Source organism: Bacillus sp. FSL W8-0116, from assembly GCF_038003825.1.
GTDB classification, from domain to species: domain Bacteria; phylum Bacillota; class Bacilli; order Bacillales; family DSM-4216; genus Bacillus_O; species Bacillus_O smithii.
This window is the reverse complement of the sequence record NZ_JBBOPY010000001.1, coordinates 3,167,476-3,282,818: the sequence shown is the minus strand read 5'-3', so window position 1 is coordinate 3,282,818 and position 115,343 is coordinate 3,167,476. Positions and strand designations below refer to the sequence as shown.

101 protein-coding genes, 1 other RNA gene, 7 pseudogenes and 3 riboswitches (2 of these 112 only partly in view) are annotated in these 115,343 nt (G+C 40.9%); of the genes and pseudogenes, 22 read left to right on the top strand and 87 right to left on the bottom strand.

Annotated features, from left to right (window positions below; translation table 11 throughout):
• The 4 genes from N1I86_RS15700 to N1I86_RS15685 all read right to left on the bottom strand — a co-directional run.
• Positions 1–1,099, bottom strand: partial view of an allantoinase gene (locus N1I86_RS15700; RefSeq protein ID WP_341097123.1) — the 5' portion only. 266 nt of this gene lie to the left of the window's left edge; 1,099 of the gene's 1,365 nt are visible here — the first part of the coding sequence; its start codon is at positions 1,097–1,099; its stop codon lies off the left edge, out of view.
• A 13-nt stretch (positions 1,100–1,112) separates the two neighbouring features.
• Positions 1,113–2,600 carry an NCS1 family nucleobase:cation symporter-1 gene (locus N1I86_RS15695; protein WP_341097121.1) on the bottom strand — a complete coding sequence of 496 codons (1,488 nt, stop codon included), beginning with the start codon at positions 2,598–2,600 and terminating at the stop codon, positions 1,113–1,115.
• Between the two features lie 280 nt (positions 2,601–2,880).
• Entirely contained in the window at positions 2,881–4,137 is a 1,257-nt protein-coding gene (locus tag N1I86_RS15690) for an ArgE/DapE family deacylase (protein ID WP_004439889.1), read from the bottom strand.
• A 32-nt stretch (positions 4,138–4,169) separates the two neighbouring features.
• Entirely contained in the window at positions 4,170–5,408 is a 1,239-nt protein-coding gene (locus N1I86_RS15685; RefSeq protein WP_004439892.1) for an allantoate amidohydrolase, read from the bottom strand.
• Between the two features lie 157 nt (positions 5,409–5,565).
• Here N1I86_RS15685 and N1I86_RS15680 point away from each other — a divergent pair, with 157 nt between their 5' ends.
• The 6 genes and pseudogenes from N1I86_RS15680 (at position 5,566) to uraH (ending at position 11,965) form a co-directional block, all read left to right on the top strand.
• The gene (locus tag N1I86_RS15680) at positions 5,566–7,182 is read left to right on the top strand and encodes a PucR family transcriptional regulator (RefSeq protein WP_004439894.1); all 1,617 of its coding nucleotides are present in this window, start codon (positions 5,566–5,568) and stop codon (positions 7,180–7,182) included.
• Positions 7,183–7,416: 234 nt separating this feature from the next.
• A complete protein-coding gene (locus N1I86_RS15675; RefSeq protein ID WP_048624464.1) occupies positions 7,417–8,715 on the top strand; it encodes a nucleobase:cation symporter-2 family protein in 1,299 nt (432 codons plus the stop codon).
• 15 nt (positions 8,716–8,730) lie between these two features.
• Entirely contained in the window at positions 8,731–9,174 is a 444-nt protein-coding gene (gene uraD / locus N1I86_RS15670; RefSeq protein ID WP_341097117.1) for a 2-oxo-4-hydroxy-4-carboxy-5-ureidoimidazoline decarboxylase, read from the top strand.
• A gap of 94 nt (positions 9,175–9,268) precedes the next feature.
• A complete protein-coding gene (locus N1I86_RS15665) occupies positions 9,269–10,450 on the top strand; it encodes an IS701 family transposase (RefSeq protein ID WP_003353085.1) in 1,182 nt (393 codons plus the stop codon).
• A 69-nt stretch (positions 10,451–10,519) separates the two neighbouring features.
• A pseudogene (pucL, locus tag N1I86_RS15660) lies at positions 10,520–11,587 on the top strand (factor-independent urate hydroxylase); the annotation flags it as partial.
• 15 nt (positions 11,588–11,602) lie between these two features.
• Positions 11,603–11,965, top strand: coding sequence for a hydroxyisourate hydrolase (gene uraH, locus N1I86_RS15655; protein WP_004439900.1), 363 nt, complete (start codon positions 11,603–11,605; stop codon positions 11,963–11,965).
• A gap of 117 nt (positions 11,966–12,082) precedes the next feature.
• Here uraH and N1I86_RS15650 read toward each other — a convergent pair whose 3' ends face one another.
• The 5 genes and pseudogenes from N1I86_RS15650 to N1I86_RS15630 all read right to left on the bottom strand — a co-directional run bounded on the left by N1I86_RS15650 (position 12,083) and on the right by N1I86_RS15630 (position 16,878).
• Positions 12,083–12,586, bottom strand: coding sequence for a (2Fe-2S)-binding protein (locus N1I86_RS15650; RefSeq protein ID WP_061579580.1), 504 nt, complete (start codon positions 12,584–12,586; stop codon positions 12,083–12,085).
• Positions 12,565–14,646: pseudogene (gene pucD, locus N1I86_RS15645) on the bottom strand (xanthine dehydrogenase subunit D); the annotation flags it as partial. The pseudogene pucD and the gene N1I86_RS15650, both read right to left, overlap by 22 nt.
• A 23-nt stretch (positions 14,647–14,669) precedes the next feature.
• Positions 14,670–15,715, bottom strand: a protein-coding gene (locus N1I86_RS15640) for an IS630-like element ISBs2 family transposase (protein WP_341097104.1) whose coding sequence is annotated in 2 segments (ribosomal slippage) — positions 14,670–15,209 and positions 15,212–15,715 — 1,044 coding nt in all. Because the reading frame shifts where the segments join, the coding sequence is not laid out codon by codon here.
• 78 nt (positions 15,716–15,793) lie between these two features.
• A pseudogene (locus N1I86_RS15635) lies at positions 15,794–16,006 on the bottom strand (hypothetical protein); the annotation flags it as partial.
• Positions 16,003–16,878 carry an FAD binding domain-containing protein gene (locus tag N1I86_RS15630; RefSeq protein ID WP_341097101.1) on the bottom strand — a complete coding sequence of 292 codons (876 nt, stop codon included), beginning with the start codon at positions 16,876–16,878 and terminating at the stop codon, positions 16,003–16,005. The gene N1I86_RS15630 and the pseudogene N1I86_RS15635, both read right to left, overlap by 4 nt.
• Positions 16,879–17,807: 929 nt before the next feature.
• On the opposite strand from N1I86_RS15630, the gene N1I86_RS15625 reads away from it, so the two are divergent.
• On the top strand, positions 17,808–19,145 hold the full coding sequence (locus N1I86_RS15625; RefSeq protein WP_341097100.1) for a 5'-deoxyadenosine deaminase: 1,338 nt from the start codon (positions 17,808–17,810) through the stop codon (positions 19,143–19,145).
• Between the two features lie 289 nt (positions 19,146–19,434).
• On the opposite strand, the gene N1I86_RS15620 is transcribed toward N1I86_RS15625, so the two are convergent.
• Positions 19,435–19,761: a hypothetical protein gene (locus N1I86_RS15620; protein WP_341097098.1), complete on the bottom strand. Its 327-nt coding sequence runs from the start codon at positions 19,759–19,761 to the stop codon at positions 19,435–19,437.
• 1,431 nt (positions 19,762–21,192) lie between these two features.
• Between N1I86_RS15620 and hpaB the strand changes: the two genes are divergently transcribed.
• Entirely contained in the window at positions 21,193–22,800 is a 1,608-nt protein-coding gene (gene hpaB, locus N1I86_RS15615; protein ID WP_341097096.1) for a 4-hydroxyphenylacetate 3-monooxygenase, oxygenase component, read from the top strand.
• Between the two features lie 551 nt (positions 22,801–23,351).
• On the opposite strand, the gene N1I86_RS15610 is transcribed toward hpaB, so the two are convergent.
• The 12 genes from N1I86_RS15610 to coxB form a co-directional block, all read right to left on the bottom strand.
• Entirely contained in the window at positions 23,352–24,146 is a 795-nt protein-coding gene (locus tag N1I86_RS15610; RefSeq protein WP_048623485.1) for a TIGR00266 family protein, read from the bottom strand.
• A gap of 559 nt (positions 24,147–24,705) precedes the next feature.
• Positions 24,706–26,061, bottom strand: coding sequence for a PFL family protein (locus tag N1I86_RS15605; protein ID WP_004439955.1), 1,356 nt, complete (start codon positions 26,059–26,061; stop codon positions 24,706–24,708).
• A gap of 14 nt (positions 26,062–26,075) precedes the next feature.
• Complete coding sequence (locus N1I86_RS15600) at positions 26,076–26,345, bottom strand: ACT domain-containing protein (RefSeq protein ID WP_040342136.1); 270 nt, start codon at positions 26,343–26,345, stop codon at positions 26,076–26,078.
• 455 nt (positions 26,346–26,800) lie between these two features.
• Positions 26,801–27,457 carry an amino acid ABC transporter permease gene (locus tag N1I86_RS15595; protein ID WP_004439960.1) on the bottom strand — a complete coding sequence of 219 codons (657 nt, stop codon included), beginning with the start codon at positions 27,455–27,457 and terminating at the stop codon, positions 26,801–26,803.
• Positions 27,458–27,570: 113 nt separating this feature from the next.
• Positions 27,571–28,353 carry a basic amino acid ABC transporter substrate-binding protein gene (locus N1I86_RS15590; RefSeq protein WP_341097094.1) on the bottom strand — a complete coding sequence of 261 codons (783 nt, stop codon included), beginning with the start codon at positions 28,351–28,353 and terminating at the stop codon, positions 27,571–27,573.
• A gap of 253 nt (positions 28,354–28,606) precedes the next feature.
• Complete coding sequence (locus N1I86_RS15585) at positions 28,607–30,112, bottom strand: aldehyde dehydrogenase family protein (protein WP_341097092.1); 1,506 nt, start codon at positions 30,110–30,112, stop codon at positions 28,607–28,609.
• Positions 30,113–30,787: 675 nt separating this feature from the next.
• Positions 30,788–31,270 (bottom strand): threonine/serine exporter family protein, encoded by a 483-nt coding sequence (locus tag N1I86_RS15580; protein WP_004439974.1) that lies wholly within the window; start codon positions 31,268–31,270, stop codon positions 30,788–30,790.
• 73 nt (positions 31,271–31,343) lie between these two features.
• Positions 31,344–32,099 carry a threonine/serine exporter family protein gene (locus N1I86_RS15575; protein WP_048623490.1) on the bottom strand — a complete coding sequence of 252 codons (756 nt, stop codon included), beginning with the start codon at positions 32,097–32,099 and terminating at the stop codon, positions 31,344–31,346.
• Positions 32,100–32,345: 246 nt separating this feature from the next.
• On the bottom strand, positions 32,346–32,642 hold the full coding sequence (cyoD, locus tag N1I86_RS15570) for a cytochrome o ubiquinol oxidase subunit IV (protein WP_004439978.1): 297 nt from the start codon (positions 32,640–32,642) through the stop codon (positions 32,346–32,348).
• 1 nt (position 32,643) lies between these two features.
• On the bottom strand, positions 32,644–33,240 hold the full coding sequence (gene cyoC, locus N1I86_RS15565) for a cytochrome o ubiquinol oxidase subunit III (RefSeq protein ID WP_048623491.1): 597 nt from the start codon (positions 33,238–33,240) through the stop codon (positions 32,644–32,646).
• Positions 33,240–35,210: a cbb3-type cytochrome c oxidase subunit I gene (locus N1I86_RS15560; protein ID WP_341097090.1), complete on the bottom strand. Its 1,971-nt coding sequence runs from the start codon at positions 35,208–35,210 to the stop codon at positions 33,240–33,242. The genes cyoC and N1I86_RS15560 overlap by 1 nt, the downstream gene beginning before the upstream one ends.
• A gap of 58 nt (positions 35,211–35,268) precedes the next feature.
• On the bottom strand, positions 35,269–36,231 hold the full coding sequence (coxB, locus tag N1I86_RS15555) for a cytochrome c oxidase subunit II (RefSeq protein WP_341097088.1): 963 nt from the start codon (positions 36,229–36,231) through the stop codon (positions 35,269–35,271).
• A 653-nt stretch (positions 36,232–36,884) separates the two neighbouring features.
• Between coxB and N1I86_RS15550 the strand changes: the two genes are divergently transcribed.
• On the top strand, positions 36,885–37,226 hold the full coding sequence (locus N1I86_RS15550; protein WP_341097085.1) for an antibiotic biosynthesis monooxygenase family protein: 342 nt from the start codon (positions 36,885–36,887) through the stop codon (positions 37,224–37,226).
• Between the two features lie 309 nt (positions 37,227–37,535).
• Here N1I86_RS15550 and N1I86_RS15545 read toward each other — a convergent pair.
• From N1I86_RS15545 to ku, 6 genes and pseudogenes are all read right to left on the bottom strand, one after another.
• Positions 37,536–38,738: pseudogene (locus tag N1I86_RS15545) on the bottom strand (transposase).
• Positions 38,739–39,106: 368 nt separating this feature from the next.
• On the bottom strand, positions 39,107–39,739 hold the full coding sequence (gene thiE, locus N1I86_RS15540) for a thiamine phosphate synthase (RefSeq protein ID WP_341097083.1): 633 nt from the start codon (positions 39,737–39,739) through the stop codon (positions 39,107–39,109).
• Positions 39,729–40,538 carry a hydroxyethylthiazole kinase gene (gene thiM, locus N1I86_RS15535; RefSeq protein ID WP_341097079.1) on the bottom strand — a complete coding sequence of 270 codons (810 nt, stop codon included), beginning with the start codon at positions 40,536–40,538 and terminating at the stop codon, positions 39,729–39,731. The genes thiE and thiM overlap by 11 nt, the downstream gene beginning before the upstream one ends.
• Before the next feature lie 27 nt (positions 40,539–40,565).
• Positions 40,566–41,366, bottom strand: a complete 801-nt coding sequence (gene thiD / locus N1I86_RS15530) for a bifunctional hydroxymethylpyrimidine kinase/phosphomethylpyrimidine kinase (protein ID WP_341097077.1) — start codon at positions 41,364–41,366, stop codon at positions 40,566–40,568.
• 116 nt (positions 41,367–41,482) lie between these two features.
• A riboswitch (TPP riboswitch) is annotated at positions 41,483–41,597 on the bottom strand.
• 90 nt (positions 41,598–41,687) lie between these two features.
• Positions 41,688–42,374, bottom strand: coding sequence for a phosphatase PAP2 family protein (locus N1I86_RS15525; RefSeq protein WP_327824205.1), 687 nt, complete (start codon positions 42,372–42,374; stop codon positions 41,688–41,690).
• A gap of 30 nt (positions 42,375–42,404) precedes the next feature.
• A complete protein-coding gene (gene ku / locus N1I86_RS15520; protein WP_003354978.1) occupies positions 42,405–43,229 on the bottom strand; it encodes a non-homologous end joining protein Ku in 825 nt (274 codons plus the stop codon).
• Positions 43,230–43,355: 126 nt separating this feature from the next.
• On the opposite strand from ku, the gene N1I86_RS15515 reads away from it, so the two are divergent.
• Positions 43,356–45,179, top strand: coding sequence for a DNA ligase D (locus N1I86_RS15515; RefSeq protein WP_341097075.1), 1,824 nt, complete (start codon positions 43,356–43,358; stop codon positions 45,177–45,179).
• A gap of 417 nt (positions 45,180–45,596) precedes the next feature.
• Here the strand turns inward: N1I86_RS15515 and dapF are convergent, their stop codons facing one another.
• The 5 genes from dapF to ribD form a co-directional block, all read right to left on the bottom strand.
• Positions 45,597–46,592 carry a diaminopimelate epimerase gene (gene dapF, locus N1I86_RS15510; RefSeq protein ID WP_341097073.1) on the bottom strand — a complete coding sequence of 332 codons (996 nt, stop codon included), beginning with the start codon at positions 46,590–46,592 and terminating at the stop codon, positions 45,597–45,599.
• 153 nt (positions 46,593–46,745) lie between these two features.
• On the bottom strand, positions 46,746–47,216 hold the full coding sequence (ribH, locus tag N1I86_RS15505; RefSeq protein WP_341097071.1) for a 6,7-dimethyl-8-ribityllumazine synthase: 471 nt from the start codon (positions 47,214–47,216) through the stop codon (positions 46,746–46,748).
• 37 nt (positions 47,217–47,253) lie between these two features.
• Positions 47,254–48,447: a bifunctional 3,4-dihydroxy-2-butanone-4-phosphate synthase/GTP cyclohydrolase II gene (locus tag N1I86_RS15500; RefSeq protein WP_048623501.1), complete on the bottom strand. Its 1,194-nt coding sequence runs from the start codon at positions 48,445–48,447 to the stop codon at positions 47,254–47,256.
• A 17-nt stretch (positions 48,448–48,464) separates the two neighbouring features.
• A complete protein-coding gene (locus N1I86_RS15495; protein WP_048623502.1) occupies positions 48,465–49,115 on the bottom strand; it encodes a riboflavin synthase in 651 nt (216 codons plus the stop codon).
• A gap of 47 nt (positions 49,116–49,162) precedes the next feature.
• Positions 49,163–50,248, bottom strand: coding sequence for a bifunctional diaminohydroxyphosphoribosylaminopyrimidine deaminase/5-amino-6-(5-phosphoribosylamino)uracil reductase RibD (gene ribD / locus N1I86_RS15490; protein ID WP_327797307.1), 1,086 nt, complete (start codon positions 50,246–50,248; stop codon positions 49,163–49,165).
• Positions 50,249–50,444: 196 nt separating this feature from the next.
• A riboswitch (FMN riboswitch) is annotated at positions 50,445–50,590 on the bottom strand.
• Positions 50,591–51,139: 549 nt separating this feature from the next.
• Between ribD and N1I86_RS15485 the strand changes: the two genes are divergently transcribed.
• The 3 genes from N1I86_RS15485 to N1I86_RS15475 all read left to right on the top strand — a co-directional run bounded on the left by N1I86_RS15485 (position 51,140) and on the right by N1I86_RS15475 (position 54,727).
• Positions 51,140–51,736 carry a DedA family protein gene (locus N1I86_RS15485; protein ID WP_270583521.1) on the top strand — a complete coding sequence of 199 codons (597 nt, stop codon included), beginning with the start codon at positions 51,140–51,142 and terminating at the stop codon, positions 51,734–51,736.
• Between the two features lie 765 nt (positions 51,737–52,501).
• The gene (locus N1I86_RS15480) at positions 52,502–53,059 is read left to right on the top strand and encodes a GNAT family N-acetyltransferase (protein ID WP_003354969.1); all 558 of its coding nucleotides are present in this window, start codon (positions 52,502–52,504) and stop codon (positions 53,057–53,059) included.
• Positions 53,060–53,350: 291 nt separating this feature from the next.
• On the top strand, positions 53,351–54,727 hold the full coding sequence (locus tag N1I86_RS15475) for an MATE family efflux transporter (RefSeq protein WP_341097065.1): 1,377 nt from the start codon (positions 53,351–53,353) through the stop codon (positions 54,725–54,727).
• A gap of 66 nt (positions 54,728–54,793) precedes the next feature.
• Here the strand turns inward: N1I86_RS15475 and N1I86_RS15470 are convergent, their stop codons facing one another.
• From N1I86_RS15470 to N1I86_RS15420, 11 genes are all read right to left on the bottom strand, one after another.
• Positions 54,794–55,567, bottom strand: coding sequence for an SDR family oxidoreductase (locus tag N1I86_RS15470; protein ID WP_327797310.1), 774 nt, complete (start codon positions 55,565–55,567; stop codon positions 54,794–54,796).
• A gap of 203 nt (positions 55,568–55,770) precedes the next feature.
• Positions 55,771–56,487 carry a CAP domain-containing protein gene (locus tag N1I86_RS15465; protein ID WP_341097063.1) on the bottom strand — a complete coding sequence of 239 codons (717 nt, stop codon included), beginning with the start codon at positions 56,485–56,487 and terminating at the stop codon, positions 55,771–55,773.
• 315 nt (positions 56,488–56,802) lie between these two features.
• Positions 56,803–57,066, bottom strand: a complete 264-nt coding sequence (locus tag N1I86_RS15460) for a hypothetical protein (protein WP_340404448.1) — start codon at positions 57,064–57,066, stop codon at positions 56,803–56,805.
• 170 nt (positions 57,067–57,236) lie between these two features.
• Positions 57,237–57,680: a MarR family winged helix-turn-helix transcriptional regulator gene (locus tag N1I86_RS15455; RefSeq protein ID WP_327797312.1), complete on the bottom strand. Its 444-nt coding sequence runs from the start codon at positions 57,678–57,680 to the stop codon at positions 57,237–57,239.
• A gap of 295 nt (positions 57,681–57,975) precedes the next feature.
• Entirely contained in the window at positions 57,976–59,457 is a 1,482-nt protein-coding gene (locus tag N1I86_RS15450; RefSeq protein WP_341097060.1) for a lmo1851 family serine protease, read from the bottom strand.
• 454 nt (positions 59,458–59,911) lie between these two features.
• Positions 59,912–60,682, bottom strand: a complete 771-nt coding sequence (locus N1I86_RS15445; protein WP_048623509.1) for a M15 family metallopeptidase — start codon at positions 60,680–60,682, stop codon at positions 59,912–59,914.
• A 131-nt stretch (positions 60,683–60,813) separates the two neighbouring features.
• Positions 60,814–61,518, bottom strand: a complete 705-nt coding sequence (deoD, locus tag N1I86_RS15440) for a purine-nucleoside phosphorylase (RefSeq protein ID WP_048623510.1) — start codon at positions 61,516–61,518, stop codon at positions 60,814–60,816.
• Positions 61,519–61,842: 324 nt separating this feature from the next.
• Complete coding sequence (locus N1I86_RS15435; protein ID WP_234395490.1) at positions 61,843–62,151, bottom strand: YodL domain-containing protein; 309 nt, start codon at positions 62,149–62,151, stop codon at positions 61,843–61,845.
• Between the two features lie 178 nt (positions 62,152–62,329).
• The gene (locus tag N1I86_RS15430) at positions 62,330–63,118 is read right to left on the bottom strand and encodes a sporulation protein (RefSeq protein ID WP_341097058.1); all 789 of its coding nucleotides are present in this window, start codon (positions 63,116–63,118) and stop codon (positions 62,330–62,332) included.
• A 204-nt stretch (positions 63,119–63,322) separates the two neighbouring features.
• Positions 63,323–63,505, bottom strand: a complete 183-nt coding sequence (locus N1I86_RS15425; RefSeq protein ID WP_003354952.1) for a YozD family protein — start codon at positions 63,503–63,505, stop codon at positions 63,323–63,325.
• 127 nt (positions 63,506–63,632) lie between these two features.
• Positions 63,633–64,280 (bottom strand): hypothetical protein, encoded by a 648-nt coding sequence (locus tag N1I86_RS15420; protein ID WP_341097056.1) that lies wholly within the window; start codon positions 64,278–64,280, stop codon positions 63,633–63,635.
• A gap of 464 nt (positions 64,281–64,744) precedes the next feature.
• Between N1I86_RS15420 and N1I86_RS15415 the strand changes: the two genes are divergently transcribed.
• On the top strand, positions 64,745–64,975 hold the full coding sequence (locus N1I86_RS15415) for a YozE family protein (RefSeq protein ID WP_003354950.1): 231 nt from the start codon (positions 64,745–64,747) through the stop codon (positions 64,973–64,975).
• Between the two features lie 109 nt (positions 64,976–65,084).
• Here N1I86_RS15415 and N1I86_RS15410 read toward each other — a convergent pair whose 3' ends face one another.
• From N1I86_RS15410 to msrA, 5 genes are all read right to left on the bottom strand, one after another.
• Positions 65,085–66,557 carry an NAD(P)/FAD-dependent oxidoreductase gene (locus N1I86_RS15410; protein WP_341097052.1) on the bottom strand — a complete coding sequence of 491 codons (1,473 nt, stop codon included), beginning with the start codon at positions 66,555–66,557 and terminating at the stop codon, positions 65,085–65,087.
• A 793-nt stretch (positions 66,558–67,350) separates the two neighbouring features.
• Complete coding sequence (locus N1I86_RS15405) at positions 67,351–67,563, bottom strand: YjcZ family sporulation protein (protein ID WP_003354948.1); 213 nt, start codon at positions 67,561–67,563, stop codon at positions 67,351–67,353.
• Between the two features lie 109 nt (positions 67,564–67,672).
• Positions 67,673–68,173 (bottom strand): PTS sugar transporter subunit IIA, encoded by a 501-nt coding sequence (locus N1I86_RS15400; protein ID WP_341097050.1) that lies wholly within the window; start codon positions 68,171–68,173, stop codon positions 67,673–67,675.
• 6 nt (positions 68,174–68,179) lie between these two features.
• Positions 68,180–68,626, bottom strand: coding sequence for a peptide-methionine (R)-S-oxide reductase MsrB (gene msrB / locus N1I86_RS15395; protein ID WP_003354946.1), 447 nt, complete (start codon positions 68,624–68,626; stop codon positions 68,180–68,182).
• The gene (msrA, locus tag N1I86_RS15390; protein WP_003354945.1) at positions 68,616–69,167 is read right to left on the bottom strand and encodes a peptide-methionine (S)-S-oxide reductase MsrA; all 552 of its coding nucleotides are present in this window, start codon (positions 69,165–69,167) and stop codon (positions 68,616–68,618) included. The genes msrB and msrA overlap by 11 nt, the downstream gene beginning before the upstream one ends.
• Before the next feature lie 242 nt (positions 69,168–69,409).
• On the opposite strand from msrA, the gene N1I86_RS15385 reads away from it, so the two are divergent.
• The 3 genes from N1I86_RS15385 (at position 69,410) to N1I86_RS15375 (ending at position 72,930) form a co-directional block, all read left to right on the top strand.
• Positions 69,410–70,096 (top strand): DUF4397 domain-containing protein, encoded by a 687-nt coding sequence (locus N1I86_RS15385; RefSeq protein WP_003354943.1) that lies wholly within the window; start codon positions 69,410–69,412, stop codon positions 70,094–70,096.
• A 126-nt stretch (positions 70,097–70,222) separates the two neighbouring features.
• Complete coding sequence (locus N1I86_RS15380) at positions 70,223–71,596, top strand: RsmF rRNA methyltransferase first C-terminal domain-containing protein (protein ID WP_341097046.1); 1,374 nt, start codon at positions 70,223–70,225, stop codon at positions 71,594–71,596.
• Between the two features lie 152 nt (positions 71,597–71,748).
• Complete coding sequence (locus tag N1I86_RS15375; protein WP_341097044.1) at positions 71,749–72,930, top strand: IS701 family transposase; 1,182 nt, start codon at positions 71,749–71,751, stop codon at positions 72,928–72,930.
• Between the two features lie 120 nt (positions 72,931–73,050).
• On the opposite strand, the pseudogene N1I86_RS15370 reads toward N1I86_RS15375, so the two are convergent.
• The 18 genes and pseudogenes from N1I86_RS15370 to N1I86_RS15285 all read right to left on the bottom strand — a co-directional run bounded on the left by N1I86_RS15370 (position 73,051) and on the right by N1I86_RS15285 (position 90,999).
• A pseudogene (locus N1I86_RS15370) lies at positions 73,051–74,182 on the bottom strand (zinc-dependent alcohol dehydrogenase).
• A 316-nt stretch (positions 74,183–74,498) separates the two neighbouring features.
• Positions 74,499–75,077 (bottom strand): YpmS family protein, encoded by a 579-nt coding sequence (locus tag N1I86_RS15365; protein ID WP_003354938.1) that lies wholly within the window; start codon positions 75,075–75,077, stop codon positions 74,499–74,501.
• Positions 75,078–75,884 (bottom strand): SGNH/GDSL hydrolase family protein, encoded by an 807-nt coding sequence (locus N1I86_RS15360; protein WP_003354936.1) that lies wholly within the window; start codon positions 75,882–75,884, stop codon positions 75,078–75,080.
• Positions 75,885–77,108: 1,224 nt separating this feature from the next.
• Entirely contained in the window at positions 77,109–77,360 is a 252-nt protein-coding gene (locus N1I86_RS15355; protein ID WP_003354935.1) for a DUF2535 family protein, read from the bottom strand.
• 148 nt (positions 77,361–77,508) lie between these two features.
• Positions 77,509–78,303, bottom strand: a complete 795-nt coding sequence (locus N1I86_RS15350) for an ABC transporter ATP-binding protein (RefSeq protein WP_003354934.1) — start codon at positions 78,301–78,303, stop codon at positions 77,509–77,511.
• Positions 78,278–79,297: an ABC transporter permease gene (locus N1I86_RS15345; RefSeq protein ID WP_341097043.1), complete on the bottom strand. Its 1,020-nt coding sequence runs from the start codon at positions 79,295–79,297 to the stop codon at positions 78,278–78,280. Before N1I86_RS15345 ends, N1I86_RS15350 begins: the two co-directional genes overlap by 26 nt.
• Positions 79,298–79,359: 62 nt before the next feature.
• Positions 79,360–80,355: an ABC transporter substrate-binding protein gene (locus N1I86_RS15340; protein ID WP_341097041.1), complete on the bottom strand. Its 996-nt coding sequence runs from the start codon at positions 80,353–80,355 to the stop codon at positions 79,360–79,362.
• Positions 80,356–80,517: 162 nt separating this feature from the next.
• Complete coding sequence (locus N1I86_RS15335; RefSeq protein ID WP_341097038.1) at positions 80,518–81,000, bottom strand: dihydrofolate reductase; 483 nt, start codon at positions 80,998–81,000, stop codon at positions 80,518–80,520.
• Entirely contained in the window at positions 80,997–81,791 is a 795-nt protein-coding gene (locus N1I86_RS15330; protein ID WP_048624472.1) for a thymidylate synthase, read from the bottom strand. The genes N1I86_RS15335 and N1I86_RS15330 overlap by 4 nt, the downstream gene beginning before the upstream one ends.
• A 209-nt stretch (positions 81,792–82,000) precedes the next feature.
• Positions 82,001–82,732, bottom strand: coding sequence for an anthrax toxin lethal factor-related metalloendopeptidase (locus N1I86_RS15325; protein WP_341097035.1), 732 nt, complete (start codon positions 82,730–82,732; stop codon positions 82,001–82,003).
• A gap of 136 nt (positions 82,733–82,868) precedes the next feature.
• A complete protein-coding gene (locus N1I86_RS15320; protein WP_003355060.1) occupies positions 82,869–83,099 on the bottom strand; it encodes an excisionase family DNA-binding protein in 231 nt (76 codons plus the stop codon).
• Positions 83,100–83,173: 74 nt separating this feature from the next.
• Positions 83,174–83,923, bottom strand: a complete 750-nt coding sequence (locus N1I86_RS15315) for a TerC family protein (RefSeq protein ID WP_327805268.1) — start codon at positions 83,921–83,923, stop codon at positions 83,174–83,176.
• Positions 83,924–84,101: 178 nt separating this feature from the next.
• Positions 84,102–84,539, bottom strand: a complete 438-nt coding sequence (locus tag N1I86_RS15310; protein WP_003355062.1) for a BrxA/BrxB family bacilliredoxin — start codon at positions 84,537–84,539, stop codon at positions 84,102–84,104.
• Positions 84,536–85,678, bottom strand: coding sequence for a conserved virulence factor C family protein (locus tag N1I86_RS15305; protein WP_341097032.1), 1,143 nt, complete (start codon positions 85,676–85,678; stop codon positions 84,536–84,538). The genes N1I86_RS15310 and N1I86_RS15305 overlap by 4 nt, the downstream gene beginning before the upstream one ends.
• Positions 85,679–85,764: 86 nt before the next feature.
• Entirely contained in the window at positions 85,765–87,639 is a 1,875-nt protein-coding gene (locus N1I86_RS15300; protein WP_341097390.1) for an ABC-F family ATP-binding cassette domain-containing protein, read from the bottom strand.
• 379 nt (positions 87,640–88,018) lie between these two features.
• Positions 88,019–88,504: a hypothetical protein gene (locus N1I86_RS15295; protein WP_003355065.1), complete on the bottom strand. Its 486-nt coding sequence runs from the start codon at positions 88,502–88,504 to the stop codon at positions 88,019–88,021.
• A gap of 57 nt (positions 88,505–88,561) precedes the next feature.
• Complete coding sequence (locus tag N1I86_RS15290; protein WP_341097030.1) at positions 88,562–90,250, bottom strand: formate--tetrahydrofolate ligase; 1,689 nt, start codon at positions 90,248–90,250, stop codon at positions 88,562–88,564.
• 59 nt (positions 90,251–90,309) lie between these two features.
• A complete protein-coding gene (locus N1I86_RS15285; RefSeq protein WP_341097028.1) occupies positions 90,310–90,999 on the bottom strand; it encodes a class I SAM-dependent methyltransferase in 690 nt (229 codons plus the stop codon).
• Positions 91,000–91,119: 120 nt separating this feature from the next.
• On the opposite strand from N1I86_RS15285, the gene N1I86_RS15280 reads away from it, so the two are divergent.
• On the top strand, positions 91,120–91,338 hold the full coding sequence (locus tag N1I86_RS15280; protein WP_341097026.1) for a DUF3892 domain-containing protein: 219 nt from the start codon (positions 91,120–91,122) through the stop codon (positions 91,336–91,338).
• 85 nt (positions 91,339–91,423) lie between these two features.
• Here the strand turns inward: N1I86_RS15280 and mntR are convergent, their stop codons facing one another.
• A complete protein-coding gene (gene mntR, locus N1I86_RS15275; protein ID WP_048623526.1) occupies positions 91,424–91,849 on the bottom strand; it encodes a transcriptional regulator MntR in 426 nt (141 codons plus the stop codon).
• Between the two features lie 289 nt (positions 91,850–92,138).
• On the opposite strand from mntR, the gene cspD reads away from it, so the two are divergent.
• Positions 92,139–92,339 carry a cold-shock protein CspD gene (gene cspD / locus N1I86_RS15270; RefSeq protein ID WP_003355070.1) on the top strand — a complete coding sequence of 67 codons (201 nt, stop codon included), beginning with the start codon at positions 92,139–92,141 and terminating at the stop codon, positions 92,337–92,339.
• 848 nt (positions 92,340–93,187) lie between these two features.
• On the opposite strand, the gene N1I86_RS15265 is transcribed toward cspD, so the two are convergent.
• The 3 genes from N1I86_RS15265 to N1I86_RS15255 all read right to left on the bottom strand — a co-directional run bounded on the left by N1I86_RS15265 (position 93,188) and on the right by N1I86_RS15255 (position 95,499).
• Entirely contained in the window at positions 93,188–93,361 is a 174-nt protein-coding gene (locus tag N1I86_RS15265; RefSeq protein WP_081473103.1) for a zinc-finger domain-containing protein, read from the bottom strand.
• 40 nt (positions 93,362–93,401) lie between these two features.
• Positions 93,402–94,055, bottom strand: a complete 654-nt coding sequence (locus tag N1I86_RS15260) for a reverse transcriptase-like protein (RefSeq protein WP_270583556.1) — start codon at positions 94,053–94,055, stop codon at positions 93,402–93,404.
• A 400-nt stretch (positions 94,056–94,455) separates the two neighbouring features.
• On the bottom strand, positions 94,456–95,499 hold the full coding sequence (locus tag N1I86_RS15255; RefSeq protein ID WP_048622401.1) for an IS30 family transposase: 1,044 nt from the start codon (positions 95,497–95,499) through the stop codon (positions 94,456–94,458).
• 214 nt (positions 95,500–95,713) lie between these two features.
• On the opposite strand from N1I86_RS15255, the gene N1I86_RS15250 reads away from it, so the two are divergent.
• The 3 genes from N1I86_RS15250 to sspL all read left to right on the top strand — a co-directional run bounded on the left by N1I86_RS15250 (position 95,714) and on the right by sspL (position 99,238).
• Positions 95,714–97,087: an IS1380-like element ISGsp2 family transposase gene (locus N1I86_RS15250; RefSeq protein WP_044899598.1), complete on the top strand. Its 1,374-nt coding sequence runs from the start codon at positions 95,714–95,716 to the stop codon at positions 97,085–97,087.
• A 537-nt stretch (positions 97,088–97,624) separates the two neighbouring features.
• The gene (locus N1I86_RS15245; protein ID WP_048624475.1) at positions 97,625–98,524 is read left to right on the top strand and encodes an EamA family transporter; all 900 of its coding nucleotides are present in this window, start codon (positions 97,625–97,627) and stop codon (positions 98,522–98,524) included.
• A 576-nt stretch (positions 98,525–99,100) separates the two neighbouring features.
• Positions 99,101–99,238 (top strand): small, acid-soluble spore protein L, encoded by a 138-nt coding sequence (gene sspL, locus N1I86_RS15240; RefSeq protein WP_003355074.1) that lies wholly within the window; start codon positions 99,101–99,103, stop codon positions 99,236–99,238.
• 88 nt (positions 99,239–99,326) lie between these two features.
• Here the strand turns inward: sspL and N1I86_RS15235 are convergent, their stop codons facing one another.
• From N1I86_RS15235 to N1I86_RS15155, 16 genes and pseudogenes are all read right to left on the bottom strand, one after another.
• The gene (locus N1I86_RS15235; protein ID WP_341097021.1) at positions 99,327–100,238 is read right to left on the bottom strand and encodes a 5'-3' exonuclease; all 912 of its coding nucleotides are present in this window, start codon (positions 100,236–100,238) and stop codon (positions 99,327–99,329) included.
• 211 nt (positions 100,239–100,449) lie between these two features.
• Positions 100,450–100,653 (bottom strand): hypothetical protein, encoded by a 204-nt coding sequence (locus N1I86_RS15230; RefSeq protein ID WP_040341714.1) that lies wholly within the window; start codon positions 100,651–100,653, stop codon positions 100,450–100,452.
• A gap of 13 nt (positions 100,654–100,666) precedes the next feature.
• Entirely contained in the window at positions 100,667–104,293 is a 3,627-nt protein-coding gene (locus N1I86_RS15225) for a dynamin family protein (protein ID WP_003355076.1), read from the bottom strand.
• Between the two features lie 257 nt (positions 104,294–104,550).
• A complete protein-coding gene (locus N1I86_RS15220) occupies positions 104,551–104,715 on the bottom strand; it encodes a hypothetical protein (RefSeq protein WP_003355077.1) in 165 nt (54 codons plus the stop codon).
• Between the two features lie 84 nt (positions 104,716–104,799).
• Positions 104,800–105,366, bottom strand: coding sequence for an isoprenylcysteine carboxyl methyltransferase family protein (locus tag N1I86_RS15215; protein ID WP_341097020.1), 567 nt, complete (start codon positions 105,364–105,366; stop codon positions 104,800–104,802).
• A pseudogene (locus tag N1I86_RS15210) lies at positions 105,366–106,399 on the bottom strand (type III polyketide synthase). The gene N1I86_RS15215 and the pseudogene N1I86_RS15210 overlap by 1 nt, the downstream one beginning before the upstream one ends.
• Positions 106,400–106,671: 272 nt before the next feature.
• Positions 106,672–107,979 (bottom strand): nucleobase:cation symporter-2 family protein, encoded by a 1,308-nt coding sequence (locus N1I86_RS15200; protein WP_003355084.1) that lies wholly within the window; start codon positions 107,977–107,979, stop codon positions 106,672–106,674.
• Positions 107,976–108,560: a xanthine phosphoribosyltransferase gene (locus N1I86_RS15195; RefSeq protein ID WP_003355085.1), complete on the bottom strand. Its 585-nt coding sequence runs from the start codon at positions 108,558–108,560 to the stop codon at positions 107,976–107,978. Before N1I86_RS15195 ends, N1I86_RS15200 begins: the two co-directional genes overlap by 4 nt.
• A gap of 136 nt (positions 108,561–108,696) precedes the next feature.
• Positions 108,697–108,798, bottom strand: a riboswitch (purine riboswitch).
• A 302-nt stretch (positions 108,799–109,100) separates the two neighbouring features.
• Positions 109,101–109,244 (bottom strand): annotated as a pseudogene (locus N1I86_RS15190) (zinc ribbon domain-containing protein); the annotation flags it as partial.
• A gap of 333 nt (positions 109,245–109,577) precedes the next feature.
• On the bottom strand, positions 109,578–111,089 hold the full coding sequence (locus N1I86_RS15185) for a carboxypeptidase M32 (protein WP_341097011.1): 1,512 nt from the start codon (positions 111,087–111,089) through the stop codon (positions 109,578–109,580).
• A gap of 235 nt (positions 111,090–111,324) precedes the next feature.
• Complete coding sequence (locus N1I86_RS15180; RefSeq protein ID WP_003355087.1) at positions 111,325–112,473, bottom strand: THUMP domain-containing class I SAM-dependent RNA methyltransferase; 1,149 nt, start codon at positions 112,471–112,473, stop codon at positions 111,325–111,327.
• A gap of 123 nt (positions 112,474–112,596) precedes the next feature.
• Positions 112,597–112,997, bottom strand: an RNA gene (gene rnpB, locus N1I86_RS15175) — RNase P RNA component class B.
• Positions 112,998–113,078: 81 nt separating this feature from the next.
• Complete coding sequence (gpsB, locus tag N1I86_RS15170; protein ID WP_003355088.1) at positions 113,079–113,417, bottom strand: cell division regulator GpsB; 339 nt, start codon at positions 113,415–113,417, stop codon at positions 113,079–113,081.
• A gap of 114 nt (positions 113,418–113,531) precedes the next feature.
• Positions 113,532–114,107, bottom strand: a complete 576-nt coding sequence (locus N1I86_RS15165; RefSeq protein WP_341097388.1) for a DUF1273 domain-containing protein — start codon at positions 114,105–114,107, stop codon at positions 113,532–113,534.
• A gap of 63 nt (positions 114,108–114,170) precedes the next feature.
• Positions 114,171–114,497: a CotD family spore coat protein gene (locus tag N1I86_RS15160; protein WP_341097008.1), complete on the bottom strand. Its 327-nt coding sequence runs from the start codon at positions 114,495–114,497 to the stop codon at positions 114,171–114,173.
• A gap of 285 nt (positions 114,498–114,782) precedes the next feature.
• Positions 114,783–115,343 carry the 3' portion of a ribonuclease H-like domain-containing protein gene (locus tag N1I86_RS15155; protein ID WP_341097006.1) on the bottom strand. The gene runs 729 nt beyond the window's last position, so the window shows 561 of its 1,290 coding nt (coding positions 730–1,290); its start codon lies off the right edge, out of view; its stop codon occupies positions 114,783–114,785.

Below are 115,343 nucleotides of genomic sequence, written 5' to 3'. Positions count from 1 at the left end.
GTACAATGACTTCCAAGGGAATTCCACGCCGCCAATACCCCTCCTCAAGCATAACATTCAAGGTTGTCTGTGCGCCCGATATTCCGCCCCACAAACTGAAGAAATCACCGTTATCCGAAGCAACTTTCATTGCTGGAGGAGAAGGAGAATGATCTGAACCGATGATATCAATTTCACCGGATTTTAAAGCTTCCCACAGCGATTCTACATCCTCCCGTTCCCGCAGAGGCGGTGCACATTTCGCCATTCCGCCAAGCCGTTCCAGATCCTCAATGGTAAAAGACAGATAATGGGGGCAAGTTTCAACAGTTATATCAACCCCCCTTTGTTTTGCTTCGCTTATATACTTGATGACCTTACCACTGCTTGCGTGTACGATATGCAACTTGCATCCCGTAATTTCCGCATATGCCGCTGCCCTGCCTACAGCTTCGATTTCTGATATAACGGGACGGGAAGACACATAATCTCGCGCGGTCAAGTTCCCTTGTGATTGATGCCAATTGGCAAGTTGTTTCGTAATGACATCACTTTCGGCATGGAGGGCCAGGATGGAACCCAGCCTTGCAATTTTTTGCATTCCTTTAAATAAAGTACAATCGTCTACGTGAAGGAACTCATCGATGCCGCTATCGGACATAAAACCTTTGAATCCGATAACACCCAACTCTTTGAGAGGTTCCAAGGAATCAAGATTTCCCGGAACCAGTCCTCCCCAAAGGCCAAAATCAAGAATCGATTTTTGCATGGCGGCTTCTTTTTTCACTTCAAATCCGTATGTCGATGTAGTCGGGGGACTGCTATTAAGAGGCATATCAAAGAAAGTTGTGACTCCCCCCGCAGCCAAACTTCGGGAGCCTGTGTAGAAACCTTCCCAGTCCGTCCGACCGGGTTCATTAATATGAACATGGGTATCGATCAAACCGGGCAAGACGTGCAGACCGAAAGCATCAATCTCTAGCTTGGCTTTTCTCCCTGACGGTATAGATCCAATTTGAACGATTTTTTGCTCGCACACGGCAATGTCCCCTTGAAATATTCCATCTTCGGTAACAATCTGCCCATTGCGTATAATAAGATCGTAACTACTTTCTTTCACGCCAATCCCCCTTTTACTCGATTACAGATATAGATTGAGTTTTATCCACAACTATTTGTTGATTGCGTTGCATTAATCCGCGGTAGGCGACGGCAGAAATCATTGCACCAATAAACCATGAAAAGGGAGCAAAAAAAGAAAGCATCGGAACTAGCGCGGCAATTGCAGCGAAAGTAGAACCGATCATAAAAGCGGATAACGCCCGCAAGTTAAAGCCATTATTGTACCAATAAGGGGAAGCGGCACCCTCCTTGTAGAGAGAATGAACATCCACTTTTTGCTTCTTTATTAAGTAATAATCCATAAGCATAACTCCGAAAATGGAACCGAGGAAAGCTCCAAGCCCTCCCAAAAAATAGTTGACAGCCACAGGGCTCCCATAAACTTTCCAGGGCATCACTAGAACGGACAAAATGGCAGTCATAATCGTTCCCTTCTTGAAATTTATATATTTTGGTGCTACATTGGCAAAATCATAGGCAGGAGATACAAGGTTCGCGATAATATTGATGGCTAGCGTAGCAACTATAAAAACAATAGCCGCAATAAAATTGACCACACTATTCCCAATCTTTTGTACGATCAAAACAGGATCGACAATCGCTTTACCAAAAACGGTTATGGTACCAGCCGTGATCACTACAGCAGCCAAAGAAAATGCTGTCAAGTTGACAGGTATACCGTAGAAATTTCCGCGTTTTGTTACTTTCGTTGACATTGAAAAACGTGTAAAATCACAGGCATTTAACATCAGTGTTGAGAAATACGCTACTACTAGTGCGATGGCTGCAAAAAATGAATGAATTTGTTTGCCTCTAGACACTTCAACAAAATGGTCCATTATGTTGATATTTCCATTCGCTTTCTTAACGATCCAAATGAGCAAGAACAGCATCATCACATATACGGCAGTACCCGCAAAATTATCAAATTTGCGAATCTTCTCCATTCCATATACCGCAATGAGAAGCTGCAAAACCCAGAGAATCAGGAAGCCGATCCATCCCAATAAAGAAAGTCCTAGAAAAGATGTATCATTTAAGGTAACCAGACTGGGCATAAGTAGCAACATTACACCTACCACGGCATTCGAGGCAAGGTATGTTTGTATACCATACCAAAAAACAGCAATCGTTCCCCGTATAAGTGCAGGTATATTAGCTCCGAACACACCGAATGAAATACGCGCCATCACCGGGAACGGCAAACCCATTTTCGTTCCAGGGACAGAAAGGAGATTGACAAAATAATTTACAAGCAAAGCTCCCAGAATAATCGCTATGAAAACTTGCCAACCCGACAAACCAAGAAAGAACAATCCAGCTGCAAATGTATAGCCGCCAATGCTATGTACATCAGACATCCACATGGATAACAAGCTGAAAAAACCCCATTTTCGCTCCTTTGGAGGAGTCAAATCCTCGTTATGGAGTCGCTCACTGTAGTCAGCAATAGTTTCGTTAAATAATTCCTCCTGCCCATTGTCCATTTTATGGTACATTGATAACTCCCCTCCCCCTTTGACGGTTCTGAACTATGATTCACCAGATTTGTGCACATCATGTTGCTCATCATTCCTGTATAACTGAACTCTCCTTTTTGTTTCAAACACCAAATCGGTAAGAAAGATCGTTGAAAAACGGATGATAAAAACAAGGTTGGACTCCTTTCTTTCAAGAAGATTTTAAACCCTTCTTGCCAGGCGAGTCTTTCTGCAACGACCACCTACTCATGCTGCTATGAGATCCTCTTTTGTTGTTTAAAGCGCAAAGAGAATAAAGTTATTTGTCTGTCCGAAGCAAATCATAAAGAGTAAGTGCCACAATTTTTGTTGCTTTGACCAAATCTTCAATCCGGACATGTTCATCCGCCCGATGGCCGTTGGCTTCCAACAAGGTCCGAGGACCCGCGCCAAACAGGACAACAGGAACTCCGGCTTCCGCAAAATGTCTCGCATCGGTGTACAACGGAATTCCGTGAATCTCTGGCTCTCCGTCCATAATTTCTTTCCAGTTTGCCATAAGCGTCTGGATGAACGGAGATTCAATCGGTGTTGGCTTAAAGCTTTTTGCCAGCAGTATGCGCTCAAACTCCGCCCGGATTCCTTCATAGCGCTTAACCACCTGTTCCACCAGTTCGCGAATTTCCATTTCCACCTGTTCCCCGTCTTCCTCAGGGATCAACCGGCGGTCAATCCGGATTGTGCACTGATCCGGCACCACGTTAGTGTTGATTCCTCCCGAGATTAATCCGACTACTAATGTGGGAGACTCGATTCCAGGAACACTGGAACGTTTTTGATCTAACGTCCGGCGATAGTCGTACAGCGCCTGTAGCACACCGGTCATCGCTTCGATGGCGTCATGTCCTGTATACGGCGCTGCTGCATGTGCCGACTTGCCTTTGATTCGGATCTCAAGGTGCAGACATCCGTTATGGGAGTTTACAATCGAATACGTGAATCCAGCTGAAAACGCCATATCCGGCTGAATATATCCCTTTTCGATCATCCACTTCGGACCGATTTCTCCGCCTGTCTCCTCATCGAAGTTAAATGCCAAGGACGCTTTGCCCGACAACTTCTCTGTCACTTGACGAAGGGCCATGACCGCGAAGGTATACGATGCAATGTCCGATTTGGATACGGCAGCACCGCGACCATACAGCTTCCCGTCAACGATTTGTCCGCTATACGGATCATATGTCCAGCCAAGTCCCGGCGCCACCACATCTCCATGAGCGTTGAGGACAATTTCAGGCCCTTGTCCGTCCCCAAAGATGGTTTTAGCGACAACGTTTGCCACCCGAACCATCCCTTTTTCCCTGACTTCCTCCGGGTCTACTTCCAACAGTGCGACATCTTCAAATTGAAAATCATGCAGACGTTTACAAATGTGCTCTGCGATGGCATAACAGTCGCCCGGCGGATTGTCCGACGGTATGGCGACCAGTTCCCGTAGAAATTTGATGAGGTTGTGCCTTTCAGATTCAATCCATTGCAAAATTTCCTGCTTCGCTTGACATTTGATAGTTGCCATTGATGATTCCCCCTTCTAATCTTAAGACTTTTTTATGATGTCAACTTCAGAGCAACATCCAGCAGCACAGAGGTTCCTATTTTAATGTCCTCGGCTGCTACAAATTCGTCAGGATGATGACTCAGACCATTTTTGCATCTGACAAAGATCATGCCAATGTCAGTTATAGAAGCTAATGCCATCGCATCATGTCCCGCTCCACTGACAAGTTGAACAGACTTCATTTTATATTCCTTGAGAACGGAAGAAATCACATCGATAAAACGACTTGAACATATCACGGCAGGAGATTCCATGACTTTTGTAAACTCGCAAATTAATCCCCGGCGTTTGGCAATGTGCTCGCATTCCTCAAAAATTCGATTCAGTGCGGTCATTCTGGTTCCATCGTCAACTGACCGGACATCCAGTGTTCCTTCCACCAATCCTGGAATCACATTGCTGGCCCCCGGAAATATAGCTATTTTTCCTACAGTAGCTACCAGACTTTCATATTGGAGTGCGAGCCGTTCAATCGTCTGGATCATTTCGGCTGTTCCAACAAGCGCGTCTTTTCTAAGCGACAACGGGACAGTTCCTGCATGTCCTGTCAATCCTTCTACCCGGAATTTATATCGAGACTGTCCTGCAATTCCGGATACGACCCCACAAGGTTGGTTCATTTGCTCAAGAATTGGACCTTGTTCAATATGCAATTCAAGATAACCGAGGATTGTTTTCGGATTACGGGCAACCGTATTGTATTGCAAGGGATCTAGGCCAAACTCTTTCATAGCTTCTGCCAAGGTGGTCCCATTTCCATCTTTTGCAAACAGTTCTTCTTCACGCAGATTACCCGCCATTGCCCGGCTGCCAAGCAGAGTTGTATGAAATCTAGCACCTTCTTCATCACAAAAGCCGATCACTTCCATCGGATTATTCGGTCTCATTCCGTTTTCATATAGTGTTTGGACCACTTCAATTCCTGCGATTACACCAAGTACCCCGTCATATTTACCGGCTTCAATGATAGAGTCGAGGTGCGACCCAATGAGCAGTGCCGGTGCATCAGGCCATTTGCCTTCATAACGACCGATGATATTGTTAAGACCATCCCTGCGAACGGTCATGCCCGCATCTCGCATCCATTGCGCTACCAACTCATGAGCCATTTCGTTTTCCTTTGAAAAGGAAAAGCGGGTCACCCCTTTTTTTGTTACACTACATTTCGCCAGTTCTTCAATTCGCCATACAATTCGTTCTGTATTTATTTTTTGATAAAGCGCATGCATCCCCTCTCGCCTCTTTCTTTTTAAAATGAATGTTAAAAAATATAACATATTATGTTATATAATTTGATTTTATCTTGATATCTCTCCATATTCATTGGTAAAATTGCTATAAATTTCATGAATTTTTGTACAATTCGACTAAAAGGAGTGAGGAGGTTTGAAGATATCCGATATTTTACAAATACCTGTTTTTCATAACGCCAGATTAATTGCGGGGCATAAAGGAAAAGAAAGAGAAGTGTACAGCGTCAATATGATGGATGCTCCCGATATCATCCATTACTTAAAACCGAATGAATTACTGGTAACGACAGCCTATCATCTTAAAGACAACCCACACGACTTACTTGAGTTAATCAAAAGTATGTTGGAACAACAATGTGCAGGACTTGCGATTAAAACCAAACGGTTCTTAGAAGAAATTCCGGAAAACGCTCTTGCCTACGCCAATGACATCGGATTTCCCATCATAGAACTTCCAATGGACATTTCGTTAGGAGAAGTTGTCAACCAATCATTAAGTTATATCCTTGATAAACGAACAAATGAATTGCTCTTAGCTATTGAAGCGCATCAAAAATTCACCAACCATATCATGAGCGGTAAAGGCCTAACATCGTTGCTAAGAAGCTTGTCTTCCATGACTAGATATCCAGTTCTATTACTGAATAAATATTTTCGCATCATCGGTTCTTCCCATCCGTTTAACAAGATTTCTTATGAACTTGGGAAACTATACACAAATGGCTTCCGTTTTTTCTTGCCAAACGCTACTTATTCTTGTTTTTCCACTCTATCGAAGCGAGAAGTGATTTCTGTATTTCCGATCTTCAATCATGAGGAAAACAGCGGTTGCTTAGCTGTCATTGGAATGGTTCCTTTTTCTAACCCGTCAATGATATTAACCATTGAGCAAGCAGCCAATGTGATTTCCTTTGAATTAATGAAAGAAAATGCATTAAAGCAATATACAAAAAAAGTGCTCAATGAATTTTTTATTAATTTTACAGAAGGAGCCTTTCAATCCCAGGAAGAAGTGATCATTAAGGCAAATGAATTTCAGATTATCAATGACCAATCCTATATATGTGCAGTTGGGAAATTGGATGAGAGCAGAACGAAGTTAAGTTTTACAGAATCTCGCAAAGAAATGGATGCTATTTTTGATTTTATAGAAGAAGAGAGTCACCTCTTTTCTAAGTCCGTTCATCATTTTGAAAAAGGGAATAATTGTGTTTTGCTATTTCCTATCACAGAATCTTGGACAGAGCTCCATACGATCATCCTCCCTTTTTTGGAAGAGCTGCAGAGAAAAATTAAAAATCGGTATCATCAGGCTGTTTCTTTCGGGCTGAGCAGCTTATGCCAAAAATTTTTGGATGTCCAAAAGGGATTTAAGGAAGCTTTGGAGGCGTTGCAGACTGGCCGGCTATCTGGAAAACGTCAGTTTATTCAAATCTATCGAAGAAAAGATATTTCTGAACTTTTACAAATGATCCCCACGCAAGATTTAAAAGATTTTTACGACGAAACATTACAAAAATTATCCGATCAATCTACTCATGAAAACCAAATTTTATTGCATACATTATTTGTTTTTTTAGAAAGCCATTGTCGCATTTCGGAAACAGCGAAAAAGCTATATGTTCACCGAAATACAGTCATTTATCGTTTGGAAAATTGCAAAGAGCTGATTGGAAAAAGCTTAAAAGACCCTGATACTACTTTCCGCCTTCGATTAGCGTTTCGAATCAAAAATTTGCTTCATTTATAAGAAAAGTCTTTCTCATTATTGTTAGATTTTATAACATTGACACTCACCTGCTCTGCTTCATTTTATAATGAATCTTTTGTTTTTATACAATTTGTCGACTTATCTAAAAATAAATTGTTCACATTAACCAATGACATCTATGCCCTCTCGCCTTATTATGTTAAATAAAATAACATTCAATGTTGTTTTATTTATAAAGAAGGGGGAGGGGTATCATTGAAGAAAAATTATGGAATGGCTAGAATTGTTTCTCTCGGTTTGCAGCATGTATTAGTTATGTATGCCGGAGCCATTTTAGTTCCTTTAATCGTTGGTGGAGCATTACATCTATCGTCGAACGAGCTGGCATACTTAGTATCGATTGATTTGCTGACCTGTGGAATCGCAACGTTGCTTCAATCCTGGAAAAACAGGTTTTTCGGGATCGGATTGCCTGTTGTATTAGGTACATCCTTTGTTGCTGTGACGCCGATAATCGGAATCGGAACACAGTATGGAATGGGGGCTATCTATGGATCCATCATTACAGCAGGAATCTTTATTCTCATTTTTTCACCGTTCTTTGGAAAATTGGCAAAGCTTTTTCCTCCTGTTGTGACAGGCTCCGTTGTTACGATTATTGGCGTATCCCTTGTACCTGCCGGCATTAAAAACATGGCAGGCGGTGAAGGGAATCCTCATTTTGGAGATCCAGAAAACTTACTCCTCTCTTTTGGAGTGTTCATTTTCATTTTGCTTATTAATCGATTTTTTCACGGATTCATTCGAACAATATCTGTTCTTCTTGGGATCATCGCCGGAACCATTGTTGCTGCTTTCATGGGAAAAGTAGATTTCACAAACGTTGCTCAAGCATCATGGTTCCATATGCCTGAACTTTTTTATTTTGGTGCGCCTTCTTTCGAGTGGGGACCAATGATCACAATGACGCTTGTTGGTATTGTGATCATTATCGAATCTACAGGCTCCTTCTTTGCTCTAAGCAAAATTTGTGAACAAAATATGAACGAACAAGACTTAGTCCTCGGATACCGGGCTGAAGGTTTGTCCTTTATTTTAGGCGGTTTATTTAACGCATTTCCTTACAGCACTTTTGCTCAAAATGTCGGACTTGTCCAACTGACCAATATTAAAACGAGAAACGTTACAATCGCCGCTGCCAGCCTTCTTGTTTTACTTGGGTTCATTCCTAAAATCGCCGCCTTTACAACCATTATCCCTACTCCTGTATTAGGAGGAGCCATGATTGTCATGTTTGGAATGGTCGTTTCTTCAGGCATTAAAATGCTTAGTTCCGTAGATTTCGGACAACAAAGCAACTTATTAACAGTAGCCTGCTCCGTTGCATTAGGACTTGGTGCAACAGTGGTTCCTGATCTCTTTTCAAAATTGCCGCAATTCATGCGAATCCTTGTAGGAGACGGTATTGTAACAGGAAGCTTGACCGCCATTATTTTAAACTTGTTTTTTAATCTTTCATCCAAGAAAAAGCCGACTGTCAGCAGCACTTTAGAAACGACCATAGAATCATAGAAAAGAGGGAAAATGATGCGATTAAAACAATTAAATGAAATGAGTGCTTCCGAATTTATCCATCTATTAGGAGGAGTTTTTGAGAATTCATCATGGGTGGCCGAACGAGCAGAACCCAATCGCCCATACTCTTCCTTTCAATCTCTATATAATAAAATGGTGGAGATTGTCGAAACCGCTTCGGAGAACGAACAATTAAAATTAATTCAAATGCATCCGCATCTAGGCACCAACGTCAAAATAACCGATTTCTCTCAAGAGGAACAGAAACATGCCGGATTAAATGAATTAACAGAAGATGAACATAATCATCTAATGCTACTCAACAAAGAATATATGGATAAGTTTGGATTCCCTTTCGTAATGGCAGTTCGCGGAAAAACAAAACAAGATATTTATAGAACGATAAAAGAAAGACTAAAAAATAATTATAGAACTGTAGATGAGCAAATTCGCTAACATAAATTTACAACCAAACAAAAAAGAAGACATGAACCCGATTCCTTGGTTAGAATAGATGTGCCACAACTACTCACAAGGGGGTTCATGTCTCATGAATAGATTAGCACATCACCTAGGAATCCACAAGTTTTTGACGATGTTGGGGTTGGCACTTTATTTCTCAAAACCTGTCATGAAGCATCTCGTTCATATCGTGGATGCGATGATTACAAAGGGCTTTTCGGGAACACTGACCGATCTACATCACGGGAGTTTTCATCCGAACCATCGCACGACACTCAGCCATTTTTTCACGAAAAGCCCATGGGAAGAAGAGACGTTGCTTCGCAAACTCCAGCAGTGGGTGCTTCATCGTGTCGAACGCAGCTCGAAACGAGAGAATCAACCCATTTTTGTTTCGATCGATGATACGATTTGCCAAAAAACGAAGCCCTCGTCACGGGCAACACACGCCATTCAAGGGTGTGATTGGCACTATTCTCACGCAGAGAAAAAGTCGATCTGGGGACATTCTCTCGTTTGGCTCATGGTTCATACGATGACCCAAGCGTTTCCTTTTGCCTTTCGCCTCTACGACAAGACGGCGGGGAAAAGCAAAGGGGAACTCGCGATCGAGATGCTTTCTTCGTTGGATGTGAGTCGACCCGTTTATGTGCTCATGGACTCTTGGTATCCATCGAAAACCCTCGTGGGAGCCTGCTTGAAAAAAGGGTTCCACGTCATCGCGATGCTCAAGACGAATCGGATTCTCTATCCAAAAGGGACGGCCATTCAAGCAAAGGAATTTGCCAAATCTATGGAGCCACGGGATACCCGCCTCGTCACGGTGGGAAAAGAGCGTTATCGGGTGTATCGCTACGAAGGTGCTCTGAACGGTCTCAAGGATGCCGTGGTGCTGCTCGCATGGAAAGCCGATCAGCCGATGACACCGAAACATCTTCATTGCGTCTTGAGCACCGATCGCGAGCTAAGCGATGAAGACATCTTGTGCTACTATGCCGAGCGTTGGTCGATCGAATGTTTTTTCCGTCAAGCGAAAGACCAGCTGAAACTCGATGGATACCGCGTTCGCGGGCGTCGGGCGGTGAAACGGTATTGGATCTTGGTGCAACTTGCGTATGTGTACAGCATGTTCGAGTCGAACAGTGATGTTTCGGATGGGCTCGATCTCCTGCGCAAGAGAAAAGGACATAGCCTCGTGGAGTTCATTTATCGTGCAGCAAAACAAAATATTCCCATTGATGCCGTGAAAAAACAGCTCCACGTGGCATAAGGGGTACCCCGTTTGTCTCTTTTTCGTATGGTAATCATTGTTAATAAAAATGCTCATCTACAGTATAGAACAGAGTTTGAACAAGCATTAGAAGAAATAAAAAAAATCGCGATGTTTCGTTTACAAGAAATAATTAATGGGGGAGAGATGATTTCTATGACCAATAATAAAGAAAGAGTCATGTATTATGGAAAAGGTGACGTATTTGCTTATCGCACCTATTTAAAACCACTTACTGGAGTTAGAACGATTCCTGAATCTCCATTTTCCGGTCGAGATCATATTCTTTTTGGAGTAAATGTAAAAATCTCAGTAGGAGGAACAAAATTGCTGACCTCCTTTACGAAAGGGGATAACAGCTTAGTCGTTGCAACAGACTCGATGAAAAACTTTATACAAAAACATTTAGCTAGTTATACAGGAACAACGATAGAAGGTTTTTTAGAATATGTAGCTACTTCTTTTTTGAAGAAATATTCTCATATTGAAAAGATTTCGTTGATAGGAGAGGAAATTCCCTTTGAAACAACTTTTGCAGTAAAGAATGGAAATAGAGCAGCTAGTGAGCTAGTATTTAAAAAATCACGAAATGAATATGCCACCGCTTATTTGAATATGGTTCGTAATGAAGATAACACCCTAAACATTACTGAACAACAAAGCGGACTTGCTGATCTTCAATTAATAAAAGTCAGCGGAAATTCCTTTGTCGGTTTTATTCGCGACGAATACACAACCCTTCCAGAGGATACAAACCGCCCGCTATTTGTTTACTTAAACATCAAATGGAAATACAAAAACATTGAAGACTCATTTGGTGATAATCCAGAATATTATGTTGCAGCCGAACAAATTCGCGACATTGCCACTTCGGTATTTCATGAAACAGAAACACTTTCCATCCAACACTTAATTTATTTAATCGGTTGCAGAATATTAGAAAGATTCCCTCAACTCCAAGAAGTAAACTTTGAATCTCAAAACCATACATGGGATAAAATTGTTGAGGAAATTCCTGGATCACAAGGAAAAGTATATACTGAACCGCGACCACCATACGGATTTCAATGCTTTACTGTTACACAAGAAGACTTGCAACACAAAAACATTCCTATGCTTTCTGCTGAAATTCAATAATAAAGGAGCACTTAGATGAGCGGGTTAACGACACATATTTTAGATTTAACACATGGAACACCAGCCGAAAATGTAAAAATAAAGTTGTTTCGTTTCGATGATGAATTGGAAACAAAAAAACGGCTGCTACAAACGACTATCACGAATCAACATGGTCGCGTTGACCAGCCATTATTAGATGAGCATGAAATTGTTCCCGGGAAATATGAACTTGTATTTTACATCGGTGATTATTTTCTGAGAAAAGGCCTAGAATTGGATGAACCTGTATTTTTAGATAAAGTGGTGGTTCGCTTTGGGATTTCTCAACCTAATTCCCATTACCATATTCCTTTGCTCATCTCTCCGTGGGGATATCAAGTATATCGAGGAAGCTAAAAATATATGGGGCTGATTCAAATACACGTTGAATCAGCCCTTTTGTTACGCTGCGAAACCGATTATAATAAAAAGATCTCCCGCAAACTTGCGGGAAAACCCGTACTCTTTATAATTTTATAATTGAGCTAGTTTCTGAATCGCTCTGATGATGCCGCCATAACCGGTACATCTACAAAGATTTCCTGATAATCCTTCGAGAATTTGCTCCGCAGTTGGGTTGGCATATTGATCAAAAATGGATTTTACAGCCATTATCATTCCCGGTGTGCAGTATCCGCATTGAAAGCCTCCTTCTTCCAAAAAAGCCTTTTGAATCGGATGAAGTCCATTCTTTCCTAAACCTTCAATCGTTATAATCTCCTTCTGATCTGATTGATAGGCCCTCACTAAGCAAGAATTGACTAATTTTCCATCCATAATGACTGAACAGGCACCGCATCGACCAATTCCACAAGAAACTTTTGTGCCCGTTAATTGCAATTCCTCTCTTAGTATATCAACAAGACGCATAGTTGCATCTACAAACAATTCCTTTGCTTGTTCATTAACAATAAGAGAGATTTTTATTTTTTCCTCCAACGGGGATTTAGCTTTTCCTACAATTTTGTTGTCAGCCACTCTCTCATCTCCCTTTGATTCACGGCTTTTACAATTTCCTCACGAGACACAGGCAGCTTAGTAACCCACAAACCAATCGCGTCATAAATAGCTTTAGCAATCGCCGGAGCAACGGCCACCGTCCCAATTTCGCCTACACCTCTTGGACCATACGGATCTCCCTCATACAATTCTTCTATAGCTGTTATATCCATAGAAAGCGGAATATCATTTATGGTAGGAATAAGATAGGAGTCGAAATTTTCTGTTACGTACTTTCCCTTTTCCATTATCGCTTCTTCTAGTAATGTATATCCTAATGCCATAACTGAGCCGCCTTCAATTTGCCCCAAGTAGCCTGTTGGATAAATCACCGGGCCTGCAGCAACCGCCTGATCCAAATTTTTCACTCGCACTATTCCCGTTAATTCATCTACTTCGACTTTTACCGCACAAGCGGCAAAAGAATATAAATAATGCCCGCCAGGAATGGAATGAGAAGTCATAGGAAAAGGGAATTGCGTCTCGATTTGGATGGGATCATCATTTGTTTTGTCGGCTAGTTGCCGGTAAGTAATGAGGGGCTTGGCATTCAATCCATCTAAAGACCAAATTCCACCAGGACCTACATACAATTGAGTGGATGGCACTTTGATGCATTGAGAGGCTTTTTCTAATAATTGTTTTTTAAAAGGATCTTTCATCCGTTGAAGTGCTTGCCACACCATGCTCGTTCCCCGTGATGCTGTAGAAGAACCGGAGCGAGGAACGCAATCCGTATCGCCAATCGTGATTTGGATATCATCTGCTGAGCATCCTACTTCTTTCATCACTAACTGCTGAATGACCGCTAATAATCCTTGACCAAATTCTTCGAAACCGAAGGCAACTTCAATTTTTCCTTTTTCATTTAACGATATTCTTCCCCCAGCTGGATCTAAGCGCCCAAACCCTAGTCCGCCACCGTGCATCGTAATGGCGACTCCTACACCTGTCCGCGTCTTTTCATAGATACTTTTTTTATTTTCAGTATCTTTTTTAGTTAAAATGGGAGATTTGCTTATCTCTTTCAAAACTTGTGCTGCTCCGTCCGTCGGTGCAATCTGTTGGTCTACAGGACCCGGATCATCTGCTTTGCGGAGATTTCTTTTCCTCAATTCTATTGGACAGATTCCAAGTTTGACCGCTAAACGGTCGATTTGCCCTTCCAACGCAAAAGTCACTTGATTTCCGCCAAATCCTCTAAACTCTCCAGCCACACCATTATTTGTATAGACGCTCACCCCTTCAACCTTTACATTTGGTATCACATAAGGTCCTGTTGCATGCTCAACTGCAAAATCTAATACAGCTGGACCTAATGTTGCGTAAGCACCCGTATCTGCGATCATTCGTACTTGATGAGCAAGAATTTTACCATTACGGCTGGCACCTGTCTTCATCGTAATCTTCATTGGGTGCCTTTTTAGTCCGGATCTAACAGATTCGCGTCTGCTTTGGTGAATTTTCACCGGACATCCAGTTTTTATCGCCAATAATGCACCGTACGGCTGAATATTCAACTCATCTTTGCCGCCGAAAGATCCGCCGATTGGACTGGAAACCACCCTGATTTTACTTTCAGGAACATTTAAAATTCGGGCTAATTGGAAACGATCTTTATATCCATGTTGTGTTCCGACATACACAGTAATTCTTCCATCCTTTTCTGGAACAATCACCCCTCCTTCCGTTTCCATATACGCGTGCATTTGACGAGGCAACTCATACGTTTCTTCCACAATCACATCACATGTTTGAAAGGCTTCTTCTACATTTCCTTTTTGATAGGAAGCTTGATGAAGAATATTTCCGTCAGGATGTAATCGAGGTGCTGAAGGAAGAAGAGCCTGTTCCGGATCATCGATAACAGGCAAAGGCTCATATTCCACTTCGATTAGCTGAAGCGCTTTTTCCGCTATTTCTTCCGTTTCTGCTGCCACAGCAGCAATCGCATCTCCAACATATCGAACCCGCTCATCGCACAAAACTGGTTGATCAGGAAAAATTAACCCAAATCGATTGAGTCCCGGCACATCTTTACTATATAAGTTGAATTAAAGATTTACAACTGAACACACAAACAATCGATCGTTTGTTCTGGTTTCTGGTTGATTCGCTGAATAAAGGCTTGGACATTCTTTCTAATTTCTTGCACACTCGAATAGAACACGTTGTAAATCACGTCTGATTTCAGCCATTTCCATAGCCCTTCAATCAAGTTCAATTGCGGACTGTATGGTGGCAAAAAGACGAGCTCTAACCGATCTTCGTGTTCTTTTAAAAATGGCTGAATGAGTTTGGCATGGTGAATTCGAGCGTTATCTAAAATCATCACTATTTTGCCTGTGGGATAGCGTTCTAACACAAGTTGAAGAAATCGAAGAAATGTTTCCGCGTCATAGCATTCTTCTTCGATGCAAAACACTTCCCCTGTTTCGTAGTTCAACGTGCCAATCAGCTTCAGCCCTTGATGTTTTCCAAACGTCGGAATGATTCGTTGTTTTCCTTTGACAAACCATGTTTTTTGAATCGCTTGGTAATCACGAATCATCGACTCATCTTGAAAGAGGACATGGGCGATGTTCCCATCTACCAGTTTTTTTTTACTTCAGGGAAGGTGATTTCGACGAATTCTTTTTGTTTCTCTTCATCGGCATTGGCTAGTGTATAGGTCGGTTTCGTATAGCTTAGCCCTAACCGATGCAGAATGTCACTTGTTCCGCGAAGCGTGTATGTTGGCCCCCACTTTTGTTGAATGAGTTCAGCGATTATCGCAAGCGTCCAATTATATTTTGCTTCGAATCCCACATCTACGGGGAGCTGATGTTCAATGATCAAAGCCAGCTCTTTTTCCTGCTCAGGGGTCAATCGACGTGGGGCGCCAGGTGAGTATTTCATCTCCAGTCCATCAAGACCGCGCTGGGCGTAGGCATGAATATAGTTATAAATAGTTTTCTTGGATCGACCAATAATCGTTGCGATTTCTCCTTTGGTATATCCCTGCAAATGAAGATAAATCGCTTGGTAGCGTTCATATGCTCGTTTACTTTTTGCTTCTTTCATGGCAGTGGACAACTTTTCGATCTCGTCTTTGTGATTTGGCATCATATTTTCTCTCCGTTCCCCTATTTTCTCTTTGTATTTATTCGCCGTGGAACGGGAGAAAACCTTTATTTCAATTTATATAGTAACCACAGCGCGTACTCCCGGCAGCTCCTCCGCTTTTTTGGTAGAGACGGAAATAATTTTGGCATGTGGATACGCACTTCGTAAAATTTTCCCATGAAGCATATTGGAAAAAGAAAGATCCGTTAAAAACTTTAATTTCCCTGTTACTTTATCGATTCCGTCTGGTCGTATAGCGGATCTCTGTAAATTGCTAGAATAAGTGAATTTCACGATGCTTCCCCCAATCGGCTTAATTCGGAAACAATGATATTAGCTGTTACTCGCCTTCGATAGTCATTTGAATAAAAAACATCAGAATTTGGATGAAATTCATGAAGTATTGTTTTATATACATTTTTTAATAATAAAAAATTGATCTTTTGATCGATGAGCAACTGTTCGGTTTCTTGCAGCCGCTTAGGGGTGTTCTCTCCTCCGCCTGCAACCAATCTAGCAAAATCGATCACTCCCGCTTCATTTTTACTTATCACTCCTGAAACTGTTACAACAGATCCCGAAAAAGCTTCTCTTCTCCCGACTTTTTTAAAAAATTGATTGCTAAATGAAGAATGTTGGGATTCCGGAAGTATGATGCCTGTCAGAAGACTTTCTTGATTTCTCTTTCTTCCTTTTAGCCAATGCTCCAATTTTTCCGATTTTAAAGTTCGTCCATCAAAGAACAAAACTTCCGCATCCATCGTTAAAAGAGCAGGAATGGCATCGCCTAATCCATGAGCTACATTTCCGCCAATCGTTCCTAAATTGCGAACAGCCGGAGCCGCAATTTGTTGAATCGCAACAGATAACAAAGGGCAGAGTTTTTGAATAGCAGGATGGTGGCCACAAGCATTCAATTTTGTCAAAGCCCCAATATACAAACACTGCTTCCCATTTACCTTTCTTTGATCGACCCCTTCGAGTTCAGCTATATTTTCTAAACTAATCAAGTGGGAGGGATAAGGCATTCCTTTTTCCCATTGGGTTTGCAGCCAAGTTCCACCCGCCACAAAGCTTGATTGCAACCGAAATCGTTCCCGTAATGCCCATGCTTCTTTCAAATCCGTGGGAGTCCAAACTTTTGCATCCAATATTCTTATACTCATGTTTAGATCCTTCCTTCTCTCGACGGTTGACATTCTTTGATCGATCCTAATCAAAGAATGATTCTCCATCTACTTAGATCATCGAAACGCCATTTCATCATCATTTGCGCTGACAAGGAAAACTGCAACTTCCATATCATTTTGCTCGTTATACATTTTTCTACAGCAATTTGCCAGCTTTAATCAGTCGTGGAGTTTTGTCAAAACAAAATCAAGTAATTCTTTGGACAATGATTGGTTCATAGAAAAGTGGATACCCTTTTCCCTTTGCCGATGGCAAAAAGAACAAAATCATCTCAATGCACTCTTTTTTAAGACGGATGATCTTTTTTGGCCATCAATCAGAAGTTCCTTCTTTCCGCAAATCAGAAGCTTCTCCTAAATAACGAGCACTTCATTGTTCGAAAAATTATGTTGGTCGCTTCCACTATATGAAAAAGCAAAAAGTTCCCAAATTTATTTTTTGATTTTTTTAAATATTATAACCATTTTAAGGAAGATGGTCTACAATTTATGTAAGAAATTATAACATGAATATCCATTGGATTTTTGTTTAACATCTGTTATACAGTAAAACGAACCTTGCTAATTGCAGAGAACAGTGAAACACATTTTCTCCTTATGATTCTTTGAAATCCTTTAATAAAACAAAATCCGTATGCCGTATGTTTCTTGGCTGATCGATCTTTCTCGAAATTTTCATATTGCAAAATGTCGTACTAAGAAAATTCTGTTACCAAATTTTCTAACATAAATTATGTAAAGATATATTACACGTTTATTGAATTTTCTTAATTTTCTTTTTACTATATCTATATAATTGGGGTAAATTCGATTTGTTTCTTTTTTTACTCATGGCCGAAATGGCCATCCCAAGTGAACAAACCAATAAAAAGAATATATCAAACCACCAAAACGGAGGAGATCGAATGAAAAATTTGCTCATTAAAAACGCTCAAATCATTACCATGAATCCAGCTAATGACATTATGATAGGCGATATTTTTATAAAAAATGACACGATTCACTCGATCGGTCCAGAATTAAATCCAGATCATGTTGATCGAATCATCGATGCGGAAAATCGTACTGTCATTCCAGGATTTGTGCAAACCCATATTCACTTATGCCAAACTCTTTTTCGAGGAAAAGGGGATGATTTAGAGCTGCTTGATTGGTTGAAAAAGCGGATATGGCCATTGGAAGCCGCTCACGATGAGGAATCCATCTATTATTCAGCAATGCTTGGCATCGGAGAACTTATTCAAAGCGGCACCACTACCATTGTCGATATGGAAACAGTCCATCATACAGATTTTGCTTTTCAAGCCATCGCCAAAAGCGGAATGAGGGCTTTATCGGGAAAAGTGATGATGGATAAAGGAGAAGATGTTCCAATCGGATTACAAGAAAAGACATCTGATTCCATCCAAGAAAGTGTCGATTTACTAGAAAAGTGGAACCTTTTTGATAACGGAAGAATTCAATACGCCTTCTCCCCCCGTTTTGTCATTTCATGCACGAAGGAATTACTGGTAGAAGTTCGAAACTTAGCGGAAACCTACGATGTGAAGGTTCATACCCACGCATCAGAAAATCAAAAGGAAATTAAACTGGTACAAAAAGAAACGGGCATGAAAAATATTGAGTATCTTGACCATCTAGGACTGGCAAACGAACGGCTAATATTAGCCCACTGTATATGGCTGGATGAACAAGAAAAGAAAATCATCAAGGAAAAAGGTGTTCATATTAGTCATTGCCCAGGATCCAATTTAAAATTAGCATCAGGAATCGCAGACGTTCCAAACATGCTCCAAATGGGAATTTCGTTAAGTCTAGGCGCAGACGGAGCACCTTGTAATAATAATTTAAATATGTTTCATGAAATGAGACTGGCGGCACTTATTCAAAAACCTACCCATGGACCGACTGTCATGAATGCAAAAAGCGTTTTCAAAATGGCGACTATCGGCGGGGCCAAAGCAATCGGTCTAGAAAATGAAATCGGCAGTATTGAAGTTGGAAAAAAGGCAGATTTAGTGATCTTAAATTTGAACAATTTTCATACTTATCCGTCCTATGATGTCGATCCCATTTCTCGTATTGTTTATTCTGCTTCGAGAGATGATGTGGAAACAACTATCATTAACGGACAAATTGTCATGGAAAACAAGGAGCTAAAAACCGTCGACAAAGACATTGTTTTATATGAAGCAAACCGTTCCATTAAAAGGCTATTAAAATTCGCCAACATGATGAAATGAACGATCAACCATCGCTGTATAAAGACATAGGGGTACTGAAAAATCAGCTAACGATGAACTCTGTTCTTCTGTCAAGGTTCTTCTTTTTTTTGCTTTTTATCTGCTTTTTTTGTTTCATACAAGTCTTCGTTTGGACCGACTTCCCTTTCTATCGCTCGAACCAAACGGCTTTTTTTAAATGTTCCGCACGTGTTCGTCGTCTTATTTATTATTGTCAAAATGTTTCAATGCCTCCCTTCTGCTCAACGGTTTGAGTTCATGACGACGAGCCACAAAATTTTTTACGCTATCAGGTCAATCGAATACTATTCACGACAAATAGCAAAAATAAAATTTCTACCAGCGCTGCTGCTTTTAATATGTAATGAAAATATTGTCTTTCAGTAGATGGGATAATAAGGAAGGCCAATAGGAAACCAATAAAAAATCCTGAAAAAATAGAAAGGATTTTCCTTTTAGAAAAAAGCCAAAACAAAACAGGAAATAATATCGTCAAGGAAAGAGTAATCACTAAATTAGCTTCGTCCGTTAAACTGCCAACACTTTGAACATAAATGTAAGAAGTTGAAGGGATGAACAACAATAATAGGAATTGAATGAGCCTTTTTAAATTCATGCCATGCGCTCCTTTATCGATTTTAATAATAAATTTTCTTTTGTTTGACACCTCTATTACTTAATTCTCCCTTAATTCACTACCTTTCCGTTCAGTCATCTTACCGCTGATAGACGCCACATACAGCTTTCCTAAGTGGTTAAAACAAGCAATTTTTTGTTGATGGCAATTAAGAAATGTAGTGTTTGGCAATTAAGAGTATGCATTATTTATTGCATATTCACCGCTTTACATGGAGTGGCGGGAAGGATAGGCTTGTGTGCCTTGCAAAGTCCTATGGCTTACCCCCTTTGCGAAAATTATACCCGCAGAGGCTCCATGTCAAGCGACATAATATTGGAATTTTATACAGAGAAGTGAATAACCTTATTTGCCATTTGATGCCTTTTTTAATTGCCAAATACACAATTTTTGGAGTAAAGAGTTTTACATGGACTGACTGTAATATCGATAGACTCAGGAAATGGTTAATGTTTTTATAAGTTTTTTAATATGGCACATAAGAAAAACATACATTTTCCCTTTTTCTTCGAGATGATTGAGGTATCTTATAGTTGATAAAAGGTAAAGCGATTACAATATAAGCTAATTTTTATAACAAATTGCGGAAAGAGGGGAAAATTTTAAGGTGGGGAGTTTCCAATTTTGATACGGATGATATGGAAGAGTTATGGAATACCCCTAATTAATAGAATATTTCGATTGTGAACCATTCAACATTACTCGCTCCATATCGACAACATCCTCCCTATCCAATTTAATAAAAACGTTCACAGAAAACGTCTGAAAAATTCAATACCATAGATAAACCATCCTATCGAATTCTTTGCGTCTATCTCAATCCTTATAGGTAAGATCTAAACAAATATTTATGACTGGGAGAAGAGATGGTGGAAGCGATTTCAATTCCTCATAGGTAATTTCTAAACTGCCAATCTTAATTACAGGCGAAGATGCTTATGGAAAGTTTCAATTCCTTATAGGTAAGATCTAAACCCCAAAAATGATTAAATTTAAAGAAATTTTAACAAACTGGCTTTTTGGGAAACAACTTTTTTCCATTGAAAAAGAAATCAAAATTTCTCTGATTTACTTTCTGTTTCGTTCATTTGCTCTCTTTTTCTTACATTTGAAAAATGTCGTCGATTCCCGGGGTTTCTGCGCTTTATAAGGTCGACGACAAATGAAAAGGTTCTGTAAAAGAAATGGGGATACGACTTTCCTTCATAAAATAAACTCCACTTTTGCTTTTTTATTCCTCGTTCTTTTCCTTTTAAGACGACGTTATAAGCCCCGTCGTCAAATGTCGATGATAGACTCCGCTTGTCCTATTCCTCGATCCTTCAGAAATAATCCTCCCTTCGTTTTCACAAGTCATAAAGCTGTCTGCATAAGATATGAATATAGTTTACGACAAAGGTGTGTAGGAAAATGGTGATTACAGGTGATGAATATCTCAAACGAATTGATGCATTAAATAATGAAGTATGGATTCATGGGGAACGGGTAAAAGGGAAAATCACCGAGCATCTCGCTTTTAAAGGAGTGCTGCAAAGTAAAGCAGCTCTTTACGATCTTCAACATGATCCTGACTTGACCAATTTATTGACGGTCCAGCTGCAAGACTCCACGGATAAAATCGGGTTTTCCTTTCATCAGCCAAAGACCATTGAAGATTTAAAAAAAAGAGAGGCGGCTACAAGAATTTGGTCAAAAACGAATGCCGGCCTTATGGGGAGAATGCCCGATTACGTCAATACCGGCATTATGGCTTTGGCATCGGCCAGCGACTTATTCGGCAAAAACGAGTCTATGTTTGGGAAGAACATAAAAAATCTTTATCAAACCGCATGCAAGAATGATTTGTCTTTTACGCATACATTCATCAATCCAAAAGTCAATCGTTCTGTTGCTTACTTTGAAGACTCAGATAAGAACATCATTGCGGCGAAAGTGGTAAAAGAAACAAGCGATGGTCTGATCATCAAGGGAGCGCGATTACTGGCTACTCAAGGCGGTATAACAGACGAAATTCTTGTTCTTCCATCAGGGGGCAATTTCGTCGATGAATCTTTTATTTATGCCTTTTCCATTCCCTCCAATACACCCGGATTAAAATTTATTTGCCGCCAATCATTCACAGGCGGCGATTCCCGGTTCGATTGTCCATTAAGTTCCCGATTTGAAGAAATGGACTCTCTTGTGGTGTTCGATGATGTCTTGGTTCCTTGGGAAAGGGTATTTTTATATAAAGATTTGCAAATCGCTTTTCAAATGCTTGAAGATACGAATTTTCACACTCTCCTTCTTTATCAAGCAGTCACTCGAATGATTGTTAAAACGGAATTTATTCTTGGTCTTGCCGAACTGATTATCAAATCCATTCAAATTGGGGAGTTTCAGCATGTGAAAGAGAAAGCGAGCGAAATCATCACGGCTCTTGAAATTATGAAAGGACTCCAAATATCCTCACGGGAAAATGCGAAGTTGAATCAATGGGGAACGATGGTACCGGATGTAAATCCGCTGCAAGCCGCTATTCATTATTATCCACGCGTTTATCCTAGACTGGTGGAAATTCTTCAATTATTGAGCGGCAGTGGATTGATCGCACTTCCGACCGAAAAAGATTTCGAGTCGTCTATCCGGAAATTTTTAGACCAATATCTCCAAGGAGCCAATTCCTCAGCGGATCGAGTGAAGGTATTCCGATTAGCTTGGGATTTATGCATGAGTGCATTCGGCTCACGGCAAACTCAGTTTGAACGATTCTTTTTCGGAGATCCCGTACGCCTCTCCATCGGATTATATAATTCTTATCCGAAAGAACCATATATCAAATTTGCAAAAAGTTTTTTAAGAAAGTTTTTTAATTTAAACAAAAAAGATTTTTTTATAAACGAAAACAAGTTGATCCTCATAAAATCGAGTAGGAGGGAGCGATTAACTCCCGTCCTCTCACACCACCGTACGTACGGTTCCGTATACGGCGGTTCAATTAAGATAATTGACGCAAGTCTTTATAACTTCCGTGAATAGCTATTCTCTTTATGCCAGTGGTCACTCCACCCTCCAAGAGGTCTCCCACGGGATTCACCGCTTCCTCCCTCAAGTGAGGTACTACGTTTTCTGTGTTCATCATGACTCACTGAATACCAAGGGCTATTCTCTCTTCATTGTTCGGTCCTTCTTAGTTGTTCTAGACCAACTAATACTATGACCTCTGCTGACTTCTGACGGTTCACATATCCGCCAGACCTCCCCGGGTAAGTACATGCACTTTCACACCATCTATCCGCCTCATTTACTCGATATGACCTTCGGCAGAAAGGGCTTTGTTTTGTTATGCAAACTCACTCCATCATACCTAGCCTTATATGAGGTTCGTGTTCCTCGGACCGGTGTTTTGCCTCCAGCTTCCTTCAGATTCCGCGTCACCACGGACACCCTTGCTCTTGGCTAACCTCTACTTCTGTCTTCGGGGTTCGGGACTTACACCCTATAGTTCATGTACATGCCGGGCGCACATAAAAGCCCACCCATTACGGGTGGGTAAAACGAGTGATTAGAATTCTTTCAAAAAGAGGTGATTAATCGTCTCCGTCCAGCAGTCGTCCAAGTCCGCCAAGTATGCTTCCCTCACCGGTCGAATCTCCGCCATGGCTAGGAGCATTGGCTAGAACTCGGTCTGCCAATCGGCTAAATGGCAATGTTTGCACCCAAACCGTTCCCGGTCCACGAAGGGTTGCAAAGAAGAGGCCTTCACCGCCAAAGAAAGCGGTTTTCACTTTTCCGACATATTCGATATTATAGTCGACATCTTGAGTTAAAGCGACTAAACAGCCTGTATCCACGCGCAACAATTCTCCGGGAGAAAGATCTTTTTTGATAATCGTTCCTCCGGCATGAAGAAAGGCAAGCCCATCGCCTTCCAGTTTCTGCATGATAAATCCTTCTCCACCGAAAAAGCCGGTACCAAGTTTTCTTTGAAATTCAATGCCAATGGATACACCTTTAGCCGCGCATAAAAAAGCATCCTTTTGACAAATGACTTTGCCGTTGAATTGAGTTAAATCAAGAGGAATAATTTTTCCAGGATAGGGAGCAGCGAAAGAAACTCTCCTTTTATCGGATGATTGGTTGGTAAAAACGGTCATAAACAGGCTCTCACCCGTAAGCAAACGTCTGCCGGCACCCACTAATTTGCCGAATAATCCGCTTTTTTGTTCCGTACCGTCTCCAAATACCGTTTCCATCTCGATGCCGTCTTCCATCATCATCATACCGCCTGCTTCCGCGACCACACTTTCTTGCGGATCCAGCTCAATTTCAACACATTGCATATCATCGCCATGCAATTCATAATCAATCTCGTGAGAATTCATCTTTTCACCTCATTCATCATTGTAAGGCAGTGCAAATGCCAGATTGTAGCCTAATTATATCATGATCCAAATCGTTCGTCCCCCATTAGGAGAGCTTTTTTCGACAGTAAGAAAAAGTAAAGAGTTAAGCGGTAGTTCAATATCGAATCGGTTGTAGATCCCTTATTATGAGTTAACATAATGTTTTTATGTTGAACTTAAGCCCGATTTAATGAAACATCTAAGCTGCTTGGCTGTTTTAAAATTCATCTATACACGATTAGCTGTAAGTCACTCTAGTGGATACGGGGTTTTTTATTAATGGCTTGCACCTTTGAATTTCAAGATCAGAAATTCGTTTATTTTTTGTGTACATTGTATCAAGACAGCGGGTTGACTTTCATCCGTGTTAAGATCCCCTAATTTAGTTAAAAAAATCCGCTTCCATCATTTATAGTAGATCATGGAAGCGGAAAAACGGTCCCATTGACCGGAATGTTTTACTCACTAGTTATCCAATCATGAGACCAGAAAGAAACAAACGATTTCTTCAAAAAGAATATAGTTTGTATTGATTCATTTAATTTTTAAATGAATGGATCGGTGCCGGAATGTGACCGCCGCGGGCGATGAAATCAGCGGAGGAATAAGAATTGACGGTCATAACCGGTGCGCGCCCGAGCAGACCTCCGAACTCGACCATTTCGCCAACCGCTTTACCTGGTGCCGGTATCACCCTTACCGCCGTCGTTTTGTTGTTAATTACCCCAATCGCTGCTTCATCGGCGATCATGGCAGAGATCGTTTCAGCAGGAGTATCTCCAGGGACGGCAATCATATCAAGACCAACCGAGCAAATAGCGGTCATTGCTTCTAATTTTTCCAAGTTCAAAGAACCTCTGTTCACGGCGTCGATCATACCAGCATCTTCTGACACCGGAATAAACGCTCCGCTAAGTCCCCCTACATGACCGCAAGCCATGACCCCACCTTTTTTGACGGCATCATTTAAAAGGGCAAGTGCCGCAGTCGTACCATGCGTTCCCACTGATTCCAGACCCATTTCTTCCAAGATGTGGGCAACCGAATCTCCTATCGCCGGAGTAGGAGCCAAAGACAGATCAACAATTCCGAACGGCACGCCTAAACGTTTGGACGCTTCTTGGCCGACGAGCTGGCCCATGCGTGTGATTTTAAACGCCGTCTTTTTCACAGTTTCCGCGACAACATCAAAGCTTTCTCCTTTTACCTTTTCCAATGCCCGTTTTACCACTCCGGGTCCGCTGACGCCGACATTGATGACACAGTCCGCTTCGCCGACACCGTGGAACGCTCCTGCCATAAACGGATTATCTTCTACAGCATTCGCAAACACAACCAATTTCGCACAGCCTAAGCCATGTTCATCGGCTGTTAATTCCGCCGTTTTCTTTATGACTTCTCCCATTTCTTTAACAGCGTCCATATTAATGCCTGTCCGTGTTGAACCAACGTTTACAGAAGAACATACTCTTTCCGTGGTGGCTAAAGCCTCGGGGATGGATTGAATCAAAATGTGATCCCCTTTATGGTAACCTTTTTGAACAAGCGCCGAAAAACCACCAACAAAATTAACACCTACAGCCTTTGACGCTTCATCGAGTGTTTTCGCAAAAGCCACATAATCTTTTTCATCTGTTGCTCCGGCAATTAAAGAAATCGGTGTCACCGCTATTCGTTTATGGATGATCGGAATCCCGTATTCGGTCTCGATTTCCTGACCTACCTTGACTAAATGTTCCGCTTTCCGCGTAATTTTATCATAAATTTTTTCACGTGCTTTCTTCCCATCCGCATCAATACAATCCAGTAAAGAAATTCCCATTGTAATGGTGCGAATATCAAGCTTTTCTTCTTCAATCATGCGGATGGTTTCTAATATTTTATTTGTTTCCATCGTAAACCCCCAAGTTATAAACTATGCATTGAGTTAAAAATATCTTCATGCTGGATTTTGATTTGTACATTCAATTCTACGCCTTTTTCAGCCAGCGCTTTCTTGATCGTTTCAAAACTTTCCGATGCTTTGGATAGATCAAGCATCATCATCATTGTAAAATAACCGTTCATAATCGTTTGACTGACATCTAATATATTAATTTTCAAATCGGCTAATTGCTGGCTAACCCCCGCAATAATACCAATGTTATCTTTTCCGATTACGGTTAATATCGCTTTCACCATTTTTCTCTCCTTCTCTTTCACTATTCTTCTCTGCCACGACAAACTATTATCTCTACTATCTGATTATCTTAATGGCCCACTCCAAGAATAACGCAGATTGAAAGATTTTGCATCATTTATTCATCAGGAAATTTCAATGCTTGTAATTGGGTTATGGAACAAATGGGGGGCCGCCTGGGGAAGGAAAAACTTTTAATAGATAAGGAATAAAGTATAACGGCGGACTTTCGTGGAAAATATAAAGAGCGCCATTGTTTTCCGTTCTTTTAGGGAACAATGGCCGTATTTTCAAAAAACCGTACCAAATCTAAATTCAGATTTTTCAACTTATGAGATTGCCAGGAGCCTGTTTCTGTAAGGCATTGAGTGAAAAAAATTTACACATTCATTCAAATTGAATGGAAAAACAATCCTAACAGCACACTAAGTTTTATGATAAAAAAGTTCTAAGATTATTCTGACACCCATCTTTTTTCCAAAAAAGTGGCCATCCACGTTAAAAGGGTGATGATGATCCAATACATAACTGCGATCGCCGTCAAAAACTGGAACGCTTTAAAATTAATCGAATAAATCGTTTGAGCTGTATACGTTAATTCCGCCACTCCTATAGTCGCAAACAAAGAAGTATCTTTTAAGCTGATGATAAATTGATTCAAGAAGGCGGGGATCATCCGTTTCACTGCTTGCGGAAGAATTACATGCCTCATCGTCTGCCAATAACTCAATCCCGAAGCTCTCCCTGCTTCCATTTGTCCACGGTCAATAGATTCTATCCCGCCGCGGAAAATTTCCACCAAATACGCCCCCGCATTTATGCTCAAAACAAAAATACCGGCCGTTGTAGGTTCAATCGATCCTTTGATAATCAATGGAAAAACGCCAAAATAAAAGAAAATGAGCTGGACGTAAAGGGGAGTTCCCCTGATTAAGCTGACATAAAATTTGGTAATGGCCCGCAATAGTTTTGACCGAGAGACTCGGAACAATCCGAACACGAGACCGATAATGGCCGCAAAGAAAAGCGAAAATATCGCTAGTTCAATGGTTTTCCATGCTCCTTTCAATAAAAGCGGCATCTGATCCATGACAAGTAAAAATCCATTCATCTTATTCCCTCCTTCAGCTATCGCCACGCTCTTCTCCATCTTTGAACTCTAAATTAAAAGATACAGATTTTCATCATTGATTTGAAAAAGGGTGCTGCGAGTGCACCCTTGCTTTATTTCGGCTTGGTTCCAAAGTATTTTTCATATAATTGATCGTATTTTCCGTTTTTCTTCAATTTCGCCAACCCGTCGTTAAAGTCTTTTAAAAGTTGTGGTTCATCTTTAGCAATCGCAATGCCGTAATCCTCTGTCGTTAGTTTTTTGCCTACGATCTTGAGTTGGGAAGCCGTTCCTGAATGAATTTTAGACATAACAAACGGCAAATCGTTCACTAACGCGTCTGCACGACCTTTTTCTACATCCATATAAAGAGTTGGTTCATCTTCTAATATTTTGACATTGGCTCCATACTTCGATTTCAGCTCATTGGCTTTTTCCAAACCGGAAGAACCTTGTTTCGCAACGATCATTTTTCCTTTTAAATCTTTCAATGATTTGATGGCGCTTTCTTTTTTCGTCACTAAGACCAGTCCAGATTGGTAATATGGTTCGGTAAAATCGATTACTTTCTTTCGGTCGTCGCGTATTGTAATGGCTGCCACTCCGCCATCCACTTGCTTGGACTGCAGTGACGTGATCAAACCGTCAAATTTCATTTCTCTCCATTTCACTTTGTAATGCTTCTCTTTCGCAATTTCTTGAACAATCTCAATATCAAAACCTTTTAACTGGCCATTTTCTTTAAATGAGAATGGGGCAATAGCAGGTTCTGTCGCAAACACAACCGTCCTTTCTTTGGTGCCGCCATTTCCCGACTTTTCCGATTTTTGGCCACATGCCGCTAATCCAATCGCCAGAAGGAAAACGAATATAATCGATCCAACTTTTTTCATCATTTCCCGCCTCTCTTTTATGCTTATTGCCATTTTCTATTGAAGTTTTTAAAACGTGGACTCCGATTTTATAAACGCTGTCATACCATGGAGAGTTCCTCTGCAGCTGCTACAAAGTTTTTACGGTACGTAAATTGTAGAGTTCTTGGCCCAATGAGGTTTTTCACATTTTGTATAATTCAGAATCCGTTAGAACAGTTTATAAAAAAGGAAATGACAAACGTTCTTTTCCCACCCTAATTCACTTCAAGCGATATCATGATTCCACATCGATTTGAGCTCGCTGTAATTTTCCGCTAAAATCGACATACACGCTTTTCCATTCCGTAAACACATCCAGTGCTGCCACACCGGAATCGCGATGACCATTGCCGGTGCCTTTTGTGCCGCCGAATGGCAGATGAATTTCCGCACCGGTCGTTCCGGCATTAATGTACACAATGCCCGTATCTAAGTCTCGCTGAGCGGCAAACACTCGGTTGACATTTCGTGTATAAATGGAACTGGATAATCCATAAGCAACGCTATTATTCACTTCCACTGCTTCTTCAAAACTTCGAACAGGAATGATGGAAAGCACCGGTCCAAAAATTTCCTCTTGAGCAATTCTCATATCAGGCCGAACATTCGTAAATAAAGTAGGGGCATAATAATATCCGCCGTCGAGATTTTTTTCTTTAACGATATAACCTCCCGCGAGCAAGTCGGCCCCTTCCTCTTGACCCATTTCTACAAACTCATGTATTTTCTTTAATGCACCTTTGTTAATAACAGGTCCTATTTTGACGTCTTCGTTTAATCCATTTCCGATTGTCAGTTTTTTCATTTCTTGAAGCAGACGTTTTTCCAGTTCGTCTTTTACGTTTTCATGTACGATCACTCGGCTGCACGCTGTACATCTTTGTCCGCTCGTACCAAAGGCGCTCCATATGATTCCTTCCACTGCCAGCGACAAGTCAGCATCTTCCATGACAATCACCGCATTTTTTCCGCCCATTTCAAGCGAAACACGTTTTAAAAGTTTTCCGCCTTTTTCTGCAATCGTCCGCCCTACTTCATTGGAACCGGTAAATGAAATGACATCGATATCAGGATGTTCTACGATGGCTGATCCGACTTCGGAACCAGAACCGCAAACAAGATTCATCACTCCTTTTGGCAAACCTGCTTCATCCAAGATTTTCACCAATTCTCTTGCCATTAGCGGTGTTTCCGTAGCCGGCTTCCAAATGACCGTATTTCCGGCAACAATGGCAGGGAACGATTTCCACGTAGCAATAGCAATGGGAAAATTCCAAGGAGTGATAATTCCAACGACACCAATCGGAACACGGATGCTCATGGCAAACTTATCATTTAATTCGGATGGCGTGGTTTGCCCAAACAATCTTCTTCCTTCTCCAGCCATATAAAAGGCCATATCGATTCCTTCTTGGACCTCACCGCGAGCTTCCTCAATGACTTTTCCCATTTCTTGGGTGAGGATGCTAGCCAGCTTTTCTTTTCGTTCTTTCAACAACTCGCCAACCCGATACAAATATTGCGCTCGTTGCGGAGCCGGTACACGTGACCATTTTTTTTGGGCTTGTTTCGCCGCTTGGACAGCCAAATCCACATCTTCTTTTGAAGACTGCAATACTTCACCGATCGGTTGACCGTCAGCCGGATTGACGATCGTTACAAATTTCGCTTTCTTTGAAGAAGTCCATTCTCCGTTAATATAGTTGATGACTTTTTCGCCTGAAAGCTGTATGTTTGCCATCTTCCCGCCCCTTTCTTATTGAAACTCTGCATATGCCCTTCTTCACGGAATGGCACGTAGTATACAAACGGACGTTTTTGCTTGAAATTCATCAAAGATAATGAAAGTAAAACGGCTATTGCTGTTTTTTAAAGACCTACTCATCCATCTCCGCTGATCTTAAGGGCTCTTTTCTATTTTGCATGGTTTATGTCTGTCATTCATTTATATGAATGGAATCTTCGCTTTATCAACTCATGCAAAAATTTTGGTTTTATCAGTCATACGCTTTGCCATTTTAGTTAGATTTGGACGGAAAATTCAATTTGTCAGCAACAAATTGTATAAGACATTGAAAGCATTTGTATGGATGGACCGATGGAGGATTACTTTGTAAGTCTTTTAAAGAGGAAAATGGTTCGAATATTCAAATTGACTTAAAGGACATAAAAAAATCACGTCTCGTAAAAGACGTGAATAAATGAAATCAAGACTTTATGGGTCGATATATGATGATCCGGAAATGATGGACCTCATTGAAAAAAGTAAAAAAAGAATTTTCATTATAAATCCGCCATTCATTAGATCAAGTAAAAAAAGGGGGGACATTTGTCCAACGCTCTAGATGGAACAATAAAATAGCAAAATCTTACATTCACGGTTTTCTTTTTACGGAAATTTTTCATTCTATAGCTTTCAGCTTTCGATATTCGTGTCCTTATTGTATAAAACACGCCATCTTGCTTTTTGCTTAACACTAAGGAATTTCCGAATAATCAGGTTGACAACTTCCGCAAATACGAGACCCATGGCGATGGCACCTGAAATCAAAAAGACTTTTGCCGCCAATTGGAGAGCGATATTATAGTCATTCTGCACGAAATGCCTCATCGCATCATAGGCCAGCCCTCCCGGTACTAAAGGGATGATTCCTCCGACAGTGAAAATAATGACCGGTGTTTTATACATTTTGGCACAAATGTAGCTGATCACCCCGACAAATATGGATGCGACACAAGAAGCAAACACGCTATCATACTGCATTTCTACTAACCAAAAGTAAATAATCCAACCGATCATCCCTACCAAGCCGCACTGAAACAAGGAGCTTTTAGGCGCATTGAATATAATTCCAAAACCGGCGGAGGCAATAAAACTCGTAACCATTTGCTCCAGCATCTCTTTTCCCCCTTATTTATGAAGCCACTTCTTCTCGTTAAAATCTTCGAGCCTTTGTCTTTGGTATGTATTTTTATAAAAACGTAAACACAACCGCTATTCCGGTTCCGATCGCAAATGCTGTTAAAAAGGCTTCCGCTCCCCTTGATAATCCTGAAACAAGGTGTCCTGCCATTAAATCTCTCAATGCATTGGTAATGGCTAATCCGGGAACAAGCGGCATCACCGAACCAATAATGATCTTATCCAATTGGTGTCCAATTCCTATTTTGACAAAAAAAGCAGAACTGAGACCAATCATGAGAGACGCTAAAAATTCGGCAAAAAACTTGATTTGAATAAATCGATGAACGTACACAAGAAACAGAAACCCGACGGCACCGGCAATGCAAGCAGCTAGAAAATCGTTCCATTTTCCTTGAAACATGATTAAAAAGCAGCCACTTGAAATCGCAGCCGCCAGAATTTGTTCCCATAGAGGAAATGTAAAGTCGTTTTGATCCATTTCTTTTAATAGTGCATAAGCTTCTCGAATCGTTAATTTCCCGGCACTTATGTTTCTTGATACATTGTTCACTAAAGCGATTTTATGGAGATCCGTTGAACGCTCCGAAATACGGACAAGTTTGGTCGGTTCCATTCCATCCATGGAAAAAATAATGGCCGTTGGTGCAACAAAACAATGGGCGTTTTGAATTCCACATGAAGCAGCGATGCGAGACATCGTATCTTCTACACGATACGTTTCAGCTCCGCTTCTTAGCATAATTTTTCCCGCCAGTAAACATACTTCAATAATTTCCAATGTGGAATGGCCATTCTCTTTCATATCTCTCTCCTCATATCCATCAAATTCGATCCTGCTAAAGTAACAATCCAGTTGAAGTTTATCACAAAAAAATTGAAAATAAAACAGATGATGAGAATCTTTAAAGAAAAGTGTTACAGCTATTCATGACAAGTAGATAAGCTGTCCATCGCCAACAAAATAGGGTCCAGCCCTCCGAACCATCATTATCCACTTGAAATAATGGCAGGTTGTTGGAGGACTAGACCCTTTTTTTACGTTCTATTTTTATTGTACGACACTGTTAAATGTCATAATCCATATAGAACCTATTACAATGGTAATGACAAAAACAATGCCCAGCGCAAGTGCAAAAACATTATATCGCGGTTTCTCAGACTCGCGGATATGCATAAAGAAAACTAACTGGATGACAAATTGCAGAACAGCCATCGTAATGATAGCGGCGACAAGCGCCCCTTTGCTGAATGCATGATTCGTCACTAATAACAACGGGATGATGGTTAAGATAATCGATAAAATAAACCCTGTCACATAAGATTTGAGTGAGCCGTGATTTTCCATGTTACATCACCCCCATTAAATACACAATCGTGAAAATGAAGATCCAAACGACATCAAGAAAGTGCCAATAAAGACCGATCACCGTCAGTTTCCGTTTCGTTTTCACATTCAAACCACGTTGGAAAAGTTGAATGATCAATCCTATCATCCACAAGATCCCTAAGGATACGTGCAATCCATGTGTACCGACTAATGTGAAAAAGGCAGTTAAAAATGCACTCGTAGAAATGCTTGCCCCTTCATCTACCATATGAGCAAATTCCCGCACTTCCAATCCGACGAAAGACATTCCTAACAAAATAGTGACAATCAGCCAGTTAATGATTTGTTTCTTATTTCCTTTATGCATGGCAAGCATAGCCAAACCGCTTGTAAAACTGCTTGTTAATAGAATGAACGTTTCCCATGTTACTCCGGAAAGTTCAAATATTTCTTTTCCGCTTGGACCATTGGCTATATGGTTAACTAATACGGCATACGTTGCAAACAACGTACCGAAAATTAAACAGTCCGTCACGAGGAAGATCCAGAATCCCATTACTTTCATGGATTCCAGCTCTTCCACATGATGATCATGTTGGGATGTAATCGCGGACATCATACCACCCTCCCCATGGCGGATTCCGTTTCTTTAATTTCTTCGACCGGTATATAGTAATCATCATCGTATTGGAAGGAACGTGCGAACATCGTAGCGGCTACTCCAATTAAGCCGACAACGATCATCCAAACCCATTCAAAGGTAAATCCAAAGCCGGCTATAAACCAGAAGAAAGACATTATAAACGGAATTCCAGTATTTTTTGGCATGTGAATCGGTTCTAATTCTACTTTTTCTTTTTTGTAATCCGGATCCTGCATTTTTTTCTTCATTTCCCACCATGCATCTTGTTCAGGTGCATATGGAACGACTGCGAAATTATAATGCGGAGCCGGTGAAGGAATTGACCATTCCAACGTACGTCCGTTCCATGGATCTCCAGTTGTATCTTTTTCGCCATGTTTGATGCTGTAAATAATTTGCACGGCTTGGAAAATAAATCCGATACCCATCAAGAATGCACCGATGGTCGAAACGAAGTTTAAAGATGCCCAGCCGCGGTCCCAGCCGTATGTGTAAAGACGACGGGTCATTCCCATAAATCCAAGTGCATATTGCGGCAAGAAACATACATAGAATCCGATATTCCAGAACCAGAAAGCCCATTTGCCTAAGCGGTCATTCAATTTAAAACCGAACATCTTCGGCCACCAATAAATCAGTCCAGCTAAATAACCGAACACAACTCCACCGATCAACGTGTTGTGGAAGTGGGCAATTAAGAAGTAGCTGTTATGGTATTGGTAATCAGCTGGAGCAATGGATAGCATAACCCCAGTGGCTCCACCAATAACGAAGCACACGATAAAGCCGATTGTCCACAACATTGGTTGGCTAAACTCGATGCGACCTTTATACATCGTAAACAGCCAGTTAAATATTTTAACCCCTGTCGGTATGGCAATCGCCATCGTCGCAATAGCAAAGAACGTATTTACATCGGCCCCTGCACCCATTGTAAAGAAGTGGTGAGCCCATGTGAAATAAGAAATAACGCTGATCAGAATTAATGAAAAGACCATTGATTTATATCCAAAAATTTTCTTTTTGGAGAAAGTCGCAACCACTTCTGAGAAAATACCAAATGCCGGCAACACAACGATATAAACTTCAGGGTGTCCCCACATCCAAATGAGGTTGATATACATCATCGGGTTTCCAGCACCGGTCATCGTAAAGAAATGTCCGCCAAGGAAGCGGTCAATATACAACATGGCCAGCGTAGCCGTAAATACCGGGAACGAGAAAATAATTAAAATACAAGAAGCAAGCACCGACCAAGTAAAAAGCGGCATTTTCATAAGCTTCATGCCTGGTGCTCTCATTTTCAAAATAGTGACTAAGAAGTTAATTCCAGTTGCTGTACTTCCGATACCTGAAATATTGATACCCCAAACATAGAAGTTTTGACCTGGACCGCTGCTGTAAGGAATTTCAGAAAGTGGAGGATAACTTAGCCAACCGGCGTTCGGCGAACCTCCGATAACAAACGATAAGTTGAACAGCAGTGCTCCAAAGAAAAACATCCAAAAGCTTACTGCATTTAAAAACGGATACGCAACATCACGAGCACCGATTTGTAACGGAACGGCGATGTTAAACAATCCGAACATCAATGGCATCGCCATAAATAAAATCATAATCGTTCCGTGCGTCGTGAAAATTTCATTATAGTGGTTTGAATCAAGAAAATGCAGACCTGGCAATGCCAACTGCGTACGCATTAATAAAGCGTCTACTCCCCCACGGAAGAGCATTAAGAGGGAAGCGATAATATACATGATCCCAATTTTTTTATGATCTACAGTTGTCAGCCATTCACGCCAAAGCCAACCCCATTTTTTATAACGGGTCAGCACATAAACGATGGCCAATGACACTAATACGATCGCAACGTCTGCCCCGTATATCATCGGTTCTCCCGTTACGAAGAACCCGGAAGAGAAATCTTTGATTTTCTCCCACATATCGTTTCCTCCTTTTCCTTCTAAAAGGCGATCAGAATCATCGAAAAGTCATCAATGGTTAATGAGACATATCCATATTCATGTCGGAGCCACCATTTTCATCCTTCTCGGAATCTTTTCCAAAATCCGGGTGTGTTTTATAAGTATCCATATGGTGCATTTTGTAGAAATCTCCGCCATTTTTCTTCACAATTTTTTCGAATAAACCGTTCGGGTAAGATGAATAAAAAGCTTTATCCGTCAATCCCGGTTTTGAAAGTGTTTCATAACCTTTTTCCGTTAAAGCCGGGGATGATTTTTTCACTTGAGCTACCCATTGTTTATATTCATTTTCCGGTTTTGCAATTACTTTAAACTTCATATGAGCAAATCCTTCGCCGGAAAAGTTCGCTCCAGAACCATAATAAACGCCCGGTTTGTCTGCCTTTAAATATAGTCCCATTGACATTCCCGGCATCGTATAGATCTGTCCTCCAAGCGACGGAACCCAGAAAGAATTCATCGGTGCATCGCTTGTCAGTTCAAATTTGACAGGGACTCCGGCAGGAATCACGACTTCATTGACAGAAGCTACTTTATCATCCGGATAAGTAAACAGCCATTTCCAATCCAATGACGTAGCTTGAATCGTCACAGCCTGCTTATTAGAATCGTGTAAACCAGTACCTTTTGCCAGTGCATAAGTGGTTTTGGCGGTGCTGTAACCTAAAATCAAACAGATCACAATCGGAATAGACCACCAAACTATTTCAAGCGTTTTGTTGTCGTCCCATTCCGGTTGATAAGGTGCTTTGTTATCCGGTTTGTCGCGGTAACGCCATATAATGTAGAAAAGCAATGCAAAGACAACAAGGATAATTCCTAAGCAGACTAAAGAAGTAAATACAATCAAGTCATACTCTGTTTTGGCTACAGGTCCTTTCGGCTGGAGAACGACATAGTTTTCACAACCGGCCAGCGTCATCACAGCAAAAATCGCCGCTGGAAGGACTTTCAGCCATTTCAGCCATTTTTGAATCATGTGTGTCTCAACTCCTCCCAAATTATGAAATTGTCAATTTTACGTCTGAAGAACATCCCAAGAGACGACAATAAATATCATTTACAATATTAATATAATATAAAGTACGCCAAAATTGTTCATTTATTTTTCAAGTTCACTATTTTGTAACACTTCTTGACATGCTCCAAAAAAAGAAAATTTTTCTCATTTAAAAACTCGATTTAAGGCGTAAAATAGATATATTAAACGCTTTCATCATCTTTCCGTGTTTTTAAAAAAAAATTTAAACAGCTCAGAAAAACGAACGATTCAAAAGTCCCATATTAAAATCTGAACAAACCCGTCTGAACACCCATTAATTTACAAATTGAAAATTCTTTTCAAATGAAAGAATGCTCTCTTTAATAAAATTCTCTTCAACACCACACCACTTTCTATTAAATAGATTGGGAAACTGCAAAGACATGACTTTTCCCATCAATCATTTCATCGAAAAGAGATTATGCCTGCCGCCACCTTTTTATAATGATAATCATTCTTAGGAAAATTGCAATGTCACCCTTTTCCATGTTTTTTTGATGAGTGTTCATTGTTTTTTATTTTTATCTCACATGTTCCGTCATTTCAGATAAAATGATAAAAAGAATAGCAGAATACTAGAAGGAAACAAATTGAATCTTTTTAAAACACCAAAAACTCCCTACTACGCTGTCATTTTCACTTCGGAAAGAACTGAGGTCGACAGAGGATATGACGAGATGGCTGATGAAATGATGGAATTAGTTTCGAAACAAAAAGGGTTTCTAGGAGCAGAGAGTGTAAGAGGCGAAGACGGATTGGGGATTACAGTTTCCTATTGGGATTCGTTGGATTCCATCCAAAACTGGAAAGAAAACGTTCGCCATCAAATAGCTCAAGAAAAAGGGAAAACAGAATGGTATAAACGTTTCACTACTAGAATATGCAAAGTGGAAAGAGAAACGATTTTTGATCCCGATGCAAAATTTAAATAATTGAAAGCATACTGTCCATCTACTGTTTCAAACAAGACTTAAATTTATATTACTACTCTATAAAAAAATAGGAGTTTCAACCTATACATGTAACATTTATATATAGTGACAGCAGTTGGCAAGCATTGAGTGAACGAAATTTTGCATAACCTTCCTATCTATTGTTGAGCATTTTGCAAAATTAGATTTTTTGGATAAAAGTATAAAAAATAAAGCACTCGACAAATAGCTACCAGCATGTTATTTTACAAAATATTACAATAATCTTGTTTTCGGGCATACCTACAGAATTTTTCACATTGAATTTTTTTAAGCGGCTTTCTTCCCTTTATTTTCCTTTGCCATCGCTAGCGCTGAAACAAGTAATACAATAGCGTTCAGGTAAATATGGGTCTTTACTTTTTCAATTCCCCATACATGTAGGGAGTTCGCCGTAAGGTAGCTTTTCATTCTTGAATTACAGCGTTCTACACTTGTCCTCTCGTTGTAAAGCTCTTTCCAACGTTTTGTATCACGGTGCGGATTGGAATATCGGCGCACATCCTTTTTGATGTCGACTTTTACCACCATTCCATAGTTGGAAGATGAACAGGCTGCCATTCCTAATGGGCAATCCACTTTGCCGGTTGCGTGAGGACATCTGAACTTGAGCTGGTCCTTATCAGCTCCCCAATAAGTCATTTCATAACCCATGGAACAACGCGGAGTTCCATTGGAAGAAATCCCTTCAGGAGGCTCTTTTTCGTTGCGCAAATTGAGCGGGATAATGGCTTGCGCTCCAATGTTTTTGGCTGATTCATAGTTTTTTAGTTGGTCATATCCGCCATCCATGATCAGAAATTCAATTTTGGATTTGGTACGCTCTGCCACTTGCTCTATTCATTCTGGTGCGACTTCTCCATCGTTCACATGGGCAGGGGTTACTTTTATGGCCATTGGCAGTTCGCTTGCGGTATCGACTGAAAGATGCATCTTATAGCCAAACCAGGTAATTTTATTGCCGAAGGAATCATATTTTGCGCCCCAATTGGCATTACCCGTTTGTTCACTACGCTTTTTGGGCTGTTTCTTTTCATAGGCATCAATGGCGGCACTGTCGATGGCCTGGTGGCTGCCGTCAATTATTCCTTCCTCCTGAGCTAACTGTACCAAGTCAAGGAAGATCTTTTCAGCCAGCTTTTTTTTGGTAAGTGCCGCAAAAACCCGGCTGAGAGTGGAGATAGACGGTGCGGGGCGATCAATCGATAAACCGCATTGATAACGGAAACGAAGGTCTTTATCCAATCGATGATGAAGGGCGGTAAAGGCGTCGATGCCTTCGAGTGGGGCAGCGATGAGAGCCCTTAGAATCCCTTCTCTGGAATGACCGTCAGCCCCTCGGGGTGAAGAACTTCTCAACTGTTTAGCATAAGGGCGTAAATCAAGCGAGCTAAAAAAGATAGGTAATTTCTCTTTTGACTCTAATTTTTGCAGTTCTTCAAAGGAAAATAGGCTTTCTTGTAGAATATACAAAGTGACTTCCTCCTTTTGAATTTTTGTGCTTTCGTCACTTCAAAAATTCTACATTTTAGGGGTGAAGTCCTTTTTTGTGTCTTTGAAATCCTTATGGCTCTTGGGTCAAAAAATATGCAAAATGCTCATTGTTAAAAACTTCAGATAATGACCTATGTTAAGTCATGAAAAAATCCACCCCTTAAAAATCGGTCCATTGACTAATGAAATCAAAGGGGCGGATACAATCAATTTTGTTAACAAAAATTTAAAAGAATTCAAGAGTCGTTTCTCTATTCTTGTTAACGGACTGCATTAGGCCAAATGCACATAGAAAAACCCGTGCCATTCGTTTTCTGCACGGGTTTTTCACCTATTCAACTGCCAGTTTATCCTTTTAGACGTGCGCTTTTTAGCATTTCTGCTGCCAGTTTTGGATTGCTGCTGGAAAGAATAGCTGAAACAACAGCGATACCGTCAATTCCTGTATGGCTTAACTGCTGAACATTCTCCAGGTTAATTCCGCCAATGGCAACAACGGGGATGTTCACACTCTCCACTATGGATTCCAGCATTCCCTTTTCCAACCGTTCCGCGTCTTTTTTGCTATTCGTCGGAAAAACAGCACCTACTCCTAAATAATCGGCTCCTTGTTTTTCGGCTTCTTTTGCTTCCTCTACGGTGCTGCAAGAAACCCCTACGAACATGGAAGGCGGAACGATTTTTTTCACATAGGCTGCCGGCAGATCGCTTTGTCCGACATGAACACCATCCGCTCCCGCAGCCAGCGCAATATCGACCCTGTCATTGATAACAAGCGAAATCTCATATTTTTCTGTCAGCGACTTCAAGGCAAGCGCCTTTTTCAAAAAAAGCTTGCCTGACGATTGTTTTTCTCGCAGCTGCACCATCGTCACACCGCCTTGAATGGCCGCTTCAACTTTATTCAATAATTCCTCCAATTCCATTGATTCACTGGTCACCAGATATAAAGAAAGCGCCTGTTTGACATTAAACTTCAACAAAGTTCACTTCTTTCTGCCAAGTACGACTGTTCATAAAAGAAACTTCATCGATTAAGCGAATATGAAAGCTTCCAGTACCCACCGGTGATTCGCCAAAAGAGCGGTATGCCAACTCTCCTGCGATTCCCATCACTGAAATCCCGGCAATCGCCGCGTAAAAGTAGTCGTTCGTTGCTCCGGCAAAATTTCCGATTAAAGAAGTAGCCATACAGCCCGTTCCCGTCACCTTTGTTAAAATCGGATGACCATTTTGAATCCCAATTGTCCGATTTCCGTCTGAGATGTAATCCACTGGACCGCTGACGACAACTACTGCCTTTAACAGCTTTGCCGCCCGTGAAGCTAAGAGAGCAAGATCTTCGTTACCGTTCCCGGCATCGACTCCCCTTGTCTGCGCTTCTTCGCCTATCAATGAGGAAATTTCGCTCGCATTCCCGCGGACAATTTGCGGATCGACTGTTTGCAAAAATTCTTTTGCTTTTTCATTGCGAAACGACGTCGCTCCGACTCCAACCGGATCTAATACAACGGGAATTTGCCGACGATTGGCTTCTTGTGATGCACGCACCATGGCGGTAAAAGTAGATTCTGTCAACGTTCCCATATTGATCACCAACGCCTGAGCAAGCTTAACCATAGAAGCCGCTTCCTCTGGGGAATCGGCCATAACAGGTGATCCGCCAATGGCCAGCGTCACATTCGCACAATCATTGATCGTGACGGTATTCGTAATATGGTGAACAAGCGGATTTTTCGATCGAACTTGCTCCATTAATGCTGCGATTTCTTCTTTCATCGTCCATCACTTCTCCTCTGCAGAGTTCTATAATAATCCAGCTTTTTGATATAAATCATAAAAATGGTGGGTTGGTCCGTGCCCCCCGCCTATTTCCAGGCTGTGGCGAATGGCGGTCGTAATATAATCTTTGGCCTTTTCAACTGCCGTAAAAGGCTGTTCACCTCGAGCCAAGAAAGCGCATATCGCAGATGACAATGTACAGCCTGTCCCATGGGTGTTTTTCGTTTGAATCCGTTCTCCTTTTATCCATCGATATTGTTCACCATCATAGAAAAGGTCAGCTGCTTCTCCTTCCAAATGCCCGCCTTTCAACAAAACATACTTTGGACCTTTCTCCAGAATGATTTCAGCCGCTTTCACCATGTCGTCTTGATCCGTAATTTTCATATTCGCCAACACTTCTGCTTCTGGAAGATTGGGTGTGATGATATAGCTGAGCGGGAGCAAATATTGAATTAACGCGGAGACAGCATCGTCTCTTAATAAAGGATGTCCACTTTTGGATATCATCACCGGATCTAATACAATCGGTATATTGCGAACCTCTTTCAGGCATTTAGAGACGGTTTTGATAATCTCCTCTGTAGACAACATCCCAATTTTGATCCCATCTACCGGCAAATCATCCAAAACCGCTTCTATTTGATCTTGAATCACTTCTACATCTATATTTTGAACCGATCGAACTTCCTTCGTATTTTGTGCCGTCACAGCCGTAATGACCGACATGCCGTATACTCCAAGTGCGGAAAACGTTTTAAGATCGGCTTGAATTCCTGCTCCTCCACCTGAATCAGAGCCGGCAATGGTTAATGCAGTTTTCAATTTGAACGCCTCCAGTACATTCACAATCGTTTTTACAAGCCAGCAAAAAACCCCAGCGCAAAACACTGGGGTCCGGGTCTTATTTTTCAAATAACGAAAACAACATCAATAAGTTTTCGTCAAAAGAAACACTTCCCTACGCTGGCATCACCCAGATCAGGTTTAAAGGGTTAAAGGCTTTACGGGCCTTACTCTCAGCCAAACCAATTTTTGGCTCCCCCAGTGTAAATGAAAATATATTCAATTCTATCATCACTATATCATATTATCTAGCAAAATGTAAGATTAGCTTTCACTTTCCAATCATGCCCCACCTTTCCATTACTCACGATCCGAAGGCCTTTTATGAAATTTTTTCTTTACGATAAATTCTACTAAATGAAAAATAAACAAAGAAAAGATCAGCCAAATGGCAGCGGCTGCATATCCTCCAATTACATCGCTAGGATAATGGACGCCTAAATAAATTCTGCTTAGTCCGACCAGCAGAATAAACAAGGAGGCCATAACCGCTCCAAACCGTTTCGCAGGTCTATGCTCCAAAAGTTCAAACAGCAAAAAAGCAAGCGCCCCGTACATCACAAAAGAAGCCATGGAATGGCCGCTTGGGAAGCTAAATCCTTTTTCATGAATCAACGGCTGAATATCTGGTCGTTTTCTTTCAAATATTTGTTTTAATAAATGGTTAAATGCAGTCCCTAATGAAACGGTTAGAGCGAAAAACAAAGCGTAAAGCCTTTCTTTTTTCAGCCATAACAACAAGCTGACCACGATAACGCATGTTGTAATCCATTTGGCCGATCCAAAAAAAGTGATACCTTTCATAAAAGCCGTTAAATCAGGAGAAATCCACGATTGCACAAAGGTGATAATAGCCGTATCAAAATGTTCGATTTTATGTCTTTTCAGTTCGTCCACAATTTCAATAAATGTCCAAACGGAAAAGAGAAACAAAACGGTTATGGCAATAAAATAAGCCGCTGATCGGTTTCTCTCTCTTTGATTCATCTTTACGTTCCCCCATATTTATACGACTAGCTACGCTTTCTTTTTCGCCGCCGCTCTTTTCCGTTTTGGCGTAGCTGTCTTCGGTTTCGTTCGGTCGATCGACGCTTGAAGCGCGGCCATCAAGTCTGTGACATTCCCTCTTGGTTCTTTTGTAGTTGGTGTAACCAAGTCTTCTCCTGTCCGCTTCGATTCAATTAATTCCATCAAACGGTTGCGATACTCGTCTTCATACTTTTCCGGCTCAAATGGAGTTGTCAACTGATCAATCAGTAAAAGAGCGGTATCAAGCTCTTTTTTTGTAATGTTGTCTTTGACCGGAACGTTCGGAACTTCCTCCGCATTTCGAACTTCATCTGGATAGTGGATCGTCTCCATGAGCAATGTATGATTATAAACTCTAATGACGGCCAATTGTTCTTTAGAACGCATCACAATTTTAGCCAGCCCCGCTTTTTCCGATTCCAAAAGGGCTTTTCGAAGCAGCGTATACGCTTTTGCTCCCCCTTCATTGGGAGACATATAATAACTTTTATTAAAATAAATGGGATCTATGTCACTTAGTTGGATGAAATCAATAATTTCAACGGCTTTTTCCTCTGTTTGCTTTTTTAATTCTTCCAGTTCATGATCTTCTAACACGACAAATTTTCCTTTTGCCACTTCATATCCTTTGACAATATCCTCTGGTTTCAATTCCGTTTCACAGACTGGACAAACTTTTTCATATTTGATTGGAGTATGACACACCTTATGCAAAGATCTTAACGAAATATCTTTATCTTCAGTCGCGGCGTGCAATTTAATCGGGATATTCACGAGTCCGAAGCTGATGCTCCCTTTCCAAATTGTATGCATACAAACCCTCTTTTCGTTTTTTATTATTTTTCGCCGCTGTTTAAACGTTATACATTTTAACTTTTGCTATGTATAAAAACAACGGCCGTTCAAAAGATACAAATAGACAAGAAAGGGGCAAACCACATGCAATTCATGATGCCTGAACTAAAAATGACTTTTCCCGAAAAAGGCAACTGGCTTTTTGAAACAAAATATGATGGCTTTCGCGCCCAATTAATATGGACGAAAGAAACCGTTCAGCTTCTCAGTCGTAACGGCCAAAATATTTTGCCCTTATTTCCTGAAATCAAAAATTTTTTGAAGCCGTTTCAAAAAAAGGCTTCTTCATTTTTGCCACTCGTGTTCGATGGAGAATTGGCCGCATTACAATCGGAGGGTAAATCCAATTTTTCTGTCGTGCAAACAAGAGGTCGAATGCGGTCCCCTTCTAAAATAGCGGAAAAAGCATCCTTTTTCCCTTGTACATACCTCGTTTTTGATCTATTGGAAATAAAAGGACAATCCATAAAAAGCCAACCTTTTGAAAAACGGAAAGAACAACTTTATCGAGTATTCGAATCTTTCGGTTGGAGCTTGTCTCCGAAACCTTCTGCCGAATCGAGAATTCAAATGATACCATCATTCCGTGAATTGTCGACCTTAAAAGATTTTGTATCTCTCCATTTTGGAGAAGGAATTGTAGCAAAAAAAGAGCAGTCTATATGGGAAGGAAAAAGGTCCGGAAACTGGATCAAAATCAAAAACTGGAAGAAAGCCCGTTGCTTCGTGACGGCTTTTCATGAAGCGAACGGCTACTATGATATAGCTGTTTACAAGGATAAAAACATTTTTCCTATCGGCCTTTTTCAAGCGGGAATTCCGAAAAAAGAAAAAGAAGCCTTAAATCAAATTATTCGTCAAAATGCTTTTGAAAAAAAAGAAGACGTATATTATATAAAGCCAGGAATTTGTGTAGAATTATTTTATTTAGAGTGGCAAAAAGAGGGCTTGAGAGAACCTTATTTTCATCAATTTTTATTTTCCACCACACCTGAGGAATGTACATGGGAACAATTTCGCCTCGATAGCCTCCATATTCCTGAGCAAGTGGAGATCACCCACCCATTGAAACCCATATGGCCCGCTTGCGGTTATACAAAACTCGATTACCTTTCCTACTTGCGGAAAATGGCTCCAAGAATGCTCCCTTTCTTAAAGGATAGAGCATTAACGGTGATCCGATATCCACATGGAGTAGAGGACGAAGCTTTTTTTCAAAAAAACTGCCCGGACTATGCACCGGATTTTGTCGAAACGAAGAAAATGGACGGAATCGATTATATTGTTTGCAATTCCCTGGAAACACTGATTTGGCTCGGCAATCAATTGGCCATTGAATTTCATGTCCCTTTTCATTCCATCCATTCCCCCTATGTCAGCGAAATTGTTTTTGATCTGGACCCTCCTAGTCCAAAAGAGTTTTCATTGGCCGTTCAGGCTGCAAAAGATATGAAAGAAATTTTTGATCATCTAAACTTGAAAACGTTTGTCAAATTTTCAGGAAATAAAGGTCTGCAAGTATATATACCGCTTCCGGAGGCATTTACATTTGCCGAAACGGGATCGTTTACGGAACTAATTGCCCGCTACCTCGTATCGAAAAAACCGGAAATGTTCACAATCGAACGTTTAAAGAAAAAAAGAGGCAGTCGCTTGTACATCGATTACGTTCAATATCGACAAGGAAAAACAATCATTGCACCTTATTCAGCCAGAGGAAACGAGAAAGGTCTTGTCGCTTGTCCTTTATACTGGGAAGAACTCGATCAATTCACACCAAGCCAATGCACGATCGATTGGGTATTGAAACGAATGGAAACAACTTTATGTCCATTTGCATCCTTTTTCGAAGCCAAAGTCGATCAACCTTTTGCCGAAATTATTAACGCATTGCCTCTGCTGGATTAAAAAAACTGGCTTATACAAAAAGGACAATCCTGAAATTCCAATTGCTGATTAGGAAACGATTGATTTTCATACAAAAAAAGACCTTTTAATCAAGAAAAACCGACCAAATAAAAAAATTATTTTCTCGTCGGATTCCTTCTTTCGGAAACAAACACAGTATTAAGGTGCGCTTACATCATTATGGAAAAGACGATGCTTTTACACTGTGATAATTGGGAATTAAGCGAGCCTCCTGCTAGTAAAAGCTGAGTCAGGTGAGACCTTTTTGCGGGGGTAAGCGAGAAGGCTCATGGATTGCCTGCGGAAAGCGAGTGAATTTCGCATATATCCCACAACGTTCGATAGAAAGCTTACATGAAAAAAGGGTGCCCCCCGAGTCATTTTACTGACTAATGGAGCAGTCCCCTTTACTCTTTTTTATATTTCCACTTTCAAAAACTGAGAGAGATAGTCTTTGGCGTGCTGTTCCAGCTCTTCGTACTGCTGTTGTTCCTCTAATTCGGTTTTATGGATCCATGTAAAAGTTTCCGGTTTCTTGACGTCCAAGTCGATCTCGGCATGATATAAATAAGTGGCATTTCCGATTAAATCCATATAGTAATCGCCGTTGCTTTTTTGATGAACGGCACAACGAACTTTTCCTCCGGGGTTATAGACCTGAATTTCCGATTCCTTCTCATTGTAGCCAAGCAGACATGTGATCAAAGTGGAAGCTGACATGGCAGTGCCGCAAGCATTTGTAAAGCCGACACCCCGTTCAAATGTACGAACATAAATCGTACCTTTTTCCAACGGTTTTACGAAACTGACATTCACCCCATCCGGGAAGAGATCATTTGGTCCGTTCACATATTCAGCAATTTGCTTTTGTTCATTTGTGAAAAGGTGTTCCGTATCCACCACGCTGATTAAGTGCGGATTCGGCACTGCCACGGCAGAAAACATCAATTGATCGGACAATTGAGGGATTTTTTCATTCATCAATTGTTCCTTATCGATGTTCATTGGCAATGCGTCCAATTGAAACAAGACGGGTGAAATTTCCACTGTATAAGTGGGAATGTCGCCAAAAATCGGTTCACTCTTTTGAACATGTAGATCCGCTTTCATCGTCTCAACGACAATGTGATCTTTTCCTAGCCGTTCACATACATAACGCCCTACACAACGCAAACCGTTTCCGCACATAGAAGCTTCCGAACCATCGGCATTAAAAATGCGCATTTTTGCATCTGCTTTCTCGCTTGGGAGGACAAATAAGATGCCGTCCGCACCGATGCCGCTTGAACGGTCGCATAAAGCGATAGCCAAATTTTGACGATCTTTATCTGTAAAGGAATAGTCCAGCTCCTCTTCGTCTATCAACAGAAAATCATTGCCGGATCCATGGCATTTCGTAAATTTCAACTTCACTCCGAACCCCTCCGTCTTCTAGGTTAATAAAATTATCATATTACAAACAATCAAGAAGGGCAATTGAGAATTTCGGCGAAGAAACTTGTTTGGAGCTGGCTTTTTCATGTGAAAAAGAAGTGGCTTCTTCGCCGCTTGCATACACTTGATCAGTTATAGATTTAATTGTTTCAACAGATTAGCCATTTCAATGGCGCTCACAGCTGCTTCTGCACCCTTGTTTCCTGCTTTCGTTCCTGCTCTTTCAATGGCTTGTTCGATGGTTTCAGTGGTTAAGATGCCAAAAATAACCGGAACTTCTGTTTGCAAACTTGCCTGTGCTACTCCTTTCGTCGCTTCACTGCTTACATAATCAAAGTGAGCAGTAGCCCCGCGAATGACGGTACCTAAAGCAATAACGGCGTCATAACGACCGGATTCCGCCATTTTTTTGGCGATTAATGGGATTTCAAATGCTCCAGGCACCCACGCAACCTCAATATCATCTCGATTTACACCATGGCGTACAAGAGCATCTTCAGCTCCGCTTACTAACTTACTTGTTATAAATTCATTAAAACGAGATACGACGATTCCGATTTTTAATCCAGTTCCTACTAAATTTCCTTCTAATACTTTTGCCATAACAGTTCCTCCTCTTTATTTATCTGTATCACAACGATTATATATGAAGCAGGTGGCCCATTTTTTCCATTTTTGTCCGCAAATACGCTTCGTTTTCTTTCTTCGGCGGCATTTCAATCGGCACCCGCTCGACTATTTCCAATCCATAGCCTTTTAATCCCGCAATTTTCTTCGGATTATTCGTCATTAGACGCATTTTCGTCACACCTAAATCTCGTAAAATTTGCGCTCCGATCCCGTAATCGCGCAAATCAGCCGGAAATCCCAATTTATGGTTTGCCTCTACTGTGTCAAAACCTTGTTCTTGAAGCTTGTAGGCTTTCAATTTATTGAGAAGGCCAATTCCTCTTCCTTCCTGTCTCATATACAAAAGGACGCCTCGACCTTCTTTTTCAATTTGTTCAAGGGCAGCGGCAAGCTGGGGACCGCAATCGCAGCGATAAGAACCGAATACATCGCCCGTTAAACATTCAGAATGAACTCTCACAAGTACGGGCTCTCCGTTGTCGATATCTCCTTTTACGAGCGCCACATGTTCTTTCCCTGTGAGCACTTCCGAATAGCCGACGGCTCGGAAATGGCCAAAATGCGTTGGGAGCTCGATTTCCACTTCTCTTTTAATCAGTTTTTCTTGTTTGCGCCGATATTCAATCAAATCTTGTATCGTAATCATCTTTAAAGAAAATCGTTCAGCGATTTCTTTTAACTGCGGCACTCTTGCCATCGTGCCATCTTCATTCATTATCTCGCAGATGACTCCAACGGGTTTCGCCCCTGCCAATTTTGCCAAATCTACAGCGGCTTCCGTATGGCCAGCCCGTTTTAAGACACCGCCTTCTTTTGCAATCAACGGAAAGATGTGGCCGGGTTTTTTAAAATCATATTGTGTCGTGTCATCGTTCACAATCTCCTGAACGGTTTTGGCACGTTCAAATGCGCTGATTCCTGTTCGGGTGCTGATATGATCGATGCTGACGGTAAACGCCGTTCCGAGCGAATCCGTGTTTTGATTGGTCATCATTTTCAGCTCAAGCTGGCGAGCTTTTTCTTCCGAAATCGGAACGCAAATCAGGCCCCGGCCTTCTTTTGCCATAAAATTAATCATTTCCGGCGTTGCTTTTTCCCCTAATCCAATAAAATCGCCTTCGTTTTCTCGATCTTCATCGTCCACGACAATGATTACCTTTCCTGCCTTTAAATCCTCCACAGCTTCTTCAATGGAAGCGAACATACTCAATCACCCTTTCTTTAATCGGCGAAGCCGTTTTCTTTCAAAAAATCCAGAGAAATTCTAGATTCTGATGAACGCGATCCCATGCTCATCAAATGATCCACATACTTGGCTAACATATCGCATTCTATATTCACGAGATCCCCTACTTTTTTGGACGCTAAAATCGTCTCTTCTTGTGTATGGGGAATGAGAGAGATGGTCAATAATCCATTCCCTGTGCGAAAAATGGTGAGTGAGGTGCCGTCTATCGCAACCGATCCTTTCTTCATAAAATAGCGCGAAAGCTCCGGCGGCGCTGAAATGGTCATATACAGGGCATTATCGACCGGCTGTATTGAAACAATCGTTCCCACACCGTCCACATGTCCGCTGACAAAATGTCCGCCAAATCTCCCGTTTGCCGGCATGGCTCTCTCCAGATTCACCTTGCTGCCGGGAACAAGCTGTCGAAGCGAAGTATCGCGGAATGTCTCCGGCATCACATCAGCCGAAAACGTTGTATCGCTGAATGATGTTACGGTTAAACAAACTCCATTCACCGAAATGCTGTCGCCAAGATGTACGTCCTCTACAATCTTCTCTGCTCGAATCAATAGCTCCAAAGACTGACTCCCTTTTAAAACTTGTTCAACAACGCCTATTTCCTCTACGATCCCTGTAAACACTTACGTCCCTCCTTTTGAACCATAATGGAATTTCGTTCAAACCTTTTCTATTCTTTGACCGATGCGGTTATTTTCACATCCGGGCCTACCATTTCTACTTTCTCAAAAGTTAACGGAAGGGAATCCGCTATCTTTTCTACTCCTTTTCCAGAAAACGATGTAAGAGCTTCTCTACCGCCAATCAATTTTGGGGCCATGTATAAAATCAATCGCTGAAAAGCCTTTTCTTGAAGAAAAGATCCATTGACCTCTGAACCGCCTTCAACCAGAAGCGTCATGATTCCGCGTCTGCCCAGCTCCTGAAGCAATTCGGCAATAGAAACATCTTGGCTTTTTTGCCTTATGACCGTAACACCTAAACGGATTAGATCAAGTTCTTTTTTCTCGGAAGCATTACAGCCACAAACCACTATCGTTTCGCTGTCTTTATTGGTTATAACATTTGCATCATTTGGAATACGCAAGTGGGTGTCTAAAATGACGCGTATAGGATTCTTTTCACCTTGGGGCAATCGAACGGTAAGGAGGGGATTGTCATGAAGAACGGTATGGATGCCGACAAGGATAGCATCATGATTTTTTCTAAGAAGATGAACATCCTGGCGGGATTGCTCGCTTGTGATCCATTTGCTGTCGTGAGCAGCAGTTGCAATCTTCCCATCTGCCGTGACGGCTGTTTTAATAGTGACAAACGGGGTTTTGGTTTGAATAAAATGGAAAAATGGCCTATATAACTGTTTGGCTTCCTGACCGCAAATGCCTGTTTCTACTTCAATTCCGGCATCTTTTAGCTTTTGAATCCCTTTTCCTGCTACGAGCGGGTTTGGATCCAGAGTAGCGACAAAAACCCTTTTTACACGCTTTTCAATTAAATAATCTGCGCACGGGGGCGTTTTGCCGTAGTGGGAGCAAGGCTCCAAAGTTACGTACACATCGGCGCCTTCAGCTTCGGATCCTGCCATATCCAAGGCGATCCGTTCAGCATGGCGTTCGCCGGCTTTTAAATGAGCGCCCATTCCGATGATTCGACCTTCTTTCACAACCACGCTGCCTACAGGAGGATTGGGGGATGTCTGGCCATTTACACTCTCCGCCAATTTCAACGCGAATTTCATATAGTCTTCTTTCAGCATTTTGGGAGCAACCCTCCTCATATTACAGAATAGCCGTCTATTTGCTTGTCAAAAAGAAGCGAGCAGAATAATGATTCTACCTTGTCCAACATGAATTTTATGAAGTAAGGAATTTCCAATTGAAAAGCCCCGCAAAAATGCGGGGCCTTTTAAATTCATTGCGAAATAAGCGTTAAAATACTCCTTTTTTTAACGCTTCCTCCTTCTCCCATCCAGACTTTCACTGTCGGCTTTGGAATTTCACCAAATCCACCGTACACCGAAAAGGCGCACGGGTCACGGGCTTTGAACATCATGTTCATCACCGCCGGTCGGGAATTTCACCCTGCCCCGAAGGAAAATATGAAATTTTTCTCCTTGCTCATATCCTACTTAATCAAAAGGCGTTTCGGCCATGATAATGTATAAACATTCCATGTACTTTTGATTTTGATAAAAATTTTATCATTCTCCAAGTATAATTGCAAGCAACTTGAATGAACGTTGATGGCTATCACAGCTTTATCCAACGATCAAGTCCGTTTTTTCTTTATCCGTCCGTCTGCCTCGATTGCTTCATTCCGATTGATAGCTCCATTGCTCATCGTTCGGATGGACAAATGACGAACTGGAATCTTTTTTAGCGTTCCCTCCATCGTTTCCTTTATGTATGCAAGTTGCCCCGTTCGAATGGGGCTTTGTTCGTAAACAAGCTTTTTTAAGAGCGCAGAAAAATGAGGAAAAACTACTATTGATTAAAACCATTCCAACGGTTAGCGGTTGGAATATTGTAATCATAATCAAACTGTTTCCGTCTTTTTTCGCCTTTTTTATTTTTTACTATTATGATTGAATGGTAAGTATTATAATTTATTGTGGCAGTATATGAAAGTTTTACAGAGGAGAGAAAGAATGGAACAGTTTACTCATCAGCTCATTACTTTTTTAGGTAATCTTGGCTACTTTGGAATCGCTCTAGCATTGATGATCGAAATTATTCCAAGCGAAATTGTTTTAAGCTATGGAGGATTTTTAGTCTCCCAAGGAAAATTGTCGTTTGTTGGTGCCTTCATAGCAGGTGTAATCGGCGGGACGATTGCCCAAATTTTTCTATACTGGTTAGGTAAATATGCAGGAAGACCATTTTTTCAAAAATACGGAAAATATTTATTCATCAAAGAATCTCATATAGATGCTTCGGAACGATGGTTTAACAAATACGGGCCTTTCGTGATTTTCACAGCTCGATTTATACCCGTAGTGCGTCATGCCATCTCTTTGCCGGCCGGATTTTCCAAAATGTCATTGCGATTATTTTTGCTTTACACATTAGCTGCCATGATACCGTGGACTATATTGTTCATGCTTTTAGGAATGCAGCTTGGCACCCACTGGGAAGCAGTGAAATCCGTTGCCGGAAAATATGTGACCCCGATTGCGATTTTGGCCGTAATCAGTTTGGTCCTCTATTTTGGATGGAAAATTTTCAAACAGAAAAAACGTTCATAAAAGCCTTTATTCAAACGGCAGTCGCAACGAAAAAAGAGAAAGTGAGATTCAACTTTTCATACTTTTGCAAGTACGAAAATCAATTAGCTTCGCGTTGCTGTGCCCCCGGAATCATTCGTTGTTCTCCGCTGAAATACCCGGGGGCGCTTTTTATGGAAGGTTTTTTAATAAAATTTATTCACCCGTATCAATACGAATTCGTTCCGGTTATGGAACGACCGGCCAGTTTTAGGTGACAGGCTAATACAGGAGTAGAGAAACACTATTTAAAACCGTCATGTCGATATTCTTTCGCTGCCCCCATTATAGCTTGCTCTTTAGATAAAAATTCATGATTTCCAAGTGTTCATTTCTTGCCTTGCACCCCTATGTTCTTGTATGATCAAAACCATAAAAAGAACGAACGAAAGACTGAAAACAATAAAAATTTATAAAATGGACATAAAAACTTAACAAAATGACTATTTTCAAATACAATTTATTTTTGTAATATACAATCAGCTTGCTGATGTCATTCCGGACACATGCCGTTTATGCTTTTGTGAACGGAAGATAAAGCCAGTTTCAACGAATAGGCCATATCATGAGAGATGATTTCTCATTTCAAAAAGCAAGTTTTAGGGAAGGCAAATGGTGCGCCACCAGTCTTGACTGGTTCTAGTGGGTTCGATTCCCACCCCGAAATTTTTTATGAAGTTTATGAAAAATTTCGAGGGTGGAAGAATCGATTTTCCTGACTTCTGCCCTCTTGAGGAGGGATTTTACTTGTTAAAGAAAAGAGACCTGCAGGAAGCCCCATTACTTTTTGAATTGATGAAGCATCCAGATGTCTTCCCGTTTGTTCGCCATAAAGCTTATTCACAAGAAGAGTTTTTATTTTTAACCAAACAAATGATGGAAGCAGAGGAGCGCGGCGAACTCATATCCAGAACAATTCTTGACGAATGGGGAAACCCCATTGGTACGATCAATTTATATGATATTGAAAACCACTCCGGGTTTTTAGGCACATGGCTCGGAAAGCCATATCACGGAAAAGGATATAATCGTTTAGCAAAAGATGCTTTCTTTCAAGAATTGTTTTATCAGCTAGGAATTGAAACCATTTATATGAGAATTCGCAAGCAAAATATCCGTTCCCTGAAAGCCGCCGAAAAATTGCCGTATGCGCTGAAAGCAAATGAAACTCGTCCTCATCTGTATCAATCCATCAATAAAGAAGCACCCGTCTATGATTTATTTGAAATTACAAAAGACCTTTACACTTTGCATTTGTTGCGGCAACAATCCCATGATGATAATGAGGAAGCGATGAAAGCCTAAAGAATGCGGGCGGGGATATTCCCGGCCGCATTCTTTGTCTCATAAAAGATGAGTTTTTTCATCATATTGAATAGACTATTATGGACGCCAACACGTCAAAAAACAGTCTACTTTGAGAAATAATAGACTGTTAGAATACCTATAGAATGATTAATTCATAGATTTTCTCTTTTAAAATGTTCGGAACTAGTACATTTTCTAAGCTGTCATAAGCGCTTTATTTCATATAATCGTATTGTACAGTTCTTGCATCAAAATCGGGAAAATCGTTGGAGTTGGAGGAATGCAGCAATGAAAGAGACGTACAGCCTCAAAGAAAAATATAAACAATTTTTGATGATCTTAATCCCTATTTTTGTGACGCAAATCGGCATTTATTCGATGAACTTTTTTGATACGATGATGTCAGGCCGCTATTCTTCCAGCGATCTTGCAGGAGTCGCAATAGGGTCCTCGATATGGGTTCCAATATACACTGGACTAGGTGGAATTTTATTATCGATTACCCCGATTACCGCCCAATTTTTGGGGGCCAAAAACGCGAAAGAAGTTACTTTTACCATCATTCAAGGAGTTTACATAGCCATCGCCTTAGGCATATCCATCATCATCGTCGGCAGTTTTGCCCTTGATCCTATACTAAATGGAATGAATTTAGAGAGCCGGGTACGGATGGTAGCAGAAAAATATTTGATCGCCCTTTCTTTCGGAATCATTCCGCTCTTTGTTTACAATGTACTCCGCAGTTTTATCGATTCTCTAGGGAAAACAAAGGTTTCCATGGTGATTACGCTGCTTGCGCTGCCCATTAATGTGTTTTTTAACTATCTCTTTATCTACGGAAAAGGAGGCTTTCCCGCCTTGGGGGGAGTGGGCTCCGGGTACGCAACGGCCGTTACTTATTGGTTGATCACGATCATTGCCGCGGTCATCATCCATAAACGGCCGCCTTTTTCCACGTACAATGTTTTTCGTCGACTCCCAAGCATTTCATTTCCAAAATGGAAAGAGTTTTGTAAAATTGGGTTGCCTATTGGGTTATCCATTTTTTTCGAAACCAGTATTTTTTCTGCCGTCACGCTGATGATGAGTGAATACAGTTCTGTCACCATTGCAGCTCACCAGGCTGCCAATAATTTTGCATCGTTGTTGTATATGGTCCCACTGAGCATCTCTATGACGCTTACAATCGTAGTAGGATTTGAAGTTGGAGCCGATCGCTTCCATGATGCGGAGCAGTACAGCCGTCTTGGAATTTTTACTGCTGTAACTCTATCGATTATATCCGGTGTGACGTTGTTTATCTTTCGGGATAAAATTGCATTGCTGTATTCACATGAGCCAGCGGTCATTCAACAAACTACTCAGTTTCTAGCTTTTGCAGCATTCTTTCAGCTTTCAGACGCCATTCAAGCTCCGGTGCAAGGCGCATTGCGCGGATATAAAGATGTCAATCTTAGTTTTATCATGGCACTCGTTTCTTACTGGATTATTGGCCTCCCATTAGGGTTCCTGCTGGCAAAGACAACGGACCTTCAAGCTTTTGGCTACTGGATCGGGTTAATTACAGGGCTTGCATTTGGCGCTGTCACCTTGTTCACACGTCTTGTTTATGTGCAAAAGAAAATCTATTCTCCACAAGCAAAATGGCAAAGAAGCAGATCCTGACTCGGTCTGCGTCTTTGCCATTTTCTTTGAAACGATATTCCCGTTGTACGTTCCTTTCTTGGTCTTCTACTCATAAAATACTTTTCCCAATACGTCTTTTCCTCCCGTTACAGGAATGATCGCACCTGTTATAAAATCAGACTGCTCTGAACATAAAAAAGCGACCATCCTCGCTATATCCTCCCCCGTGCCTGGACGACCAACAGGAACTGTATCATCCTTTACGCCCATTGCCTCATGAATCTCTTTTTCTTTCCAATCGCCCGTAATATCTCCCGGACAAATCATATTGGCCGTTATGCCGTTTTCCGCTTCTTCCAGAGCAATCGTTCGTGTCAGAGAAGCAAGCCCTGTTTTCGAAGCGGCAAACGCCGAGCGATAAATCCAACCAGGCGCGGTCTCTATCCTATCGAAGCCAAATGTGATGATCCTCCCCCAATGTTTCTTTCTCATTCCAGGAAGAGTCAGCTTAGATAAGTAAAACGCGCTGTTCAAATTTCCATTCACTATGTATTGCCATTCACTATCATCATATTCTTCCATCTTTTTTCGCTTTTTGATAAAAGGACCGGCGTTATGGATCAAAACATCTACACTGCCAAACTGCTCTTCCGTTCGTGCCACAATCTGACGGCAATCTTCCGGCTTTGTAATATCACCGCTGACAACAATCGTTGATACGCCAAACTTCTCCTGTAATTCATTAGCCAATTGTTCAGCTTCATGCCGGCTGGAACAATAATTGATAGTCATATTAAAGCCTGCCTGCGCCAAAGCGTAGGCCGTACGTTTTCCAATTCCTTTAGCCGCTCCCGTAATCAATGCAGTTTTTTTGTTCATTCCTTCCCCTCGCCCCAATATATCATTTTCTTCTCTCATCATTATAGTAAGCGGAGAAAAAAAATTATGCAAATTTAATCCTATTTTCTTAGAACTGGGGTTGATAATAAGAAAAAAGGAAGGTCCGGAAATCATTTAAATGAATGATTTCCGGACCCTCTCTTTCACTTTTTGACGATTCTTCCAAACCTCTCTTCAAGAATTTATTTTTTAATAAATTCTTGCGTCCAAATATTTCCGTTTTCTACATACCCAACTCCGATATGAGTGTAGTCTTTATTTAAGATATTCGCACGATGACCTTCACTGTTCATCCAGCCATTGACCACTTCTTCCGGAGTGCGTTGACCTTCTGCAATATTTTCACCTGCGGCTGTAAACTGGATTCCATATTGTTTCATCATATCAAATGGAGATCCATATGTTGGACTCGTATGAGAGAAGTAGTGGTTAACAGCCATGTCATTGGCTTTGTCGCGAGCCATTTTGCTTAAAGTCGGATCTACTTTTAATTGTGGTAAACCATATTTTGCTCTTTCTTTATTCGTCAAATCCACTACTTGTTGTTCGTACGCTTTTAATGAAGATCCTGTTTTGGAAGTAGCAGGAGCCGTTGTATTGTTCTTTTCGGTAGTTGTTTTCGCCGATGGAGTGGATGGAGATGTTTTTTCCGTGACCGTTGTATTCGGCTGAGCTTTGGCAGCTTGTTTCGCAATCGACAGTGCATATTGATATTGCTGATTCATCCAATTATCTAACCAGCTTTTTGAAATCGGAAATTGTTTCACTTCAAATTGACATTCTACGTTATTATTTTTATCACTATTTATCGGAAATGATGCCGCATTTGCCTTTGATGCAAGCGGTGCAGTCAATAACCCAAAGGATACTGCTACTGCCATCAATGATTTTTTGTTCATCTAATCTTCCTCCTTTGATTCTTTCAATCTCTGATCTGGTTACATCATAACATGCGATTTTTGTAATATTTGAGGAAGAAAAAGACAAATTCAAAGAGAAACAAGCCAAAGAAAAATAGCCATCTATTTTCATCCAAAAAGGGGCTGTAAACCTTGAAGATTAAAGTTTGTTAAATAATCCCTTTCATTCTTAAATTGGCCATTCTTTCTTTTAATTAGGATCCGTTTTATTTATTCCCATAAATAAAGGGTTGACAATCTTCCTATTTAAGCCCTTTATTTACTTCCTTTACAAACGTATTGCGATTGTAAAGATTATTTGAACGACTCCATTACATCCGTGTAAAGCCGGATCAGCCGAATTTGATCTTCAGTTTTTAAATCCGAATCGATTACCCTTTTCACAGCTAAAAAATATTTTTCTTCTTTTGTTTTCCTAACGCGAGGGTGACTGAATTCGTCTAATAGTTCACTCTTCATCATTTCTTTCACAGTGGCGGTTGGAGAATTCGAGCCATCTTTCACTTCTCGCTTGTTCCACAAGGATAAAAATATATCCAATAAGTGTGAGTCCTCCACGTTCTCTCCTCCTTTATACGTGCGAAAGTGAATCAAACCTCGTTTTGCTTGATCCATTCAATGTTCTCTCATCGTGTTTATTTATCGAACGGTAGTCGCAACAATTATCGTCCTTTTTTTCTTAGCGAAAATGTCGGTACGAATATTTAAACACATGAGTGATGTATCATTTATTTTTCAGAATCAACGGAGTGATCGCATGGAGTGTTTAATTTTTTTAATAACTGGATAAATGTTTGCAGTTCTTCATTTGTAAAATGGCTGAATTTCTTTTGAAAATATTCAGATTTTAATTCGGCAGCAAATTTCAGCATTTCATTTCCTTTTTCCGTAATCTCCAGTTCAACTCTTCTCCGATCGACTTCGGAACGCTTTCTTGTTATAAAGCCTTTTTCAACTAAAGAATCTGTGATAGCTGTAATATGGCTCGCCGACACTTCAATGGTTTTGGAAATATCCGACGCTTTCAAAGGACCATTCTCGTCAATGACTTTTAAGACGATAAACTCTGTGCTGTTCAAATATTTCCCAGTGTAATTTCTTAATTCGTTTTTGACCATTCGAAAGTTCTTACGCAGTAATTGTTCCAGTTCTACTAGCATTTCTTTTCTCAATATGATCGACCTTCCATTTATCATCCAATAATTTATATTATGAACTATTTAATGATAAATGAAATACGTTTCATCTGTCAATATTCTCAACTTGAATGACAACGAAGCTTCTTCCCTTTCTTTTTTATGGATAGGATGATTCTGCATTTACTATTCCAATGCTCTTTTGATCTTAATTACATGGCACCATTCAGTGATGGGCGGGGCAGGAGCAATCGGATTTCATTTCATTCACATAATGAGACGATCAACTCGAACGAAAAAGAGCGGGAAATTCCCGCTCTTCCATTGAAAATTACTTATTTTTAGTGACAATTTCCACTGCTTTTTTCACCTGGGTATCATGATCTTGAATTTCTTTTCTGATTTGATCCATCAATTTAATGGTCGTTTCTCCCGACACCTTTCCTGTCACTTGCAGCTTCTGATCTCTTTGGAACCGCAAAACAGCGTCTTTTGTTTCACCGTCAAAATAGCCGTCTACTTTTCCCGGGTTATACCCAAGAGCGCTGAGCATTTGCTCCACTGCTTTCACTTCCTTGGAAAGGTCGGATTCTTTCAGTTCTTTATCCGGATCTACAATTGGTAAATTAGCATAACTTGGGAGTTTGACTTCATAATCCGGTTTAATACCCTTTTTATGAATCCACTCTCCTTTTGGCGTCAGCCATTTCGCGGTAGTGAATTTTAGATTAGAACCGTCTTTAAAATCTTCCGTCGTTTGTACCGTTCCTTTGCCAAATGATTTTTCCCCGATCAGCGGAACGCCGGCAGACTCTTTCAACGCTGACGCAAAAATTTCCGAAGCACTTGCGCTTCCTCCATCAATTAATACAGCCACTGGGACATTTACTTTGTCCTTTCCGTCAGCAATAAATTTCTCGCGCTGTCCATTGCGGTCTTCCACTTGCAGCAGGATTTTCCCCTTTGGCACGAACATATTCGACATTTTTATAGCTTGGTCAAGAAGTCCTCCCGGGTTTTGCCGCAAATCAAGCACCAGCGATGTCATGCCTTTTTTCTTCATTTCGGCGATCGCTTGTTTCAACTCTTTATACGTATTTTCTGAAAAACTTGTGATTTGAATTTTGGCAACACCATGATCGAGCATTTCTGGATAAACAGTTTTAATAGGGATCGTATCTCTTACAATGCTCACTTCGATCGGATCTTGCTCACCCGGACGCTGAATCTTCAGCTTAACCTTGGTGCCTTTCTTACCGCGTATCATCATGACAGCTTTTGTCGAACTCATCCCCTGCAAACTTTTACCATTGACGGAAAGTATGCGGTCGTTCGGACGCAATCCAGCTTTCTCGGCAGGGGATCCTTTAATAGGCGAAACAATTACGATGTTTCCATCTTTTTCTTGGATTTCTGCTCCGATTCCTTCAAAAGAGGACTCGATGCTTTCGTGAAACTGTTTTGCTTCGCTTTTAGACATATAGTCAGAATACGGATCACCCAAAGATTGAACCATACCATTAATGGCCCCGTTAATCAGTTTTTCATCATCAACTTTTTCGTAATAATTACTTTTTAATTTATCATACACATCGTAAAGCTTATTAAATTCCGGACGGTTTGCACCACCGACATCGACCGCTTTTTCATCCCCAAATGCCAAAGCAAATGTTGTAATTCCCGCTGTTATAAAAACAATGAAAAAGAGGAGCATAACAAAATGAAATCTCTTCATTTTCACATAATTTGACGAAGATTGCTTTTGCTGCTCCTTTTCTTGCTTTTCATCTTCCACATTTGTCACCACTTTCATTGCTCTCATTCTTCGGATTTATGATTTTTCTGTAACTACTTTATTTTAACAGCTTTTTAAATTTAGGGAAAGATAAAACCTATTTAGAAGCTGACCTTAGTAGGGAACCATTTTCGAATGATTGATCGAATGAATCGGAATTTCAGCATCCTCTCTCCAATTCAAAGCTGCGATGGGAATGATCCCTATCTTTGCATAGCTGCTTAAATCGGAAGCGAAGCCGCGGGATACACGACTGATTGATTGGCGGAAATGCCTTCAAAAAACCCCTCCATCCATTTGGAGAGGTTTTAGGGCGTTGGGGAAATACTTTTCTTTCATTAAATAAAGAAAAATTCTCCTGTATGAAAGGATCATCCGCCTGCCGGTATATTCTTTTACATGAAAATGATTTTTTGCGTACTGTCCTCCTGGGCGTATTTCGACGTCCAAAAAAGGGGGATCGCCCCCCTTTTTACATTTTTCCGTAATTCCGATAAAATTCTTCCAATGTCCAGCCGTTTTCATATATCTTCTTCGCTGCTTCTACTCCCACGTAACGGTAATGCCATGGCTCAAATTGATAGCCGGTAATCGCTTCTTTTCCCTTTGGATAACGGAGAATAAAACCGTATTCGTGTGCATGTTTCGCTAGCCATTGACCCTCTTTTGTGTTTTCAAATGAATCCGTCAAGAGAAAACCGACGCTTTTCCCGGAAATATCGATCGCCAATCCGGTCTGATGCTCGCTTTGTCCGGGTGTTGCGACAGCCTGATTCGCTTTCGCTTTCCCAGAATTGGCCATTTCATTGTTGAATACCGCTACTTGCCGGTTGTAAGAACGGTAGCCAGAAACGGCATATAAATAAACGCCGTCTTTCGCTGCTGCTGCAAACATCTTTTCCAACGCTTCGGCTGCTTCTTTACGCATCAAGCTTTTTTCAATTTTTTCGTCTCCAAATGAAAACTTTACAGCCGGTCTAACGAGATCTTTCGGCGCGTAACCTTCAGGCAAATTGTACTCTTTATTAACCAAAACGAGCACATTTTCCGGATTGGTAATCACCTTTTTCCCGCTGACTTCTTTTATTTGGTTGAAAGTAAATTTCTCAGCTTTCGGAGTTGTAGATTCTCTCGCTTGGTGATTTTTTTCTTGATGATTGGTGCCTTTTGCTTCCTCGCCGCCCGCTTGGCATCCACTGACCAGCAACACGGCAGCGGCCATCGTCAATATCCATTTTTTCATAGTTCCACCTGATTTTTCTGTTTTTCTGCCATTCGCTGATTATCTATCATGTTTCATTCTTATTGTTGAATAGGAAAACGAAAAGAAAAGCTTTTATGGCTTCTCTTTTCCAAATAACCGATTCTTTTTGTTTATTCTTTTACCACGGATTCCAATGCCACTTCAATCATCTCATTAAATGTTGTTTGTCTTTCCTCCGCTGTCGTTGCTTCACCGGTTAACACATGGTCGCTGACTGTCAGAATAGTAAGCGCCTTTCTTCCATACTTTGCCGCAATGGTATAAAGAGCCGCTGTTTCCATTTCAAGAGCTAATACTCCATATTGAGCCCACTTTTCATGTTCAGCGTGGTCATTATAAAATAAATCTTCTGTAAACACACTGCCGACTTTTAGATCTAAACCTTTTTCGACTCCAACATCATAGGCTTTTTTCAACAGCTCCCAATTCGCGGTAGGGGCATAATCAATTCCATTAAATGTTAAACGGTTTATTTGAGAATCAGTGGAAGCAGACATCGCCAATATGACGTCACGAAGTTTTACGTCTTTTTGAATGGCACCGCACGTTCCAACGCGAATTAAGTTTTGCACATTGTAGCTTTCAATTAATTCTGTCACATAAATGGAAATCGAAGGAACTCCCATTCCGGTGCCTTGAACAGAAATCCTTTTGCCTTTGTATGTACCTGTATAACCGAACATGTTCCGAACTTCATTGTAGCAAACCGCATTTTCTAAAAAGTTTTCCGCAATATATTTAGCACGGAGAGGATCGCCTGGAAGCAATACTGTGTCCGCAATTTCATTTTCTTTTGCTCCGATATGTATACTCATATGAATTCCTCCTTTTATCGCTTTCAATCATCCCTATTTTAAGCTTTTTTGCATGTGTCTGCAAATGATTCCATGAGAAAAATTCCTATGAACGGGCATCCTATTGACAAAGCTGCTTGCTTTCATTTAAAGGAAGAATTCAAATATATGCCGCAGGAGGGATATGGACCATGGCAAAAAAACATCGCAGCAGAATAAAAGCGACCAAAAAAAAATAATCATGTTCCACCGGAAGCTGTTTTAGCCGAACAGGATGCGCATGGAAAAGAATATTCCGGCAAAGATCGAAAATAGGAGAGAATGCCAAAAAGGCACTCCATCCTATTAGTGAACCAAACTCCGTTCAATCTTTCGCCAGCCGCCCGATTCCAGTCGATAAAAACTCTTATTTGAACCTTTGGAAATTTGTACGATATCACCTGTAGCTACAAAGCGGGCAGAAAAATCGGGCGGCAATAAATCAAATACATTAAAAATACGAAAAACCGTTTCCAAGGCCGCCCGATGGTTTTTGGCTCTTATCGGGAGATGATAAACAGCTTCGTATCCTTGTGTATCTCCGTAATGGGGGGTCTGAAATAAGGTCACTTGGTACTCTTTGACACTTGGCAACAACATTTTCCATTTACTCAATTTTCCTCGCCCCTATCTTATTAATATTTATCCATCCATTTACACAAGGTTTTGACATTCACCTTGTCGATACCTTCATCAAAATCCCACTAATTTTGTCAAAAAGTATGGATGGATGCTATTGATACGGGCTTTCCATGAAAAATGATTCACCAGCGTATATTCAATCTTTGCTGTCTTACTTCCCCCTTTTAAGGGATAAACCACACATGATCTTTTGTTCCAACAGTTTCCTCAAAACGGACAATTCTTGATTTGTGACAGAAAACCGGATTTGATTTTCATCTATCGCTATTACCTCGCTTAAATATCCAGCCAATCCTCGAGCCCGACGGTCCACCTCCATGAATATCTCAATCCGATCTTCCGTTTGTGCCAGAAACACGATTTCCAATTCATCCAATTTCCCTAAAAACATTCCGCTCCCTGGAATAAATTCGAATACCTGAATAAACGGATAGTTGCAGCTGGTACGGAAAAATGTTTGTTCACACTCTACTTTTCGAAGCCGAAAACCTAGTTTCTCCATTTCCTCAAGCACCGCGGATGTCATTTGGTTAGGACGCACGGCAATGTAATCTTCGTCTTGAGGATTCACTGCATTCTTAATATCCAATCCGGTTTGAACCCAAACACGCGTACTACCATATGTTAAAGGAGCATCTATTGGCAGAGTAAAGGAAAAAGGAAATACTTTCGTTTCATTGGCCTTCATTAAAAACGGATCGGTAATTTGATGTTGTTCAATAGTCGCCGTCTCTGTATACGGATGACCATCCTTTTGGAAAGTATACATTGCATTGACGGTAAGATAAATAGAATCTATTGTTTGCTCAGTAACCCCTCCATATACTTCTACAACACCACGCATCGGATCTCCAGCTTTGTAACTTGTATATTCTAATTTCGTATCCACTCTTGCGCTTCCTATTCCAATGCTTGTCAACACTTTTGTGAAAATGGCCATTCCTTTTCCCCCTATTCCTTTTTCACGAATCTTACGGTTCAAGAGTCGATTCGTTTCATTTTTTTATTTTCCATTTTCTTTCTTAGGATGTACTTTTTCGAATCCTGTTTGGAATGCTCCTTTTTTAAAAAATAAAAAATAAAAAAGCAAGTGGAAGGCAAAATTCCAACTCGCTTTTTTCAACATAATCTGTTTACATTCTGGCTATTCACTTTCATCTTCGTCTTCATCTTCTTCTATGATGCTTTTCGCTAACAGATATTCAAATGTAATATCTGCTAATTCATCTACCTCTGACTTGTTAGGAATAAACCCTCTTTTTACTAGTTCACCGTAAAAAAATTCAGCAATCTCTTCCGTATCAATATACACTTCTGTTTCTCTCATCCATTTGCCCCCCTGCCCGTTGTTTTTTCTTCTGTTATGTTTCTCTCTTATACTAGAAATTTCCTGCTTGCCCCCTTTTATTACATATTATTCACGCTCATCCAATCTATGATTCCTCATTTTCTGCTCATTCGGATTTTTGGCTTCTAAGTAACTGGGCATGTTTTAATTTTTCTTTTATTTCCTTGACTTTCACCCGATAAAATTCATCTTGAAAATAGTGATACAGCTGCTGATAATCATTCAATTCATCAAGCAGACGATCAATTAATATTTCCGGGGACTCAGGAGCAGGTAATCCTTTTCGTTTCGCTTGCGATGAAATCAGCAATAATTCCGTTTTTTTCAAAATTCTTTCTGCTTCCTCATGATCCGCTACCAGCTTTAATTCCTCTTCTTGCGCTTCCAGCCATTCTCCGTCAGGTATACGAGTCAATTCATATATGATATCTTCCCATGCATCTTCTTTATATCGCCATATTTCCGTTCGACATCCTATAATTTTAAACAAATCGTTTTCGCATCCCTTTACTCTGACAAGATCTCCAAAAGAGTATTTATACTCGATGAAGAGCCGTTCTAAATGGTTTTCTCCTCCTTTATACTCCGTTAAAAAAGCAAGGGTGTTTTCTTTAAACAGTCCTTCGCTTTTATTAATTTCGTACACAATTTCCCCATCCAATTGCTTCATATTGGTTACGACGCCGACCGTTCCATATATGGTAATCACTACCGTATCCCCAATTCGAAATTTAGGTCGTTTTCTTTTTTTCACGGCCTCCCATCTCCTTATAGATACCTTTTTTACACTATATGCTGAAAGAACTTGGCATGCTCACTTCTTTCCTATCACTTTTCAATCGTTCTTTTCTTCCATTCACGCAATAACCTTTTCACAAGCTTTCCCATCTTTCATAAAGCCATCATCTTCTACATTCCAAAAGACATTCTTAAGGAAGTTTTTGCTAAATAAAAATTTCTTTTTATATTACAACGGGCCATCACACATTTTTGTTTTCATATTGACCACTTATCCTATTGAAGAGTAAAATGAATCAAAAAATCGAACTTGTCTTCGTTCAAATAAATAACAGTACTAATAGAGTCTTACTTTTTCAGAAAAGGTTGGCTATTTACAGGACGAAGTAAATATTAGGAAGTCGAGTTTCGATAAGAATTTTTTGATCCATGCGTAAAATCAATCCCGTGCTTATACGGTTTCAAAAAAGGGGGGATTTGATGGGAAAATCATTCTATCACTACATGATGAAATATAGGGAAGAACCGCCGAGGGACGATATTTCCCGTTTTGCCAATCATCTTTTCTTAGACCATAGCTTTCCGAAAAAATCGGAAGATTATCATGAGATTTCCAATTACTTAGAGATGAATGGCGATTATTTGAAAAGCATGTCCATATTTGATGATGCCTGGGAGCTTTATAAACAGGATGAAAGAATAATTAGTTAATTGTCTAAGGAAACCGAGTGCCTATCCAAAAGCCGTTTTTTTCAACGGCTTTTGGATAATGGATGGTTCTGAATGACAGCAGAAAAGATATATTGTACATGATGCAAAGTTATACATTTTGAGGAACTTTCTCATTTTGCTTGGTTGAACCAAGTTTCTCCATAATATCTCTCGCGATCCATACTCCACAAGCACTGGCTTGAGCTAAACCACGCGTAATACCTGCCCCGTCGCCAGCCGCATATAATCCAGAAATTTCCGTCTCAAAACGATCATTCAGTTTAGGACGAGCCGAATAAAATTTCGCTTCTACTCCATAAAAAAGAGTATGTTCTGACGCGATTCCCGGTGTAACATGGTCGAGCGCCTCGATCATTTCGATCAAGCTTTTCATCGTGTTGTATGGAAGCACTAAACCTAAATCACCCGGGACAGCTTCTTTTAAAGTCGGAGTAATAAAACCTTCTTTGATTCTTTTCAGTGTGGAACGTCGACCTTTTCGTAAATCGCCGTATTTTTGTACAATAATTCCGCCGTTTGACAACTTGTTGGCGAGGCTGGATACTTCGTGGGCGTATTCATTCGGCTGATCGAACGGATCTGAGAATGTATGAGACACCAGCAAAGCAAAATTGGTGTTGTTGCTTCCCAGTTTCGGATCTTTGTAGGCATGACCATTAGCCAACATCGTTCCCGTATGATTTTCCACTACTACATGTCCGGACGGATTGCTGCAAAACGTTCGAACCTTTGTGCCAACAGAAGTATTAAATACAAATTTTCCTTCATACAGATGGGTATTGATTTCTTCCATGACAATGTTCGAAGTTTCCACTCGTACACCAATATCCACTTGGTTATTGATCATTTTCAGACGACGCTTTTTCAATAATTTCGCAAGCCAAGTCGATCCATCTCTTCCTGGCGCCACCACCACTTTTTCAGCCGCAATCGTCGTTCCATCTTTTAAAACGATCCCTTTTACTACATGACGATCGCCTTGTTTTTCCGTAGCCAGATCTTCTACTTCTTTTTTGAAAACCATCTCAATTTTGTCTCGCAAGTATTCATATATGCTTTTTAAAATGGCTAAATTTTGTTCGGTGCCTAAATGGCGTACCTGAGCGCGCAGCAGCTTTAATCCTGCGGCATATGCTCTCCGTTCGATCGCTTTTACTTCCTCCGTTAAAGGATCGGTAATGGATTTCGTCGCACCATGTTTCAAATTAATGCTGTCTACATAATGAATGAGATCCAGTACGGTGGAATCAGGTAAATAATCTGTCATCCAACCACCAAATTCACTTGTTATATTAAATTTCCCATCCGAGTACGCCCCTGCGCCTCCAAACCCATTTGTAATAGAGCATGCAGGATAGCAGCCGGCAAATGATTTTTTGCCCACTGCCGGAGGACATTTTTCAATTTTTTTCTCCAAAATCGGGCAGTGCCTCCGGAAAATATCATGACCTTTATCGATTAACAAAATTTTCGCTTGAGGTAATTTTAACGACAGTTCATAGCAGGCAAATATTCCTGCCGGTCCTGCTCCAACGACAATGACATCGTATTTATGGTTCACATTGATCTCCCTCTTTCTCCGATCTTTCTACCACCACCTTACCAAATACCACCATTCTCGTCAACAAAATTACGAATAATAATTTCTTATAAAGAAATTATTATTCGTAAATAAAACGTTTCCTTGTAATTAAACTATAAATAATAATTAATAATGTCTTTATAAACGAATATTGTCTTTTTAGAGGCGAATCGGTTTTTAATAATAATGAAAAACACTAATTGTACAATTATAAAATACACAGTATTATTATACCGAAATAAAGAGTCTGAAATTTAAAAATTTTTGTAATTTTATTTTAGATGACTTGGATTCATTCTAACCTGTTCTGAAGAAAATTAAAAAAGACCCAGAATGTTTTTTTGTGTTAGAGAGATAATTGAATTAAGAGGTGTAGTAAACTTGAATGGCGTTTTAAACAAGTGGGATGTGAAAAGATTCACCCTTTTGATTGAGTTGAACAATCAAGAAGTACAGACTTACACAATAAGCAAGGACTTCAAAAGGGATGAATAAGTTTTATGGAAAAGTGGATTTAATCTTCAACTTGTTCAACTTTAATATAAGATAAAAGGAGAACACTTATATACGACTAATATGTGTTCTCCTATTTTTCAAACTTTTTATTTATCATTTCCTGCTTCATCATCATGGTCTGCCGTTCTTTCAGCTTTTTAAACAGCATTCTCGAAAGCAAACTCCCGGAAGATTGAAAGGCTTCGTAAAGGTTGAGTGTTGAAACATTTTGTCAACCTATTCAGCCATCGCCGCCGCCTTTTAAGGATTTAGCGATTTATTTCGATGTACCGTAGCAAGTTGCCCCGATGATAATCAGCAATAAAAAAAGGACAACGATGAGCGCAAACCAATGGTTGTATCCGCAACTAGAACCATAAGCATAAGGGAATCCGTAGCCAAAGCCGCTGCCGTATCCATAACCAGATCCAACTCCATATCCTACTGGTTCATATCCTGAAAAGCAATCATATCCATGGTGATCGTGCATACCTTCCACTCCTCGTTGATTGGGCTTTTTCTCTTACATTAGTTCAAAGTATGCATTTGCCCCATGGCAGGATTGGGTGTTAGCCTAAATTCATTCTTATCCGTTTCTGTTATTTCACTGTAACGGTAAGCAATACCTCTTCTCCGGCTGTTACAATATCATTTTCTTTTTTTGCAATGTTTTCAATCATATCGCCATTCGTCACGATGATGGGTGTGATGGTGGAATTCGCCTTTTCCCGTATTAAATTTAGATCAAATGTGATGAGAAGATCCCCTTTTTTTACTTTGTCGCCTTGGGAAACATGACTTTCAAACCCTTCCCCTTTCATCGAGACCGTTTCCAGCCCGACATGGATCAAGATTTCGACCCCATTGGCGGCTTTTATTCCCACAGCATGTTTGGTTGGAAATATTTGCATGATATCACCGTCAAAAGGGGCCACTACTCTTCCGTCGATAGGTTCAACAGCCATTCCGTCTCCCATCATTTTTTCAGAAAAGACAGGATCAGGCACTTCTTCAAGTGAAAGGATTTTACCACTTACAGGTGCGTAAACATCTATTTCTTTTGACGGCTTCCCCTTTTTCCAAAATAGCCATTTAAACAAGACTGTTCATCCTTTCTCTTCTTTATCCTCAAATAAATATAAATAATCAGCGTATCCTTCTTCGGCCATTTTCTCTTTCGGAATAAATCGAAGAGCGGCGGAATTAATGCAGTAGCGAAGGCCTGTCGGTGCCGGACCATCATTGAAAACATGTCCTAAATGCGAATCAGCTGTTTTGCTCCGTACTTCCGTTCTGATCATAAAATGGCTAAAATCTGCTTTTTCGACCATCTCTTTTTCGTCAATCGGCTTTGTAAAACTAGGCCAACCGCAGCCAGCGTCATATTTATCCTTCGAGCTGAATAACGGCTTTCCGGAGACGATATCGACATAAATGCCATCTTCAAAGTGATCCCAATATTCATTTTGAAAAGGCGGTTCTGTTCCTTGATTTTGCGTTACTTCGTATTGAATCGGAGTAAGTTGTTTTTTTAATTCTTCTTTATTCTTCATTTTCATGATCCCCCCAATGGTTTTTGATAAACTGTTCCCGCCCGGATCCGATCACATAAGCGTTGTATCTGAGAGGAAATTTTTTATAAAAATCCTGATGGTAGTCTTCTGCAGGATAAAACGGTTTTGCCGGCAAAATTTCTGTTACAATCGGTTGAGAAAATTTACCGCTTTCTTCAAGCTTTCTTTTTGACTGCTCTGCTAGTTTACGCTGTTCTTCATTATGGTAAAAGATGGCCGTTTTATACGAAGATCCCCGATCATAAAATTGACCGCCGTCATCGGTTGGATCAATTTGCATCCAGAAAATATCGAGCAATTTTTCATAAGGAAAAAGTTCAGGATCATAAGTGATTTCTACCGCTTCACGATGCCCTGTCGTTCCACTGCAAACCTCTTCATACGTAGGATTTGGCTTATGGCCGCCTGTATATCCAGAAACGATTTTTTCAATTCCCGGCAGTTGGTCAAACGGTTTGACCATACACCAAAAACAGCCACCTGCAAATGTCGCTTTTTCTAAACGTTTTTCGTTGGTCATCGGTCCTTCACCTCGTTTTCTTTCAAAATACCTTCTGCTACTTATTTTAGCGTTTTTTCTTAAAAAGAAAAGCAAAGCAACCGGACATGGAAAGATTCCCATTTCTTTTAGATATCCAATTAAAAGGCTTCTCATTACATATTCAGAGAAAGCGTAAATTCATTTTCATTTAAAGGTTTAAATGATGGGCATATCACACTTCTCGCCGGCGTACAATGACTTTGAAAGTGGAGGTGAAAAGAATGAAAAATCGCAACTATTTTTTTCGTTCTGATCAAAACTTAGAACGAAAAACGCTTTTCCCTAATTATCCAAAATATCATATAGCTTCGAAACTGCTAGCCTCTTCTCCTCCTCTAGCGCATATCCGCTTTTTTCATGCTTCTCCCGATTCGCAGAAATTGGACATTTATGTAAATGAACGTATGCTTATGCGCCGGCTGACCTTTCAACAAATCAGCGAAACGATACTTTTTTCTCCCGGCCTTTATTTCGTCGACATATATCCCTCCGATAAAACGTGGGATCCATTAATCAGCGAAAAAATTCTATTATATCCTGGAGATCATGTGTTATTGGCCGTATGCGGGATGCAGAAAAAAGTAAAATTGATTCGATATCCGAGTGATTCCTTTGTTCCCCGCCACGAAACAAAGCTGCGTTTTATTCATTTATCACCTGATTCTCCGCCGATCGATGTAGTGACCGAAACCGGCGACCTCTTTTTTCAAGACGTTTCATTTAAAGAGGCAACCGAATATATCGGAATGACGCCCATGACTGCCGAATTTACTTTCAAACTGGCGAACGGTTCTTATTCTTCTATACTGGAAATACTCCTGGATCCGGGGCGGATTTACACGCTGATATGCACGGGCTCCTCAAACAGCGAGATACCTGTTGATTTTCTGTTAATCATCGACCAATAGCGGCTGGCTTGTCCCGCCGCTTTCCTATTGCTTTTTTCCAAAAAACATAATAGCATTATGTTTGTCTTTGGCGACGGGAAAACCCGGCAAGCCGGGGCTTATTAGGCAAAAGAAAGGAGACCTCTCATGGATTATCTGCCCTCCGACTTTCTTCAAAAAATGAAAACATTGCTGAAAGAAGAAAGCGAAGCATTTTTCGCTACCTATAAACAAGAAAAAACATCCGGCCTGCGTATTAATCCGTTAAAAGTTTCTTTCGAACAATGGGAGGAAATTTCTCCGTTTGCGATGAATAAAATTCCCTTTGTGGAAAATGGCTATTATTACCGCCGGGAAGATGCTCCAGGAAAGCATCCATATCATGCAGCCGGCCTATATTATATACAAGAACCAAGTGCCATGTTTGTGGCAGAGCAGCTCGAACTATCACAAGGAGATATGGTTCTCGATCTATGTGCAGCACCGGGGGGAAAAACCACTGCCATTGCCGCACGGCTCGGAAACGAAGGGGTTTTGTTATCAAACGAAATTTCGGCCAAAAGGGTCAAAGCATTATCAGAAAACGTCGAGCGTTTCGGACTGACAAACACGGCCGTGATAAATGAGACCCCGGAAAACCTTTCCGCTCAGTTTGAAGAATGTTTCGATAAAATCATCGTGGACGCTCCGTGTTCTGGAGAAGGGATGTTTCGAAAGGACCCGGAAAGCTGCCAATATTGGAGCGGCGATTATGTGGAATCGTGTCATCATTTGCAGCTGGAAATTTTGTCTCACGCTTATGCCATGTTGAAAAAAGGAGGCATTCTTCTCTACTCGACGTGCACTTTTTCTCCGGAAGAAAACGAGCAAACCATTGAACAATTTGTCAAAACGTTTCCTGACATGGAAATATTGCCGATTCCACACAGTCATGGTGTTTCCCCCGGTCGTCCGGAATGGACTAAGACGCATTTTTCCGACATTGCAAAGACGGCTCGCCTTTGGCCGCACCATCTCCAAGGAGAAGGACACTTCGTTGCAAAATTACGGAAAACAGGAGGAAATGAACATTCCGCCCCCATCATGAAAGGGGCAAAGCTGCCTAGGGCACAAGCCAAACTGTTTCAACAATTTATCGAACAAACCTTTGTTCACTTTCCTTTCGAATGGGACCGGCTTTTTTTGAAAAATGACCGCTTATATTTTGTGCCGGAACAAATGCCGGATTTGTCATCGTTAAAGACTGTCCGAATAGGACTTCCTATTGGAGAATTTAAGAAAAACCGATTTGAGCCGCACCACTCTCTGGCGCTTGCCGTCCAAACAAAGGATGTACGGCACCATTTCGAACTCGAACAAAACGGAACGCTTTGGGAACGCTATTTGCACGGAGAAACGATTCAAACCGGAAAAGACCGGGGCTGGATACTGTTAACCATTCATGGCTTCCCGCTAGGCTGGGGCAAGGAAGCAAAAGGAATCATCAAAAATTTTTATCCAAAAGGTTTAAGACTGTCTTGAATAGACGTTGCTTAGTTTTTTATATTCATGTTCTGTAGATGAGCAAATTCGCTAACATAAATTTACAACCAAACAAAAAAAGAGACATGAACCCGATTCCTTGATTAGAATAGATGTGTCACCAAAACTATTCACAAGGAGGTTCATGTCTCATGAATAGATTAGCACATCATCAAGGAATCCACAAGTTTTTCACGATGTTGGGGTTGGCACTTTATTTTTCAAAACCTGTCATGAAGCATCTCGTTCATATCGTGGATGCGCTGACCACCAAAGGATTTGCGGGAACATTGACCGATCTTCATCATTGGAGCTTTCATCCGAACCACCGCACGACACTCAGCCATTTTTTCACGAAAAGCCCTTGGGATGAAGAGACGCTGCTTCGCAAACTTCAACAGTGGATGCTTCGTCGTGTCGAACGCATCGCCAAACAGGAGAATCAACCCCTTTTTGTTTCGATCGATGATACGATTTGCCAAAAAACCAAGCCTTCGTCACAGGCAACGCACGCCATTCAAGGGTGTGATTGGCACTATTCTCACACAGAGAAAAAGTCGATCTGGGGACATTCTCTCGTTTGGCTCATGGTTCATACGATGACCCAGGCTTTTCCCTTTGCGTTCCGCCTCTACGACAAGGCGGCTGGGAAAAGCAAGGGGGAACTCGCGATCGAGATGCTTTCTTCTTTGGATGTACACCGTCCTGTTTATGTGCTGATGGACTCTTGGTATCCATCGCAAACGCTCGTGGAAGCTTGTCTGAAAAAGGGATTCCACGTAATCGCAATGCTCAAGGCCAATCGGCTTCTTTATCCAAAAGGCATTGCGGTTCAGGTGAGGGAGTTTGCCCGCTACATCGAACCGAAAGACACTCACCTCGTCACGGTGGGAGAAGAGTGTTATCGGGTTTATCGCTACGAAGGCTCTCTCAAAGGTCTCGATGATGCCGTGGTGCTGCTCGCTTGGAAAGCCGATCAGCCGATGACATCGGAACATCTTCACTGCGTCTTGAGCACCGACCGGGATCTAAGCGATGAAGAGATCTTGCGCTACTATGCCCAGCGTTGGTCGATCGAATGTTTTTTCCGTCAAGCGAAAGACCAGCTGAAACTCGATGGATACCGCGTTCGCGGACGTCGGGCGGTGAAACGCTACTGGATCTTGGTGCAGCTTGCTTACGTGTACAGCATGTTCGAGTCGAACAGCGATTTTTCTGATGGGCTCGATCTTCTGCGCAAGAGAAAAGGACATAGCCTCGTGGAGTTCATTTACCGTGCAGCGAAACAAAATATTCCCATTGATGCCGTGAAAAAACAGCTCCACGTGGCATAAGGGGTACCCTGTTTGTCTCTTTTACATGGTAATTATTGTAATTAAAATTGCTCAACTACAGTTTTCATGTTTTTAAAAGGCAGCCATCCTTATGAAAAGGAATGCTGCCTTTCGTTGTCTTTACGGTTTCAGAACTACTTTAATGCAATGATCTTGATGATCATTAAATATTTTGTAAGCATTGGGTGCTTCGTCAAGGGATACTTTATGAGTAATAATCTCTTTCGGATCAAATTCTTTCTTCACCATTTTTTCAAATAGTTTCGGCATATCGGAATGACCGGTGCTTGCCCCATTTTAATGGTAATATTTTTTATCCATAAGGCGCCTAATTCAAAATTATTGTAGTTGCCCCCATATACTCCCGTAATTTGAATCGTACCGTTTTTCCTGACAGCTTTTGCAGCAATTTTCAAAGGACTAAGGGTTCCGCCTTGCAGCTTCAATTTTTGCCCCACGAATTCAATCGGTGTTTTTTTCCGTCCATACCGACGGCGTCAATCACCTTGTCTGCGCCTCCTCGGGTGATTTCCTTTAGGTATTCCCCCATATCATCGTATTCAGCAAAATTAAACACCTCAACATGATTGATCTTTTTTGCGTGTTCTAAGCGATAATCCAAATAATCAACAGCTATCACGCGTTTAGCGCCTTTCATCCAGGCGAACTTTTGCGCCATCAATCCGATAGGTCCACAGCCAAGAACGATAACGGTATCACCCGGTTTCACATCGGCATTTTCCACACTCCAGTAAGCAGTAGGCAAGACATCGGATAAAAAGAGAAGAGATTCATCTTCTAATTTACACGATTCCGGGATCACAAAAAGAGTAAAATTTCCAAAAGAGACTTTTAAATATTCAGCTTGACCTCATGGATGGTTTCCGTACTTTTCTCCAAAGCCGAAGTCCCCCCCTGAATCATAATATTCATTGGAATTATCGCATTGGCTCGTCATGCCGTGTACACAATAAAAGCAATGGCCGCAAGCAACATTAAAAGGAACGACGACCCGATCTCCCTTTTTTACTTTCGTCACTTCAGGGCCAACTTCTTCCACAATGCCCATTGGTTCATGACCAATCACGTAACCTTTCGGCAACGGAGAGTTTCCTTGATAGAGATGAAGGTCTGACCCGCAAATGGAGGTAGTTGTAATTCGAACAATCACATCGTCTTTTTTTTGATTTTTTGGATCCTCTACTTGTTTTACCTCTACATGATTAGGCCCTTGATAGGTTACAGCTTTCAACTCAACCCAACACTCCTATCCAAAAATTAGTTCCAACCACTGTGATTGATTTATGGATCGTTAATGTGGAAGGAATAATAGAAGTGTTTTCCGCAATACTTTTCTTCATTCAGACAAACTAAGAACGGTCTGTCAAAAAAGGAACGGAAAAACGGTACTAGTAGTAGTATAAGATTGCCGTCAAACAGTTGGTGCGAATTTAAAAAACCACTCCATTTAAAGGAGCGGTTTTGTATGGTTTCATGTCAGTTTTCCTCTTGTATCAAAAAGGAGAGCAATCATTTTCCTTTTTTGATGACTGTCGTCTTTTTTTCATTCATTGCACGGGAACGAGCAATGTGAACGAGATTCGATCTTTAGGAAGATTAAATTCATTTACCCGTATGCTGACATTGTTCTTCAGATTCATTCTTTTTGTGGAGACATAAATCATTTTTTGGTTAGGGAATATCCGTACCCAATCCGGAAAATGATATGATTCTTGGGCAATTTTCAGTACATAGGAAGGCGGCAAATGTAACTCGCCAAGCGACATTCCCTTTTGTTTTAATACGATATCTCCATTTTTCAACGCTTTCGGTTCAAACGTCATATTAAAATGAACCGATGTAGAAAAAAGGTCTAATTTTCCGGTTAATTCGACATCGTCCTTTAGATTCACATAATAATCAATGGGAGTGTCTCCTTTTTCTTTCGCAATATACGAGTTAATCACTTTATTCAGATCCTCTTTATTCGTTTCCAAGTGAAATGGAATCGTTTTGCCTACGTTTTTTTCCTTAGGAATTTCTCCTTGATCCACTGGCCAGAAAATAAGGCCGATGAAGACGATGATGATGAAAAGGACCAAGCCTAATAAAAGAAAAAAAGCTCTTTTCCACTTATTTGCACTCATTTACTGTTTCTCCTCTTTCTCTAACACTATTTTCCCATTTGTTAATTCTTCTAGCTTTCTCCCTTTGATAGTTTGATAGATCCGATTAGCCATCAATTGGTACCCTTGATCATTCGGATGAAAATGATCATTGAATAATAAATTTTCTTTTTGACGGTAAAAAATATCATCAATGCTAACAAAAACGGCGTGAGGAAATTTTTTTACCACTTGTTTGCTGGCTGCATTCCAATGATAAATCACTTGATTAATTTCCCTTATATCGGAAAACCATTCTAAAAATGGATTGTAAATACCGATAAGGACGATCCCTACATGAGGATTGTATTGACGTATTGTCTTGAAAATGGCAAACAGCCGCTGTTGATAAGGCTTTTCTTCTTGTAGAAACACGTTTGCGTTTAAATCCATGAAATGATCTCGAAGGATTTTCATTACATCATTTCCACCGATTGTAATGAATACCATATCCGCTTTTTCTATGGCTGATTTCATTTGCCTTGTCTTTAAGCGTTCGAGCAGCTGATCTGATCTCGTCCCTTTAATTCCATAATTTTGAAATTTAGCACTTTTTACCATTTTCAATTTTTCCAAGTCTTTTTTCAAATAGGGAATATAACCACCTTTATTCGTACTGTCACCTACCCCTTGGGTTAAGGAATCCCCAATGGCAACCACCTTCAAATCTTTAGGTACCACTTTTTCGGTTTGTGACTGAACCGTTTTTTCGGATCCTCCTATATAGGAACAACCGGCTACCGGAAAAAGCAAAAGAAAAGCGAAGAAAATATAGGCTGCCGATTTCACTGAATGGTCTCACCTCGCTGCAGATAAAATCTTAGCTGTGGGTTCCACTATGAAAATAACATATTATGATGTTCATAACGGAAAAGTTTCACTTTATTATAACACGATAAAAAGTTTCCTAAATAAGATTTCCGTACCATTTCGGGTATTAACTCCAAATCGATGCAGCCAAACCACCTTTTCAACCAAAACACTCCCTTCGTTTCAAACCGAAGAATGAACAATTCAAAACATTTCCTCATTTTCCAAAACTCATCCGGAAACGTCGGAAAAGGCTCTGCGTCATTACGATTGCAACGACTGTGCCGTACACAATCACCATGTTGATTGATGATTCTGTTAAAAGCAGCCCCTTGCGTTTCATAGAAAGGACATTACCAAATGGCCAAAATAATGTCGTATACTTCATAGGATGAATAAGGAAAGGAAATGGTGAAATAATTCATACCATATATCTATCCATACAGACAAAATCGAGTAGGAGGGAGCGATTAACTCCCGTCCTCTCACACCACCGTACGTACGGTTCCGTATACGGCGGTTCAATTAAGATAATTGACGCAAGTCTTTATAACTTCCGTGAATAGCTGTTCTCTTTATGCCAGTGGTCACTCCACCCTCCAAGAGGTCTCCCACGGGATTCACCGCTTCCTCCCTCAAGTGAGGTACTACGTCTTCTGTGTTCATCATGACTCACTGAATACCAAGGGCTATTCTCTCTTAATTGTTCGGTCCTTCCGAATTGTTCTAGACCAATTCGTACTATGACCTCTGCTGACTTCTGACGGTTCAGCTACTTATCACTAAGTAGGTTATGAAGAGTACTTCACATATCCGCCAGACCTCCCCGGGTAAGTACATGCACTTTCACACCATCTATCCGCCTCATTTACTCGATATGACCTTCGACAGAAAGAGCTTTGTTTTGTTATGCAAACTCACTCCATCATACCTAGCCTTATATGAGGTTCGTGTTCCTCGGTCCGGTGTTTTGCCTCCAGCTTCCTTCAGATTCCGCGTCACCACGGACACCCTTGCTCTTGTCTATCCTCTACTTCTGTCTTCGGGGTTCGGGACTTACACCCTATAGTTCATGTACATGCCGGGCGCACATACAAAAAAGAGTGCATGGCTTCCTGCACTCTTTGTAGATTCATTCATTTGCACAGAACGTGGAATCATATCCGCAAAGGTCTTTTGATTTTGTATAATTGAAAAATAGGATTATGCATTGTTTTTCAGAATACTGGATCCGTATAGTTGTTCATAATCCGGCCATCTTAAAACTTTTTTCAAGTAATCGCGAAACGAATAGAACGGCCGTGGATTCTGAGCATAGTAGATTCTGGTCATCATGGTCTCTAAACGAATTCTTACGCCAACATAGAAAGGGTTATCCTCCTCCAATACAGGAATTTCACTGATTTTTACCCTTTGGCCTTTCTTTGTCTGAAACTCAATCGCTTTGAGTATCAAAATATCATCCTCTTTTAACCCGTTTATTTTTATTATACTCCATTTTGAGCTTAAAAGAATGCATAATGACCTAAAAAATTTCTTTTTAAAAAAATTTGGAAAAAAGACCTCCATGTTCTTGATCGAAGGAAAAGCAGCAGCCATCTGTTTACGCCAAAATCGTGCGGTCGTTGAGCAATTTTTCACCTTTTATCTTCTGGAATTCTTCCAACAGTTTTTCGACCGTTAATGTCCTTTTTTCTTTTTCATCGGCTTCAAAAATAATTTGTCCCTTGTCCATCATAATTAAGCGATTGCCGAGATCGATAGCTTGCTGCATATTATGCGTCACCATGAGAGTCGTCAAATGGAACGTTTCGACGATCCTTTTCGTTAGGTGGGTGATCAGTTCCGCTCTAGATGGATCAAGGGCTGCAGTATGTTCATCGAGCAATAAAATTTCGGGTTCCGTAAATGTAGCCATTAACAAAGACAAGGCTTGCCGTTCCCCACCTGATAAAAGCCCCACCTTTGCTTGCAGCCGATTTTCCAATCCCAATTCCAGCATTTGCAATTTTTCTTTAAACAGTTCTTTTCTTTTTTTAGTCACTCCGATCGATAATGTACGTCTTTTCGTACGATTGTAAGCAATAGCGAGGTTTTCTTCAATGGTCATGGACGGAGAAGTACCCGCCATAGGATCTTGAAACACTCTTCCGATTTTCCTTGCCCGCTTATGTTCAGGAACGTTGGTGACATCAACTCCGTTTAAACGTACAATCCCCAAATCAGGAGCTAACTTTCCGGATATGATATTCATTAAAGTAGATTTTCCCGCTCCATTGCTGCCGATCACGGTGACAAAATCCCCTTTTTTCAATTGTAGATCAAGGTGATGTATCGCTACTTTTTCATCAGGAGTTCCTTCATAGAAAACTTTATAGATTTGATTTAATTCCAGCATCTGTTTCACCTCGATCCGTTGCTGCACGTATCCTCATCAAAACCCGCTGCTTCTTCATTTGATGTCTTCGATACTGTTCAATCAATTGTGGAACGATTAACGCTAGAACTACGATTGCAGCTGTAATCAGCTTCATATCCCCCGTATCGAAAAATTGAATGCGAAGTGCCAGCCCAATAATGATTCGGTAAATAATCGCACCAACGATAACCGCCGCAGTGGCTCGAATAATAGTTTTGTCGTCGATGATCGCTTCGCCAATAATGACTGACGCCAAGCCTATGACGATCATCCCGATTCCCATGCCAATATCGTTAAAACCGTTATATTGAGCGATCAATGCTCCCGAAAAAGCAACAAATGCGTTGGAAAGACCAAGTCCTAACACTTTCAACCAATCAGTGTTCGCCGAGAACGTTTTGATCATATTTTCGTTGTCTCCTACAGCACGAATGCTTAAACCAATTTCGGTTCGCATAAACCAATCGATCAATTTTTTCATACAGTAAGCCAGCACTAGCATAATGATGAATATACCCCACGTTTTCGGAACATATGCGCCAAGACCCGCCAACTCCAGCCAATGGTTGATCGCTTGGTCGATTCCTAGATGATTCCACCACTTGGAAATGATCGTGATGACTGTATCTTCAGCCAGTAAAGGAACATTTGGCTTTCCCATGATGCGAAGGTTAACGGAATAAAGAGCCGTCATCATTAAAATCCCGGAAAGCAGCGGATTGATCTTTCCTTTTGTGTGCAAGAGGCCTGTTATACATCCAGCTAAAAAGCCGGCAAGAAAGGCACAACCTGTTGCTATAAAAGGGTTTATTCCGGAAACGATCATAACGGAAGCCACTGCACCTCCAGTCACGAAGCTTCCGTCAACCGTTAAATCGGGAAAGTCTAATATGCGAAAAGAAATGTACACTCCCAATGCCATAATGGCGTAAATGACGCCTGCCTCTACAGACCCAAACAAAGAAGTAAACATGCTCATCCCTCCAAGAAGCAGTCAAACAAACTGCTCTGTTCACCCTTACCGCTCATCAAACATTATTGAATCAATTCCGCTTCTTTTTTCCACTCGTCTTTGATGGGAATATTCATGGCTTTCGCCGCCTTTTCATTGATGACTAATTTCAGCTTTGACGGTGGTTCAACGGATATATCACCCGGTTTCTTTTCCCCTTTTAAAATTTGTGCGGCCTTTTTTCCTGCCTCATAGCCTATATCATAATATTCAAAACCATAAGCAGCGAAACCTCCTCGTTTAACAGAATCCAGTTCACCTACAAATAGCGGAATATCGTGGTCATCCGCTACTTTGATGACGGATTCTAATGCTGAAACAACGGTATTATCCGTGAATATATAGAGAAAATCCGCTTTGCCGACCAGCGATTCCGCCGCTTGCTTCACTTCAGAAGAAGTCGAAACCGTAACGGGAACTATTTCTAATTTGTATTTTTTGGCTGCTTTTTTTACTTGATTGATTTGCGCCACTGAATTCGGCTCTCCGGCATTGTAAATGACTCCCACTTTTTTTCCTTTAAACTGTTCCGCCATAAATTGAACCGTTTTCGGTATCGCTTCAGGATGCATATCCGTTGTACCTGTTATATTGCCTCCCGGTTTTTCCATCGATTTGACTAATCCGCTGCCGACGGGATCAGATACCGACGTGAAAACGATTGGTATCTCTTTTGTCGCATTTAAGGCGCCTAATGCGCTAGGAGTTGAGTTGGCAAAAATTAAATCAACGCCCTCGCTCGCAAAATTGTTGGCAATCGTCTGGTTGTTATTTTGGTCTCCCTGGGCAATCTGCACATCATATTTTGCCGAAATCCCTTCATCTTTCAGTGCTTTCTTAAATCCTTTAAACGCATTGTTTAAAGAAGGATGCTCCACAATTTGCGTAACACCGATCGTATACGTTTTCTCTTGTTTGGACCCGCTTTTTCCGCTACTTGTTTCTTTGCTGCCGCATCCACTTAAAAGCAGGGTACTGACTAAACCTGCAGCTAGAATCCCTTTCCACTTCCTTTTCACAAAAATCCCCCCATTCTTTTTTGCTCAAACGCTGTTATGTATTAAAATTATGAAGTACAATATTCACAAAATCAAGTATTTTAAAAATTTTATAAAAATAATGATTTTTTTATCGATTTTTTAGAAATTAAAAAAGCAGCGGAAGAAACCGCTGCAATTCGTTTAAGATCGGCTAAAAAGAAGGAATTCATAATCATATGGATTTTGTTCGTCTTTTATTCCTTTTTTCTTTTCCTCAATCCGCCACTCGTTCCAGTTCACTTCCGGAAAATACGTATCGCCAGCAAAATGGTGATGGATTTTTGTTATATACATTCGTTTTGCATGAGGAAGGAAGATACGAAAAATTTCGGCTCCTCCAATAATAAAAATTTCTCCGTACTGATCGTTCATCGCTAGCACTTCTTCCGGAGAATGTACAATCGTGCAGTCGTCCGCCCGAAAACTGCGGTTTTTGGTCAGTACCACATTTTTTCGCCCGGGCAGCGGCTTACCAATCGATTCAAACGTCTTTCGCCCCATCACAATCACATGTCCCATCGTCGTCCGCTTAAAAAACTTCAAATCCTCAGGCAATCTCCAAGGCAATCGGTTGTCATTGCCAATAACGCCGTTTTCATCCATCGCTACAATTAACGAAATCATACGCTCACAACACCCGGAATATGTGGATGTGGATCATATCCTTCCAATCGAAAATCTTCATATTGGAAATCAAAAATATTTTTCACTTCCGGATTTAGGATCATTTTCGGCAGCGGACGCGGCTCGCGTGTTAATTGCAGCTTAACTTGTTCAAGATGGTTTAAATAAATATGAACGTCTCCAAATGTATGAATGAACTCGCCTGGTTTTAAGCCGCAAACATGAGCGATCATCATCGTTAAAAGAGCGTAAGAAGCAATATTAAACGGAACACCAAGAAAAACATCTGCCGACCGTTGGTATAATTGACACGATAATTTACCGTCGGCCACGTAAAACTGAAATAAAGCATGGCATGGAGGCAAAGCCATTTTCTCAATTTCTGCTGCGTTCCAAGCACTAACGATCAATCGTCTCGAATTAGGGTTCGTTTTAATTTGCTCGATCACTTGAGAAATTTGATCCACTGTTTGGCCATCCGCACCTCTCCAAGAACGCCATTGATAACCGTAGATCGGTCCAAGGTCGCCGTTTTCATCTGCCCATTCGTTCCAAATCCTTACGCCATGCTCCTGCAAATAGCGAACATTCGTATCTCCCCGCAAAAACCAAAGCAATTCATAAATAATGGACTTTAAATGAAGCTTTTTCGTTGTCAAGAGAGGAAAACCATCTTCCAGAGAAATTCTCATCTGATAGCCAAACGTACTAATGGTACCTGTGCCTGTCCGGTCATCTTTCTTTATTCCATTGTTTAAAACATGTTCGATTAACTCTAAATATTGTTTCAAGAACTCCACCTCGATTCTACCTGTTGCAAATTGATTGTACCAAAAGCGAGTCTAATCAGAAAATACTTTTCATATAATATCACAGAGAGTCTGTCTTAGATAGCGAAATTGTTTTTTCTCTAGTCCCCGACAGAAAAAAATCCCCACACAGTGGGGAGACAAATGAATGTGCTACTTATTTTTTGTCCAATTTTTCAAAACCATGTTGATCAAACAGATATATCAGCAACATAAAAATGGCTTTTTTCCATATCTACGAAATATTGATAGGTTTCTGGTGCATGTTGGCGCAAGTAAGCCTTTGTTTGGCTGTTTAAATAATACATAGCAAACGTTTCTGCAAAATATTCTTCCTGATAATCAATAAAATAAGATTGATGCGGAAAAAGAACAGGGGCTTCTTTTTTCCAGATAGCATGGAAACGCAGGTCGCCGAAAGGATCGTTGTAAATATAACGATCAACCGAATGCCCGAGTTCATGAAGTTCCAAACTAACAGAACCGTGCCCTTTTCCTTTTTCGCTGCATCCAATTTTGGCGAGCACCCACTTCGATCCCCCGATTCCGGGGACATTATCCCATTTCACGTTGTGATTTGCATATCCGCGGGGACTCTCTCCTTTTAAATAGGAAGCAGTAGGAATATCAGTTAATTTCCCATTAAAAAGATAAATCTTGATTCCTGCTTGATCTATTTTTTTTAATAGAGGCGGAGGAAGATGATCCAAGTGTCGGATCATTTTCTCCGCCTCTATGGGCTGTCCGATTTTTTCAGGAAGTACGACAATATCTCCCAATGTCTGTTTCGAACGAAGGCTAATATTGTTTACTAGATGAGAATTTTTTAGAAACATGCCTGTAATAGAGGCATTTGTATGCGGGTGAAGCGGCCAAACAGACAGTAGCAAAAAGAGTAGAGAAATGATCAAGATACGTTTCATGGCCATCGCCCTCCCCTATTAAACTACATTCATTGTATCATAGAATAAGAGAGCGAAGAGCAAGCCAACTTCTTGAACCTTTTCCATATCATGATGATTTTTCCTATTCTTTTCTAGTTCGCCGCGCGTCCATCACCTAATCTTCATCTTTGACATCCAAGTCTTCCGGAATCGGTTCATTGTACCATTCTTCCAACTGTTTTTTTAATTTTTCCATTTGTTCTAAATGAGTATTGAATTGATCTTTATAAATTAAATACTGTTCTCCGTCAAAAACAGCGCGGATTTTATTATGAAGTATCAAGCTCTCAATATACTTTTCCGGCAATGATAAATAATCCGCTGTTTCTTTTATCGTTAAATACATCCTTTCGCCTCTTTCTATCAATCTCTCTAATGCACCCATTCTGTACCACACTGACAAAAGGGTATTTCGTTCCATCATTTCTTTCTTAATATATGGGTTGCAAAGGTCAATATAAAACATAGGAGTATAAATGCGAAGAAATAAACATGCTCAATTTCTATATGGAAAACACTTAAGAGCATTTTTATGGATATAAAAATAATGATGACGTAAGCGGTAGTTTCCAGTTCTGGAATACGATCAATGAGCCGCAAAAACAATCCGGCGACTCCTCTCATCATCAGAACTCCCAACATTCCGCCAATCAACAGGACCCATACTTTTTCACTGATTCCGAAAGCTGCCAAGATGCTGTCAACAGAAAAAGCCGCATCCATCATTTCCACGGCCGCTACCGTACCCCAAAATGGCCCGAACAACTTGATTAATAAGCCATTTTTCTTGATCCCGGTAACCTCTTGATCCACTTTTTCGCCCATACTCTTATCGACAAAGTAATGGATAGACAACCAGGCAAGATAAAGTGCTCCAAGTACTTTAATCCACCATAGCTTAATTAAATAAACACCGATCCCAATGGCAATAAATCTTAAAAGATATGCACCAATCAGTCCGTAAAACAGCGCTTTTCTTCTTTGAGCACCGGGAAGATGGCGAACCATCACCGCTAATACTAAAGCGTTGTCGGAAGAGAGAAGCCCCTCTAAAACAACGAGAGTACCGATCAGTCCCCAGCTTACGGGATCCGTTAACACTTCCATCCACATGTCCCATTCAAAAAATTGTGCATAAGTCTTTGTGATGTCTTGAATTATCTCTGACATGAAGAGCCTCCTGTAATAAACAATGATGGGTTAGGATGTTTTCATTCCCATCATCTATTGCGTTCATTTGATTTTTCCGTAATAAAAAAATTCACTCACCTTTATTCTAATCGGAAAAGACAAATATCCTGAAAGGTTAGTAAGTGAAAAAGGATGCCTATTCGACATCCTTTCTCCATTAATCGCAAAACTGATGAAGGGCATTCGTTAAATTGGTAACGATGTCTTCAACCTCATGGTATTCGATATCTTCCCTCGGAATAAAGTGAACAACTTCTTTGCCTTTTAATATGGCCATGGACGGCGATGAAGGCTCATAGCCTGTAAAATATTCCCGCATTTTGGCCGTAGCTTCCCGATCTTGTCCAGCAAAAACCGTCACCAAATGATCCGGCTTTTTCTCTGATTCTGCGATCGCCTTAACGGCTGCAGGACGAGCAAGCCCCGCAGCGCAGCCGCACATAGAATTGACAAATACTAGTGTCGTTCCTTCTGCTTGGTCCATGAAATGAACGACTTCTTCTGGTGTGATCAACTCTTGAAAACCGGCGTCCACCAATTCCTGTCTCATCGGCTTCACTAATTGTTTCATATATTCTTCATAAGCATTCGTCATTTCTTTTCCTCCGATTTTTCATTTTTTCGGGCTTCGGTCATTTGTTTCCAAACAGAACCTTTTCCCTCTTGTCCACCTTCTATTCGTTCAATTGCCATTTTAATCTGCATTTGCACTTCAAACTCCGGATCATTTTCCGCCGCTTTTAATGCCGGAAGGGCCGTTTCATCTCCGACTTCATATAAATACATGGCGGCACGCCATCGGACGATTTTGCTTTTATCCTTCAGAGCTTCACACATTGCAGGGATTGCTTCTTTAAATCCAAGGTCGGATAAACAATCTCCTGCTGTTCGGCGAACGGCCACCACCGGATCTTTTAACGCTTTATACAAAAGCGGCAATACTTTTTTATCTTTGATCATGCCTACATAGACCACTGCAAGTCTGCGAATGGCTACTTTATCATCGTTCATCGCTTTTTCAAGCAAGGGCAAATCGTCCAATGTAGGATCTTCCATTCGTTCCAACAGCTGATACCGCTTCCGCCAGTCCGATTCATCCAACATCTCGGGTGTCAACTTGACCCGTTCTAGCTTATACTCACTTTGACGTTCTCCTTGTCGGGCGCGATCAACGAGCGCATCCAACCTTTCCCGGGTGTAAAGTGCGGTGATTTCTTCTATCATACTTTTTCCAATTTCATCCATATCCCCATACCGAACACCGTAATCTTTCCAAGTACGCTGCAGAACAAAATTGTCGCCATCTTGCTGAGCAGCTTCAAAAGCTTTAATGAATTCCTGAGGCAGTCCAAATCGTTTTTCTTCTTGACCGTCATTTAATTTAATCTGCAATGGAATACCTTTAAACATTTGAACCGATACTTTTACTTCCCCAAAATGTTCATTGGCCGTTCTCTTTTCGGGCTTGGTTTCCACTTCTTCGCCAAATACGCGTCGTACTTTCGGCAAAATTTCTTGCCAATCATATTTTCCATTTCGTTCCACTGCCAAGAAATCTGCCACGTGATAAACGCCTTTTACCCCATCTATCTTTAATATGTCAGCGATGACTGGGGGCGCATCACTACTTTGCTCTTTCTTGTAATTATGGCTTTTCCCCGAGGGAAGTTCCTCATCCAATATAATTTTCATTGTATTAGGGCTAGGCGTAGGTTCTATTGCCACAATTTTCAAGTTTCTTCCTCCCCTCATCGAACCGGAAAATTCGTAACAATGCCATTGTATCATAAACGAGAGACAACCGATGAATGATTTGTCTATTAGGCTAATTCCGAAAGATAGCTCCACCGTTCAATCAAAAATTCGAGCTGTTCGTTTAATTGATTTAGTTCCTCCATGATCGACTGTGCCTTTTCAAAATCGCTTCCGGTTGTTTCTAGTTGTTGTTCTAACTCTTTGATCTTGTTTTCTGTATCCGCAATTTTGTCTTCAATTTCCTCCCATTCTTTTTTTTCTAAATACGTCATTCTTTTCTTTTCTGATTTTGATGCTTTAGGTTTACGTTCCTCTTTCAACGGTGGAGAAGGTTTTTTCGCTGCCTCCTGCTCGTTCAAATAGTCACTGTAAGATCCGTAATAGTGACGTATGTTCCCCTCTTCTTCAAAAACGAGCAGCTCTTTGGCCGTTTTATCCAAAAAATAGCGATCATGGGAGACCGTTATGACCACGCCGGGAAAATCCTCCAAATAATCTTCCAACACCGTTAAAGTTTCCGTATCAAGATCATTCGTTGGTTCGTCTAAAAACAGCACATTGGGCTGTGACATTAACAGTTTTAATAAATAAAGCCGCCGCTTCTCGCCTCCGGACAGCTTTCGAATCGGCGTTCCATGCGTGTTCATCGGAAAAAGAAATCTTTCCAGCATTTGGGCGGCTGAAATGCGTTCACCGCTTTTTGTTTCAATCACTTCTGCTTCTTCTCGAATATAAGCAATGATCCGCTTATTTTCATCCATGTCGGTACGCTCTTGTGTGTAAAAAGCGATTTTAACGGTTGATCCAGTCACCAATTCTCCTTCATCCAAAGGAATTTTCCCAGCCAAAATATTTAAGAAGGTAGATTTGCCGCTCCCGTTTCGTCCGACAATCCCGATGCGGTCATGCGGCTTCACAATCCAATCAAAATTTTTCAATATGACCTTGTCGCCGAAAGCTTTAGAAGCATGTTTTAATTCAAACACTTGTTTCCCGAGGCGGCTTCCTTTCAATTGAATATCGAGCTGCTCTTTTTTGACGCGATTTTCCACTTTTTCTTCGAGCTTTTCAAAGCGTTCAATCCGTGCCTTTTGTTTTGTGGATCGTGCTTTAGCCCCTCGTTTTATCCACGCCAATTCTCTTCTGTACAAATTGCGGCGTTTTTTCTCCAGAGATTCTTCCTGTTCTTCACGCACCGCTTTCGCTTCCAGATAATCTTGGTAATTTCCTTTATAAAGAAAAATGTTTCCTTTTGCCAATTCAAACATTCGATTGGCAGTCGCATCGAGAAAATAGCGATCATGTGTAACAAAGAAAACAGATTTCGGATATTTGTTCAAAAAATCTTGAAGCCATTGAATCGTTTCAAAATCAAGATGGTTCGTTGGTTCGTCCAAGATCAGCAAATCAGGTGTTTCAATCAATACTTGCGCCAGGGCAACCCGTTTCTTTTGCCCTCCGGAGAGAGTCGCAATTTTTTGATCAAAATGATCGATCCCCAACTTCGTTAAAATCGTTTTGGCATTCGTGTTTGCTTCCCAAGCGTTCAGTGCGTCCATCTTTTTTTGTAGTTCAAACAATTTTTCCGTTAATTCCATCTTTTGCGGATATTTTTCTAGCAGCGACACGGTTGCTTCATATTCTTTTAAGAGACGGATCACCTCGGCTTCACTTTGGAAAATTTGATCTAAAACGGTTCGATCTCCTATTAGTTCCGGTTCTTGAGGAAGATACGCAATAGAATAATCATTCGGTGCGGATATCTCCCCTTCATCCGCAACGTCCTTTCCTGCGACAATTTTCAATAACGTCGATTTTCCTGTGCCGTTCACCCCGATTAACCCGATCCGTTCTTTTTCACCGAGGGTAAATGAAATATCTTGAAACAATACTTTATCCCCATATGATTTAGACAAATGTTCAACGGATAAAATTTTCATATTCAACGTACAGGAGCCCTCCACAGCGAAAGGGGATGGTTGGCAGAAGCGTTCGCCAAATTTTCTCCTATACTTCCTCCTTTCATCTGAACGTAACGATAGCCTTTAAGAAAATGATTCTATCGTTTGCGACAATCCCCAATTTGGCGGCGAGGAATGCTCCGGCCTGTAAACAGAAACCATTTATATGAAACGTAAAAAACAAACATTTTTGCCGCTATTCTTTGAAATGACAGAATCCTTTCACGGAAAAGAACGATTATACATGCAGTAATCCGTCCGGTTGAACGACTTTCTTGATGAATAAACACGAGTGAATGATTCTCAATGGACATTTTAATCAAATTTCGAAATCCAAAAGGAATCCATTGTCGTGATATCAATCTTGAAGAGTCGCAACAAAAAATTCGATCAGTTGTTGCAAATCGTCCATCATGTCTTCCGTAATTAATCGTTCAAAACGGACCACTAATTCACACGATTTTCCCGACAAAGAAGAATCAATGTTTCTTGTTTCGAACATTCTTGGTTGTCCCCATGCTGCTTTCCATTTTCGGATTCTTTCTTTCGTCACGTCTTGCTCACTTCCGGAATAAACCACTTCAAGGAATGCTCCGCGTTGTTCGGCAGCCCCGTTGGCAAGCAATTCAGCGGACAACTGTTCCAAACGGGCATAAAGTCGGAAGGTGGCAAGAATATTCGAGCGCTCCTTTAATGAAAATGAAAGCGAATATTTTCTCGAAAGCCGAGCTAAGTCTATAATATCATTTCTCTCTTTTATGGAGATGACTCCATTTAAATCCAAATCATAGAACAATCCTTCCGCCACTACTTTCATATTGTCAAAAGCCGTTGGATCAAACATGCCCTCACCTCTTTTTCACGCAAACAGTAAAAGAAAGAACCCAATAGGCTCTTTCTGTTAAAATAAACCGATCGCTCTTCCTTGTTCATCGACATCCATTTGATTAGCAGCAGGATGTTTGGGAAGGCCGGGCATGGTCAACACGTCTCCTGTCAGCGCGACGATAAAACCAGCACCTAATTTTGGCAGCAGCTCCCGTACGTGGATGACAAAGTCTCTTGGACGACCTAATTTTTCAGGATCATCCGATAAAGAGTATTGAGTTTTAGCCATGCAAATCGGCAAACCACTCCAACCATTCTCTTCAAACTCTTTCAATTGTTTGCGAGCTTTTGCCGAAAACTCAACCCCTTTTCCGCCATAAATCGATTGAACAATGGCCAAGATTTTTTCTTCCAAGCTTTGTTCAAGGGAGTACAGAGGACGGAAAGAATGATTGGACTGCTCGATCACTTTTAACACTTTTTCCGCCAAATCCAAGCCTCCTTTTCCGCCTTTTTCCCACACTTCCGTTAAGGCCACAGGGATTCGTTTTTCGGCACACCATTGAAAAAGTTCATTGATTTCGTTTTCCGTATCCGTTATAAACCGATTCACCGCTACGACAAGAGGCAGGTCAAATTGCTGGATGGATTCAATATGTTTTTGCAAATTCGCGATGCCTTTTCTTAAAGCGGACAGGTTTTCTTGATTTAATTCGCTTTTTCCTTGTCCGCCGTGCATTTTCAAGGCACGGATTGTCGCGACAATCACGACGGCATCCGGTTGAAATCCGGCAGCGCGCGTTTTGATATTGAGAAATTTTTCAGCTCCCAAATCAGCACCAAATCCTGCTTCTGTCACGACCACGTCCGCAAGTTTCAACGCAGCTTTTGTGGCCATTACACTATTGCAGCCGTGGGCAATATTGGCGAAAGGACCGCCATGAACCAGCGCAGGTGTATGCTCGATCGTTTGGACTAAGTTCGGCTTCAGAGCATCTTTTAACAATAGGGTAAGGGCCCCTTCAGCCCCAAGATCGCCAGCGGTTACGGGCTCTTTATCGTAATTGTAGGCGACTACCATTTGCGACAGCCTTCTTTTTAAATCCTGTAAATCGGTCGCGAGACAAAGGACCGCCATGATTTCAGAAGCAACGGTAATGTCAAAGCCATCTTCGCGCGGCACTCCCTGTGAAGGACCGCCTAATCCAACCACGATTTTTCTTAGCGCACGGTCGTTCAAATCCAATGATCGTTTCCAAACAATCCGTCTTGGGTCGATTCTCAACTCATTTCCTTGATGAATATGATTATCTAATAGAGCGGCCAAGGCATTATTCGCTGTCGTAATGGCATGGATGTCCCCGGTAAAATGCAAGTTAATATCTTCCATTGGCATGACTTGGGCATATCCCCCGCCTGCCGCTCCACCTTTTATTCCCATCGTCGGACCTAGCGAAGGTTCCCTCAACGCAATCATCGTTTTCTTGCCTAATTGCGAGAGAGCGTCTCCCAAGCCAACAGTGACCGTCGATTTCCCTTCACCCGCAGGAGTCGGATTAATGGAAGTAACGAGAATCAGTTTTCCGTTTGGTTTTGTATTCAATCGCTTTAACGTTTCATAGGACAACTTCGCTTTATATTTCCCATAAAATTCTAAATCTTCTTCTTCCAAACCAATCGATTTCGCGACTTCTTTTATCGGCTTGAGCTCCGCCTCTTGGGCGATCTCGATATCGGTCTTTACTTTCGTATGTATACCCATTTTTATTTCCCCCATTGTGTATGAAAGTCTGTCATTTCAAAGGCCTTTGGCAAAGGTGCTCAATTCACCTTCTGCAGCAAAAAGACAGTCATAAAAGAAATCGCCTGTTTTAATGGGTCGGGGAGAGTGGATAATATGGTTCTGTCCGTTTCCCTTTTCGGAACATGGAGTTCCTTTAATGTTATAAAACCATGCTCAGATGCTAATTTGCTAAATTCCCATGGCATCATTGTATTCATCATCACTTTTTCTCCCAACAATCTAGGGTATGCATTTTCCCTCGGACCGGCGGTTGGGCCCAAAATCCCTATACAGGCGATTCCTTTCGGTATTAAAATCCTTCCTATTTCACGTATTACGTCCAAAGGAGACTCCGTCCATTCAATAGAATTGATCGCCAGCACCCCGTCCTGTGAGTGATCAGGAATCGGCACATTTGAAAGATCTCCAACTAAAAATCGGACGTTCGGATACTGATAAGACTTTGCGATGCTGATCATTTGTTCAGAAAGATCAATACCCGTCACCAGATAACCGGCTTCAGCCAATTTTAATGCGGCATAACCGTCGCCACACCCTAAATCGCAAATCTTTTTTCCAATTGGCAAAGCGCTTTGTAAAAATGGCAATATTTCTTTTCGGCTGCCTTTTTCCCACATATTCTTACTTCTAGCATGCCAATTTTGCGCATTCTGATTCCATTGATCCTTCGCATAGTCCGTCCACTCGTTTGATTTCAAAAGAACCACCGCCTGTTTTTACCATAATCATAATCGAACGCTGTATTCGAAACAATAAAAATTTATTAGTAAAAATCCGTTTCCAAGGACATGATAGACAATAGATTCTACAAAGAAAGAGGGGTAACAATGGAATATATTGTTGCTGTCCAAAGAAACTCTTCAGGAGACATCGTTAGTGTTAAAACCTCCAAAGGAAGGATCATTTCCTACCAAAAAGCCTTGATGGAAGCAGAAGCTGGGATGTTGGGCGGCACCGAAATCCAATGGAACAAAGATGGTAACCGAATTTTATTGAATAAAATGTCCGAGGACATCTACTTTTCTGATTTCCCTTCCATTTATTAAAGGACGGTTTTCCCTAATTTTTCTTATGTTGAAACCGATAGGTGCCGCATAAAAAAACTTCCCGGGTCCATACTCAGGAAGCGCTTTACATTTCTTCTTCATTTTTCATCTGAATCATGCGAAGCGATTCAATCCGTTCGGGAGTTTCTTCAAAAAATTGCAGCAAATCGGCAATGCGGTTAATGGAGTCCCAACTCAAATGGTGCTCAATTCCTTCCACATCGTTATAAATATTCTCTTCTTTTACACCAATCGTTCTTAAAAACGATTCCAACAGATCATGACGATCGACAAGCCTCTTCCCGATTTTTTTCCCTTTTGGAGTAAGGACAAGACCTCGATATTTCTCATATACCAAATATTCATCTTTATCTAACTTCTGAACCATTTTGGTCACAGAAGATGGGTGCACAGACAAAGCTTCGGCGATATCCGAAACCCTTGCATACCCTTTATTTTCAATTAACAAGTAAATTTGTTCTATGTAATCCTCCATGCTCGGCGTTGGCATGTTCTACCTCCAATTCTTCCGATAAGGAAAGTGTACTACCAATTGAATATTATCATAAGAATGAACAAAAATAAAAATATATCATTGAATTCTTTCTTTGAGAAGAGAAATTTTTCTAAAAGGCCTGTTCTTATCTTGACTTCTCTCTTCTTATGTTGTATATTGGTGTTATCAATTAACAGAATATGTTCCGCCTTTCAAACTATAGGAAGCCGTGAAGTATTTTGTTATTTGATAAATATTTTGATTGAGCACGATGTGCTTGGAAAGTTTAGGAGGATTTAATAATATGCAAAACGGTAAAGTAAAATGGTTTAACAATGAAAAAGGCTATGGGTTTATTGAAGTTGAGGGCGGAGACGACGTATTCGTTCATTTCACAGCTATTCAAGGTGACGGTTACAAATCACTTGAAGAAGGTCAAGCAGTTTCTTTCGAAATCGTTGAAGGTAACCGCGGACCACAAGCTGCTAATGTTGTAAAACTTTAATTTCGCGATTTTGGTTTCTTTTTGACCATTGTGAATATGAAAAGCTGGCGGTTTTCCGCCAGCTTTTTTTGATGTGCGCCCGGCATGTACATGAACTATAGGGTGTAAGTCCCGAACCCCGAAGACAGAAGTAGAGGTTAGCCAAGAGCAAGGGTGTCCGTGGTGACGCGGAATCTGAAGGAAGCTGGAGGCAAAACACCGGTCCGAGGAACACGAACCTCATATAAGGCTAGGTATGATGGAGTGAGTTTGCATAACAAAACAAAGCTCTTTCTGTCGAAGGTCATATCGAGTAAATGAGGCGGATAGATGGTGTGAAAGTGCATGTACTTACCCGGGGAGGTCTGGCGGATATGTGAAGTACTCTTCATAACCTACTTAGTGATAAGTAGCTGAACCGTCAGAAGTCAGCAGAGGTCATAGTATTAGTTGGTCTAGAACAACTAAGAAGGACCGAACAATTAAGAGAGAATAGCCCTTGGTATTCAGTGAGTCATGATGAACACAGAAAACGTAGTACCTCACTTGAGGGAGGAAGCGGTGAATCCCGTGGGAGACCTCTTGGAGGGTGGAGTGACCACTGGCATAAAGAGAACAGCTATTCACGGAAGTTATAAAGACTTGCGTCAATGATCTTAATTGAACCGCCGTATACGGAACCGTACGTACGGTGGTGTGAGAGGACGGGAGTTAATCGCTCCCTCCTACTCGATTCTTGAAAGAATGAATGAAACATCTTCAAGATTGCGATTCGATTACTGCGATTTACTGATGAACGGATTCAACATGGAAAAACAGAAACGAAATTCTTCGCATGCGGACAGCTCCTCAACATCTTTCTCTCCATCTTAAAGTCGCCGTCCGTATTCTTTTAGTTTTTCTCCTACTGTACATTCACGAATACAAAATCGGTGAGCCCTTGTTTTCCCATATTCTTTTCGCAACGTGGATTTCACTAAACATCCTCGACAATATGTTTGTAGTAATTCATCCACCTCTTCCAACAACTGTTTCCTATCCAATTGAGTCAACACCCTTCGTACTGAACGATTCTATTTATCATCATAATTTCGAATGACTGTTTATTGTAATTCCTTTCAGCGCTTGGCTCGCTAATTTGTCCGCTTCTTTATTTTGCTTTCTATCCACCTCTTTGTAAAGAGGCTTTATTTGCAGTTCGTTGATTTTCGCTTCAATCCTGTCCAGCCATTTATTTAGATTTTCTTCAAAGCACGGCCACTCCCCGGACAACTGTTTTAATACCCCTAATGAATCGCCGGAAATGGTGCATACCGTATTTTTGACCCCTAGTTCTTCCAGCATTTGCATGGCTTGATATAAAGCTGCATATTCCGCTTCATTATTGGATTCTAGTTCATCTAGCTTATGGTTGGCTCTTATCCTGTAGGGCACCCCACTTTTTGTGTAATAAATAACGATACCAGTGCCTGCTGTAAATGTGGTACGGTCAAATCCTCCGTCAAAATACACCGTGATATCAACCGGCTCTTCCTCCAGCTTTTCGTTTAATTTTATATATTCTTTTTTGGACCACTGATTTTGCAACTCGTCGATGACAACTACTTGCTTCAATCTTCCGGTTTTTTCTAAATCTTGGATCAGCGGCAGAACTTTTTCTTTCTCCATCCAGTCTGATTCAAACCATATTTCCTGGATTTTCTTTTGGCTGTATAGCCATTTTATTTTCATTTTCATCTTGTTCACCTGTTCCTATCTTTTCGCAAGTTCATTTGTTTAGTACAATAATTTTTATGAACATTTTATAAAGTGAAACTTCCATAAGCGGGGGTTTTTCATCCCCGCTTATGGTTAGTTGAACTTATCGAGCATTAGGGACATTAGCCCCCAATAATACTTACATAATTATATATTTTCCTTAAATTGCAATATTAAATGCAACAAGTATTGAAAGACCAGATAACCCATGATTAAGTAGAATCGGGACACTCTGCGCGACTTGACGTGGAGTGGTGGGCATGGTAGCCTGGTTGGCCCAGCCAGTACCGTATACCTGGCTTCATGGCTGGTAGCCATGCCCGCAGAGGCTCTTTGTCAAGTTGCTAAAAACCAACCCTTTGGGTTAGCTGGCTTAAGGTTAAGAAGCTAAGCCAGCTAACTCTATTTGGAAACACTCCTCAGGTGTACGATAATTGAGGATCTTCCTTGGAAGATGGTTACACCAATTTTCAACATAGGTAATGGTTTCGTCTGCCACAGAGGAAATGGGTCTCCCCTTTGGTATGAAGCGCCTAATAAGGCCATTATGACGCTCGTTGGTTCCTCGTTCACAGGATGTGTAAGGGTGTGTAAAATAAACCTCTGTTAGATCTTTTTCAACACTAAGGCCGAGGTCAGCAAATTCAGAACCGTTATCAGCCGTAATGGTTTTAAACACTTTAGAGAACCGATTACCATAAGACACTTTCAACTGAGATATGACTTCTGAAACGGATAGACTATCCTTGGCTGTCACTCTCAAAATTATTTCTTTACGGGTTTTGCGCTCAGTAAGAGTCAATAAGGCCTGATCTTTAGTCTTCTTGCCTATAACCGTATCAATTTCCCAGTGACCAAACTCTTGGCGTTCATTGACTTCAATTGGTCGCTCATCGATACTGCGTCCTAAGATCTTCTTATTCTTCCGGTTACGTTTTTTCTTGGTGTTCAGGGTAATTTTCATAGGTAGGTCAATGTTTTTAACGCCTATAAGTCCTAGATCAATATAGTTATAAAGGGTCTTGGTGCAAACCATTTTGTCTTTGAATTTCCCATCACGTTTGGCTCTCCCACATACCGCATCAGGAGACCATTTCTTATCAAGGATCTGAGTTTCGGCATACTTAATAAACTCGATGGCATCGTCTAGTTTTAGCTTGCGGCCACAGGCTTTCCTGTTTCTCTCATAGAGAAGTTGACCTGTGTCTGGAAAATAGACATGAACAATTTTCCCGTTGCTTTTTCTTTGTGGCACTGTACCTCTTCTTAACTCACGGGAGATGGTGCTTTTGTGACAACCAACATAATCTGCAATCTCCTGTTGAGTCTTACCAGCAGCGTGTAAGGCCGCAATTTTCCCACGGTCATAAGCCGTTAAGTGTTTGAAATGCCGAGCTCCTATGGTAGAATTAGTAATTGCCATAGATAAATCCTCCGTATCGATATTGTTTTAGTCGACTTAATCATACGTGGTTTATCTATGGTTTTTCATTTTTTATGCTTGTTGCATTTGATTATACAACTAGCCATTATATATTTTCCCTGAATCCGTGACAAAACATCTTTACAATGGTCGCAAACCGTTGATACGATAAGGAAAAACGACGTTGACGATTCTTCATCAAGTAGGTGATGTGATGAAAGATTTCCCGATTCGGTTTGTATTGACAGATGAAGCGATTACCCCAAGTGCTGGGCTTGCTCTCGTTGGCTACTTACTCCATCGAACGAAACTGGATAAACGGGTAAACGCACTTCGGCTTCCAACGGTTCGTCGAGAAGTGCACATTTCCCATAGCGATGTCATTCGCTCGATGATTGGCTTGCTTGCCACAGGAAAAACGGATTTCGATCATATCGAAGCGTATCGTCAGGACGATATCTTTTCGGCATCGATGGGGATTCAGCACGTGCCTTCCTCTCCAACCTTGCGACAACGACTCGATCAGCTCGCTTGTCTTCCGATGACCGAAACGATTCTTTGGGAGGAGTCCATACGTCTGTTGATTCAACGACATGCCACTTTGTCCCCTTGTTGGACCAAAGGAAAGACGACATGGCTTCCCCTTGATATAGATGGTTCCCCATTTGACAACTCCGATACGAAAAAAGAAGGAGTCAGTCGAACGTATAAAGGATTTGACGGTTTTACACCGTTGTTTGCGTATGCAGGGAAGGAAGGGTATCTCGTTCATGCCGAGTTGCGTCCAGGGAAACAACATGTGCAAGACAACATGCCCTCGTTTTTAGTCACCGCTATCCGTCGAGCTCGTCAACTGACTTCATCTCGTCTGCTTGTTCGCATGGATGCAGGAAACGATGCAGAAGCGAATGTGCACGTATGCCTAAAGGAAGACGTGGACTTTGTCATCAAGCGAAACTTACGCCGAGAATCGAAAGCGCTTTGGTTCCAGATCGCTTCGCAAAAGGGCAAACGTGTCGATGATGGACAAAGCGAAGGAGTACAAACCTATGAGCTATGCCTTCCACAGAAGGCAGCGATCGATGGAAACACGTATACGTACGTTCAAGTCACCCAAGTGACGGAACGGACGATGGAACGCAATGGACAGCTGATGCTCGTTCCTGATTATGAAGTGGAAAGCTATTGGGTGCGGCTCAAAGGATACGAGCATGTTCGAATGAGCGATGTGCTCGCGTTGTATCATGACCATGCGACATGCGAACAGTTTCATAGCGAACTGAAGAGCGACTTAGATTTAGAGCGGCTTCCATCTGGGAAGATGAAAACGAATGCGCTCGTGTTGGTCATGGGAGCCTTCGTTTACAATCTTCTTCGTCTGATTGGACAAGATCTATTAAGCGATCCGAGACATCCGTTGCACCACAAAGTGAAACGCCGCCGCATCAAGACGATTATTCAGACGGTGATCACGATGGCAGGGCGACTCGTCCGTCGATCACGACAGATCTGGATGAAACTGACGCGAAGGAGTGGCTATAGCGAGCCCCTACTGAACGTCTATCAGAAATGGAGAGAGGCAAGATAACGAACGAATGTTCGGACACTAATGTCCAACGTCACTCCCTGTGCTTTTTTGTCTATTTTTTTGGTTCGTATACCTAAAAAAGAGATTTGTTCCATTTTCGGAAATAGAGATGACATAGGTCATAAGCATAAAAAGGGTTTTATGGATTATCAATCCATCAAAATTACAACAAAATCAAAGTCGATTTCAATTCATCACGGATTCAGGTTTTCCTTTAGTTCGAAAATTTTTCAAGTGCCTTTACGTTTTGATTATGATTGCCGTAATGACTATCGGAAACAACAGTCCATCATCCAAATAACATGTTAATTTTACGATCCAAATTTCCATTTGTTTTATTTTATGTCTGTTTCGATTTCTTAGCATTCATACTCGCATTGGAAAATTAAAAAAATGGCATCGGTTTTGAGTTTGCTTAAACTTGGGTTTCAAACGTTCGGTTCTGCTAATTTTACAAGGATTGTGTTCTTGGGGAATGATTACACCACTTTCGAGAATTTTTGCATTGGATTCCTCTTCATGAAAGGAGACAGTATGATGAAATGGCTTTCTGATATTTCATTATTCATAGTTGCGCTTGTATGGGGCTCAACATTTGTGATGATTCAAAACGCAATTGACTTTTTGCCGCCGCTCTTCTTTAACGGCGTAAGGTTTGGTTTGGCCGGGCTTGTCATGTTTCTCATTGTCGTGCTTCGAAAAGATCAAAAAACCTTTTCTTTCAATGCGATCGGCTATGGAAGTGTACTTGGATTATGCTTGTTTATTGGATATGCTTTCCAAACGGTCGGGCTATTGTACACCACTGTTGCCAAATCGAGTTTTATCACTGGATTGTATGTTGTTTTTGTTCAGTTTTTGGCTTTCGTTCTTTTGAAAATAAAACCTTCTTTTTCTGCCATCGTAGGCTCGTTTACAGCGGCTTTAGGTCTTTATTTACTTACTTCGGCAGGTGATGGAGGTAGCTGGAATAAAGGGGATGTTCTCAGTTTATTTTGCGCCATTGCGTTCGCATTTCATATCGTATTGACAGGAAAATTTACCCATAAAGCTTCCGTGCTGATGTTAACGACCGTCCAATTTTTCACCGTATCCATTCTTAGTTTCATTGGATCCTTCCTGTTGGAGAATTGGCAAACAACTTTTCAACTTTCTGTTCTTATAAAACCTTCTGTTTTTTATCCGTTACTGATGACTTCCTTGTTGGCAACGGACGCTGCTTTTTTTATTCAAACATACGCCCAAAAATATACGTCCCCGCCAAAGGTGGCTTTCATCTTGTCAATGGAACCTGTATTTGGAGTCCTGACCGCCTATTTTTGGATCGGTGAACGGCTGTCATGGTCAGGAGTGACCGGTTCTTTATTGATTTTTCTAAGTATGGTGATATCAGAAGTGCCTATTTTTCAGTATTTTTTCCGGAAAAAGGCCGGTTAAATAAACCAAAAGAAAGAAGCTAATCTTTGGCAATCACTTAATCCAATCGGAAAGCAATCATTTTCTTAGACTTCTAGAAATGAATAGAGAAAAGAACTTTCACGAAACTGTTGAAAAGGAAAAACAGTCAAATCAAATCTCTTCGTTTGTCCTTTTGGGAGTTCATGTGCGACAAAACACCAGTTTCATAACTTTTAATAATAAGAAACATCCCTCCCAAGTGTATAAATTTTCAAACAACAAAAAATGGTTTCCTACCATTCTATCAGGTTGAAAATCCTGTACAGGTTATTCCAACAGGATTAGATCGAGATTGAACTTGAGATAACGAGAGAGTCTACTCAAATAGACTCCTATTGCATTCCTTCGCATCCAGATGAACATTTCAGAACCATTTATGCGATTAAGAGGCTGTAGTGAAAAAAAGACGTTTCTGCTCGTCGTATCTTGATAAGTATAAAAAATCATCAACACGCCGTTTCCCCTATTCACTGACCTGCTTTTCTTTTCAGAGAGAGCGGCTGCTTTGCATAAAATGAACTCTCTCCAGAGAAAGTAAAGATGGAGGTGACCATCATGAGCAAAAACAGAAACCGAGGAAGAGGAACAAAAGCACCAGGCGTTAATCCGCAAGGCTATGGCCAAGATGCCGATTTTACTCCCGATCCTAAAAGCCGATTGGAAAATGCTGCAAAAAAATCGAATAAAAAATAGCCAATGACTGTTTTAATTTAAATACTTTTACGAAAAAGCGCTTCTTTCGATTTACTGTTAAAAAAAGGCGGTGGGCAACATATTTTGCTCACCGCTCATTCGATAACAGTCCGGCTGATTTATGAATGTTCCAGCGTAATAAAAGTGGTTTTAACGTTTTGAATTCAAACTGTTCGATACACTCCATAATAGAATCGAGAAACGGCTCCCAACGCGCCTGTTCCTTATTCCAGCTAATTGGAGCATCACAATGGATGGTTGCTAATTTCTGCGAAAGGAAAAGCATATCTAAATCTTCTTCTATTTTCTTTTTCTGAGAAGGCGACAGCAAAGAAAGATTTTCAAGGATTCCTTCGATAGAGCCAAATTGTTGTATTAATTTCAGTGCCGTTTTTTCTCCAATGCCTTTCACACCCGGGTAGCCGTCGCTCGGATCTCCCATCAATGCTTTGACATCTATAAACTGTTGGGGCGTCACACCGTATTCTTCATAGAATCTTTCGTATGTGTAAAACGCATAGTTTCCATACCCTTTTTTCAGAAGCATGACATCGATATGTTCATCCAGCAATTGCAGCAAATCTCTGTCTCCGCTTAAGATCGTGACTTTTTTGGGGTGTTCCCTTTTAGCGATGGTTCCAATGCAATCATCTGCTTCGAAACCTTCCACTCCAATATTCGGAAGTTGAAAAAAATCAGTCGCTTTCTTCGCCAGGTCAAATTGAGGAATCAACTCAACCGGCGGTGCCTCACGGTTGCTTTTATAATCAGGAAAAAGGTCGTTTCGAAATGTATTACCCCCCATGTCCCAACATACCGCGATATGCGTCGGCTGAATCTTCTCTACCGCTGTCAGCAAATGCTTTATGTATCCTTGCACGCCATTAGTCGGCATCCCTTTCGAATTGATCATAAATTGTCCCGTCACAGCCGTTGCGTAAAAAGACCGAAACAAAAGCGCCATTCCGTCTACGATTAAAAGATGTTCATTCTCTTTCATTCCGTCACCCCATTGTTGAATATGAACTTCCTTTCATACTACCATAATTCATTGATTCTAGAAAGAATTCCATTTTCCATGATAAAGAACAATGGTCTTGTCGGCATTGTTGACAAACTGCCGTTCAGTCATCTTAACATGATGTTGTTTCTCTTTTTTGTTCAAAAAAACCGGAGCTTCGATTGAAAGCCCCGGACTGATTCTTTTCTTCCTAGGACGACCTCTGTTCCAATACCTCGCCTTTCTCTTTTTTCATCAATTTCCTTACATGGTCTTTTGGTGTCCAGCAGTTGAACCGATAATAAGTTTTCGTTTCATAGCCTAAGCGGAGACAGCGAAAAAGCATTCCACTTTCCGTTTTTTCGGCTGAAAAATGAATGCAGGTGGCGCATGCGTGGAACCGGTTGACAGACAAATCCAATCTCCTCCTAAGCGATGTCTTTTTGAAGCACTTTTAGCACTTCTTTCCATTCCTGTATATTTTCCGTTGCTTCCAACGCTTCCATCCAAGCGGAGAATTGTTCCTCGCATTCAGATACTAAGCTGTTCTTCAGGCGGTTGAATTGTTCGTCCAATGTCTCTTTTATCCATTGGCTCAATTTTTCTTTTTCGTTCAAAAGATATTGATCGGCTAACGGCGACAGTATGTCTTCCAATTTATTCTGCATGAGCTGTTTCTCATTCTTTTCAAAAAACGTTTTGGCATTTTTGAAAAGAGCGAGCGCCGGTGAAAACGTTTCTTGCGGAAGAGAATGAAACGCTGCCGGAAATTCAGGCGTTTCTTTCGTCGGCCATTCCAAATCAGAAAAGTAAAGCTGTTCTTGAATACTTTGATAGTGTTCGTGCAAACTTTTTTGCTTCGCATTTAAAACTTGGTGAAGAAATTTCTCCGCTCGCAAGCTTGTGGCCCGCATTTCTTGAGACAAATCAAATCCGATAGAGCTCAAAAAGTCCTCTAATGCTGTACGAAGCGCTGCTTTTCCGCTTGACGGCTGCAAAACAGATGGATTAAAAGATTCTTTAAAAAAGTCTGGAAGCCGATAAAAAACACGTTGTTTCACATAATACACGAGCTCATCGATTTCTTGACACAACCGTTTCCACATAAGATCGGGAGTTTCCTTTTGCAAATGTTGGCTGATTTGCTCTTTTTGCTTTGCCAGCAATGCTTTTTTTTCTTTTCGGTTTTCCCGATTCTCCTCTGCCGTTTTGATCAATTGCTCCAGCTGCAAGACTGCACGCTTCATATCACGTTCTGCAGATTGTATGGCAATCTTCGTTAAATCGTTTTGTAAAAAAGATTGAAAGGCGGTTTGGAACGATTCTATCCGCGATTGCTTTCGTTTGTTCGGGTATAGAGCAAGCAGGCTCGAGACGCCGTAAATTCGCGGGAAGCGAATGCCATACTGCAGCAACTGACCTTGAACATACGATAAAACATCCGCTATTTCTTCCTCATCATTTGCAAGATCTACGGCATTAACGATAAAAAACATTTTATCCAATTCAAACGAGTCTTTCACCCGACCAAGCTGAATCAAGAATTCACGATCTGCTTTTGAAAACGCGTGGTTATAATAGGTCACAAATAAAATTGCATCGGAGTTTTTAATATACTCAAAGGCGACTCCCGTATGGCGGGCATTGATAGAATCAACTCCCGGAGTATCGACCAATGTGATTCCCAATCTGGTAAACTCACAATCATAATAAAGATCGATGGATTCTACAAAACAGCTTTGACGTTCATTGGCCACAAACCCCCGGAACGTTTCCAAATCGACGACGAGTGTTTCCCCTAAATGGTCTTTATATTCCGGAAATCCTTCATAAAACGCTTTTAAAAAGGACAGATGAATATTTTCTTTTCCATTTTTATTCTCGTTTGCGGTAATGTTTGGAATGCGTTCATATCCTTCCTCAAGGGAATCCGCCTTCACATGAAAAACACCTAAAGAGGACTGCAAATCGGAAAGCATTTCCTCCCTCGTTTTCAAATGGACTGCCGCTGTCCGATCATGATTGATTTCATTCGGTGGGTGAATACGATTCACCGCTGCGGTCGTCGGATTAGGGGAAACCGGCAGCACTTTTTCACCAAGCATGGCATTGGCAAAGGAAGACTTTCCGGCACTGAAAGCTCCGAATAATGCAATCGTAAATTCTTGTTTTCCTAAGCGGTTCGCTTTCTCCTCCAATTCTTTCCGCAAATATTTAAAGCCCGGAATTCCTTTTAAAGCTTCGCTCCATCGATGCATTTTCTCTGCGATGATGACAGGAGAAAAAGCCGGCGCTTCAGATTCAGCTTTTTTATACTCGCTTTCTTTTCTTTGGATTTTTGGAATCGATTTTGTTTTTGATGGATTCGCTTCTTTTGTAAAAATTTCCGCTTCCTGCTCTTCGGCTTCCCATTTCCGTATTCTTTCATCGAAGGTCGGAGAATAAGAGTACGTGCCGGTTTTCAACATTGCAAACGCTTTTTTTCTTTCGTCTTCAAGAATGTCAAGTTCTTTCCATTGAAGCACAGCATTTTTCTTTTGATTCCACTCTGTCCATTCGTTTTGCAATGATCCCAGCTCCGACTGCCATTTTTGCTCTAGAATCGATTTGGCCGTTTCCAGCCATTCATTGCTGGCCATCCGAGCCATCTTTTTTAGCTTTTCGGCTACTTCGTCGCAATAATGCAGCACGGAATCACCTGTTACTTGAGCGCCCGGTTTAATCGCCGTCATTAAAAGCGCTGAATCCAATTGGACCGTAAATTCTTCCGCCTTCATTGCTAAATCGTCATGAACGAGATTGTATTTTTTCAGCCATTTTGCCTGCAAGTCACGAATATGCCATTCGACCTGGGCCTTTACTTTTTCCTGCAAGTCAGCTAAAAACAGCTCTAATCGACGGGTCTTTTCTTCTTCTGTTTTTTTCTTGCTGAAAAAAAAGCCGACTTTAAAATCAGGCTGATACGCTTCCAAAAAGGACTTGGCAAGTTCCCGCGTCTGCGCCGGCATGATATAAGCATTTTTTAAAATGGTTTCCCGTTCGTTTTCCAATTCCTCCACTGCTTTTTGAACATCTTTTTGTTCGATTTTTATTCTTAGTTGTTCTTCCTTTGCGAAAATCTCTTTTTCATTCCATTCGTTTCCTAGTATTGCCGCAAGCTGCTCTCTTTTTTCGTCTTGTTCTTTTTTCAACCATTCCAAATGCTCCGCAATCAGCCGCTCCGTCATCGCTTCGGCAGACTGCAAGGATAACTCCTCCCGCATTTGAATGCTATCTGCCACCAGCTTTTTCACAACGGAAAAATCATTGAATGGATGATCAGGCTCTTTTAAGCTTGTAAAATAAAATCCTTCCGGACGGACTCCCCAATCATCAAAAGCACGGTAAACCGATTGCCGAAATTCATCAAAAGACAATTCTTCTTGATGATGCTTGTCAATCTGATTAATAATTAAGTACAATTTTGCTCCATGGGAAAGGAGCTCTTTTGTATACGTAAAATTCAATTCTGATTGCACATGATTATAGTCCATGACATAAAACACCATATCAGCCAAATGCAAAGCCGACTCTGTGGAAATGCGGTGGGCATCATCGGTTGAATCAATCCCAGGTGTATCCATCACCGTTAAGGTTTTCGGTAGCTTGGACTGCTTGCGGCCGATTTCAATGGATTCCACTTCCATGCCATTTTTACAAAATTCTTTTATTGTATCAAACTCGTACGAACCTTTGAACAAAAGCGGTTTGCGGTTTCGATACAAAATTTTCGCAAAGTCCTCGTCGGCATGGCGAATTTTGACTAAATTAGCGCTTGTCGGAATCGGACTCGACGGCAAAATCGATTCCCCTGTCAGCTGATTGATCATCGTTGATTTTCCAGCTGAAAAATGACCGCAAAAAGCAATAATAAATTCCTCTCGATAGAGCTTTTTTAGAAATCTTTTTGATTTTTCCGCCCTTTCATGGTCTCCGAATTGCTGAAACCGTTCATAAAGCATCATGCTTTTCGCCATCAATTGTTCCGTTGTCTTATGTTTATGTGCAGTTGACATGTATTCCCTTAACCCCTTTATCGCTTAAACTAAAACCGTTCAGCACGGCGCTGACAGAATAAAATTCTCTTTTTATTTTATCGGAAATTGTCCTCTATTCCCATAAATATTTTTATTTTCAGAAAAAGACTAATATAGTTTTTCACTGATTCCCCTTCATTCTAATAAAGTTTTATAGGAAAGAACGATTTAAAAGGATGAGCAGCCAAAACCTTTTTATTTCCAAACAACAGAAAAGACAAACATTTTGTTTGCCTTTAACGGTGGGAATGTATTGGGACATAAACGGGATCGTCTTTTGATTCTTGCTGAGATGGACGAGAAGCAGAGGGCAGACTTTCAGGCTGAAGAACATGATTTAGTACGTATTTTAATGTTAATCCGCAAATAACGACCGTTAAAAGGATGAAAATAGCGATCATGGCTTTGCTCCTCTCTTTTCATGCACATGATAATCATTTTCATTAGTAATTAGACTATAGCATAAACGAGAATCATTTTCAATGTCATTTTTCACGTACATTTCGTTTTCGCTTTGGCCAAAGCTGGCGCTCCAGCAAGTCTTGATAATTTGTGTAGGCTAAAAGAGCTTTTTCTTCCGTTCGGATGCGAATGCGGAGCATCGATTGATTGAGTAGAAAAAATAAGAACAAGGTGATATACGCTTGGAACAGAAGCGGGATTAAGATCAATTCGAGTGTGACAAGCCAATAATTAGGATGTCTAATCCATCGGTAAGGTCCTTTTTTAATCGCTTCCGCTCCTTTAAGCACGATAATTTTTGTATTCCAATAAGGGCCTAACGAAGTGATAATCCATATCCTTGCCATTTGAAGGCAAAAAAACAGTAACAATAAAAAAATCCAATAACGATGAGGTGTTTTGCCAAAACCTTGAACTTCAGCTAAAAGGGATAGAAAAAAAGCACAGTGCAGGAGGACCATCCAAGGATAATGACCAGAGCCGAATTCCACTGCTCCTTTATCGATCAGCCGTTTTTCGTTCCTTTTCGCTATTCTCAGTTCGATCAACCGTTGCAATACTAACCAACTTAATACGAAAAAAAACAGCATTATGTCCACCTCATGAGCAAAAGTTCTGTGCTGAATCCCGGCCCAAGGGCACAGGCAAGTCCGATTTCGTCGCTGCGGATCGATTTTTTCAGCACTCGTTCCAACACATAAAAAATGGTGGGGGAAGACATATTTCCGTATTTTCTCAAAATGAAAGCAGCATCTGCTGTCATTTCGCGATGAATGCCAAAAGCTTCTTCATAGGCTTGAATGACCTTTTTCCCTCCAGGATGGGCGATAAAATGGGGTATTTCGTTCCAAGAAAGTTTTTGCTCAGCCAAAAAATCTTCTACAACTGGTTTAAGCCAATTTGCCACTAGGGTCGGGATATCTTTTGAAAAAATAACATACAGACCGTTATTACGTATATCCCATCCCATGACATCAAGTGCGTCTTTTTTTAGCACACTTTTGGCTGCAAAAATATGTGGGAGAGTCTTTTTCGCTTTCACTACTGGACTCTCCATGCCGCAAACGAGCATACACGCCGCTCCGTCACCGAATAAAGAAGTACCGATCAAATTGCTTTTAGATCGGTCATCTAATTGAAACGTCAAACTGCATAACTCAACTGCCAAAACGAGCACATTTGCCTTTGGAAAGGCTTTGCAATACTCAAACGCACGAGCCAGCCCCGATGCTCCGCCTGCGCATCCTAATCCCCATATAGGAATTCGTTTCACAGACGAAGAGAACGGAAGTATATTCATAATTCTCGCTTCCAGGCTGGGGGTGGAGAGTCCTTGGAGAGTCCCGTCGTGCAAACGGTAAAAATCGCCTCAATATCTTCATAATGGAGCGGTTGTTTGTCCAGGCAATTTTGAATGGCCTCTTTCCCTAACCGCACTGCTTCTTCAACAAACAGCCGATTACGCTCTTCCATATCATGAAATGTTTGATACCACTCTATAGGCTTCACAAAATAACGAGTCTCAATTTCGGCATTTTGAAACACTTTCAGCATCCTGTCCACAGGGGGATAACCGGAAAAAATCTGTTTTACCAATGCTTGTACTTCCTCTTGGAGGCACAATAGTCAGGATTGGCATGCCCCGCCGCTACAATCATTCCCATCGGAATCCTCTCCTGTTTTGTAGTAATAATAGTTTTTCCTTCCGATTGACAGTTATGATTCCAAAAATCAAGACCATTTGTCCGGGCATCCTGTGAATAGAACAAAAGTTTCACCGCAAACAACACTGGCCCAGCATACCCCCGGATTAGGTATGAAGAGCCAAATAAAAAAGCAAGGAATCGAGTCCCTTGCCTTTCATTTATTTTTTCCAGCTAAATTTTTGAATAGTTTTATGAAATTTTCTGTTGAATCACAGCTGTGCTTTTATCTGTTCTTTTGCCAATCATATGAAACACGATATTCAAAACAATGGCTGTCACACTTCCCGCCACAATTCCATTTCCTGTTAATATTTGCAGAGCTTTCGGTAATTGGCCAAATAAATCCGGCACTACTGTCACTCCAAGTCCCATCCCAATGGAACAAGCCATAATCAATAAATTTTCTTGCGATGTAAAATCGACTTTGCTTAGCATTTTAATTCCTTGAGCTATGACCATGCCAAACATTGCCACCATTGCCCCGCCTAAAACAGAGGACGGGATGATCGTTGTAAAAGCTCCTATCTTTGGAATCAATCCAAGAAGCATTAAAATGAACGCCGTTACGAATATAACAGATCTTGATTTGACGCCGGATAGTTGGATAAGTCCGATATTTTGCGAAAAAGCCGTGTACGGAAAAGAATTAAAGAGAGATCCTAAAATACTGGCAATCCCTTCAGAACGATATCCTTTTTTGAGATCATCTTCATTTACTTTCTTTTCACAAATATCTGCCGCCGCAAAATAGACGCCGGTTGACTCAACAAGACTCACAATCGCCACAAAAATCATGGTCAAAATGGAAGTCCAATGAAAAGCTGGCACACCCAATACAAACGGCTTAATCATATGGAACCAGGATGCTTCCGAAACGGGTGAAAAATCCACTTTTCCCATCATTGCTGCCGCCATTGTACCAGCCAATAACCCAAGAAGAACAGAAATGGATCGAATAAAACCTGTGAAAAAACGATAAAGTACGATAATGACAATTAATGTTCCAAAAGAAAGGGCAATATTGGCAGGAGATCCGAAATCGGGGCTTCCTTCTCCTCCGGCCATATTTTTCATGGCAACAGGTATTAGCGTAAGACCAATGATCGTAACGACGGAGCCCGTTACGATCGGCGGGAAAAATTGGACAAGTCTGCTAAAAACAGGCGCAATCAGCACGACAAAAATCCCTGAAGCCAAAATGGCTCCATAAACACCCGGCAAGCCGTACGACTGTCCGATGGCGATCATCGGAGCAACAGCCGTAAATGTACATCCCAACACAATCGGCAAACCGATTCCAAACCATTTTCCTTTCCATACTTGCAAGAAGGTCGCTATCCCGCACATAAAAATATCAATCGATACTAGATAGGTTAATTGTTCGCTGGTCATTTTCAACGCACTGCCTGTAATTAATGGAACAATCACCGCCCCGGCATACATGGCCAAGACATGCTGCAGCCCTAACGAAGCCGTTTGGATCCATCGGTTTTTCATAGCAATGCCTCCTCATGGAATCGTACTTTACCGTTTTCCAATGACTGAATTCGGACCAGCGACTCCACTCGAATATTTTGCTTACGAAGAAGGGAACCGCCATTTTGAAAGGCCTTTTCAATCACGATGCCTATTCCAACGAGGTGTGCACCTGCTTGTTTTACGATATCCAATAAGGCGCAAGCTGCTTGTCCGTTTGCTAAAAAATCGTCGATAATCAGGACACGATCGCTTTCGTTTAAATATTTTTTCGATACATAGATGGTGCTCTTCTCACGTTTTGTAAAAGAGTACACCTCTGATAAATAAACATTTTCCGACAAAGTCAAAGATTTGTTTTTGCGAGCGAAAATAGCCGGCACTTTCAATTCAAGAGCTGTCATGACCGCCGGAGCAATACCGCTTGATTCCAATGTCAGCACCTTTGTAATGGACTCGTTTTGAAACCTTTTCGCAAACTCTTCCCCCATTTCCTTGACAAGGAAAGGATCGATTTGATGGTTCAGGAAGGAATCGACTTTCAGCACCTGATCAGATAAAACCAAACCTTCCTTTAAAATTTTTTCTTCCAAATGCTTCATCATAGTCCTCCTTTTCTTTTGACCCGCAGAAAAGAAAAAAGCCCGCAGGTCATTGCATTCCCCAAACATGAGTGAAGCAATGCCCTTTGAGCTTTTAAAGGGACAAGGAAAAACAGGACAGATCAAATCAAATCGGTCCGCCTCATTGCTCACTCATAGTCAGACTGTTTACGGCAGTCCGGTAGAGACTGGCAAGCCATATTCTTGCCATTATATGAGTGAATGCATTTTGAAATTTTACTAACATTATAGCAAATTAGTAAGTGATTTCAATAGAAAATACGAACATTATTTTGTTTGAATAAATCTTTCCACGATATATTCCTCTTAATTCTGAACATTCTTTATTTTTGTGTTTTTTTATACTTTCGGAAAGATTCGCAGCGATGCTATTACGTTACCTATGGTTTACGGCCAACAAGTGAACTACCCTCCACTTACCACCCTTTCGGGTTGCTTGAAGTGGGGGCTTCTCGGGTAATCCTGTCTCATGACAGGAAATTGACCGAGCTAACCCTCCTGTTCCGGGAGTTTGTATTTTCATGCTAATTCTAACAAGCGCAATCCTTCATTTTTGATATTGATTGCTGAATTGTGATCACGATCTAATACAATGCCGCAAGTACATTTATATACACGTTCAGATAATGGCATTTCTTTTTCATTCCCACAACGGGAACATTTTGATTATACCAAAATCTTTGGCTAACGCCAACCGAAATTCATCTCCCCACTTATCGTTGGGCTATCGCCCTTCACACGCTTGAAGTGGGAGACTTTTTTCGGAAATAATGTTAAAAAATGCTTTCATACAAGCCCCTACTGTTTAACGATAACGGTATCACACCAAAGCCTTAAGCTAGAAAAAGAGGAGAAACTTTTTTCTCCTCAAGAAACATGAAACGCTTTTTGATCGGATGATCCACTATATAACCATAAACTTCTAAAAAATGAGATCATGCCTTTAGATCATGCCTTTTTCAAAGAAAATCAAACATCAGACGGTTTTCCGGTGAGCTATAACCGGTAAATGTCCGTATATTTATTGCGGATGTATCGGATGAAATATTCCGGATTTAATTCTTCTCCTGTCGCATCCATTAAAATTTCGAGCGGTTTTTTTAATTTTCCGTATTGGTGGACATTTTGATTGAGCCATTCTTTGATCTTAATCAATTGGCCTGTTTCCAAAAGCCCCTCCAAATCAGGTAAATCCTTTTTCATACTGTAGTAAAATTGGGCTGCATACATAAGTCCGAGACCGTAGGAAGGAAAATAACCAAAATCTCCTCCTGCCCAGTGGATATCTTGGAGCACGCCTTCTCCATCGTTTTGAGGAGAAACGCCTAAGTATTCTTTATATTTTAAATTCCAAATTTCCGGTAAATCTTTCACCTGTATTTCATCTTGGAAAAGCGCTTTTTCTATTTCATACCGAATAATGATATGGAGCAGATAAGTACATTCATCGGCTTCGATCCGAATCAATCCCGGCTTTACTTCGTTCACCGCCCGATAAAACTCTTCTATAGAAACGGTATCAAATTGGCCATTGGAATAGCGCTTCAAGAGATCAAAATGCTTTTTCCAAAAATGACGATGTCGGCCGATAAAATTTTCATAAAACAATGATTGTGATTCGTGAATGCCCATTGACGTGCCGGCACAGAGAGGTGTTCCGATCAAATCATGGCGGATATTTTGTTCATAAATGGCATGACCTCCTTCATGGATCGTACCGAATATGGCGACCCGGAAGTCTTGTTCATTATAGTGAGTCGTTACTCGGACATCACCCGGATTTAAGGCTATTTCAAAAGGATGAATCGTTTCGTCCAATCGGCCGGCTTCTAAATCATACCCCATTTTCTTTAATATCTGTAAGCTAAATAAGCGCTGATTTTCTTTTGGAAAATATTCAAATAAAAAATCGGTTTTTGGTTTATGAGGCGACTTCTGAATTTTAGAAACAAAATCTACCAGAAATGTCCGGACCTTTTTAAAAACAGGATCTAAAACATCCACTGTCACTCCCGGTTCGTACAAATCAAGCAATGCATTGTATGGATGGCCTTCATAGCCCCAATATTCAATAAATCTCTTCTTATACTCAACGATTTTTTCTAAATAAGGTCTAAACAGTTCAAAACGACTTTCTTCTTTTGCTTGTTCCCATGCATTCTCCGCTTTTGACTGCAATATTATGTACTCTTTATATTCTTGAGTCGGAATTTTTTTATTGCGATGATATTCCTTTTTGCATTCTTCTAGTATTTTTGCAACTGTCGGCGAAAGCTTTTCTTCATGAGGGGATAAACTGGCAATAAAAGATGCCATTTCGTCGGAGACAGACATTTGAAACAATTCAGAAGACAATACCCCCACCACATTGGCACGCTGCTGAATTCCTTTTTTAGGCGCACCTGTCCGCATATCCCAATAAAGGAGATTTAAAGCCTCTTGAAAAGAGGTCATTTTTTGGATATATTGCAAAAAATCGTTTTCAATTTCTTTCGTCATTGGATTCATTTAGGTCCCCCCTTTTCTCCGTATGAACCCATTTTACCACATTTTCAAAAAAATATCGGTGATGGAATATCGGCGGGCTTTTAAAAACGGTCTAATTGCGAAGACTTTAAAATGTATATTTGCTTTCTGTAGATAAAACCGACCACTCGCTATTTAATCGAACAATCCGATACAGTCTATTCGATACCGGAGCTTTCCGTACAAATAGGAATCTGCAGGGGGAGTCCCCCGCAGATTAATATGATCTCATGTCTTTTGGTGGTTTCGGCCCCCAGTATTGATAGTAATCCGTTCTGATAAATCCGTTAAACAACTTTCTTTTTTTCGTTGCCGGTTTTCCATAAAATGTTTCAAATTGCCGATGGGAAGTCAAAATATAAATGGACCACGTCTCTAATTTTGCAAAAGTCCTCCCCATATCCCGATACATAGCCTCTACTTCCGCTTTTTCTCCTAACCGCTCACCATAAGGAGGATTACCGACGATCACTCCGTATTGTTTTGTGGTATGAAGATCTTTTACCTGCATTTGCTTAAACTGAATCATTTCGCCTAGGCCAGCTTCGTAAGCGTTTTGTTTGGAAATGTCGATCATCCGATGATCGATATCCGTTCCCACAATATCCAATTCTCGGTCGTATTCAGCAAGATCTTCCACCTCAGTGCGAGCATCGTCCCAAATAGCAGCATTCATCCAAGGCCATGTTTCAGAAACAAAACTGCGATTAAATCCAGGAGCAATATTTTGTCCAATTAAAGCTGCTTCAATCGGAATGGTTCCCGATCCACAAAAAGGGTCGATAAACGGACGGTCCGGCGTCCAATTCGTAAGCAGCACTAATGCCGCCGCCAGTGTTTCTTTTAACGGCGCTTCTCCCTGTCCAGCACGGTAGCCTCTCTTATGCAGTCCGCTGCCCGAAGTGTCCAGTAACAGTTCCACTTCATCTTTATGGATGGCCACTTCGATTTTGAACAATGCTCCGTTTTCCTCCAGCCATGAAGGGTGATGATACGCTTTTTTCAGACGCTCGACAATCGCCTTTTTGACGATCGCTTGGCAGTCTGGGACGCTGTACAGCTTGGATTTAACGGATTTGCCTTGAACGGGAAATTCAGCATCTACGGGCAAAAATTGTTCCCAAGACAGCGCCTTTGTTTGTTCAAAAAGTTCATCGAATGTGAATGCTTTAAAACGGCCGACTCGAATTTTGATTCGGTCTGCCGTTCTCAACCAAAGATTGGCACGGGCAATGGCTTTCTCATCTCCTCGAAACAGGACTCTTCCGTTTTCGGTTTTGCATTCGTACCCCAAGTTTCTGACTTCCTTTGCCGCAATGGCTTCCAGTCCCATTGCAGTCGTCGCAATAATGGTATATGTTGACATTTCATCACCTATTCATTTTTCATTGATATCCGTATGTAGAAAAAATGGGACTACTTCTTAAACCCATAATAAAAGCTCTCCCAAAAGGAGAGCTTTTTATACATCCTATTCCCGATAATAACGTTCTGTAAGCCATGTTCTGTTCCTTCGTACTGCAAGCGACTGGGATAGTCTCGTACTCAGGCGGTAATCATCTATCTGCAAGCAAGAACGTCTTACTTGCCCTTCTCTCCGTTCATTTCCTTCGAGAAGGCGCCCCTACCATAATTTGGGTTGCTCACTCGCGGGGTTTACCTCGTTCCACCTTTGCGATTTCTCGCAAAGCTGCGTCACTGTGGCACTTTCAAGGTAATCATACCATATCCCTTAAAGGGACTTAGGTACTTTCCCTGCCGTCAGCCCAGCAAATGCCGAGCTGCCCTGGCTTATGGTTTCGCCAGGCACGAACACTACGGGCATCTCAGCACCGTGTGAGCATGGACTTTCCTCTGCAACCTTAAAGGCTGCAGCGATTACCTGAACGTTATTATCCTTTTGGCTTGAACTATTATAAAAGAAACAGCGCAAAAATTCAACGTCATTTTCTTTATTCATGACGAAAAAGGTTAATCTTCATAAAGCTTATCGCCAAATACATGTTTTTCTAAATTGGAAAGTCGTTTCAAAATATCATAATTGGTGACAGCTGGCTGCGGTTGGCTGGCCGGCTGCGTTTGAAGCCGTGACATGGACGGAGACTCCACTTTAGACGCTTTCTCAAGCTTCATTTTCAATCTTAAGTTTTCTTTTTGCAATTCTTCAATAGCTTGGTGAAAAGTTTCGTAATCTTTAATGACAAGATCCAAAAATTGGTCAACTTCTTCTTGATTATATCCCCGCATGCTTGTCTTAAATTCTTTTTCTAAAATATCTTTCGCCGTTAACTTTACTTTATTAGATAACATAAAAGCCATCACCTCTATTTTCAAAAGGTCCGCTTTCTCCAGCAGGACTCGACCATCCAGTATGGAGAGTACACTTTATTTTTTCAAATATATGGACTTTTGTCAATTATGAACCTACCACTCATGATTTTTCCATTGTTCTTCTTCTACAATGTTCTGCAAATCAAAGAAAGTGATTTGCTTAATGCTATAAGACGGATTGATTTCTTGATATTTTTTAGCTAGTTGATAAAGGTACTTTGGCGATCCTTCCTTTTCTTCATCATATAAAAGCACTAGACAATCGCTTTTTTGAAGAAAGAGCTTGTTTTTATTTTGAAATTGCCAGGGACCGGTATAAGGCTGTTTTGAAATGGAATCCACAAAATCGGCGTTGTTCAGGATGTCAAAATACATCTCTTGGTTCGCTTCATTCCAATTTTTCTCCTGATCTAAAAAAGGAGTTAATACAGCCAGCTTTAAATCAGGATGATCTATTCGCATGTTCAATACCACATCCGCTGTCCAGCATTCAACTCCCAATTGACCGCTAATCAGGACCCATTCAAGACCTTCTTCCAATAATTCTTGAATTTCTTTTTGAATGGCTTTTTTTATGTAATCAATCGCTTTGGCATCATGATGAAAAATACCTAATTCTATCGGCTTATATCCTGATACAGCAGCTACCTTCGTATCAATCCCTCCCATTGAGTTCAAAACAAGGTCCGTCCCCTATCGCATAAGGGGCCAGAACCTTCCCGGTTTTGCCGCTCACTTCCCCTTAAATATAAAAGCTAATTTTTCTCTTAAACCGCCGAAATAAGGCAATACTTCTAAAAAGTGTATCATTTGGCACCTTCCGTTAAAGACCAAATAGCGGTCTTGGCCCGGCCCGAATCCCACCAAATCTTGGTGAAGCGCATCATTCACTGTCGGTTCTGTATATGGAAAATAGCGCTGACATTGATAAACGTGGTGATTAAAAGTGGTTGTATGACTTGGATGGATATGTGGTACTACATAATGATGAATCAGATGATTTTCGCGATTAATTGTCGGATGAATAATCGGCGGTAATACTTTTGGTCTGCAATACATGTTTTTTCTCCTTTCTCTCAGGTTTTTATATGAACAGCCTATGAGAAAAAAGAGAAACATGTATTAATGCACAAACCTAATTTACAGGAAAGAGTAGAAAGTATCTTTTAAATGAATCATCATCACACTCATGACGAGAATAAACACAAAAAATAAAACCAGCAATGCCCGATACACTTTCAACCACCCCTGTGTTTAGTTGTTCTGTCTATATTTTATAATCATCTGTACCAATCCTCAAATGAAAAAATGACCATTTGTCGAAATTTGCGATTGCCCGGGAAATTACCTTGTCCATTCCTGATTCTTCAATAATTTGCGCCGGATCCGTTCCAGTCTTTTATATAGGTCATTTGTCTCCGTTTGTTCTTTTCCCGTTCTTCCATGCCATCGCTTATAGTGGTCGAGTGCTTTTTCCGCAAAAGAATAGGCAGCCTCCAAATTTTTTTCTTTATGTTCATAATACTTGCTAAGCTCAATGAGAGCTTCTTTTTTCATGGCGATAGGCCCTTTTTCTGCTATTTCAAGCCATAGTGGTACAGCTTTCTCATACTGTTTTTCCTTTTTGTATTCTTTTGCCAGAAGCTGCTTTGCCCGAAAATCAACACTGCTATCTGCCTTTTTTTCTTCCACCAAGTCTTCTAAAGATTGCATTGCCTGTTTATTTTCGCCAATATAGTGGAACCATTTTGCCACTTGGTATTTTTCATTTTCTGTTTGATGGACAAGACCCAGAATTTGATAGGTTAAATGGATGTATAACGAAATGAGGCTAAGTATATCATGCTCATTATGCTTTAAAATGCCTATCATTCCATCCGGCTTTTTTCTTTCTACATAATCAAA

Bases quoted from the DNA above. Each gene is read 5' to 3' on its own strand.
- N1I86_RS15695 (WP_341097121.1), bottom strand. From the start codon at position 2,600: ATGTACCATAAAATGGACAATGGGCAGGAGGAATTATTTAACGAAACT.
- N1I86_RS15690 (WP_004439889.1), bottom strand. From the start codon at position 4,137: ATGGCAACTATCAAATGTCAAGCGAAGCAGGAAATTTTGCAATGGATT.
- N1I86_RS15685 (WP_004439892.1), bottom strand. From the start codon at position 5,408: ATGCATGCGCTTTATCAAAAAATAAATACAGAACGAATTGTATGGCGA.
- N1I86_RS15675 (WP_048624464.1), top strand. From the start codon at position 7,417: ATGGCTAGAATTGTTTCTCTCGGTTTGCAGCATGTATTAGTTATGTAT.
- uraD (WP_341097117.1), top strand. From the start codon at position 8,731: ATGCGATTAAAACAATTAAATGAAATGAGTGCTTCCGAATTTATCCAT.
- N1I86_RS15665 (WP_003353085.1), top strand. From the start codon at position 9,269: ATGAATAGATTAGCACATCACCTAGGAATCCACAAGTTTTTGACGATG.
- uraH (WP_004439900.1), top strand. From the start codon at position 11,603: ATGAGCGGGTTAACGACACATATTTTAGATTTAACACATGGAACACCA.
- N1I86_RS15630 (WP_341097101.1), bottom strand. From the start codon at position 16,878: ATGAGTATAAGAATATTGGATGCAAAAGTTTGGACTCCCACGGATTTG.
- N1I86_RS15625 (WP_341097100.1), top strand. From the start codon at position 17,808: ATGAAAAATTTGCTCATTAAAAACGCTCAAATCATTACCATGAATCCA.
- N1I86_RS15620 (WP_341097098.1), bottom strand. From the start codon at position 19,761: ATGAATTTAAAAAGGCTCATTCAATTCCTATTATTGTTGTTCATCCCT.
- hpaB (WP_341097096.1), top strand. From the start codon at position 21,193: ATGGTGATTACAGGTGATGAATATCTCAAACGAATTGATGCATTAAAT.
- N1I86_RS15610 (WP_048623485.1), bottom strand. From the start codon at position 24,146: ATGAATTCTCACGAGATTGATTATGAATTGCATGGCGATGATATGCAA.
- N1I86_RS15605 (WP_004439955.1), bottom strand. From the start codon at position 26,061: ATGGAAACAAATAAAATATTAGAAACCATCCGCATGATTGAAGAAGAA.
- N1I86_RS15595 (WP_004439960.1), bottom strand. From the start codon at position 27,457: ATGAATGGATTTTTACTTGTCATGGATCAGATGCCGCTTTTATTGAAA.
- N1I86_RS15590 (WP_341097094.1), bottom strand. From the start codon at position 28,353: ATGATGAAAAAAGTTGGATCGATTATATTCGTTTTCCTTCTGGCGATT.
- N1I86_RS15585 (WP_341097092.1), bottom strand. From the start codon at position 30,112: ATGGCAAACATACAGCTTTCAGGCGAAAAAGTCATCAACTATATTAAC.
- N1I86_RS15580 (WP_004439974.1), bottom strand. From the start codon at position 31,270: ATGCTGGAGCAAATGGTTACGAGTTTTATTGCCTCCGCCGGTTTTGGA.
- N1I86_RS15575 (WP_048623490.1), bottom strand. From the start codon at position 32,099: ATGAAAGAGAATGGCCATTCCACATTGGAAATTATTGAAGTATGTTTA.
- cyoD (WP_004439978.1), bottom strand. From the start codon at position 32,642: ATGGAAAATCACGGCTCACTCAAATCTTATGTGACAGGGTTTATTTTA.
- cyoC (WP_048623491.1), bottom strand. From the start codon at position 33,240: ATGTCCGCGATTACATCCCAACATGATCATCATGTGGAAGAGCTGGAA.
- N1I86_RS15560 (WP_341097090.1), bottom strand. From the start codon at position 35,210: ATGTGGGAGAAAATCAAAGATTTCTCTTCCGGGTTCTTCGTAACGGGA.
- coxB (WP_341097088.1), bottom strand. From the start codon at position 36,231: ATGATTCAAAAATGGCTGAAATGGCTGAAAGTCCTTCCAGCGGCGATT.
- thiM (WP_341097079.1), bottom strand. From the start codon at position 40,538: ATGAAAGAAGAAATCGCAGCATTAATGGAGCAAGTTCGATCGAAAAAT.
- N1I86_RS15525 (WP_327824205.1), bottom strand. From the start codon at position 42,374: ATGAATCAAAGAGAGAGAAACCGATCAGCGGCTTATTTTATTGCCATA.
- ku (WP_003354978.1), bottom strand. From the start codon at position 43,229: ATGCATACAATTTGGAAAGGGAGCATCAGCTTCGGACTCGTGAATATC.
- N1I86_RS15515 (WP_341097075.1), top strand. From the start codon at position 43,356: ATGCAATTCATGATGCCTGAACTAAAAATGACTTTTCCCGAAAAAGGC.
- ribH (WP_341097071.1), bottom strand. From the start codon at position 47,216: ATGGCAAAAGTATTAGAAGGAAATTTAGTAGGAACTGGATTAAAAATC.
- N1I86_RS15500 (WP_048623501.1), bottom strand. From the start codon at position 48,447: ATGTTCGCTTCCATTGAAGAAGCTGTGGAGGATTTAAAGGCAGGAAAG.
- ribD (WP_327797307.1), bottom strand. From the start codon at position 50,248: ATGCTGAAAGAAGACTATATGAAATTCGCGTTGAAATTGGCGGAGAGT.
- N1I86_RS15485 (WP_270583521.1), top strand. From the start codon at position 51,140: ATGGAACAGTTTACTCATCAGCTCATTACTTTTTTAGGTAATCTTGGC.
- N1I86_RS15475 (WP_341097065.1), top strand. From the start codon at position 53,351: ATGAAAGAGACGTACAGCCTCAAAGAAAAATATAAACAATTTTTGATG.
- N1I86_RS15470 (WP_327797310.1), bottom strand. From the start codon at position 55,567: ATGAACAAAAAAACTGCATTGATTACGGGAGCGGCTAAAGGAATTGGA.
- N1I86_RS15465 (WP_341097063.1), bottom strand. From the start codon at position 56,487: ATGAACAAAAAATCATTGATGGCAGTAGCAGTATCCTTTGGGTTATTG.
- N1I86_RS15450 (WP_341097060.1), bottom strand. From the start codon at position 59,457: ATGAAAGTGGTGACAAATGTGGAAGATGAAAAGCAAGAAAAGGAGCAG.
- N1I86_RS15445 (WP_048623509.1), bottom strand. From the start codon at position 60,682: ATGAAAAAATGGATATTGACGATGGCCGCTGCCGTGTTGCTGGTCAGT.
- deoD (WP_048623510.1), bottom strand. From the start codon at position 61,518: ATGAGTATACATATCGGAGCAAAAGAAAATGAAATTGCGGACACAGTA.
- N1I86_RS15430 (WP_341097058.1), bottom strand. From the start codon at position 63,118: ATGGCCATTTTCACAAAAGTGTTGACAAGCATTGGAATAGGAAGCGCA.
- N1I86_RS15425 (WP_003354952.1), bottom strand. From the start codon at position 63,505: ATGAGAGAAACAGAAGTGTATATTGATACGGAAGAGATTGCTGAATTT.
- N1I86_RS15415 (WP_003354950.1), top strand. From the start codon at position 64,745: ATGGGAAAATCATTCTATCACTACATGATGAAATATAGGGAAGAACCG.
- N1I86_RS15405 (WP_003354948.1), bottom strand. From the start codon at position 67,563: ATGCACGATCACCATGGATATGATTGCTTTTCAGGATATGAACCAGTA.
- msrB (WP_003354946.1), bottom strand. From the start codon at position 68,626: ATGAAGAATAAAGAAGAATTAAAAAAACAACTTACTCCGATTCAATAC.
- msrA (WP_003354945.1), bottom strand. From the start codon at position 69,167: ATGACCAACGAAAAACGTTTAGAAAAAGCGACATTTGCAGGTGGCTGT.
- N1I86_RS15385 (WP_003354943.1), top strand. From the start codon at position 69,410: ATGAAAAATCGCAACTATTTTTTTCGTTCTGATCAAAACTTAGAACGA.
- N1I86_RS15380 (WP_341097046.1), top strand. From the start codon at position 70,223: ATGGATTATCTGCCCTCCGACTTTCTTCAAAAAATGAAAACATTGCTG.
- N1I86_RS15375 (WP_341097044.1), top strand. From the start codon at position 71,749: ATGAATAGATTAGCACATCATCAAGGAATCCACAAGTTTTTCACGATG.
- N1I86_RS15365 (WP_003354938.1), bottom strand. From the start codon at position 75,077: ATGAGTGCAAATAAGTGGAAAAGAGCTTTTTTTCTTTTATTAGGCTTG.
- N1I86_RS15350 (WP_003354934.1), bottom strand. From the start codon at position 78,303: ATGCTGGAATTAAATCAAATCTATAAAGTTTTCTATGAAGGAACTCCT.
- N1I86_RS15345 (WP_341097043.1), bottom strand. From the start codon at position 79,297: ATGTTTACTTCTTTGTTTGGGTCTGTAGAGGCAGGCGTCATTTACGCC.
- N1I86_RS15335 (WP_341097038.1), bottom strand. From the start codon at position 81,000: ATGATTTCGTTAATTGTAGCGATGGATGAAAACGGCGTTATTGGCAAT.
- N1I86_RS15325 (WP_341097035.1), bottom strand. From the start codon at position 82,732: ATGAAACGTATCTTGATCATTTCTCTACTCTTTTTGCTACTGTCTGTT.
- N1I86_RS15320 (WP_003355060.1), bottom strand. From the start codon at position 83,099: ATGTATTTAACGATAAAAGAAACAGCGGATTATTTATCATTGCCGGAA.
- N1I86_RS15315 (WP_327805268.1), bottom strand. From the start codon at position 83,923: ATGTCAGAGATAATTCAAGACATCACAAAGACTTATGCACAATTTTTT.
- N1I86_RS15310 (WP_003355062.1), bottom strand. From the start codon at position 84,539: ATGACGAATGCTTATGAAGAATATATGAAACAATTAGTGAAGCCGATG.
- N1I86_RS15300 (WP_341097390.1), bottom strand. From the start codon at position 87,639: ATGAAAATTTTATCCGTTGAACATTTGTCTAAATCATATGGGGATAAA.
- N1I86_RS15295 (WP_003355065.1), bottom strand. From the start codon at position 88,504: ATGTTTGATCCAACGGCTTTTGACAATATGAAAGTAGTGGCGGAAGGA.
- N1I86_RS15290 (WP_341097030.1), bottom strand. From the start codon at position 90,250: ATGGGTATACATACGAAAGTAAAGACCGATATCGAGATCGCCCAAGAG.
- N1I86_RS15280 (WP_341097026.1), top strand. From the start codon at position 91,120: ATGGAATATATTGTTGCTGTCCAAAGAAACTCTTCAGGAGACATCGTT.
- mntR (WP_048623526.1), bottom strand. From the start codon at position 91,849: ATGCCAACGCCGAGCATGGAGGATTACATAGAACAAATTTACTTGTTA.
- cspD (WP_003355070.1), top strand. From the start codon at position 92,139: ATGCAAAACGGTAAAGTAAAATGGTTTAACAATGAAAAAGGCTATGGG.
- N1I86_RS15260 (WP_270583556.1), bottom strand. From the start codon at position 94,055: ATGAAAATGAAAATAAAATGGCTATACAGCCAAAAGAAAATCCAGGAA.
- N1I86_RS15255 (WP_048622401.1), bottom strand. From the start codon at position 95,499: ATGGCAATTACTAATTCTACCATAGGAGCTCGGCATTTCAAACACTTA.
- N1I86_RS15250 (WP_044899598.1), top strand. From the start codon at position 95,714: ATGAAAGATTTCCCGATTCGGTTTGTATTGACAGATGAAGCGATTACC.
- N1I86_RS15245 (WP_048624475.1), top strand. From the start codon at position 97,625: ATGAAATGGCTTTCTGATATTTCATTATTCATAGTTGCGCTTGTATGG.
- sspL (WP_003355074.1), top strand. From the start codon at position 99,101: ATGAGCAAAAACAGAAACCGAGGAAGAGGAACAAAAGCACCAGGCGTT.
- N1I86_RS15235 (WP_341097021.1), bottom strand. From the start codon at position 100,238: ATGAAAGAGAATGAACATCTTTTAATCGTAGACGGAATGGCGCTTTTG.
- N1I86_RS15225 (WP_003355076.1), bottom strand. From the start codon at position 104,293: ATGTCAACTGCACATAAACATAAGACAACGGAACAATTGATGGCGAAA.
- N1I86_RS15220 (WP_003355077.1), bottom strand. From the start codon at position 104,715: ATGATCGCTATTTTCATCCTTTTAACGGTCGTTATTTGCGGATTAACA.
- N1I86_RS15215 (WP_341097020.1), bottom strand. From the start codon at position 105,366: ATGCTGTTTTTTTTCGTATTAAGTTGGTTAGTATTGCAACGGTTGATC.
- N1I86_RS15200 (WP_003355084.1), bottom strand. From the start codon at position 107,979: ATGAAAAACCGATGGATCCAAACGGCTTCGTTAGGGCTGCAGCATGTC.
- N1I86_RS15195 (WP_003355085.1), bottom strand. From the start codon at position 108,560: ATGAAGCATTTGGAAGAAAAAATTTTAAAGGAAGGTTTGGTTTTATCT.
- N1I86_RS15185 (WP_341097011.1), bottom strand. From the start codon at position 111,089: ATGAATCCAATGACGAAAGAAATTGAAAACGATTTTTTGCAATATATC.
- N1I86_RS15180 (WP_003355087.1), bottom strand. From the start codon at position 112,473: ATGTCAACATATACCATTATTGCGACGACTGCAATGGGACTGGAAGCC.
- gpsB (WP_003355088.1), bottom strand. From the start codon at position 113,417: ATGTTATCTAATAAAGTAAAGTTAACGGCGAAAGATATTTTAGAAAAA.
- N1I86_RS15165 (WP_341097388.1), bottom strand. From the start codon at position 114,107: ATGGGAGGGATTGATACGAAGGTAGCTGCTGTATCAGGATATAAGCCG.
- N1I86_RS15160 (WP_341097008.1), bottom strand. From the start codon at position 114,497: ATGTATTGCAGACCAAAAGTATTACCGCCGATTATTCATCCGACAATT.